Origin of the sequence: Azospirillum sp. B2RO_4, assembly GCF_051124815.1 — a bacterium.
GTDB lineage: Bacteria > Pseudomonadota > Alphaproteobacteria > Azospirillales > Azospirillaceae > Azospirillum.
Genome location: NZ_CP118486.1, coordinates 417,501 through 532,843, shown reverse-complemented (window position 1 = coordinate 532,843; position 115,343 = coordinate 417,501). Strand labels below are relative to the sequence as shown.

The window sequence follows — 115,343 nt, the reverse complement described above, 5'->3', positions numbered from 1 at the left end:
CTGCGCGACCTGAAAGGAGGCAACATGCTGAGGATGGATCGTTTATCCACGACGCTGGTCCGGCTGACCATGGACAGGCCGCCCGCCAACGCGCTTTCCCTCGATCTGATCCAGGCACTGACGGACGATCTCGCCCGGTTCGGCGAAGAGGCCGACGCGCCGGCCGTGATCCTGACCGGCGCCGGCGAGCGCTTCTTCAGTGCCGGCGGCGACATTCGCGAAATCACCGTCAAGGCGGATGCCGCGATCCCGCGAATGCGGGCCTTCCACCGTCTGCTGCTCACGCTCGAAGGCTACCGGTGCCCTCTGCTGTGCGCAGTCAACGGCTATGCGGTGGGCGGGGCGCTGGAGCTGGCTCTGTTCGCCGACTACGTCGTGGCGAGCGACAGCGCCCGGTTCGGCTTTCCCGAAATCAATCATGGACTGCTCCCCGCCGCCAAGGGCATGCGGCAGGCGATGAACCGCATCGGGCGTCGCGCTGCCGAGCGTCTCCTCTATTCCGGCGAGCTTGTTTCGGCGCAGGAGGCGCAGACGATGGGCCTCGTCGACGAGATCGTCGGTTTCCACGATTTGCAGGACCGGGCCCGTGCCGTTGCCGAGACGCTTCGCCTCAAGGACATGCATTTGTTCTCGGCAATCAAACGCACCTTCAACGAGGCGCCGTGGATGACCGATCAGGAGCTTGAAGCGCGTACGCTCAGCGACATGCGGGATTACCTGAACCGCGAAGAGACGGCCGCGGCGCGTGAACAGTTCCTTCAACGCAAGGCGAGGCGGCAGCATGGCTGACGGAGATCATCTCCGGCTTGAGTTCATGACCTCGTCCGAGGTCGCTCTCGCCATTGCCGGCGGCGCCCGGACCATCGTCATCCCCTGCGGGGCGGTGGAGCAGCACGGACCGCACCTGACCCTCAGCGTCGATGCCGACCATGCGGACCATCTCGGCATCCTGGTGGCGCAGGGCTTGGGAGATGCCCTGGTGGCACCGACCATCAGGGTCGGCTGTTCGTCCCACCATCTGGCATTTCCCGGCACGATCTCCCTGCAGGACAGCACATTCGAAATGATCTGCCGGGATTACTGCACCAGCCTGGCGAGGCACGGGTTCGAACGCATTCTCATCTTCTCCGCCCATGTCGGCAATTCTCCACCATTGGCCAGGATGCTGCCGCGATTGCGCTCGGCCGTGCCCGCCTCCTGCCGCATCTCCGCCTTCACCGATGCGAAGGCGTGGCTGGAGCGGTGGCGCGATGCCGTCAATGAGGCGGGTGGCGAGCCGATCAAGGTCGGCGGCCACGCCGATATCGCCGAAACCTCGCTGATGCTCGACCTCCATCCCGAGCGGGTGCGTGCCGAGCGCTATGAGGCCGGAAGATTGGGGCTTCTTTCGCAAGGCGACCTGGAGCTGATGTGGCGCGACGGGCTTTCGGCCGTCAGCGCCAACGGCATTCTCGGCGACCCCAACGGTTCCTCGGCGGCCATCGGCAGGCACTGCATCGAGCGCATCGCCTCACTTCTCGTCGAGAGATTGTTCCAGGACGATCCGGTTTGATGCCGCGCCGGGCGTGAAGGGGCGCTGGCGATCGACGACGCTTCGCCCCTGCCGTCCGACAAGCCTGCCAATCGTTCCTGCACAAAATAATGTTCCGACCACTCTGACTGCGACACAGATCTTCGGCAGGTTCTGCCGCCTGCTTCATGACAAGCTTCCTGTCATTGAAGAGGCAATCCAAACAAATCCGAGAGGGAATCCAAATGGCAGTCAAGTTCGGCTTCTGGTCCGAGCAGGAAACCCTGGTTGGCCAAAGCTATTCACGCCGGCTTCATGAACTTGTCGAAGAGGCGGTGTTTGCCGAGAAGATGGGTTTCGACATCGTCAGTCTGTCCGAGCAGCATGTCGCCTTGGGCGGAATCTCCAGTTCGGCTCCCGAAGTCGTGTATGGCTACCTCGCGGCGGTCACGTCCCGCATCCGGCTGAGGCCGGCGGTTTCGCTGATGCCCAAGAAGATCAACCACGCTCTTCGCACGGCGGAACGTGCCGCCGTCACCGACATCCTGTCCAACGGCCGCATGGAGCTTTATTGCGGCCGCGCCAACACCACCATCGCGATGCGCGCCTTCAACGTGGAGCCTGCGGAAACCCTCGAGCAGATGGAGGAGGGGATCGCGCTCATCCGCGAAGCCTTCAGCAAGGACATCTTCACCTTCGAGGGCAAGCATTATCAGGTTCCGCCGCGCATGCTGGTGCCGAAGCCGCTCCAGAAGCCCTATCCGCTGATGGGCATCGCGGCGACCAGCGAGCGCAGTCACGTCTGGGCGGCCCGCCAGGGGCTCGCCGTCCTCAGCCACACGCTTTACCAGGGCTGGGACGCCCAGGCGAAGATGGTCGAAGCCTATCGGTCGAACTGGCACCGGGATCCGAACGGTCCTCTCGACCGTCCGCGTCTCGGCATGCCGGTGTTCCTCGGGATCGCCGAAACCGATCAGGCGGCGAAGGACATCTACGCCGAGCCGCTGATGCAGTACGCCCGCATCTCGACCGATGCCTATCCGAGGCTCGCGAAGATCGCGGACGACTACGCCTACATGGGCGAAGGGCTGGAAGCGCTCCAGCGCGCGGCCACCGATTGGGATTATCTCCTCAACGAGTCCGCCAGCCTGGTCTGCGGCAGCCCGGATACGGTCATCCGCCAGCTGGAACGCTTCATCGAAACCGGCGCCGAAGAAATCCTGTTCCACATCGATTCGGTTTCACACGCCGAGATCATGAAGGCCATCGAACTGGTCGGCCGCTATGTCATCCCTCACTTCAACGACCGCAACAATGTGGTGCGTCCGACCGACGAGATACTCGAACAGATCCGCATGATGCGAAAGGCGAACGCTTCGGCCTGATCCCCTGTCGACCGATCTGGCCAAGCGATCCGGCCGGATGATCTGGAGAGCCTCACATGACCGACAAGACCTACAGGGGCCTGCTCGTCGAGAAGCGCGCGAGCGGGGTGGCGATCGTCACCCTGAACCGGCCTGAAATCCTCAACGCCATCGACTGGCCGATGCACGCCGCGCTGGAAGAGTTGTTCGCGGACCTCGACAACGACCGGACGGTCAAGGCCATCGTCCTGACCGGCGCGGGGCGCGGCTTCTGCTCCGGCGGCGATCAGAATGCGCTGGATGACGATTTGGGGCCGATCTCGCCCACCCGCTCCGGGCGCCATCTCATCCGCAACATGCTCGAACTGGAAGCGCCGCTGATCGCCGCCGTGAATGGCGTTGCCGTCGGCCTGGGCGCCACGCTGGCCCTGTTCTGCGACGTCGTCTTCGCGCAGCCCGGTGTTCGGTTCGCCGACACGCATGTGACGGCCGGCGTCGTCGCCGGCGACGGCGGCGCGGTGATCTGGCCGCTTCTTCTGGGGCCGGTGCGGGCTAAGCACTACCTGATGACCGGCGACTTCATCTCGGCGGAGGACGCGGCGGCGGCCGGAATGATCAACAAGGTCGTGCCGGAAGGAACCGTCGTCGAGCATGCGGTCCGCTACGCCGAGATGCTCGCATCCGGTCCTCGCGACGCCATCGTCTGGACCAAATACGCCGTCAACAAGCTGATCAAGGAACAGGTGCAGCTGAATCTCGATACTGCCGGCGCGCTCGAGATGCTCACCTTCCACAGCCCGCAGCGCAAGGAGGCCGTCGCCGCCTTCCGCGAGAAGCGCAAACGCTTTGCAGAAGGCGGCAATTGAGATGGGCGGGCCGCATTCCCTTTCCCTGCCCGTCCTGCCCACGATTGCCCCCTCCGCGATCGCCCCTTCGCCGACTGCGCATGAAGACGGGACGCTGGCGTCGCTGCTGCGTGACCGCCGGGATGGCAGGGGCGAGGCCGTGGCGTTCTTCCAGAAGCGTGCCGGCACGTGGCACGCCACGACCTGGGGTGAATTTGCCAGGGACGTCGCAGCGCTTTCGCGCGCCCTCCTCGACCATGGTCTGGAAAAGGGGGACCACGTCGCCATCATGGGGGACATCTCGCAGGAATGGGTGGTCGCCTACATGGCAACGGTCTGTTCCGGCGGCGTGGCGGTCGGGATTTATTTCACCTCTTCGACGGAGGAGGTGGAGTACTTCCTGGCGGATTCCGGGAGCAAGTTCGCCTTCGTCGCCGGAGAGAAGGAACTCGCCATCCTTCTCCGCAGCCGGCAGGCGGAGACGCTGAAAAAGATCGTGGTCTTCGATCCGGCGGTTCCGTCATCGAAGAACATCCTCTCGCTGCCGCGGTTTTCCGCCTCGTCGTCCGACTGTGCGGAGCTGCTCGACGAGCGGGCGGCCGTGGCGCGTGCGGAAGACAATGCGAGCATCGTCTACACCTCCGGGACGACCGGCAATCCCAAGGGCGCGATCCTCACCCACCGGTCGCTGATCGAGGGGCTGCTGACCGTCGGACACTTTTGCCCGGCGCTTTTCCGCGAACCCCAGCGGGTGGTCGTCCATCTCCCCCTCTCCCATGTCGTCGGGCTTGGGCAGGGGATCGTTCTTCCTCTCGTCAGCGAGGTCACGCCCTATTTCGGCGAGACCGGAGCGGACTTCGCGACGACCATCCGGGATGTGAAGCCGACCTATTGGATGGCACCGCCGCGCTTCTATCAACGCTACGCCGCCGAATTGGTCAGCAGGATCAATGCGTCGGCTTCGATCGGCAAAAAATCCTACCGCTTCGCGATGTCCATCGCCCAGAAGGCGCTGGCGGATCGACAGGCGGACGGTCCGGACGATCCCTTTCTTCAGGCGCTTTTCGCGACCTGCCGCGATCAGGTCTTCCTGCCGCTCCTGGCGGAGATCGGTTTGGACCAGCTCCGTTACGCTTACACCGCCTCCGCACCGATGCCGCCGGACGTCGTGAAGCTGTGGCAGACATGGGGGGTGAACCTCAAGGAGGTCTACGGGCAGACCGAACTGGTCGGAGCGAACACCGGCCAGATGCGGGACTGGTCGAAGCCCGGCACAATCGGCGTTCCGATCGCCGATCCCCGCTGGAAGACGAGGGTCGCCGGCGACGGTGAAATGCTGGTGACCGGACCGGGCCTGTTCACGGGTTACCTGAACAAGCCTGACGACACGCTGGAGGCTCTGCGCGACGGATGGCTCCACACCGGCGACATCGTCGAGGTCCGGCCCGATGGCCAACTGGCGATCATCGACCGGAAAAAGGATATCATCAACACCTCCGGCGGCAAGTCGATCAGTCCGGCGCAGATCGAGAACGAACTGCGTCGAAGCCCCTACATATCGGAAGCCGCTGTTTGCGGTGACGGACGGAAATACCTCGTGGCGCTGATCGAGGTCGACCGCATCGCGATGGCGGATTGGGTGAAGGCGCGGAATGAAACGATAAACGACTACTCGGATTTCTGTTCGTCGGAAGCGGTCATCCACCTGATCGAGGGGGAGGTCGCCAAGGCGAACCAGAGGCTGGCGCCGGTCGAACAGATAAAGTCGTTCCGGATTCTTCCCGAAGAGCTGTCGGCCGAAAATGGGGTCATGACGGCAACCAGGAAAAAGCGGCGCAAGGTGCTGAACGAGCGCTACGCGGCGCTGATAAATTCACTCTACGACGATTCCGAGGATTCGCTGATCCGTCAGGCGCTGTCGAATATGTGATGCGGTGATCGGAGGAATGTCATGACGATGCTGTCCTGCAACCCACGCCATCCATTTCTGTCCTCTACGATGGAGATCATCGAAGAGGCCCGCAACGGCCGAATGTTCATCCTCGTCGATGACGAGGACCGGGAGAACGAGGGCGATCTGGTGATCCCGGCGCAGATGGCGACGCCCGAGGCGATCAATTTCATGGCGTCGCATGGCCGGGGCCTCATCTGTCTGGCGCTCGGCAAGGAGCGGGTCGATCAGCTCGGCCTCAAATTGATGAGCACGGAAAACGGCACCCGCCATGGGACGGCCTTCACCGTTTCGATCGAGGCGCGTGAGGGGGTTTCCACCGGCATCTCAGCGGCGGACCGTGCGAGGACGGTGGCAGTGGCGATCGACGCGGCCAGGGGCCCTGAGCATATCGTTTCTCCGGGCCACATTTTTCCTCTGGTCGCGCGACCGGGCGGCGTGCTGGTTCGTGCGGGGCATACCGAGGCGGCGGTGGACGTCGCGCGTCTTGCCGGTCTCAATCCCTCGGGCGTGATCTGCGAGATCATGAAGGAGGACGGAACGATGGCCCGTCTCGACGACCTCGTCGCCTTTGCCGACCGTCACGCGCTCAGGATCGGCACGATCCGCGACCTGATCGCTTTCCGCCGCCGCCACGACCATGACGTCGAGCGTGGCGTCACCACGACATTCGACAGCCGATGGGGCGGTGAATGGAGCGCCATCACCTTCCGCATCAAAGCGCTCGACACGGAAGCGATCGCCCTGGTGAAGGGCGAAATCGACGAGAGGCCGACCCTGGTGCGCATGCACGCGTTGGACATCCTGTCCGACGTGCTCGGCCAGACCGGTGATCGCGGCGATATCGTCGCCCGATCCATGCAGGAGATTGCCGCCGAAGGGAGAGGCGTGATCGTGCTGTTCAGCCGCGACGTGCCGCTCTCGCAGCTTCTTCGGGTGAAATCCGGGGAGCCGCTCGCCGACAAGGCCGAACTGCGCAACTATGGCGTCGGCGCCCAGGTTCTCGCGGACCTCGGCATTCACGACATGATCCTCCTGTCCAACTCGCAGCATGTCCCGATTGCCCTCAAGGGCTATGGCCTGAACATCGTGGAGCACCGGCCGCTGGCGGCCGCCACCACCGCCCGGTAGCGCACCGTCTCCTACACAGTTTCTGAACGACCATCCCCGCGATGCCGACCAGGGCCGGCGGCATGTCATTCCACTGCTTTGCGTGAGGTTCACCATGTCAGGACAAGTTCATTCTGTTCCGAAATTTGTGGAGACGGCGGCCTTCAAGACTGTGCTGCGGGCCATTGTGGGGTCGGTCTCGATCGTGGCTTCAGGTCATGGTCCCGACAGGCGGGGCTTGACCGTCACCGCCGCGGTTTCCCTGTGCGTCGATCCGCCGATGGTTCTTGCCTGCATCAACCGCAGTGCCGAGGCCCACGACGTCATCCTCAGGACCGGCGCTTTTTCCTGGAACGTCCTTTCCGCCGATCAGGTCCCGCTGGCGGAACGCTTCGCGGCGATGGACGGCAGCAAGGGTGCATCCCGCTTCTCTCCGATTGAATGGGGAGAGATGGTCACCGGGGTTCCGGTCCTTCTCCCATCGGTTTGCAGCTTCGATTGCAGACTACAGGACACTTTGGAAGTCGCCACCCATACGATCATGATCGGCGCGGTCGTCGCCCAGAGCCACAATCAGAGCAAAGCTCCATTGATATATTCTTCGGGAAAATTCGGGCAAATGGAATATTTTGAGTCCGTTTGATAGTGCGGATTCTCTGCGTTCTCATCATCGTATTTTGATTTTATTTGATGAATAAGTTCCTCTCCCTTGCGGGGAGAAGGATATTCGAAGTGGATTGTTGTCGATACACCCTCAGAAGCGATTGCCCTGCCTCTGAGGTTATGCCGAGTGCTTTCAAGGAAAAACGGAAGACCGAACCCTGGCCCGTCCGGAAAGATCGGGGAAGGGCTTCCTTGTCTCAACTCCAATAAATCGTCAAAGGGAGGAAAGATGGCGGAGCTGCGTCTGTCGGCACCTCGTGCCGCATGGTGGACAAGCCTTGGCATAAGCCGGAAAGTGGCGATCCTCGCCGCCCTGTCGATCGCCTGGCCGGCCCATGCCTGGGAATTCAAGGAAGGAGACTGGTCGGGTGGCATCCGGGCCGTGGTCACCGTCGCAACGGCCATTCGCGCCAGCCCCATCGACCCGTCCCTGGTTCCCACCGGCGACGGTGCACGGTTCCGGATCAGAAGTGCGGCACCGGGGGGCGTCAATTCCGACGACGGGAACCTGAACTATCGGGAAGGTGATCCGGTTTCCACGGTCGCCAAGGGGTTTGTCGATTTCGAGGCGAACAACGCCGACGGCTGGGGCGTCTTCACCCGTGTGAAGGGCTGGTACGACCACACACTTGCCGAGGGGCATGTCGCGCTGGGCAACCTGCCAAACAACTATGCCGGCGGCCCATTGTCCGACCGTGGTTTTTCGCAAGGCGCCAAATTCCGCGGCATCTCCCTCGCCGACGCATACGTCAAGGGTCGGTTCTCCGCCGGTGGGCTCCCCATCTCGTTCAAGGCCGGCCAGCAGACCATCGAATGGGGGCCGGCATTCACAATTCCCGGCGGTCTCCGTGACATCAACCCGCGCGACTTCGCCGCCTTGTCCCGGCCGGGCTTGCAGCCGCAGGAGGGAGCGAAGCCGTTCCTGGCGCTGTCGGGCAAAATCGACCTCTCGCCGACCGCAAGCCTCGACGTCTTCTATCAGCTGCTGTCGGCGACATCGACGCAGCCGGGTTGCGGAACATTCGCCGCCACCGCCGATTACGCTTCGCCGGGTTGCGACATGGTCATGGTGTCCAATGCCTTGTCCTCGGTCGACGGGCTGGCGACCGGGCGATTCCTGAAGCGTCGCAGCGACGGGACGGCGGGTGATGCCGGCCAGTTCGGTGTCGGCGGCTCGTATCTGGTGCCGGACATCGGCACCCGGTTTTCGCTCCACTTCACCAACATCCACGCGCGGACCGGCTATGTCGAGGCCGACCGGACCGGCCGGAGCGGCGCCATCTTCCTGCCGGGAGATCCGGACGGCTTGAATCCGGCCTATCGGTTCCAGTACCCCAAAAACATCAGGATGCTGTCCGGCGGCTTCGCCACCAGTGTTCCCTCTATGAAGCTGCGGGTCGCGGGCGAACTCGATCATAAATTCAATCAGCCGCTCGGCTTCAACGCCCCCGATCTTTTGCAGGCCGCCGTGAGCGGAACCGGTGTGCTGGCGCGGGAATTCGCCTCGGTTCCCCTGGGCGGGCCGTTCGCCGGTTACGAGCGCTTTCACGTCACTCAGGGCCAGCTTGCCGCATCGGGCGACATCGGCAGTGTGATCGGCGGCACCCTGACCCTCGGCGGCGAGGTCGGGGCCAAATATGTCCACGATCTGCCGGACCCCAATTTCCGCCGTTATGGCCGCTCCGACATTTTCGGAACCGGCCCCAACAACGGCGTCTGCGCGGCCGGGGCCGATCCCAAGGCCTGCACCACCACGGGCTTCGTAACACCATTCTCGTGGGGCTATCGTCTTCAGGCGAGCCTGAGCTATCAGGACGTTCTGCCGGGGGTGAACCTCAAGCCGTCCGTCGCCTTCGCCCACGACGTCGACGGGACGTCCTATGACGGCGCGTTCAATCAGGGGCGCCGGATCCTCCGCCTCGCCCTCGATGGCACGGTCAAGGGCAGCTACTTCTTCAATCTCACGTACCAGACGACCCTGGCCGGCCCCTACGACCCGCGCGCCGACCGGGACGTGCTTCTCATCAGCACGGGCGTCAAACTCTGACCGCATGCCGAGCCGTAGCCCGGCTGCAACATTCCCCCCCGCCTCCCGACACCGCGTTCCGACCGAAACCGACCCGGCCCCTGTGCCCGGTCTTTTTGGAGACTGCCGTATGATCGACGACGCAACGACCACGGTGTCGGTGCCGCAGCCGAAACCGATGGGCATGCCGATCCACTATCGGCGCTATGCCCTGACCATGCTGTTTCTCGTTTACATGCTGAACTTCGTCGACCGCCAGATCGTCAATATCCTGGCGGAACCGATCAAACGCGAACTCGGTCTCGCCGACTGGCAGCTGGGGTCCTTGACCGGACTGTCCTTCGCCATCTTCTATGCGACCCTGGCGCTTCCGATCGCACGGTGGGCGGAGCGCGCGAACAGGGTTAAGATCGTCGCGCTGTCGGCGATCACCTGGAGCCTGTTCACGGCGGTCTGCGGCGTAGCCCAGACCTTTGCCCAGCTGTTCCTCGCCAGGGTCGGTGTCGGTGTCGGCGAAGCCGGCTGCACGCCGGCATCCCAGTCCCTGATCAGCGATTACACGACAAGAGAGAAGCGGGCGTCGGCGCTGGCATTCTTTTCCATAGGCATTCCGGCCGGTTCCCTGGTCGGGATGGTGGTCGGCGGCCTGATCGCGGACAGTCTCGGCTGGCGCGCGTCCTTCGCGCTGGTCGGAGTGCCCGGTATCATCCTTGGGCTGCTGGCCTATTTCACGTTGCCCGAGCCGCGGACATTCTCCGTCGCGGCCAGTAAGGCACAAAGCACGCCCAGCCTGAGGGAGGCGCTGACCGAACTCGGCAGCAAGCGAACCTATATCTGGCTCACGGTCGCGATGGTGGCCATGAGCTTCGGGATTTACAGCAATCTTGCCTTCCAAAGCTCCCACTTCCTGCGCAATCACGCGGAAGGATTGGGCGCGCTGACGGTCAGGCTGAACGATCTCACCGGAATCCGCCTGGGCGCCACCGGCTTTCTCGGTACGGTGCTGGGCCTGATCATCGGCATCTGCGGAGCCGCCGGCACATGGTTGGGCGGCTGGGCGACGGATCGCGCGGTGGCGCGCGGCCGCCTGAACGCTTATGCGACCATTCCGGCGGCCGCGGCCCTGTGCCTGCCGTTCTCGCTTTTCGCGACTTATCTCACATCGAACACCGCGGCTGCGCTTTGCCTGATGGGTTTGCCAATGCTGCTGCAGTCCATTTATTACGGCCCCATCTTCGCGGCGGTACAAAGCCTGGTGCGTCCGCGCACCAGGGCGACGGCCACCGCAATCTTCCTGTTCTTCGCAAATCTGATCGGGCTTGGCCTTGGACCGCTGTCGGTCGGCCTGATCAGCGATCTTCTCGCGCCGTCGATGGGCTCCGGTGACGCCATCCGCTGGGCGCTGATCAGCACGTCGCTCGTCTATGTCCTGGCGGCGGCGGCCTTCATGGTCGCGCGGAAGAGCATCAGGCAGGACATCGTCAGCTGACAGGGTAGGCGGCGGCAGGCATCTGGGGGACCGCGATGCCGCTCCCCGAACATGTCAAAGGCTCTTGATCCCGGCAGGCAGGATCGAGAGCCTTTGGCGTGACAAGGGCGATGCGGCGTCAGTTCGTCGTTCCTTCGGCCCGATCCTGCAGATACCGGCGCGGAGGCTGTCCCATGTGTTTCCTGAACATGGCGGTGAAGGCGCTCGGAGAGTCGTATCCCAGTTCCTGGGAAATCGCCTGAACGGTGGCGCCCATCGACAGCCGTTGAACGGCGATCACGATATGGAGTTGCTGGCGCCACCGGCCGAACGACATCCCCGTCTGTTTCTGGATGAGGCGGGCCAAAGTCCGCTCGCTCATGGCGACTGCCGCCGCCCAGTCCCGTATGGTCCTGCGATCGTCCGGCGCCTCCAGCAATTGGGCGGCGATGCGCTGTATCCTGGGATGGTTGGAAACCGGGAAGTGGAGCGGCTCCGCCTTCATCTGTGCAAGCTGGTCCAGAATGACCTGGACCAGACGGCTGGTCGGACCGTCCGGAAGGTAGAGCGGCGGCAGGTTGGCCAAGTGAAAGATCATCTCGCGCAGCATCGGGCTGATCGAGAATGTCGCGCAGGAATTCGGCAGGGGTGAAATTTCCGGGTTGATGAACACGCAGTATGAGCGGCCCCTGTCCGACATGGAAACGCTGTGGGGAACCTCCCCCGGAATCCAAACCGCTCCATTGGATGGGACGATCCGAAGCCCGTCGAGCGTCCGACACATGACCGAGCCTTCCGCCGCCACCACCAGCTGGCCTTTGCGGTGCCGGTGGATCGGCAGTTCGTCGTCATCCACATTGCGCCGGACAAGGAAACAGACCAGCGGGCGGGCAAGCTCGTCGGGATCCACCGCGGCGAAGCTGACGCGCAGGCCGGTGGGATCCCACGGCAACGGGAGGGCCTCGTCGGGCACCGGGGTTTCCGGCCACTTCGCACCAATCCGCGCACTTTTCGGCAATGTTGCGGCCTCCGTGCCTCTCGATACGGACCTGGGTCCGAATTTGACAGTTTCGCGACATAAAATGGCAATCCCATAGATTCTGCCACTGGTTGGCCTCGGATACACTCTGCCGTGTGTACATTCGAATGGCAGAAGGGATTGCGCGCTGCTCTCAAATAGGTTTGTTCCGCGAAATTTCCTGCCGTTCTTCGCTTCGGTTCCAAGCCAAGCCGTCAAGAATACAACAGGGAGTCATCATGATGAACACGCTGACGCTCGACCGAACGGACATCAAGATCCTCAACGAGTTGCAGAAGGACGCAAATCTGACGAATGTCGAGCTTGCCGGCAGAATCAACCTGTCTCCCTCGCCCTGCCTTACGCGGGTGAAGAAGCTGGAGCAGACCGGCATCATTGATCGACGGGTCACCCTTCTGAATCCAAAGGCGATGGGTCTGGAAATCAATGCCTATATCCTAGTCAAGCTCGACAAACAGCCACAATCGGCACTGGAGAATTTCCGGGATGCCGTCGAGAGGATTCCCGAGGTGATGGAATGCAATTGGATGACAGGCGATTGCGATTTCCTGCTGCGCGTGGTGGTGAGGGACATCGATGAACTCGAACGACTGATAGCAAGAAAACTGTCAAAAATCGAATTTGTTTCCACCATCAAATCTAATTTGGTCTTAAAACAGATAACCTATAAAACAGAACTACCCATCAGTACATCCCAGGCGATAGTCGTCCGGTATTGACATGTACCCTTTCACTGGACTTGTCCGGAGAAAGTGGAGAGCCTCCATCTATGGTCTGAGGGACCAGGATGTTTGGCATGGGTGACGGGCATCGGCGTAAGCTGGCGGAAGACTTCAAGCGGGAAGCTGTTCGGCTTATCGCAACGAGCGGCCGGACGGTCGGGGACGTGGCGGCTGATTTGGGGATCGGCAAATCGACACTGACGCGATGGAGGTCGCTGTATCAGGAAGCGGAGCTTCTGTCCGGTCCACAAGACGATGTGCAAAAGGAATTGTTCCGCCTGCGTCGTGAGAACGAGGTTTTACGCCAGGACCGTGACTTGTTAAAAAAGGCAGCCGCTTTCTTTGCGAAGGAGACAAGTCGATGAGATTTCAGCATCATCGATGCAGAGGAAGCGGTTGCTCCGGTCTCCCGGCTTTGCCAGATCTTGGGTGTGAACGTCAGCGGTTACCACAGACAGCCAGCATGGCGGCTTGGTGGCGCCAAACCTGCTCGATCAGGACTTTTCCGCTCCGGCGCCGAACCGAAAATGGGGAACCGACATTTCCTACGTCTGGACCGCTGAAGGCTGGCTTTATCTGGCCATCGTGCTGGATCTGCACTCCCGCCGGATCGTGGGAGGGCCACCAGTGACCGGATCACCAAGGAGTTGGCGATCACGGCGTTGAAGCGGGCCATTACCGTTCGGCAGCCACCTCCTGGTCTGATTCATCATTCGGATCGTGGAAGCCAATACTGTTCAGCTGATTATCAGGAGGTGTTACAGAAGAACGGAATGTTGGTTTCGATGAGCGGGCGCGGGAACCGCTACGATAACGCGATGGTGGAGACTGTCTTCAAGACCTTGAAGTCAGAACTGGTATGGCGGACGATCTTTACTTCGCGGCGGCAGGCTCAAATCGCCATTAGCCGCTACATCGACGGCTTCTATAATCCAATCCGGCGACGCTCCTCACTCGGCTTCCAAAGCCCCCCCTGTGTCTTTGAGATCGCTGCGTAGGATCGACACACTGGCTCTCCACTTTCTCCGGGCAAGTCCAGTTTTAGGGCTTCAAACATAAAAAGCCCCGGCGGGACGGGTCCGGCCGGGGCGAAAAGGCAGTTGAGACGACGACGACTGCGGAAAGAATGCGGTTACGGCAGGGCGGTCACGACGCGTGGCGCAGGGGGGCGGAACCGGGGGAGTTCGGCCGTTTCTGCACCGTGGTCGTGGCGGGGAAGGGCAGAACCGACGGGCGGCCGTCGGACACCCGCAGGGCATCCGCGGGCTCCCGCCCGTTCAACAGCCACTGATAGGCAGCGGCGATGGCGACCCGGTCGCGGCCGTCGGCGGACAGCACGCGCAGGCCGGCTGCGGCTTCCCCGGTCGTGCCGCTGCGGCGAACCGCATCGCACAGCGCATGGCCGAGCCGGAGATCCGACACCAGAACCGCGCTGATCCCGGCCTGGACGACGACCGAGGCCAAGGCTCCCAGGTGGGAGGACGGCAGGGGGGAAAAGCCGACCTCCCGCAGATCCAGGAACAGGCGACGGCCGGCACCGCTGCCGGGAAGCGCATTGCGCAACGTCCCGAGCCAGACGGAAGGAGGTGCGTCACGAAGGCCGCTGCAGGCGACGGCGTGGAGACCCCAGTCGGTGGCTGCGACGGTGATGTCCTTCATGCTCTTCCCCTTCGGTGAAGCCCGGTTTCCTCGTGCAGGTCGGCTCCGTCATGCTGCCGGCTGGGGGGCCGGACGAACGCGGCGGAGCGTCCCTGTCCGAAGAGTATAGGGGAGATTCCTAACAATCAGTAACGGAAACTAGTTTCCGGATTGAAATCCGCATTCCGGTTTCAGCATCCGATCGGCCTTCCCTCCGCCGCGCATTGCAGCAGCAAAGCGGAGGGGCGCCATTGCGGGCCGCCGATGTCGCGGTGGTAACGCTGGATCGCCTCGGCGATCCTGCCAACCCCCTCCTGATTGGCCCAGAACAGCAGACCGCCGCGCCAGGACGGAAAACCGTAGCCGTGCAGCCAGATGGCGTCGATGTCCACCGGCCGGGCGGCGATGCCTTCCTCCAGGATTTTGGCCGCCTCGTTCACCATCACGTAGAGGCAGCGTTCGCGGACCTCCTCGTCGCTGACGGTGCGCGGGGTGATGCCGCGGCGGCGGCGGTCTTCCTCGATCACCGCCGCCACTTCCGGATCGGGGATGGGCTTGCGGCTGCCGGGTTCGTATCGGTAGACGCCGGCCGAGGTCTTCTGGCCGTAACGGCCGCGCTCGGCCAGCGTGTCGAGCCAGTTGGGCGCCTGCGCCTCCGGATCGCCGGACTTGCGCCGTTCCTCGCGGATGCGCCAGCCGACATCGATGCCGGCAAGGTCGGTCATCGAGAAATGGCCGAGCGGGAAGCCGAATTCCGTCAGCACGCGGTCGACCTGCTCCGGGCTGGCCCCTTCCTCGACCAGCGCCATCGATTCCCGGCCGCGCTGGTGCAGGATGCGGTTGCCGACGAAGCCGTAGCAGACGCCGACCGCCACGCCGACCTTGCCGATCCGGCGCGCCAGCCCCATCACGGTCGCCAGGACGCTGTCGGCGGTCTTGGCACCGCGCACCACCTCCAGCAGCCTCATGACGTTGGCCGGGCTGAAGAAATGCATACCCAGCACGTCCTGCGGCCGGCCGGTCGCGGCGGCGATGGCGTCGACATCCAGCGTCGAGGTGTTGGTGGCGAGGATCGCGCCCGGTTTGCAGGTCTCGTCCAGCTTGCGGAAGATCGCCCGCTTGACCTCCATGCTCTCGAACGCCGCCTCCACCACCAGATCGGCGTCGGCGAGATCGGCGTAGGACAGGGTCGGGTGGATCAGCGCCATGCGCTCCTCCACCTGCGCCGCGGTCAGCCGGCCCTTGCGGGCGGTGGCTTCGTAGTTGCGGCGGATGGCGGCGACGCCGCGGTCGAGCCCCTCCTGCGCGGTATCGACCAGCACCGCCGGAATGCCGGCATTGGCGAAGCACATGGCGATGCCACCGCCCATCGTGCCGGCGCCGATCACCCCGACCTTGCGGATGTCGCGCGTCGGCGTGTCGGCCGGCAGGCCGGGGACCTTCGCCACCTCGCGCTCCGCGAAGAAGGCGTGGATCAGGCCGGCGCGCTGCGGCGACTCCATGCAGGCGAGGAACAGCTCCCGCTCGCGCGCCGTGCCCTCGGCGAAGGGCAGGGTGACGGCGGCCTCCACCGCGTCGACGATGCGGTGCGGGGAGAACAGGTGCGGCTGGCGCTTGGCGAGTTCGGCCCGCTTCGCCGCGAACAGGGCGGGGTCGGTGCCGGCGATGCGGTCGGTGCGGGCGCTGACCGGCCGCGGGACGCTCCCGCCTGCCAGCAGCCGTTCGGCGGCGCGCAGGCCGGCCTCCAGCGGCGAGGTGCCGTCCTCCACCGCATCGACGAGGCCGAGCGCCAGCGCCTCCTCCGCGCCGACCGGGTCGCCGAACAGGATCATGTCCAGCGCCTTGGCGGCGCCCACCAGCCGCGGCAGCCGTTGCGTGCCGCCGGCGCCGGGCAGCAGGCCCAGCTTGACCTCCGGCAGGCCGAGCTTGGCCGATTTCAGCGCGACGCGGCCATGGCAGGCCAGCGCCACCTCCAGCCCGCCGCCCAGCGCCGTGCCGTGGATGGCGGCAATCACCGGCTTGGACGCGGCATCCAGGCGCGCCACCACCTCCGGCAGGGTCGGCGGGGCGGAAGGCTTGCCGAACTCCCGGATGTCGGCGCCGGCCATGAAGGTGCGGCCGGCGCAGACGATCACCAGCGCGTCCGCCCCGTCATCGGCCAGCCCGGCGTCGAGTGCGGCGACCAGGCCGCTGCGCACGCCATGGCCGACGGCGTTGACCGGCGGGTAATCGACGGTGATGACGCCGATGCGCCTCCAATCTCCTCCATTTGGACGCGCATACTGGACGGGATTGGACGGAACCGCTTCAGTCTGGGCCGGCGACGGCATCGGCACTCTCCGAAAAACCATGGGGTCCGGGCCGATCCGATGACAGACGGCATCATGGATGGTGGCCCGCTGACCGTCAGTCTAGCAGACGATCCGCTCAGCGCAAGTTTTCGGAATATAGTTTCAATATACGGAATTAACGGTCGGCGACGTGGCGGCGGGAACCGATCGGTGCGGGCAAAGGTTGGGGTTCGCGTCGAAGCTTGCAGCCGGAGTTTGGGGTTATGGATTTGACGGGGAAGGTCGCGCTGGTCACCGGTGCGGGATCGGGCATCGGCAGGGCGTCGGCGGTGCGCTTCGCCCAGGCCGGCGCCAGCGTCGGCGTGCTGAGCCACACCGCCGACGAGATCACCAAGGCCGCCGAGGAGATCAAGGCGGCCGGCGGCAAGGCGCTGGCCCTGACCGCGGATGTCGGCGACGATGCGGCAATGCGCCAAGCCATCGAGCAGTTGGTGGGCGAGTTCGGGCGGCTCGACATCGTCTTCGCCAATGCCGGCATCAACGGCGTCTGGGCGCCCATCGAAGAGCTGACGCCGGAGGAATGGGACCGCACCATCAACACCAACCTGCGCGGCGCCTATCTGACGCTGCATCATTCGGTTCCGCATCTGAAGAAGGCGGGCGGCGGGTCGGTGATCGTCACCGCGTCGATCAACGGCACGCGGGTGTTCAGCAACACCGGCGCCACCGCCTACTCCTGCACCAAGGCGGCCCAGCTCGCCATGGTGAAGATGCTGGCGCTGGAACTGGCGCCGAGCCGCATCCGCGTCAACGCCATCTGTCCCGGCATCATCGACACGGAAATTCCCGACAACACCCAGAAACGGAACCTCGAGTCGGTGCAGACCCCGATCGAATATCCGCAGGGCAAGGTGCCCTTGACGGGCGGAAAGTCCGGCGACAGCTTCGACGTGGCGGATCTCGCGCTGTTCCTGGCGTCGGACCGCGCCAGGCACATCACCGGCACGCCGGTCTGGATCGACGGGGCGGAATCCCTAATGGTCGGCTGACGATCCGCAATCACCAAAGGCGAAAACGATCATGAGCTTGCAGGACAAGGTGCGGAACAACGAAGACCGCAGTCGATACGAGCTGACGGTGGCGGACTCCACCGCTTTCGTCACCTACGACATGCGCGAGGGCAAGATCGCCCTGACCCACACCGAAGTGCCGGGCGAAATGTCGGGCCAGGGTGTGGGGTCGGCGCTGGCCAAGGGCGCGCTGGACGACATCCGGGCAAAGGGGCTGAAGGTGCTGCCGATCTGCACCTTCATCGAGGCCTACATCAAGCGCCACCCGGACTATCAGGACCTCGTCGGCTAAGCAGGGTTTCCGGCCTCGTCGAGGAAGATCAGCTCGCCGTCCAGCAGGAAGAGGCAGATGCAGTCTTCCTCGCTGTCGCCGGTCGCGTGATGGTTGGTGTCGGCGACGTATTGGGCGACATCGCCGACGGCGTAGCGTCCATATTCGTCGGCGAACGCCCCTTGCAGCACCAGAAGCAACTCGTCGGCGGTGTGGCGGTGGGCGGGGACTGGGGCGCCCGACGCCATGCGCAGCAGGCAGATCGTCGTCCCGGATAGGGTGCGTTCCCAGCCCGACAGCCAGACCCCCTTGGCGATCTCCCGCCAGGTTCCGTCGTCGGTCGGCGTGTCGATCGCCTCCGGCAACCAGCTGCGCAGCGGCTCCGGCACCGGGCGCCCGCCCAAGGAGCCGGCGGCGGGCGGCTTCGGCGGCTTCGCCTCCGCCGGTGCGTGAGCGGCGGTGAGCAGGCCGTCCATCCGGTCGAGCAGGGCGTCCAGCCCGCCCAGTCCATCATGATCGTCGCAGGGAAGCTCCTCGAACCAGCTGCCGCACAAGGCTTCATAGGAGGCGACACGCCGGCGGCAGTCCGGACAATAGGCGAGGTGTGTCGCCACCAGCAGCGACTTGCCGGCCCGCTCCTGCCCGCTGGCATAGCCGATCAGGAACCGGTCATCGGGATGGTGGAGAGGCAACGTCACGCCTTGTCCCCCAAGCTGCGTTTCAGATGGCCGAGCGCGAGGCGGAGCCGGGTCTTCACCGTGCCCAAGGGCAACTCGGTGTCTTCGGCGATCTCCTCGTGGGTCTGCTCAAGGAAGTACGAACGGCGTAACACTTCGGATTGGTTTGCCGCCAGCGAATCGATCGCGTCCTGGAGATGCCGGCTGCTCTGGACCAGTTGGGCGGACTCCTCCGGCGTGGCGTGGGATTGCGGGGTCATCGCCGGATCCTCCAAGTCGGGGGCCGGGCGCATCTCCTTGCGCAGGCGGTCGATGCGGCGGTTGCGGGCGATGGTGAAGACCCAGGTGCCGACGGTGGCCTGGGTGGGATCGAAGCTGTCGGCCTTCATCCAGACCGTCAGCATCACGTCCTGCACCAGCTCCTCCGCCGTGCTGCGGTCGGCGCCGAGCTTCAGGCAATATTGCAGGATCTTCGGGGCGAAGTGGCGGAACAGCGACGCGAACGCCTTGCGGTCGCGATCGCGCGCCACCGCACCGACCAGCAGTCCGAGCCGGTCGGCATCCGGACTCTGCGACGTCCGATCCCGGTCCGGATCCCGATCCGACGGCCCGGGCAAGGAAGGCTCCCGCGAAAACGGCATGCAATCACCAACAACCAACCAGCATTCCACCGCCGGGCAGCTTATCCCGAACTCGTTAACGGAGGCCTGTGTAAATCGTCAGGGCTCCGCCGATGTTTTCAGCGCGCTCATGGGATCGAGCGGAGAAACGGTGGGGGTCGTCTGCGGCAGCGGACGGAAGGCGGCCTGCTCCTCGGCCGGCAGCGGCGGACGGACGCGTGATCGCCACAGGCCATAGACGGTGGCGCACAGCGCGCCGCCGCCGATGAAGGCGAACAGGCCGGTCGGCCCCGTGACGGTCATCAGGGTCGATGCCAACGGCGGCCCGATGATGGCGCCGACCGAGTTGGACAGGATCAGGCCGCCGCTGGCCGACACCATGTCTTCGCGGCGCACATAGTCGTTGGTGTGGGCGGCGCAGATCGGATAGATCGTGAAGGACAGGCCGCCGAACAGCGGCGCCACCAGCATCAGCGCCAGCTGCTGGTTCATTCCGGCGGCGGCGATCATGCAGACGCTGACCAGAGACAGCGCCGCCGTCAGGCCGATGATGACGCTGCGCCGGTCGAAGCGGTCGGACAGCCGGCCGAGCGGCCATTGCAGCGCCATGCCGCCGAGGATCAGCACCGACATGAACAGCGCCGTGCCCGACACCCCGAAGTCGGAGGCGGCGCCGAACACCGGGGCGAGGCCGTAGATCGATCCGGTGATCGCCCCGCTGATGAAGACGCCTGCCACCCCCAGCGGCGAGCTTTGATAGAGCCGCCGGATGCCGAAGGACGAGACGTCCGGCAACTGCGGCGGGGTGGTCCGCGTCAGCGCCACCGGCACCAGCGCCAGCGTCAGCAGGATCGACACGATCATGAACAGCCGGATGCCGGTCTCGTCATCCAGCCGCAGCAACTGCTGGCCGACGCCCGAGGCCCCGTACAGCGTCACCATGTAGGCCGACAGCAGCTGCCCGCGGCTCTCATTCGTGGCGGTGCCGTTCAGCCAGCTTTCGATGCACATGTAGAGTCCCGCCATGCAGAACCCCTGCGTCAGGCGCAGCACCGCCCATAGCGACGCGTCGACGAACAGCGCATGCGACAGCGTCGCGACCGAAACGACCGAGGCGAAGGCGGAGAAGGAGCGGATATGGCCGACGCGGGTGATGAGCCGGTGGGCGAAGAGCGACCCCAGGGTCAGCCCGGCATAATAGGCGGCGGTGATCATTCCGACCGCGGTGGTCCCGGAATCGGTCGCCGCGAGGCGAAGACCGATCAGGGTCGACAGGGCACCGTTCCCCAGCATCAGAAAGGCCACGCCCAGCAGAAGCGAGGCGACCGAACGCACAACCATAGGCATGCCGTATCTCCGCCGCCGTCAGCCTGTCATGGCCGGTAAGCCGGTCAGGTTCCGATGATGCATGGCGGGGACTCCGATCCTTTGTTGACGGGCGGCAGCTTGCACTGTCCGGGGTCCAACAGCCAAGCCATGGATTCGCTCCGCCGCTGCAGACCAGCACTTCGACGGCCGAGCCTTACCATTGGGACAACCGAACCGTTGACAGAACATACCGTACGGTAACATACCTTCCATCAGGTAATGCCCGTTCCGCCGACATCAGGGGAGACGCCACCATGTCCGATACGGCCCCACCGGTTCTCCTCGTCCGCGAAGGGGCCGTGTCCTGGATCCGGCTGAACCGGCCGGGCGTGCTGAACGCGCTGGACGAGCCGACCGCCGCCGCCTTCCTCGATGCCTGCCGCAGCGTGGCGGAAGAAAGGGCGGATGAGGGAGGGACGGGGCCGACGCGGGTTCTGGTGATCGCCGGCAACGGGCGCGGCTTCATGGCCGGCGGCGATGTCGGCCGCTTCAACGACGATCCCGCCGCGGCTCCCGCCGTGGCCGGCGCCATCATCGCCCATCTGCACGAGGCGCTGCGCGTCCTCGACCGGCTGGACGTGCCGGTCCTGGCCTCCGTCCATGGCCCGGTGGCGGGGGCGGGGATGAGCCTCGCCAGCGCCGCCGACCTCTGCATCGCCGCCGACGACGCCAAGTTCACCATGGCCTATGCCCGCATCGGCGCCACGCCGGACGGCTCGGGCAGCTTCCACCTGCCGCGCCTGGTCGGGCTGCGCCGCGCCATGGAGCTGGCGATGCTGTCCGACGTGATCGACGCCGCGGAGGCGCTGCGGATCGGGCTGGTCAACCGGGTGGTGCCCGCCGCGTCGCTGGCCGGGGAAACCACGAAGCTGGCGGAGCGGCTCGCCGCCGGGCCGACCGTCGCCTATGCCGGCGTCCGCCACCTGATGCGCCAATCCTTCGACCGGACGCTGGACCAGCAACTGGACGCCGAGCGCGACCGCTTCCTCGCCACCGCTGCCACCGACGACTTCCGCGAGGGCGTCGGCGCCTTCATCGCCAAGCGCCGGCCGGATTTCACCGGTCGTTGAACCAATCGCCCGCCAACCGTCATTTCCGTCCGAGAAGTGGACCAGATCATGCAAAACGACATCGTCATCGTCGGCACCGCCCGCACCGCCATCGGCGGTTTCGGCGGCAGCCTGAAGGATGTGCCGCTGACCCGTCTCGCCACCGTGGCGGTCAAGGCGGCGCTGGAACGTTCCGGCGCGGAGGCCGACGCCATCGGGCATGTGGTGATGGGCAACGTCATCCCGACCGAGACCAACGACGCCTATCTCAGCCGCGTCGCCGCCATCGATGCCGGCATTCCGATCGGCACCCCGGCCTTCAACGTCAACCGGCTTTGCGGCTCCGGCCTGCAGGCCATCGTGTCGGCGGCGCAGTCCATCGCGCTCGGCGACTGCGAGGTCGCCATCGGCGGCGGCGCGGAATCGATGAGCCGCGGCCCCTATTTCGTGCCGAGCGCCCGCTGGGGCACCCGGCTGGGCGACGGGGCGCTGGTCGATTACATGAACGGCATCCTGCACGACCCCTGGCAGAAGATTCACATGGGCGTGACGGCGGAGAACGTCGCCGCCCGCTACGGCATCGACCGCGAGGCGCAGGACGCCCTGGCCTTGGAAAGCCAGCGCCGCGCCGCCCACGCCATCGCCGAGGGCCGTTTCAAGGACCAGATCGTCCCGGTGGAGATCGCGTCCCGCAAGGGCACAATCGTCTTCGACACCGACGAGCATGTGCGCGGCGACGTTACCCCGGAAGGGCTGGCGAAGATGAAGCCGGTCTTCAAGAAGGACGGGTCGGTGACCGCCGGCAACGCCTCCGGCCTGAATGACGGCGCCGCCGCGGTGGTGCTGGCCGACGCCCGCCGTGCCGCGGCGCTGGGGCTGAAGCCGCTGGCCCGCCTCGTCGGCTATGCCCATGCCGGCGTCGAGCCCGATCACATGGGCATCGGCCCGATCCCGGCGACCCGCAAGGTGCTGGAGCGCACCGGCCTGTCGGTTGCCGACCTCGACGTGATCGAATCCAACGAGGCCTTCGCAGCGCAAGCCTGCGCCGTGATCCGCGAACTGGACTTCGACCCGGCCAAGGTGAACCCCAACGGGTCCGGCATCTCGCTCGGCCATCCGGTGGGGGCGACCGGCGCCATCATCACGGTGAAGGCGATCCACGAACTGCACCGCACTGGCGGCCGCTATGCTTTGGTGACCATGTGCATCGGCGGCGGCCAGGGCATCGCCGCCATCTTCGAGCGGGTTTGAGGTCAACAGAATCCCCCTCTCCCCCTCGGGGAGAGGGGGATTCCCCCTGCGCCGGAAGATATGCGTCCCATTTTTCATTGAACGACCAATCAAAATAAAACCATCGTCTCTCCGCGGCCAATTGCGCAACGGCATCGTCAAAATGCAGCTTTCGTGAACGCAGCTATCGACCGCGCCCCTCGTCTCGGGGCAATCTACGGCCCGATTGCTTGTCACCCTGGTCTGTTGCGTTCCGGAAGCCTTGCCCATGACGATGATCCTGTCCACGCCCACCGGCTCGTCTTCGACGGGCGCCGCACCGGTGCGTCTGGCGGTTCGCGGCCTGCGCAAGGTCTTCGCCGACGATCCGCGTCCGGCGCTGGAGATGCTGCGCAGCGGCGCGACCAAGGCGGAGGTGCTGCAACGGCTGAACGTCAATGTCGGCGTGGCCGAGGCCAGCTTCGACATCCGGGCCGGCGAGATCTTCGTCATCATGGGCCTGTCGGGATCGGGCAAATCGACCATCGTCCGGCTGCTGAACCGGCTGATCGAACCGTCGGAGGGGGAAATCCGGCTTGACGGCCGCGACCTGACCGGCCTGTCCTATTCCGCGCTGGTCGAGGTGCTGCGGCGGGACATGAGCATGGTGTTCCAGTCCTTCGCCCTGCTGCCCAACCGCACCGCGCTGGAGAACGCCGCCTTCGGGCTGGAGGTCGCCGGGGTGAAGCGGAGGGAGCGCCGCAAGGCGGCGCTGGCGGCGCTGGAGCGGGTCGGGCTGGCGGACTATGCCGACCGCTATCCGAACGAGCTGTCGGGGGGCATGCAGCAGCGGGTCGGGCTGGCCCGCGCGCTGGCCAAGAACCCGACGATCATGCTGATGGACGAGGCATTCTCGGCGCTCGACCCGCTGATCCGCAGCGACATGCAGGACGAGCTTCTGCGGCTCCAGCGTCAGGATGCCCGCACCATCGTCTTCATCTCCCACGATGCGGAGGAGGCGATGCGCATCGCCGACCGCATCGCGGTGATGGAGGACGGGCGGATCGCCCAGATCGGCACCCCGGCGGAGATTCTGCGCGCGCCGGCCGACGACTATGTCCGCGCCTTCTTCCGCGGCGTCGATGCATCGCGCATTCTGCGCGCCCGCGACATCGCCCGGCCACCCGATGACGGCCCGCCGCAGCCCGGGCTTGAGCCGGTGGCCGCCGATACGCCGATCCATGCGCTGCTCGGCCGGGTCGCCGCGGCGCCCGGTCCGCTGCCGGTCGTCGAGGCGGATGGCCGGCTCATCGGCGTGATCTCCCGCGCGGTGCTGCTGGAGGCGCTCGACCGTGGCGGGGATGCCGGGCGCGAGGTGCGCCATGGCTGACGCCTCGCCGATCGACGTCGAATGGCTGAGCGAGACCATCGGCGGCGGCATCGCCCGCGGCTCCGAATGGCTGGTGAACATGATCCTCGACCACGGGCAGCCGGCGCTGTCGGTCATCGCCGCGGCGGTCGACGGGCTGGGCGAGACGCTGGACGGGCTGCTGCTGGGGGTGCCGCCCTGGCTGCTGGCGCTGGTGCTGGCGGCCATCGCCCTGTGGCGGGTCGGGCGCGGCTTTGCCCTGTTCACCCTGCTGGCGCTGGGCGGCATCTTCGTGATGGGGCTGTGGGAGCCGACGGTCTCCACCCTCGGGCTGGTGCTGGCCTCCACCGCGCTCAGCCTGATGGGCGGGGTGCCGCTGGGCATCTGGATGGCGCGCAGCAAGCTCGCCGACGGGTTGGGCAAGACCCTGCTCGACCTGATGCAGACGATGCCGGCCTTCGTCTATCTGATCCCGGCCGTGCTGTTCTTCGGGTTGGGCCGGGTGCCGGGCATCATCGCCACCGTGGTCTTCGCCATGCCGCCGGCGGTGCGGCTGACCGCGCTCGGCATCCGGCAGGTTCCGGTGGAACTGGTGGAGGCCGGCCGCGCCTTCGGCTGCCGTCAACACCAGCTCTTGTTCAAGATACAGTTGCCCAACGCCCTGCCGTCGATCATGGCCGGGGTGAACCAGACCATGATGATGGCGCTGTCGATGATCGTCGTCGCCTCGATGATCGGCGCCGGCGGCCTGGGCAACGTGGTGCTGCAGGGCATCCAGCGCCTGGACATCGGCCTTGGCGTGCAGAGCGGGCTGAGCGTGGTGTTCCTGGCCGTCGTGCTCGACCGCATCACCCAGAGCTTCGGCCGGGGATTTGGCCGGGGATTTGGCCGACCGGCTGCCGCCGGAAAGGCCAGGCGGCGCTGGTGGCGGCGGTGAGATCAGGCGTTCAGTTCGGAATCGAGGTAGCCCAGCGCCACGGCGCGGGCGGCGCTGCCGTCGATGGCGCCGGTCAGGGCAAAGCGCAGCCACAGCCCGTCGATCATCGCGGCCAAGCCGACCGCCACCCGCTCCGCCCGTTCCGGCGGCAGCAGCGGGCGCAGGGCGTGCAGCAGGTTGGAATGCAGGCGGCGGGCGTTGATCCGCTGCAGCCGCGACAGCGCCGGGTTGTGCGGCGCCTGGGCCCAGAAGCCCAGCCATGCCGCGACCACCCGCGGTTCGAACTGGTCGGGGGCGAAGTTGCAGTCGACGATCGCCTCCAGCCGGGCGCGCGGCGATTTGGCGGCCGCCAGCCGCTGGGTGGCGTCGTCGCGAAGCTGTTGCAGCATGCTGCGCATGGTGGCGGCCAGCAACTCGTCCTTGCCGCCGAAATAATGGTGGATGATGCCGGGCGACACGCCGGCCCCGCGGCTGATCGTCTGCACCGTGGTATCGGCCAGGCCATGCTTGCCCATCGAGGCGATGGTCGCGTCGATCAACTGGCGGCGGCGGATCGGTTCCATTCCGACTTTGGGCATGGGGCTGGCGGTCTCCTGTGCTTGTCCGCCAAGGCCGTCCGCAACCGGGACCTTGGCTTGCGACGCAACAAATGCGCCATTTTCACCGCTCCGTCGATGACGAAAACGGCAGATGCCGCGGACTGGAACAACAAGAACGAGGAGTTGAGCACATGAACGGATGGATGGCTCCGGCCAAGTGGATTGCCGGCGTTGGCATCGCGGCGGTGATGGCGCTGGGTGCCGGCGGGGCGCTGGCTGCCGATCCCGCCGCCTGCAAGACGGTGCGCTTCGGCGACGTCGGCTGGACCGACATCGCGGCGACGACGGCGCTCGCCTCCGTCACGCTGGACGCGCTGGGCTACAAGCCGACCACCACGATGACGTCGGTGCCGCTGGTCTATACCGGGCTGAAGACCAAGTCGCTGGACGTCTTCCTCGGCAACTGGATGCCGACGATGGAGCCCTTCATCAAGCCGGTTCTGGAGGACGGCTCGGTCGAGGTGACGCGCGTCAATCTGGAAGGCGCCAAATACACGCTGGCGGTGCCGAAATACGCGGCCGAGGCCGGACTGAAGAGCTTCGCCGACATCGCGAAGTTCAAGGACAAGCTGGGCGGCAAGATCTATGGCATCGAGGCCGGCAACGACGGCAACCTCATCATCGACAAGATGCTGAAGGCCGACGCCTTCGGCCTGAAGGACTTCAAGCTGGTGGAATCCAGCGAGGCCGGCATGCTGGCCGAGGTGAAGCGGGCCACCCGCAGCAAGGGCTGGGTGGTCTTCCTGGGCTGGGAACCGCACCCGATGAACAAGAGTTTCGAGCTGACCTATCTGGAAGGCGGCGACGACTGGTTCGGCCCCAACCTGGGCGGCGCCACCGTCAGCACCAATGTCCGCAAGGGCTATGCCGCCGATTGCCCGAACGTGGGCAAGCTGCTGTCCAACCTGTCCTTCACGCTCGACATGGAAAACGCCGTGATGGGCGACATCATGAACGACAACAAGAAGCCGGAGGCCGCCGCCAAGGCCTGGCTGAAGAAGAACCCCGAGGTGCTGAAGGGCTGGCTCGACGGCGTCACCACCGTCGACGGCAAGGACGGGCTGGCGGCCGTGCAGGCCAAGCTGGGCGTGGCCGGCAAGCCCTGATCCGGAGGCGGGCAGGGGCGGGGCAATCCGTCGCCCCTGTCCGCCTTCCTCCTTTTCTACTTGAAGCATTAACCCTTTGCCCCCGAACATTGCTCTGCTAAGGCCCATTAGGTCCTGAATGCGGAGCGTTCGTGGCGGCTCGCCGATCACCCATTGCCCGATCCCTGCCCCTGTCCCGGCGGCCCGTCCGGGCAGCCTGCGCGCGTAACGGCGCGGCGGGGCGCGGATGAGGATTCGGTCGCGCATCGCCATGGTCGGCGGCGTGCCGGTGGCGGTCGCCGCGGTGATCGCGGTGGCCGGCGGGCTGCTGCTGGCCCGCAGCGAGCGGGTCTATGAATCGGCGGTGCTCGCCGGCTCCGTCTATCGCGACGTTCTGGCGGCGACGGCGGCCCGCATCGACTATCTCCAGGTGGCGCCGGCCGACCGCGCCGGCCGTGCCGACCGCTTTGAAACGCTGTCGCTGTCGGCGGCGTCCGAACTGCGGCAGTTGGACGAGGCCGGATCGGCCAGGACCCACCGGCCGGAGGTGGAGCGCGCGACCGGTGTGCTGGCGCGCTATGTCGACCAGATGCGCAGCTTCATCCAGGTGACCGCCGCGAACGACGCCGCCGTGGCCGACATGGGGCTCCACTCCGCCACCCTGATGGCTTTGACCGACCGCGCCCGCGAACGGCAGCATGCCGCCAACGTCGACTCCCTGGGATCGCTGACGGAAGCCGACAAGCGTCTGCGCGACAGCCGCGAAGTGGTGGACGGTGCCCATGAGCTGCGCGAGGCGATGCTGGATCTCCAGCGCGCCGAGGCCCAGCATGTCGCGGCGCTCGGCTTCGGCAGCGGCCTGCATGGCGGCGGGCAACCCCTGACCGCCGGCGATTTCCGCATCGCCATCGACCGGCTGACGGCGACGGCCGACCGGCTGCAGGCGGTGCTGGGGCGGACGGACCCGCTGGTCGACCGCTATCCGGCGAAACAGGCCGCCGCCCGCTACGCGGCCACCGTCGCCGGGCTGCAGGGCGCCGTCGCGGATCTGCGCGCGGCCGATGCGGAGCGCGATGCGGCGCTGAACCGGTTCGAGGCGGCGGCACAGGCGGCGGCGGGGCGCGCGGACGCCAATGCCGATGACGGGGCCGATGACGGGGCCGATTCCGGACATCACGCCAGCCTGGGCGAGCGGATGCTGGGGGAACAGGTCCTCCGCACGCTGCCGGTGGTACGGGCGCTGGTCCTGACCGGGACGCTCGGCCGTCAGCCCGACGTGACCTACCTGTCCTCTCTGCTGCCGACGCTGCGCCCGGCGCTCGACGGGTTGTATCGGGCGCAGGCCCGCACCGCCGACGCCCAGCGGGCCCTGGAGTCGGCCCAGCGTGCCGGCGCGGAGGCGGCTGCGGCCATCGAGGCGCTGACCGCCCGGATCCTGATGGTGAAGTCCACCGGCTACACCGCCATCCAGGACGAGGTTGTCCAGCTGATCGCCTATGCCATCCAGGCCAACGACACCGAACAGGAAACGCAGAACGTCGCCGTCGTCGCCCTGCGCCTCGGCCGGCGGGCGGCCGACGCCGTGGCCGTGCGCGACGCGGAGGAGGCCGACAGCATCGTCGCCGATGCAGGCACCCTGCTGGCGACGGTGCGCGAGCTTCCCATGTCGCCGCTGCTGCAGGACGAAGTGCTGGCGGCCATCCGCAATTGGCGCGACAGCCTGCGCCGAACCGCGGACGGGCTGCGCCACCTGAACCAGCTGCTGATCGCCATGGACCGCGACGCCGGCGCCCTGGTCGAGACCGCCCGGCAACTGGACGAGACCTTCCGCGAGGAAGCCGCGCGTATCGGCGAGTTGCTGAGCCGCATCCTGGTCATCGGCGCGACCATCGGCCTGCTGCTGGCCGCCGGTGCCGCGGCGGTGGTGGCGCGGTCGATCAGCCGGCCGGTTCTGCGCCTCCAGCGGCAGATGACCCGGCTGGCCGAGGACCCGCTGGCCGGTCCGATCGACGGCACCCGCCGTCAGGACGAATTCGGCGCCATGGCGCGCGCCGCCGCCTTCTTCATCCGCGAGATCGGCCTGCGCGAACAGGCGGCCCGCCATGCGAAGGACCGCGCCGACCGCGCCCTGGAGGAGCTGCGCCGGACCCAGGCCGACCTGATCCAGGCGGAGAAGATGGCGTCGCTGGGCGGGCTGGTCGCGGGGGTGGCGCACGAGATCAACACGCCGCTCGGCAATGCCCTGATGGGGGCGACCCATCTCCAGGACCGTCTGGCGGAGATCGGGCAACTGGCCGGCGCGGGCAACCTGCGCCGAAGCGAGTTCGCCGAATTCCAGGAAACATCGGAAGAGCTGGCCCGGCTGATGGTGCTGAACCTGCGTCAGGCCGGCGAACTGGTGCAGAGCTTCAAGCAGGTGGCGGCCGATCAGACCAGCGGCGAAGAGCGGCAATTCCTGCTGAAGCCCTATCTGGAGGATCTGGCGACCAGCCTCAGCCCGTCCTGGCGCCGGGCGGGGCACAGCTTGCGGGTGGAGTGCCCCGAAGAGATCGAGATCGACGGCTTTCCCGGCGTTCTGGCGCAGATCTTGACCAACCTCGTGATGAACTCCATCACCCACGCCTACCGGGAGGGGCAGCAGGGCCGTCTGCTGATCCGGGTCGATGCACCGGAACCGGACATGGTGGATCTGGTCTACACCGACGACGGCCGAGGGATCGCCCAGCCCGATCTGTCGCGGGTGTTCGATCCGTTTTTCACCACCAGACGTGGAAGCGGCAGCACCGGTCTCGGGCTTCACATTGTGTACAACCTCGTGGTGAACCGTTTGGGTGGCAGGATTGCCGTCGACAGTCCTCCCGGCAGCGGTGTGCGCTTCACCATTCGCTTTCCACGGCGATTTGCTACTGATAACATATCCTTGACGCCCGCAATATCATCCCCGCAGGAGCAGTGAATGCCTTTGCCGCTGAAGACGTCGATGCGAAGTCTTGCGAAGGGGGCTGCTGTTCTGATCGGGCTTGCCGGGCTGTCGGGCCCCGCGCTGGCCGACAAGTCGCTGGTCTACTGCACGGAAGGAAACCCGCAGGGCTTCAACGCGCAAGTGTCGACCTCGGGCACGACCGTGAACGCGACGACGCCGCTGTTCAACAATCTGGTCGAGTTCGGTCCGGCCGGTCAGATCATGAATTCCGGCCTGGCCGAATCCTACGGGATTTCGGACGACGGGCTGGTCTATGAATTCCGTCTGCGCCGGAATGTCTCCTTCCATTCCAACGAGTTGTTCACGCCGAGCCGGCCGCTCAATGCCGATGACGTGCTGTTCACGATCAACCGTCAATGGCAGGCCGACCATCCCTATCACGCCGTCGGAACGGCGAATTATGAATACTTCAGGGGCATGGGGCTGCCGGATCTGCTGAAATCGGTGGAGAAGCTGGACGAATACACGGTCCGCATCACCCTGACCCATTCGGAGGCTCCCTTCCTGGCCGATCTGGCCATGCCGTTCCTGTCGATCCAGTCCGCCGAATACGCCGATGTCCTGATGAAGGCCGGCAAGCAGGATCTGTTCGACGACAAGCCCATCGGCACCGGGCCGTTCCGGCTGGTGTCCTATCACAAGGATGTGGCGATCCGTTACAAGGCTTTCGACGGCTATTGGCGGGGACGCCAGCCGCTGGACAACCTGATCTATTCGATCACGCCGAACATTGCGGTGCGCCTGAACAAGCTGCGGTCCGGCGAATGCCATGTGATGATCTTCCCCAATCCGGCCGAATTGGGGGCGATAGAAAAAGATCCGAATCTGGTGATCGAGCAGCAGGACGGCCGCAACGTCGCCTATATGGCGTTCAACACCAGCAAGCCGCCGCTGAACGACGTGCGGGTGCGGCGGGCCATCACCATGGCGATCGACAAGCGCACCCTGGTCGATGCGGTCTATCAGAATGGGGGAACGCCGGCGAAGAACCCGATTCCGCCCGGCATGTGGTCCTACGACGACGGCATCGTGGACTATCCGTTCGACCCGGCAGCGGCCCGCCGCCTGCTGGCCGAGGCGGGATATCCCGAAGGCTTCTCGCTCGATCTGTGGTACACGCCGGTCACGCGCCCCTATCTGCCGAACGGCAAGCGCGCCGCCGAGATGATCCGCGAGAATCTGGAACGCGTCGGGATCAAGGTCGCCTTGTATACGGACAGTTGGAGCAACTATCGCCGTCAGGTGACGCAGGGCGATCCGGACATGGTGATTTACGGCTGGACCGGCGACAACGGCGATCCGGACAACTTCCTCTATTTCCTGCTGAGCTGCGGTGCCGTGCGTCCGGGCGGCGCCAACCTCGCCAGATGGTGCAATCCGGATTTCGAAGACCGGATCACCAAGGCCAAGGTCACCACCGACGTCGAACGCCGCACCGCCTATTACAAGGAAGCGCAACGAATCTTCCATGAGGAAGCCCCGTGGTTTCCCATCGCGAATTCCATCATTGCCGTCGCCCATCGCAAAGAGGTGAAGAACTACACCAACAACATCTTCAATCAGGATTTCTCCGGCGTAGACATCGAGCCCCAGTGAGCGACAGGCTTATGCAAACCTTGACTGGGCAGGCCCCGACCGTGGACGCGTCTCCCGATGATCTGATGTTCGAGGATGAAGACCCCGGCGCGGTGCCGGAAGGGCAGTCGGCTGCTGCCGCTGCCCCCTGGCCGATCCTCGTGGTGGACGACGACGAGCAGGTGCACGCGATGACCCGCGTGCTGCTGAAGGATTTCGAGTTCGAAGGCCGGCGCTTCGCCATCGTCAGCGCCTTCTCGGCGGCGGAGGCGCAGGCGATCCTCGCCGAACGGTCGGACCTGCCCGTGGCCCTGCTCGACGTGGTGATGGAGACGCAGGATGCCGGGCTGCATCTGGTCCATTACATCCGGCGCGACCTGGGCAACCGCCACATCCGCATCATCCTGCGCACCGGCCAGCCCGGACAGGCGCCGGAGCGCGAGGCCATCGTCGCCTATGACATCAACGACTATAAGAGCAAGGCGGAACTGACCGCCCAGAAGCTGTTCACCAGCCTGGTCGGCGCCGTGCGCAGCTGGCGCGATCTCGTTACCATCGAGTCGCTGAACCAGTCGCTGGAACGCCGCGTCGCCGAACGCACGGCTGAGCTGGAACGGCAGACCGCGCTCGCCGACGAACAGCGCCGTTTCATCGAAAACCTCGTCGAGATGATGCCGAGCCCGGTCTGGTACAGGGACAGCGCCGGCCGCTATGCCCTGTGCAACCGTGCCTTCCGCGAGCTGTTTCCGAACGCCGCCGACGGAATCGAATGGTCCGCCGGCCGCCGGACCGCGTCCGAACCGATGCCGGCCGGCGCGGGTGCCTACTCCTTCGAGTCGAGCGTGGAGGGGCCGGACGGGCGGACGCGGGAACTGCTGGTGGTGAAGCGACCGCTCACCGCCCCCGACGGAACGGAGACCGGGGTGATCGGCATCGCCACCGACATAACCGAGCGCCGGCGGATGGAGCATGAACTGCACCGCCTCGCCACCACCGATCCGCTGAGCGGCGCCCACAACCGCCGGCAAATCCTGGACCTGCTGGACCGGATCGTGACCGGGCGGGGCGCCGGGACCACCTGTCTCGTCATGCTCGACATCGACCATTTCAAGCGCATCAACGACGAGCTGGGTCATGCCGCCGGCGACGTCGCCATCCGCAGGGTGGTCGAGGAGATCCGCAGCCAACTGCGCGGCAGCGACCAGATCGGCCGCATCGGCGGGGAGGAGTTCGCCATCCTGCTGCCCGGGACCTCGCGCACCGGCGGTGCGGTGATCGCGGAGCGGCTGCGCGTCGGACTGGCGGCGCTGGCGATCGAGCTTCCCGATGGCCGAAGCTTCCAACTGACCGGAAGCTTCGGCCTGACCGAGCTGCGTCCGCTGGAGGATACGGTCGAAAGCGTGCTGGGCCGGGCCGATCAGGCGCTCTACCGGGCCAAGGCGCTCGGGCGGAACCGGGTCGAATTGGCCTGAGCACTTGGCACCGCCCTGCGACAATCTGGACGAAGACGGCTTGACCGCCGCCGCGGCAACGGGTATGCAGATCCCATGAACACCACCGACACCATGCGAATGCGAATTACCGGCCCGGCGCTCTGAAGCGTCGGAGAGTTGCCGCGTTCGTGTTCACTGGTCGTGTGGAGTGTGTGGCGTGTCGCTGCACCCTGTGGTTCCCGGAGCCCTCAATCCGGTTTATGAGATGTCCCATCGTCTGACCGCTGTTGCGGCGTCGAACAACGGCGTCCGTCTCGGCGAGCGAATGTGTGGCTCGGCGCGAATTATTCACCCGGTCCGCTGAGGCGGTCCGGGGCACGCCCGTCCTACCCCAAGATTCGTTCGTCGAGGAACTTCGCGATGTTCACCGCGCATGCCGATGCCGCGCGCACCCTCTCTGTCTGCACGGCCGTCCACCATCATGACTTCGAAGACCGTTTGCCGGCCTGGCTGCCGCTGTCGGCGGTGACCGACGCCGCCCGGCGGCTGTCCGGCCAGATCGTCCGTACGCCGCTGCTGCATGCCCCGACGCTCGACCGCGATCTGTGGCTGAAGGCGGAGGTGTTCCAGGCCACCGGCGCCTTCAAGGAGCGCGGCGCGCTGAACCGCCTGCTGCGGCTGACGGCGCCGGAGCGGGCCGGCGGCGTGGTGGCGATGTCGGCCGGCAACCATGCGCAGGGGGTGGCGCTGCACGCCGCCTGGCTGGGGGTGAAGGCCACCATCGTGATGCCGGAGACCGCACCCCGCTGCAAGGTGGAGCGCACCGCCGAACTGGGCGCCGAGGTGGTGCTGCACGGCGCCAATGTGGGCGAGGCGAAGGGCAAGGCGCTGGAGCTGGCGGCGGAGCGGCGGCTGACCTTCCTCCACCCCTATGACGATCCCGACGTGATCGCCGGGCAGGGAACGGTCGGGCTGGAGATTCTGGCAGACCGGCCGGACGTCGACACGGTGGTGGTGCCGGTCGGCGGCGGCGGACTGCTGGCCGGCGTGGCCGCCGCGGTGAAGGCCCAGCGCCCGCGGGTGCGGGTGATCGGCGTGCGCCTCGCCCGGCGCGGCGGCCCGACGCTGGCCGACGGCATCAACGTCCATGCGCTGGGCAAGCTGCCCCAGACCATCGTCGACACACTGGTCGACCGGGTGGTCGAGGTGGAAGAGGGCGAGATCGCCGCTGCGATGCGCGCGCTGCACCGGTCTTTCGGCGTGGTGGCCGAAGGGGCCGGCGCCGCTGCAGTCGCCGCGGTGCGGGGCGGCCGGCTTGGGCGAACCGGGCGGACGGTGGCGGTGCTGTCGGGACGCAATGTGGACGGCGATACGCTGGCGCGGACGTTGGCGGCGTAACCGGGAGGATGTCGACGCACGGATGTTGGAGAAATTGACAACGGCTTAGTCTGTTGGCATTCTCTCCAACATGAAGGCTAGAGCACTGGTTAACCGCCGCATCGTTCTGACCCCAATCGCATTTGCAGACTTGCTGCTTTGGGAAGTGCCGGTTCCAGTTCGCGGCAGCACGCACAATTATAAATATGGTCTGGCTCTGGTCGTCGGCGGCGTCTGCGTTCTTCGCTACGACAATGAGGCTGGTAAGGGCGATCACCGCCATGTCGGCACTGAGGAAAGTCCTTACCGATTCGACGGGGTGGACCGACTGATTGCTGATTTTGAGGCAGATGTGAGGAGATGGCTCGATGAACACGTTGACGCTTGAGGTAACGAGCCTCGCTGATGGTCTTGCGGCATTCCGGCATGGCTGGAATAGCGGCAAGGCCGAAGACGGCGCGCGCATCGGGTTCGCCACTCCCGAACTGCTTTGGAAGGTGCTGACGGCGAAGCGCTGGGAATTGCTGCGGACGATGACCGGGCAGGGGCCGCTTGCCCTGCGCGAGGTCGCACGGCGGGTGGAGCGGGACGTCAAGGCGGTGCATGCCGATGTCCACGCGCTGGTGGATGCCGGGATCGTTCGGCGGACCACCGATGGCAAGTTCGAGTTTCCATATGATGCCGTGCATGTCGACTTCATGCTGAAGGCGGCGTGAGGCGGCACCAAAGGACTGCCACCCTGCCGCTCTCCCCCGCAAATCGCATAGATCCCCCTTCGCCGAAGCGAAGTCTGGATAGGTCAGCAGAAATGACCTATATTGGTGTTCGCATGTAAACGCACAGGCGACATCGGGGGAGTAGCTGGCATGACGAACAATTCCGCCTCGACCATTTCGTCATCCCCTGCATCGGTCACTTACGAGCGCCCGCGCGCGGCGCACAGTGTCTTTGACAATTTGCAAGGTCAACTGTTCGGCGTTGTCATGACGTCGTTCGGGATTGCCATTCTCCATGCCGCCGGGCTGGTCACCGGGCAGGCGGCGGGGTTGGCCTTCGTGATTTCCTACGCGACGGGCGTGGATTTCGGACCATTGTTCTTCCTGGTCAATCTGCCCTTCTACTTCCTTGCGCTGGCCCGCATCGGCGTCGGCTTTACCATCAGGTCGCTGGTCGCGGTGACCGGCATCGCCCTGCTGTCCGGCCTGCTGCCGACGATGATGAGCTTCAGCGCCATCAACCCCTATGTCGCGGCGGTGCTGGCCGGATTCTGCGTCGGAATCGGCGTCATCGCGCTGTTCCGCCACGGCGCCAGCGGCGGCGGTGTCGGCATCCTCGCCTATTACCTGCAGGAGAAGACCGGATTCCGTGCCGGCTGGCTGCAGGCGCTGTTCGATCTGGCGGTGTTCTCGGCCGCCGCCTTCGTGCTGGAATGGCCGGCGCTGCTGGCGTCGATCCTGGGGGCGGCGGTGCTGAACGCCTTCGTCGCCTTCAACCACCGCGCCGACTGGTACGTTGCCCGCTAAACAGAATAGGGCCCGATAACCCCGGTGGGGCCGCGTTATTCGCGGCCCAGCACCCGGTCGACCACCGCATCGGCCCATTCGCGCGACCGGAAGCTCGCCTTGGCCTCCACCGGGTCATAGACGCGCTCCACCCAGTCCCAGAAGGCGATCGGGCGCTTCTGGTTGTAGGCGGCGTAGAGTTCGAAGAAGTAGTCGAGGATGCCGGTCTTCGCCTGCTTGAAGTGGCCGTATTTCCAGGACAACTGCTTCATCGCCTGCTCGAGCGGCTGGCCTTCATGGGCGAACAGGTACAGCGTCGCCATGAAGCCGGCGCGGTCGGCGCCCGACTTGCAGTGCATCAGCGCCGGATAGGTCATGGTCTTGAACAACTCGCGCGCCTTCAGAAGGGTTTCCTTCTTCGGCATGTCGCGGGAGTTCACCGGGAAATCGACCAGTTCCAGCCCATGGGCGCGGCAAGCCTCCGCCTCCAGGATGTAGGACGCGCAGTCACGCGAGCCGCGCAGGTTCAGGATCGATTTCACCCCGTTCTGTGCCGCCGCGGCGATGTGCGACGGCGAGGGCTGGCTCGCCCGGTACATGTTGGGGGAGATGCGGTAGGTGTTGGAATAGATCAGCCGGAAGCAGGCATGGTCGATGAACACGCTTTCCAGATGGCCGAGCGCCCGCTGCCACGGCGTCGCCATGCGGCTGCGGCTGCGCTTGATCGCGTCGGCCAGCGCGGTGGTGGTGACCGCCCGCAGGGTGCTTTTCTTCGCCAACTCAAACCTTCCGATTCTGACGGAACGCCAACATAGGCATGGCCGGCGTTCCGTCAAGCGCTGAGGATTGCGCCGATTCTCCCTTTCCTCCCCGGGAGAGGGTCGGGGTGAGGCGGACGCGTCGCGTGCCGCCCGCAAAAATCCTGCCGCGTATCCCCCTCACCCTAACCCTCTCCCCGGGGGGGAGAGGGGATAAGAGAAGCATTTTTCTCCTGCAGCCGCCCATACATGTCGTACTGCGCCGCCAGCGTCAGCACGATTTCCATGTAGAGATTGATCAGGCCGTTGGCGTAGAAGGCCGGGCAGCCGGTGTAATGCCGCTCTCCCGCCATCGCCGTCGGCTCGATCAGGTCGGTGTTCAGGACGATCAGGTCCTTGTCGGGATCATGGAGGAAGGCCGACTGGTCGGGACGCAGCGGGTGGATGGCCTGATGGTCGTCGGCCTCGATCCTGCCCGCCGCCATGAACTGGCACAGCATGCCCAGGCTGCCCATGGCGAGCGGCAGCACCTGTTTCAGGCTGCGGCGGGCGAGGTCGTCATAGACGGCGGCCTCCAGGCCCGGACGCAGCAGCGGCGCCGCCTCCACCAGGTTCCAGCAGACATGAAGGGCGGTGTGGCTGCCGGTCTTGGTGATCGACAGCATGTCGTAGCCCGACGGGCCGTGCAGCACCGACTTCTGCAGTTCTCGCCCCAGCACATAGCCGGCGGCGGCCATGTCGGTGATGGTGCCTTCCGTCCGGCAGCGGTCCTCCTCCACCATCACCTTGATCGCCCAATCCTTGATGATGGCGTCCAGCAGATGGCAGACGGAATCGCGCAGGAAGCCGACCATGCGGTCGGGATCGGCGGCGGCCATGCCGTCGGGATCGGCGAAGTCCAGCCCGTGCGGCGACTCCGGAGGGGTCGACAGAACCAGATGCCCGGCCTCGTCCAGCGGCATGCGGGCGATGATGTGCTCCCGCAGGTCGGCATAGAGGAAACCAAGCAGGGTGTTGATCGCGACCTTCTCGAAATCCTCCTTGCGGGTGTCGGCATGGGCCGGGCAGTGGCCGGCCAACTGCAGCAACTCCTCGCTCAGCAGATAGGCCGGCTCCTCGGCGATGCGGTGCAGGATCGGCGCGAGGTTGATCCGGGTCATCCCGGCCTCCTCATGCGCGCCGGCATAGGTCAGGGCGAAGTCGTTGGTGCGGGCCATCGGGCTCAGCCCTCCTGCAGACGGTCGTAGACGCCGTAATCGAGCGCCAGCCCGGCGACGATGTCGAGATACAGCTTGATGAGGTTGGTGGTGTAGAAGGCCGGGCAGCCGGTGTAATAGCGCTCGCCCGGCTTGGCGAAGGTGACGATGGGATCGGCGTTCAGCCGGATCAGCCCGTTGGCGTCCAGAATGAAAGCCTTCTGGTCTTTGGGAAGCCGATGCACGGCCAAGCCGTCGGCCGGCTCGATCCCGCTTTCCTCCATGTAATGGACCAGCATGCCCAGGCTGGACATCGACAGCGGCACGATCTGTTTCAGGCTGCGGTGGACGAGGTCGTCATAGAAAGCGGCGTCGCGTCCCGGCACCAGCAGCGGCGCGGCCTCCACCATCGCCCAGCAGATGTGGATCGCGGTGTGGCTGCCGGTCTTGGTGATCGACAGCATGTCGTAGCCGGCGCGCTGGTAGAGCGGCGAATGCTCCAGCACCGTGCGCAAGACGAAGGTCGCCGCCGCCTCCAGCGAGATCTCGCCGGAGCCTTGGGAGCGGAAATACTCCTCCTCCTGCACCAGATCGACGGCCCAGCCGGTGATCAGGCCGTCCAGCAGGTGGCAGGTGGCATCGCGCAGGACGGAACAGAAGACGTCCGGCTCCGCCGCCGCCATGGCGGCGCGGTCGGCAGGGTCCAGCCCGTGCGGCGAACGCGGCGGGATCGGCAGCATCGGCCGGCCGTCGGCATCGAAGGGCAGCTTTCCGGCGATGTGGTCGCGCAGGCGGTTGAACAGCAGGGCCAGCAGGCTGTTGACCGCGACCTTGTCGGCGTCATCCTGGGGGATCGGTGCCGCACCGGCCTGCGCGCCCTCGGCCTTGCCGGAATGGAAGGGACACTGGCCGGCGCCCTGGCGGAATTCCTCGCTGAACAGGAAGTTCGGGTCGGACTGGATGCGCTGCAGGATATGGGCGATCGACACCCGGCCCAGTCCCGCCTCGCCATGGGCGGTGTTGAAGGTCTGGGCGAAGTCGTTGGAGCGGGCGGTCAGGGTGTCGGACATGCGTGCGGCCTTCGGCGCGGATGTAGGGCGGACGGGTTACCCTAAAGGGAACGGGCGGCCGCGCGCAACGGAGTGTCGCCTTCGGGCTCTATAATGTCCCGGCCGCTGCGTTATTTTGCCACGATCCGTCCGTCCACCGTGGGCGCGACCGTTTTCTTGGATTCGACGTAGTTCATCACGATGGTTGCCAGCAGCACCGCGCCCGAGGCATCGACGATCACTTTGGCCCGTGGGAAGGCGGCGTAGCCGTCGCCGCCCTTCAGCATGTAATCGTTGGTGGCGACGCGGTAGGTCGCCTGCGGGTCCAGCGGCTTTCCGCCCACCGTCACCGACGTCACCCGCCGGCCGGCCGGCGCCTTGGGATCGTAGGTCATGGTCAGGCCGGAGACCTGGGGGAAGCGGCCGGCCTTCTCCTCCACCTTGCCGACGCCGTGTTCGAGGGTGGAGATCAGGTCCTGCCCCGACATCTCCACCAGCACCCCGACATTGCCGAAGGGCAACTCGGCGAAGATGTCCCTGCGGGTCAGTTGGGAGCCGGCGGGGTGCAGCGCGTCGGCGCGGATGCCGCCGCCGTTGGTGATGGCGACATCGGCCTTCAACGTGTCGCGCAGGGCGTCGGCGATCAGGTTGCCCATGCTGGATTCGCGGCTGCGCACCACGTCCTTGCGGCTGTCGAGGTCCGTCGTCGTGGTGCCGATCACCGCGGCCAGATCGGTGTCGAGCCGCTTGGTGTATCCCTCTACCACCCCTTCCACCTGTGGATCGGGGGCGACGCCGGCGGTGGTGACGAAGCGCCATTCGGTCGGCACGGTGGTGGTCGCCGGCCCCTTTCCGGACTCCTTGGTCTCGACCGCCAGCTTCACGACGCCGAGATACTGCGCGTCATGCCCGGCCTTCAGGATCAGGGTGGAGCCCTCATAGAAGCTGATCGGGTCGTGGTCGTGGCCTCCCAGGATCAGGTCGATCCCTTTGACCTTGGACGCCAATTCCCGGTCCTCCGCGATGGTCAGGTGGGTCAGCGCCACCACGACCGACGCCCCCTTCGCCCGCAGATCCTTCACCGCCGCCGCTGCCGTTTCCAGGACCGGAGAGAAGCTCAGGCCCGGCCCGGCACTGGACAGGCGGGCGGTGTCGGGGGTGATCAGGCCGATGAAGCCGACGGTGATGCCGTCGATGGTCCGGGTCCAGCTCGGCACCGTGCCGGCGAAGGCGGAGCCGTCGGCCGACCGCACATTGCTGCCGATCCAGGGGAATTTCGATTCGGCCATGCGCTGTTTCAGCGTGTCGGGGCCGAAGTCGAATTCATGGTTGCCGAAGGTCACCGCGTCGACGCCGATGGCGTTGAACAGCGCAATCATCTGCTCGCCCCGCGTCGTGCCCGACAGCAAAGACGGCGACAGGAAATCGCCGCCGACCGTGGTGATCGCATCGGGGGCCGCCGCGCGTTCGCGCTTCAGCAGGGTCATCAGCGGCCCGAACCCGCCCTGTCCCTTCACCGGCGCGATCTCGTACACGTCATTGACATGCAGGAAGGTCAGCATGCCGTTTTGTGCCCAGGCGGGCAGAGCGGTAGCCAGGATGACGGCGAACAGCGGAACGGCGATCGGGCGGAAACGGAACGGCATGGAGAGCGGACCTTCGATGTCATGCCTGCGCATTCTAGAGCAGCTTTGTCCCGCCACGCATAGCGGCTTTGCGGCGCGGAGCATGCGATCCGGAGCGGCTGCGGCTTGAACTCCGCCTACGACGGTCTCACAACTTGATGACAAGATTGCCAACGACGCGAGCCGAGCAGACCCATGCGCATCCTGGTCGTTCAGAACAGCCATACCGCTCCCATCGGCTTGGTGGGCGACGCGCTGACCGACAACGGCGCCACCCTCCACACCATCGCCGCCAACGAGGGCGAGGCGATCCCCGATAAGGACGGCTACGCCGGGCTCGTCGTGCTGGGCGGTCCGCAGGATGCCTGGAACGACGAGAAGGGTCCGCATTTCGGCCGGGTGATGGAGACGATCCGCGATTTCACCGACGCCGACCGGCCGGTGATGGGCATCTGCCTGGGCGCGCAGCTGGCGGCCCGCGCCTATGGCGCCAAGGTCTACCGCCACACCACGCCGGAATTGGGCATCCATGCCGTCAGCCTGACCGACGGCGCGCAGGACGATCCGTTGCTCGGCGGCTTCGGCCCGACGCTGAACCTCGCCCAGTGGCACTACGACACCTTCGAGTTCCCAGAGGGCGCCGTGCCGCTGGCCTATAGCGAGGCCTGCGACCGTCAGGCCTTCCGCCTCGGCCGCGCCACTTACGCCTTCCAGTTCCACCCCGAGGCCACCGGCGACATCCTGCGCGGCTGGGCCTCGCGCATCCGGGAGGAGGCGCGGGAACGCAACGCGGAGATGCTGCACGGCCTGGAGGAGTCCATCGCCACCCACCTGCCGGTGGCGGAGCGCTTCACCCGCGCGATGACCCGGCGCTGGCTGGATCTGGCGCGCTGACCGTTTCGGTGAAACGCGCCAGCAGGTCGGGGGTGTCGACATCGTAGAGGATGCCGGCGTCGTCCACCGGCACCTCGCACAGCCGGTCGGCATGCTGGCCGATCAGCCGCTTGGCCCCGGCGTCACCCGTCAGCGCCGCCATCTCCGTGAAGAAGGCGCGGTCCCACAGCACCGGATTGCCTTGCTTCCCATGGGTGGTGGGAATGCAGATGGCGCGGCCCTCCAGCGGGCTGTATGCGGCGATCAGCCGGTCGATCACGGCGGACGCCACCCGCGGCATGTCGCCCAGACACACCACCACCGCATCGGATTCGCTGGGCACCGCCGCCAGACCGGCGCGCAGCGAACTGCTCAGCCCTTCGGCGAAGGCGGGATTGTGGACGAAGGTGACGGGCCGGTCGGCCAGCGCCCGCGCCACGCTTTCCCCCTGGTGGCCGGTGACGACGATGACGTTGGCCGCCTGTGAGGCGAGCGCAGCGTCCACCGCGCGGGCGACCAGCGGCGCGCCGTTGACCTCGGCCAGCAGCTTGTTGGTCGGCCCCATGCGGCTGGAGCGGCCGGCGGCCAGCACCAGGGCGGTGACGCGCGGCGCGCGGGGCGTCTCGGTCGAGATACCCGCCCGTGGCAGCGGCCGTGTCGGAATCTCGGCCAGCAGCCCGCCGACGCCCATCCGCATCACCTCGGCCCGGCTCGGCGGAATGCCGGCGGCGATGCGCTGCAGCACCCAGTCGAAGCCGTTCAGCTTTGGCGAGCGCGCACAGCCCGGCAGCCCCAGCACCGGCTTGGCCTGCCGCCGGGCCAGCAGCAGCAGGTTGCCGGGATCGACCGGCATGCCGAAATGCTCCACCACGCCGCCGGCCCGCTCGATGGCCGCCGGCAGCACGTCGCGGCGGTCGGTGATGGCCGAGGCACCGGCGATCAGCAGCAGGTCTGCCGGCGGCGCCCCCGCGATCTCAGCCGCCAGCGCCGCTTCGTCATGGGCGCAGCGCGACTCATGGACCAGCGCACCGCCGAGCGCCTCGACCCGCTCCCGCGTCACGGCGACGGTCTTGTCGAGCACGCTGTCCTTCACCCCCGGCAACCGCGTCTGGATCAGCGCCACCGACAGCGGGCGATAGGGCAGGACAGCCAGCGGCGGTGGCCCGTCGGCGGCGATCTGTTCGGCCTGCTCCACCGCGGCAGTGGGGGCGGCGAAGGGGATGATCTTGACGGTGGCCAGCATCTGGCCGGGCTCGACGGGAGCAAAGTCGGGCAGGGTGGCGATGGTGACGCTCTCGTCGATTTCGTTGATGGCGTCGATGCGGGCGGGGTCGAGGCGCAGAAGCCCATGCGCTTCGGCGAATAGATTGACCCGGCCGGTGAAGGCCGCGGCGATCTGGACGGAGCCGCCGGCCACGGCGGTGGCAATGCGGGTGGCGGCGGCGTCCTCGGCGATGTCGCTGTCCGACAGCTTGGCGGCGATCACGTCCGAGAGGCCGGCCTCGCGCAACGCGGCGACGTCATCGGCCGACAGCCGGCGGCCCTTCTTGAAGGCGATGGACCCCAGGCGCAGCGAATGGGCGAGGATGGCGCCCTCGGCATCGGACAGGGGAAGCGGGCCGAAGAACATGGGGGCTCCGGATGGGCACGGACGATGTATGCCCACGGATATGGCGAGCGGGCCGGAGCCGGGCAATGGGCGGAAGGTATGGGGTGGGGACGTTGGGATGGGCAGATGTCGGCTGGCGATACCCCCACCTATCCTCCCCCGCTGGGCGGGGGAGGGACTGCCGCCACCTTTCCGATCAAGTGCTTGTTCCCTCCCCCGCCCAGCGGGGGAGGGTTAGGGTGGGGGCAACCGAGCGACCACTCAGCAGGGATGATTCTCGCCCCGCCGCACGCAGGTGATCTGCCCCATGATCGAGATCGCGATCTCCGCCGGGGTGACGGCGCCGATCGACAGCCCGACCGGGCCGCGGATGCACTTCACCTCGGCCTCGCTCAGCCCCTCGTCGCGCAGGCGGTCCAGGCGCAGGGCATGGGTGCGCTTGCTGCCCAGCGCGCCGACATAGAAGGCGGGTGAGCGCAGCGCCACCACCAGCGCAGGGTCGTCCAGCTTGGGGTCGTGGGTCAGGGTGACCACGGCGGTGCGGGCGTCGGGCTTCAGCTCGGCCAGCGCCTCGTCCGGCCACAGATGGTTCAGCTTCACGCCGGGAAAGCGCGCCTCGGTCGCGAAGGCGCCGCGCGGGTCGATCACCGTCACGTCATAACCGGTCAGCGCCGCCACCGGGGCCAGCGCCTGGGCGATGTGCACGGCGCCGACGATCAGCAGCCGCATCGCCGGATTGTGGACATGCACGAACAGGCGGAAGCCGTCCTCGTCCTGCGGATCGACAAGCAGGCCGGAACGGTCCTGGCGGATGCGCCGGCGCACCTCGTCCAGCAGGTCCTGCTCAAGCCCGAAGCCGCCATGGACGGTGTCCTCGTAAACCAGGGTCTGGAGACCGGTGTTGAGATCGGTCACCAGGGCGGCCGGGATCGCGGCGGCCTTCGCCGCGAGCAGACGGTCAAGAATATCGCGTTTCATTCCACGGCCTCGACATAGACCTGTACCTGCCCGCCGCAGGCCAGCCCGACTTCCCAGGCCATTTCGTTGGTGATGCCGAAGGACAGCAGGCGCGGTTCGCCGTCCTCCATCGACTTCGCGGCCTCGTGCGCCACGGCGCTTTCGATGCAGCCGCCGGACACCGAACCGGCCATCGCGCCGCTGTCGTCGACCGCCATCTGGCTGCCGACCGGCCGCGGCGAGGAGCCCCAGGTCGACACGACGGTCGCCAGGGCCACCCTGCGGCCGGCGGCGCGCCATGCGGCCGCTTGCTCCACGATGTTGTCCGCCATCAGGGTGTCGTTCATCCCGCCGCCTCCTTCAACCAGCGGCGCAAGCCCGGGCTCCGACGCGGACCGTCGGCCGACAGGACGCCGGCCAGATCCGCGAGGCTGTTCAGGCTGTGGGCCGCAAGAAAATCGTCCACATGCGGCAGCAGCGCCCGGATGCCCGAGGATTTCGGCGCGAAGCCTTCCCAGCGCAACAAAGGATTCAGCCAGACGAGCCGCCGACAGCTTTTGTGCAACCGATCGGCCTCTGCCGCAAGCCCTTCCCCTGCATCCCTGTCCAGCCCGTCGGTAATGAGAAGCACCACGGCGCCCTGGCCCAGCACCCGCCTCGCCCAGGTCCGGTTGAAGGCGTGCAGCGCGGTGCCGATCCGCGTGCCACCCGACCAGTCGGCGACCGCCCCCGACACGGCGTCCAGCGCCACGTCCACATCCTTGTGCCGCAGATGGCGGGTGATGTTGGTCAGCCGGGTGCCGAAGACGAAGCTGTGGACCCGGTCGCGGTCGTTGGTCACCGCATGCATGAAATGCAGCAGCATCCGCGAATAGCGGGTCATCGAGCCGGAGATGTCGCACAGCACCACCAGCGGCGGCGGCCGGGTGCGGCGGCGCTTGCGGGCAAGGTCGGACAGGTCCCCGCCGCTGCGCAGCATCCGCCGCAGCGTTGCGCGCGGATCGACGCGCGGCCCCATCGGGTCGGAGCGATGGCGGCGGGTGGTGACCTCCGCCAGCGGCAGGGCGAGGCGGGACAGCAGCCGCTTGGCCTGCGCCATCTCCTCCCCCGTCATCTTCTCGAAATCCTTGTCCTGCAGCCGTTCGGCGGCGGAGACGGTGAAGGACGCGTCGATCTCGATCTCGGTCTTTTCCGGCTCCTCCCGTTCGGCACCGCTGCCGTGCAGGGCCTCGGCAAGGCGCTGCGCCATCTCAGGCTGGTCGGGCGGCGCCTCTGTCCGCACCTTCGGCAGCATCAGCGACATCATCTTCTTCAGGATGTCCGGATTGCGCCAGAAGACGTGGAAGGCCTGGTCGAACAGCTCGCTCTGGTCGTGGCGGTTCACGAAGATGGCGTGCAAAGCCCAATAGAAGTCGGTGCGGTTGGAAAGGCCGACCGCCTCCACCGCTTCCACTGCCTGCAGCACCTTGCCCGGCCCGACCGGCAGGCCGGCGGCGCGCAGCGCGCGGGCGAAATGCATCAGATTGAGGGTGAGGCGGCCGGCCGGCGCGTCGTCCGTCATGGCGGCCTCAGCGCGCGGTGGTGGCGGCCAGCTCGGTCTTGACCTGGGTCAGGATGCGCGCCGCCTCGCTGCCCTGGATGCGGGCGATGTCGTCCTGGTATTTCAGCAGCGTGCCCAGCGTGTCGTTGATGACGGAGGGCTCCAGCTCCAGCTGGTTCAACTCCACCAGCGCCTGCGCCCAGTCCAGCGTCTCCGCCACGCCCGGGGCCTTGTAGAGGTCCATGCCGCGCAGGGTCTGGACGAAGCCGACCACCTGGGCGGCCAGCCGGGCATCGGCCTGCGGCGCCTTGACCGAAAGGATCTGCCGCTCCCGCGCGGCACCAGGATAATCGACCCAATGGTAGAAGCAGCGCCGCTTCAGCGCGTCATGGATCTCGCGCGTGCGGTTGGAGGTGAGGATGACGATGGGCGGTTCCGGCGCGTGGACGGTGCCGAATTCCGGGATCGAGACCTGATAATCGGACAGGATCTCCAGCAGATAGGCCTCGAACGGCTCGTCGGTGCGGTCCAGCTCGTCGATCAGCAGCACCGGCGGCCCGGCGAGGTCCGGCTCCAGCGCCTGCAGCAGCGGGCGCTTGACCAGAAAGCGCTCGGAAAACAGGTCGGAGGCCAGCGACTCCCGGTCCTGCCCGCCCGACGCCTCGGCCAACCGGATCTCCATCATCTGGCGGGCATAGTTCCACTCATAGACGGCGGACGAGGCGTCCAGCCCCTCATAGCATTGCAGCCGCAGCAGCTTGCGGCCGAGCGTCGCCGACAGGACCTTGGCGATCTCGGTCTTGCCGACGCCGGCCTCGCCCTCCAGGAACAGCGGGCGCTTCAGCTTCAGCGCCAGGAACAGCGCGGTCGCCAGCGAGCGGTCGGCGACGTAGGAACCGCGGGTGAGAAGCGCCAGCGTGTCATCGACGGAGGCGGGGAGGGGGGTGGTCATGGACGGCCTTTGGGGACAGGCTTGCAAATCCGCCTCTCCCCCCTGGGGAGAGGTCGGGCGGCGAAGCCGCCCGGGTGAGGGGGGCGGACCCTCTCCCTTGGGGAGAGGGTGGCGCCGAAGGCGCCGGGTGAGGGACTGTGCATTGCCAGGGAGATCTACGCAATGCATCCCCCTCACCCTAACCCTCTCCCCAGGGGGGAGAGGGGACTTTCCCAGTTACCCCGCCGCTTCCACCGCCCGCTTCGCCATCACGGTGACGAGATGGGCGCGGTAATCGGCGCTGGCGTGGATGTCGGCGTTCAGGCCGTCGGCCTCCACCGACAGGCCGTTCAGGGCATCGGCGCGGAAGTCGGCGGCGAGCGCCGTCTCGAACGCCTCGGCGCGGAAGACGGAGCCGGCGGCGCCGGTCACTGCCACCCGCACTTCCGATCCGAACCTGGCGACGAAGACGCCGACGATGGCATAGCGGCTGGCCGGGTTGCGGAACTTGGCGTAGGCCGCCTTGTCGGGACGGGAAAAGCGCACCGACTTGACGATCTCGCCCGGCTCGAGCGCGGTTTCGAACATGCCGGTGAAGAAATCGTCGCCGGCGATGGTCCGGCGGTCGGTCGTGACCACCGATTTCAAGGCCACCACCGCCGACGGATAGTCGGCCGACGGATCGGCGTTGGCGATGGAACCGCCCATCGTGCCCATGTTGCGGACCTGCCGGTCGCCAATGCCCTCGGCGAGGCTGGCCAGCGCCGGAATCACCCGCTTGACGAGGTCGGAATGGGCGACCTCCGCATGGCGGGTGAAGGCGCCGATCTCCAACCCGCCGTCAGCCTCGCGGATGCCCTTCAGCTCCGGAATGGCGCCGAGGTCGATCAGGTCGGTCGGTCGGGCGAGACGCTGCTTCAGCGTCGGCAGCAGGGTCTGGCCGCCGCCCAGCAGCTTGGCGTCTTCCGCCTGGATGGCAGCCGCCGCATCGGCGAGCGATGTCGGCCGTTGGTACGTGAACGCGTACATTCTCTAGCCTCCTTCTTCTTCGGCCGTCTTATTCCGCTGCCATGGCAGGGGCGGGAGCAGCGTCGCGGATGGTCCGCCAGACCTTCTCCGGCGTCGCCGGCATGTCCATGTGGGTGACGCCATACTCCGACAGCGCGTCCACCACCGCGTTCATCACGGCGGCGGCGGCGCCGATGGTCCCGGCCTCGCCGCAGCCCTTCACGCCCAGCGGGTTGTGGGTGCAGGGCTGGTCCTCGTGATAGCGCACGGTGAAGGATGGGACATCGTCCGCCCGCGGCATGCAATAGTCCATGTAGGAGCCGGTGACGAGCTGGCCCGACTCCTCGTCATAGACGCAGTTCTCGTACAGCGCCTGCCCGATGCCCTGGACCAGCCCGCCATGCACCTGCCCCTCGACGATCAGCGGGTTGATGACGTTGCCGAAATCATCCACCGCGGCGAAGCTGACGATGGTGGTGACGCCGGTATCGGGGTCGATCTCCACCTCGCAGACATGGCAGCCGTTGGGATAGGTGAAATTCTTCGGATCGTAGAAGGCCTGTTCGTCCAGCCCCGGCTCCAGCTCGTCCAGTGGGAAGTTGTGCGGGACGTAGGCCTGCAGGGCGATGTCGCCGATGCCCAGGCTCTTGTCGGTGCCGGCGACGGTGAAGCGGCCCTCCTTCACCTCGATGTCGGTCTCGGCAGCCTCCAGCATGTGGGCGGCGATCTTCTTCGCCTTGCGCTCCACCTTGTCCATCGCCTTCACCAGGGCCGAGCCGCCGACCGCGAGGGAGCGCGAGCCGTAGGTGCCCATGCCGAAGGGGATCTTGTTGGTGTCGCCGTGGACGATCTCGACATTCTCGATCGGGATGCCGAACCGCTCCGCCACGATCTGGGCGAAGGTGGTCTCATGGCCCTGGCCATGGCTGTGAGATCCGGTGAAGACCGTCACCGAACCCGTCGGATGGAAACGGACTTCCGCGCATTCATAAAGTCCTGCGCGTGCGCCGAGCGCACCGGCGACATTGCTGGGCGCGATGCCGCAGGCTTCGATGTAGGTGGCGAAGCCGATGCCGCGCAGCTTGCCGCGCGCCTTCGATTCGGCCCGGCGCTGCTGGAAGCCGGGGTAGTCGACCAGCGGCAGGGCGATGTCGAGATTCTTGGCGAAGTCGCCGGTGTCGTATTGCAGTGCGACCGGCGTCTGGTAGGGCATCGCCTCCTTCGGCACGAAGTTGCGGCGGCGGATCTCGGTCTTGTCCATGCCCATCACGCCGGCGGCGACATCCACCAGCCGTTCGATCAGATAGCAGGCCTCCGGCCGGCCGGCGCCGCGATAGGCGTCCACCGGCGCGGTGTTGGTGAAGACCGCCTTCACCTCGGCATAGATCGCCGGGGTCTTGTACTGGCCGGCCAGCAGGGTGGCGTAGAGATAGGTCGGGATCGACGGCGCGAAGGTGGACAGATAGGCGCCGAGATTGGCCAGGGTCGAGACGCGCAGAGCCAGGAAATTGCCGTCGGCGTCCATCGCCATCTCGGCATGGCTGACATGGTCGCGGCCATGGGCGTCGGTCAGGAAGCTTTCGGAGCGGTCGGCGGTCCATTTCACCGGGCGACCGACCTTGCGCGCCGCCCAGGTGACGACTGCCTCTTCGCCGTAATGGAAGATCTTCGACCCGAAGCCGCCGCCGACGTCGGGCGCCACCACCCGCAGCTTGTGTTCCGGAATGCCCAGCACGAAGGCGCCCATCAGCAGGCGGGTGACGTGCGGGTTCTGGCTGGTGGTGGTCAGCGTGTATTCGCCGCTGGACTGATCGTATTCGCCCATCGCCGCCCGCGGTTCCATCGCGTTCGGGACCAGACGCTGGTTGACCAGATCGATCTTCGCGACATGGGCGGCGTTGGCGAAGGCGGCATCCACCGCGGCCTGATCGCCCAAATGCCAGTCGTAACAGACATTGTCCGGCGCATCGTCATGGACCAGCGGCGCGCCGCCGTCGATGGCGCGGGTGGATGAGCCCACCGCCGGCAGTTCCTCGTAATCGACCACGACCATCTCGGCGGCGTCGCGCGCCTGCTCGCGGGTTTCGGCGATCACCACCGCCACCGCGTCGCCGACATAGCGCACGCGGTCGCGCGCCAGCGGATAGTGCGGCGGCTCCTTCATCGGCGAGCCGTCCTTGGAATGGATCTGCCAGCCGCAGGGCAGGCTGCCGACCTTGTCGGCCTCCATGTCGGCGCCGGTCAGCACGGCGACCACGCCCGGCATCGCCGCCGCGTCGGCGAAGTCGATGCCCAGGATGCGGGCATGGGCGTAGGGGGAGCGCACATGCACCGCATGGGTCATGTTCGGGCGCTTGAAATCGTCGGTGTAATTGCCGCGGCCGGTCAGAAAGCGCTGGTCTTCGCGCCGGCGCACCGAGGCGCCGATGCCATTGGGGTTCGCCATCTCGTGTTTCCTCCCACAGGAACGCTGAAGATGCGGAAATGCCTGCTTCTTGCTGGGCTTATCGCCCTTATTCGGCCGCGACCGGCGTTGCTTGCGCCCCCGCCATCGCCTCGGCGCCCGCCTTCACCGCCTTGACGATGTTGTGATAGCCGGTGCAGCGGCAGATGTTGCCCTCCAGCCCCTCGCGGATCTCGGCCTCGGTCGGATTCGGGTTCTCGCGGACCAGATCGACCGCGCTCATCACCATGCCGGGCGTGCAGAAGCCGCACTGCAGGCCGTGATGCTCGCGGAAGGCGGCCTGCATCGGGTGCAGCGTGCCGTCGGCCGCCGCCAGCCCTTCGATCGTCGTCACCTCCGCCCCGTTGGCCTGGACGGCCAGCGCGGTGCAGGACTTCACCGAACGGCCGTCGACAAGGACGACGCAGGCGCCGCACTGGCTGGTGTCGCAGCCGACATGGGTGCCCGTCAGGCCGAGATGCTCGCGCAGGAAGGCGACGAGCAGGGTGCGCTCCTCCACCTCGCGCGAGACCGTCTTGCCATTGACGGTCATCGATACGGTACAGGACATCGGTTTTCCTCCCGCTGGCTGAAGTCTGGCGTGCAGTCGTTTGGCGTGCAGTTGGGACTTATGACTGTCGTATGACGCGCCTTGAGCCGGAGCCGTGGTGGTGTCCGCTTCGGCCGGCGGTCTTCCGCCACAAGGATAGGGGGTGTCCACCCGTCGAGGTCAAGGAGCCTGTGCATGCCTTGGCCGAAAGAATGGCCTGTCAACGGTCGATATGTCGGATTGTACGTAATGACGCGCAATTTTGTGGCGCGTTACAGTGGGTTGGGGCCGCCCATGCATATGGGTGTGCAAATGAATCCGCCCGGCAACGATCCGGGTGCAGCAACGATAACGGGGAGAGCCACCATGAATCGCCCATTCTTGAAGCGTCAACTCCTGGCCCTTTGCACGGCCGCCGGCCTTGGCGTCAGCCTCGGCCTTGCCGCCCTGCCGGCCAAGGCGGAGACCTTCATCACCGTTCTGACCGGCGGCACCAGCGGGGTCTATTATCCGCTGGGCGTGGCGCTGTCGAACGTGTACGGCAAGGCGCTGCCGGGGGCCAAGGTGACGGCGCAGGCGACCAAGGCGTCGGTGGAGAACCTGAACCTGCTGCAGGCCGGCCGCGGCGAGATCGGCTTCACGCTCGGCGATGCGCTGAGCGACGCCTGGAAGGGCAACGAGGAGGTCGGCTTCAAGCAGAAGCTGGACAAGCTGCGCACCATCGCCGCCATCTATCCCAACTACATCCAGGTCGTCGCCAGCAAGGACTCGGGCATCAAGACGCTGGCCGACCTGAAGGGCAAGCGGGTGTCGGTCGGTGCGCCGAAGTCGGGGACGGAGCTGAATGCGCGCGCCATCTTCAACGCCGCCGGTCTTGCCTACAAGGACTTCGCCAAGACCGAATATCTGCCCTTCGGCGAATCGGTCGACCTGATCAAGAACCGCCAGCTGGACGCGACGCTGATCTCCGCCGGTCTCGGCGTGGCGGCGATCAAGGACCTGTCGGCCTCCCAGGACATCACCATCGTCAGCATCCCGGCCGACGTGGTGCAGAAGGTCGGCGACGCCGCCTACATCACCGAGACGATTCCGGCCGGCACCTATCCGGGCCAGGACGCCGCGGTGCCGACCGCCGCCGTCCGCAACCTGCTGGTCAGCCATTCGGGCGTGTCGGATGACGCCGCCTATGCGATGACCAAGACGCTGTTCGAGAATCTGGACGCGCTGGCCGCCGCCCACGTCGCCGCCAAGCAGATCAAGCTGGACAAGTCCGCCACCCAGTCGCCGGTGCCGTTCCATCCCGGCGCCGTCAAGTACTACAAGGAAAAGGGGCTGATGTAAGGAACGGGCCGCGGGGAACGCAGACGTGAATACTCATAACAACGAGGCGGACGCACAAGCCCGCCAAGCAATCGACCGGGAGAATCCCGCCCATGTCGCGGCCTTCGAAGGCTTCGACGGGCGGGCGGTGTTTGCAATCGCCGTGGCCTTTTCGATCTTCCAGATCTGGACCGCCGCCTTCAATCCGCTGTCCACCACCGTGGTGCGGTCGGTCCATGTCGGTTTCCTGGTGCTGATGACCTTCACCCTGTTCGGCGCGCGGAAGACCTCCGCGCGCAAACGGGTGCCCTGGTACGACTGGCTTCTCGGCCTGACCGGCTTCGCCATCGGCCTTTATCATTACGTGTTCGAAGGCGACCTGATCCTGCGGGCCGGCGATCCCAACAGCACCGACATCGTCGTCGGCGCCATCGCCGTCGCCCTGGTGTTCGAGGCGGCCCGCCGCATCATGGGGCTGGCCCTGCCGATCCTGTGCGGCGTGTTCATCCCCTATGCCCTGTTCGGCCGGGAACTGCCCTTCGGGCTGGCCCATCGCGGCTATGGCTTCGATCAGGTGATCGACACGCTGTTCCTGTCGACCGAGGGCATCTACGGCACGCCGACCTTCGTGTCGGCGACCTACATCTTCCTGTTCATCCTGTTCGGCGCCTTCCTGGAGCGGGCCGGGATGATCAAGCTGTTCAACGACGTCTCGCTCGGCCTCGTCGGCCATTCCAAGGGTGGGCCGGCGAAGGTGGCGGTCTTCTCCTCCGGCTTCATGGGGACGATCAACGGGTCGGGCGTCGCCAACGTGCTGACCACCGGCCAGTTCACCATCCCGCTGATGATGCGCTTCGGCTACCGCCCCGCCTTCGCCGGCGCGGTGGAAGCGACGGCCAGCATGGGCGGGCAGCTGATGCCGCCGGTGATGGGCGCCGCCGCCTTCATCATGGCGGAGACCATCGGCGTGCCCTACAGCGACGTCGCGCTGGCCGCTGCGATTCCCGCCATCCTTTATTTCGGCAGCGCCTTCTGGATGGTCCATCTGGAAGCCGGCAAGCGCAACCTGGTCGGCCTGCCGCGCGAGGAGTGCCCGAGCGCGCTCCGGGCCCTGAAGGAAGGCTGGTACCTGATCCTGCCGCTGGCGGCGCTGGTCTATCTGCTGTTCTCCGGCTTCACGCCGCTCTTCGCCGGCGTGATCGGCATCGCCGCCACCGCCGCGCTGATCCTGGGGATGTCCGTGGTCTCGGCGATCGGCCCGACGATGCTGCGCGTCGGCTTCTGGGTCGCACTCGGCCTGATCGCCGCCGTCCTGTGGCGGATGGGGTGGCGGACGGAGCATCTGGCCTTCGCCATCGTCGGGCTGCTAATCGTTCCCTGCCTGCTGTTCAAGGGCGGGCGGGAGACGCTGGTGCTGGTGGTGAACGCGATTGCCGACGGCGCGAAGAACGCCATCGGCGTCGGCGTCGCCTGCGCCCTGGTCGGCGTGCTGATCGGCATGATGACGCTGACCGGCCTTGCCTCCAGCTTCGCCACCACCATCGTCAACCTGTCGGGCGGCAGCCTGCTGGCGGCGCTGGTGCTGACGATGGTGACCTGCATCGTGCTGGGCACCGGGCTGCCGACCACCGCCAACTACATCATCACGGCGTCCATCGCCGCCCCGGCGCTGCTGACCATGGGTGTGCCGCTGATCGTCAGCCACATGTTCGTCTTCTATTTCGGCATCATGGCCGACCTGACCCCGCCGGTGGCGCTGGCGGCGCTGGCGGCGTCCTCCATCGCGCGGGTCGGGCACATGAAGATCGGCTTCATCGCCACCCGCATCGCCATGGCCGGCTATGTCGTGCCCTTCATGGCGGTCTACGACCCGGCGCTGGTGCTGCAGACCCAAAGCTGGCTGGCGGTCGCCTACATCTTCCTCAAGGCCTGCGTCGCCATCGCCCTGTGGGGGGCGGCCACCATCGGCTTCTTCTGGACCAACCTGCCGATGATCGCCCGCGTCTATGCCGCGGCGACCGCCTTCCTGTTCGTGGTCGCCTTGCCGGTCACCGACGAGGTCGCCTTCGTCATGACCGGCCTGTTCCTGCTGTGGCAGCACCGCCGCCGCGGCACTTTCGCCGCCGCCACGGCCTGAGGGTTCGGCGTCGGTATGGCCGGTCTTTGCCTGTTCGCCCTCGGCGGCGCGCTGCTGGCGTCGCTGCCGGGGACGCAGTTCACCCTGTCCTGGACCCACTCGATCGAGAAGACCGAGTGGCGGGAGAACTGGACGGTCGAAGCCGGCCGGTTGCGCCCGACGGAGGCCCGCATCCGTGGCACCGGCGCCGGGATGGAGCCCGGTCCCGATGCCCGGCTGACCGCCGACGGCTGGATGGTGTGGACGCCCGACCTGCCGCCGCAGGACAGCGTCACGCTGGCGGCCTCAAGCTTCACCGGCGAGCACCGGCTGTGCGCGGGAGCGGACTGCCGGCCGCTGTCGGGCTGGACCGGGGTGAAGGACCAAGCCGTGGCGATGCGGGCCTGCCCCTAGGCTGGGCCCGCCCCCGCCTACGAAAGTTCGTGCCGCCTTGAGTCCCTTCCGGCTTGGCTTACGTTGCGTCAATCCGCATACTCCCGTTCCTTTCGTCAGCCTACCTTCCGGACCGATGATCAATTCACCCACGCACCAACGCCGTTCATTCCTTCTTCCGGCCGTCCTCGGCGCGGCGCTCGCCGTCGGCGGCGTGCTGCTGGGCACGCACGGGGTCCAGGCGGCGGAGGTGGCGGCGGAGGTTGCCCATGGCGGCGTGCCGCATCTGGACGGACGGCTGCTGAGTGCCGCCTGGGTCGTGCCCTTCGCCGGGATCCTGCTGTCGATCGCGCTGTTCCCGCTGCTGGCGCCGATGGTCTGGCACCATCACTTCGGCAAGATATCGGCCGTCTGGGCGCTGGCCTTCCTGGTGCCGTTCGCCGCGACCTTCGGAGTCGGTCTGGCGACCTACGAACTGCTGCACACGGTCCTGCTGGAATACATCCCCTTCATCGTGCTGCTGACCGCGCTGTTCACGGTGGCGGGTGGCGTGCGGCTGACCGGGTCGCTGGTGGGAACACCGGCGGCCAACACCGTCGGGCTGGCGCTGGGCACGGTGCTGGCGAGCCTGATGGGCACCACCGGCGCCTCGATGCTGCTGATCCGCCCGATGCTGCGCGCGAACGAACACCGGCGCCACAAGGTCCACACCATCGTCTTCTTCATCTTCCTGGTGTCGAATGTCGGCGGATCGCTGACCCCGCTGGGCGATCCGCCGCTGTTCCTCGGTTTCCTGAAGGGGGTCGATTTCTTCTGGCCGACGGTCCATCTGCTGGCGCCGATGGCCTTCCTGTCGGGCCTGCTGCTGGTGATCTATTTCGTGCTGGACCTTGTCCTGCACACCCGCGACCCCGGCAAGCACCCGCTGATCGAGGGCGTTCACGAGCGCGAGCCGATCCGCATCGAGGGCAGCGTCAACCTGCTGCTGCTGGTCGCCATCGTCGGCGCGGTGCTGCTGAGCGGCGTCTGGCATCCCGGCGAGGGCGTCACGATCTACCATGTGACGGTGCCGCTGGAGACCATCGTGTCGAACCTGCTGCTGCTGGGCATCACCGGCCTGTCGCTGACCCTGACCAGCAAGAAGAGCCGCCGCCTGAACGGCTTCAGCTGGGGTCCGATCCTGGAGGTGGCGAAGCTGTTCGCCGCCATCTTCCTGACCATCATCCCGGCCATCGCCATCCTGAAGGCCGGCACCGACGGCGCGCTGGGCGCCATCATCTCGGCGGTGAACGAGGGCGGAAAGCCCAACCCGGCCGCCTATTTCTGGGCGACCGGCATCCTGTCCAGCTTCCTCGACAATGCCCCGACCTACCTGATCTTCTTCAACACCGCCGGCGGCGACGCAAAGGTGCTGATGAGCGACCTGTCGCTGACGCTGACCGCGATTTCCGCCGGAGCGGTCTTCATGGGCGCCAACAGCTATATCGGCAACGCCCCCAACTTCATGGTCAAGGCGATTGCCGAGGAACGCGGGGTCGCCATGCCCAGCTTCTTCGGCTACATGGCCTGGTCCTTCGGTATCCTTGTGCCGCTGCTGGGCCTGACCACGCTTGTCTTCTTCCTGTGATGGTCCTTTTTCGGTAACAGCCCTCCACGAAACCAATCGCCACCTCCGCCGTTAACCCGGGTCAGGGCCGCCCGTCCGCTTGCCAAGGCACGGGCGCGCTGCGCAACGGCTGGAGGGCGACGTGGTTTCGAAGGATATCGGCGGCGGGAACCCATGGGCGGGGATCATGGCAGGGCGGCCGATGGCTGCGCCATGAGCACGCAGAACCAGCCCCGCCACCTGCACTCCCTGACCCCGCTGCGCGGCATCGCGGCCCTATGGGTGGTGCTGTACCATTACAGCTTCCAGTATTTCCCCAACCTGCACCCGGACAGCTACACGCATCTGGTGCAGAAGGGCTATCTGGCCGTCGACCTGTTCTTCATGCTCAGTGGCTTCGTACTGACACACGTCTATCACGACACCTTCAGCCGGTCGGTCGGCGACAAATACTGGAGCTTCCTGAGGGCACGCGTCGCCCGGCTCTACCCGCTGCATCTGGCGGTCCTGCTGCTGTTCGTCGCGACGGCGCTGGCCGTCCGCACCGTGGAGTACGCCGCCACCGGCAGCTTCCCGGCGATCCCGCTGAAGGGCGCGGAATCCGTCTGGGCCTTGGTCGCCAACCTGTTCATGCTCCAGGGCCTCTATGCCAGTGTGCTGAGTTGGAATTATCCGGCCTGGTCGATCAGCCTGGAATTCATGGCCTATCTGGTCTTCCCCTTCGCGCTTCCCCTGGTCTGGCGGGCCGGTGGACGGACGCAGGCCCTGATGGCGGCCGGTGCGCTGGCGACGCTTTGCCTGCTGGCCTGGGCGACGCAGGACAATCTGAACCAGTGGGACGGGCCGCAGACCCTGCTGCGCTGCCTGCCGGAATTCCTGCTCGGCACGCTGCTCTACAGCGCCTTCCGCAGCGGGCTTGCCGCGCCGCTGCTGTCCAGCGACCTGACGATGGCCGGCGTCGGTCTGGCGATCCTGCTGCTTCTGCACACCGGCGGGCCCGACCTGCTGGCGGTGCCGCTGTTCGCCCTGCTGATCCTGGCGGCGGTCGCCAACCGGGGCCGGGCCGCGGCTGCCTTGAACGTCCGGCCGCTGGTGTGGCTGGGCGACGTGTCCTATTCGCTCTACCTGATCCACGGCTTCGTCGAATATGCCACCACCCGACTGCTGTGGCTGGGCCTCGGCATCCACGACCGCAAGGCGCTGCCGGGTGGCTGGTCGATGGCGCTGCTGGTGGCGATGGTGACGACCTGCCTGCTGCTGGCCGGCCCGGCCTATCGCCGGATCGAGGTCGGCGGCCGGCGCCTTCTGCGGGAGGGGCCGAGCGTCGGCCGCATGAGGCTGGCCGTGGCGGGACGGCGGACCGGCTGACGTGGTTCCGGCAAAAAAAAGCGCCCGGGGCAGATGCCGCCGGGCGCAAAGGCACAGTACGAAAGAGGATCATCAGCAGTGATGATGCAATCGGGAGATCGATTGTGTCTCTACCCTGGCATGGGTCGTGGAGACATCCCTTGACCGTGGTCAAGCTTGAGTGAAAGAGTTGGTTATCAATCCCCCAACGCCGGCCTGGGCAACGCCCCATTCATACCGCCGTCCTCGACCTCCTCCGTCTCCGGCCGGGGCACGCGGAACCATGCCGCATAGAGCGCCGGCAGGAAGAAGATCGTCAGCACGGTGGCGCCCGCCAAACCGCCCATGATGGCGACCGCCATCGGTCCCCAGAAGACGCTCTGGGTCAGCGGGATCATGGCGAGGATCGCCGCGGCGGCGGTCAGCGCGATGGGGCGGGAGCGGCGGACCGTCGCCTCGACGATGCTGTCCCAGCGGGACCGGCCGCTGCGGATATCCTGCTCGATCTGGTCGACCAGGATGACTGAGTTGCGCATGATGATGCCGGCCAGCGCGATGACGCCCAGCATGGCGACGAAGCCGAAGGGCAGGTTGAACAGCAGAAGCGAGGCGGTGACCCCGATCAGTCCCAGCGGCGCCGTCAGCAGGACCATGAACACGCGTGAGAAGCTCTGCAACTGCAGCATCAGCGTGGTGACCATGATCAGCAGCATCACCGGCATCATGGCATTGATCGAATCCTGGCCCTTGGCGCTCTCCTCGATGGCGCCGCCCATGGTGATGGCATAGCCGTCGGGCAGGGTGGCGCGCAGCGCGTTCAACTGCGCGTTCAGTTGGGTGCTGACCACCGGGGCCTGCAGGCCGCCGGTGACGTCGCCCTTGACCGTCATCGTCGTCTCGCGCGCCCGGCGCCACAGCACCGGCTCCTCCAGCTCGTAGCGGACGCTGGCGACCTGACTCAGCGGAACGGTGGTGCCGCGGCTGGTGCGGATGTTCAGCTCGCCCAGGCGCGACAGGTCCATCCGCTCCTCCGGCGTGGTGCGCAGCAGGACGCCGATCAGCTCCGTGCCCTCGCGGTACTGGGTGACGGACATGCCGTTCAGCAGCAGTTGCAGGGCGTTGGACAGATCCTGCTTCGACACGCCCAGCGCGCGGGCCTTGGCGGTGTCCACCTCCAGCCGGACGCGCTTCGACAGCTCGTCCCAGTCCAGATGGACGTTGGCGGTGTTGGCGTGGGCGCGCATGGTGTCGCGCACCTGATAGGCGATCTTGCGGATGGTCGCCGGATCCTCGCCGGTGACGCGGAACTGCACCGGATAGCCGACCGGCGGGCCGTTCTCCAGCCGGCTGATGCGGACGCGGGCGGCGGGGAAGTCGGATTCCAGCGTCGGCTCCAGCCGCTGCATGAAATGCTCGCGCTGCTCCAGCCCCTTGGTCATCACCATGAACTGGGCGAAGTTGGCGGTCTCCAGCTGCTGGTCGAGCGGCAGGTAGAAGCGCGGCGAGCCGCCGCCGGTGTAGGCGACCCAGTAATCGACATCCGGGTCCTTGGCCAGAACCGCTTCCATCCGCTTCACCTCGGCGGCGGTGGCTTCGAAGGAGGAACCTTCGGCGAGACGGACGTCGATCAGCAGCTCCGGCCGGCTGGCCGACGGGAAGAACTGTTGCTGGACATGGCCGAAGCCGACCAGGGCGGTGACGAAGGCGGCCACGGTCACGCCGATGGTGACCCAGCGCGCCCGCACGCAGGCTTCGATCATGCCGCGCAGGATGCGGTAGGCGCGGGTGTCGTAGATGTCCAGCTCGTGCCCGTCCGGCACCACATGCTTGGGCTTGGGCAGCAGCAGCCAGCCGAGATAGGGGGTGAAGATCACCGCCACCACCCAGGACAGCAGCAGCGACAGTGCCACCACCCAGAAGATCGAGTTGGTGTATTCGCCGGCCGCCGAAGCCGCGAAGCCGACCGGGACGAAGCCGGCGGCGGTGACGATGGTGCCGCTCAGCATCGGGAAGGCGGTGGAGGTGTAGGCGAAGGCGCCGGCCTTCAGCCGGTCCCATCCCTGTTCCATCTTCACCACCATCATCTCCACCGCGATGATGGCGTCGTCCACCAGCAGGCCGAGCGCGATGATGAGGGCGCCCAGCGAGATGCGCTGCAGGTCGATGTGCAGGATCTGCATTGCAACCAGAGTCATCGCCAGCACCAGCGGCACCGCCAGGGCCACGACGATGCCGGTGCGCCAGCCCAGGCTGACGAGGCTGACCAGGATGACGATGCCCAGCGCCTCGGCCAGCGATTCCGTGAACTCGCCGACCGAATGCTCGACCACCTTCGGCTGGTCGGCGACCTGCGCCACCTCCAGCCCGACCGGCAGTTCGGCCCGGACCTTCTCCATCGCCGCGTCGAGCTGCTCACCCAGCTTCAGGACGTTGCCGCCCTTCGCCATCACCACGCCGATGCCGATGGCATCGCGGCCGTTGTAGCGCAGGGTGTAGCGCCGCGGCTCGACATAGCCGCGCTTGACCTCCGCCACGTCGCCGATGGTCAGCAGCCGGCCGCCGCTCTCCACCGGGATGGCGCGCACGGCGGCGGCGGTGTCGAGGCCCAGGTCCAGCCGGACATAGACCCGCTGCGATCCGGTGTCGACGTCGCCCGACGCGGCGATGGCGTTCTCGCGCTGAAGCGCCTGGATCACCGATTCCACCGGCAGGCCGAAGCTGGCGAGCCGCTGGCTGGAGATCTCGACATAGACGCGCTCCTCCTGCGGGGCGATCAGGTCGATCTTCTCGACGCCGGGCAATTTCAACAGACGCGCGCGTGCCTGTTCAGCCACCTTCTTCAGCTGGGCCGGGGTGAAATCGTCACCCATGAAGGCGTAGATGGCGGAATAGACGTCGCCGAACTCGTCGTTGAAGAAGGGACCGACGACGCCGTCGGGCAGGGTATAGCGGATGTCGCCGATCTTCTTTCGCACCTGATACCACAGGTCCGGCACCATCTTCGGCGGGGTGTAGTCCTTCAACTGGACGAAGACCACCGACTCGCCGGGCTTGGAATAGCTGCGGGCGACGTCGTAATAGGGCACCTCCTCCAGCTTCTTCTCGATGCGGTCGGTGACAAACTGCTCGACCTCGCGGGCGGTGGCGCCCGGCCATTGGGTGCGGACCACCATCACCTTGAAGGTGAAGGACGGATCCTCCGCCCGACCCAGAGTCTTGTAGGCCAGCGCGCCGGCCAGCACGCTGGCGAGCATCATGAACAGCACCAGCGTGCGGTGGGCCAGTGCCCAGGCCGACAGGTTGAGGCGGGAGTGGTTCATCGTGCCGGCTCCGTCCAGACGCGGACCTTCTGGCCGGCGTCGAGCTTGTGCACACCGGCGGTGACGACGCGCTCGCCGTCCTTCAGCCCGCCGCCGATCAGGGCGAGGTCGCCGGCATAGGCCGCGACGGTGACCGGGCGAAGCTCCAGCCGATCATCCGGCGCCGACAGCACCCAGACCGCCGGCGTCTGCTCGCGCTGGGTCAGTGCGCTCAGTGGCAGGCGGGCGACCGGGGCGCCATGGTCGGCGGCTGCGGTCACGGTGGCGGTCATGCCGAGCTGGACCGTCGGCGGCGGATCGGTCAGCGCGATCTTCGCCTGGAAGGTGCGGGTCGCGGCGTCGGCGCTGGGCGAGACCTCACGCAGGGTGCCGGCGATGCTCTGATCCGGGTGCGACCACAGCTCGACCGACAGCTTCTGGCGGGGCAGGGCGGCGACGCTCTGTTCGGGGATGTTCGCCACCGCTTCCAGCGCGCCCAGTCGGGCGACGCGGAGCGCTGTCTGGCCGGCGGCCACCACCTGTCCCGGCTCGATCAGCGTTGCGGTGACGATGCCGGCCTCGTCCGCCACCAGCGTGGCATATTGGGCGGAGTTGTTGAGGACACGCAGTTGCGCCTCCTGCTCCCGCACCTTGGAGTCGGCCTTGTCCAGCGTTGTTTTGCGGCGGTCGTATTCCTGGCGCGTCGTCCATTCGCCCTGACGCAGGCTGGCGTAGCGCTGGAAATCGCTGCGCGCGTTGGCCGCATCGGCTTGGGCGGAGGCCAACTGCGCCTGGGCGGCGCGAATCTGCAGTTGCAGGTCGGTCGGGTCGAGGCGGGCGAGCGGCATGCCGGGTTCGATGCGGGTCCCGACCTCCACCAGCCGGGCGGTCACCTTGCCGCCGACGCGGAAGCCGACATCGGCCTCCACCCGCGGGCGGATCACCGCCGGGTAGCGCACGCTGTCGACCAGCGGTTCCAGCGCCACGGTGGCGACGCGGACCGGCCGCACCTCTGCTTCCGCGGGGGTGGAGGCGGACTGTGTCTCGTTGCAGCCGGCGAGCAGGCCCGCCACCGTCAGCAGCGCCGTTGTCGCCATGACGGCGGACAGAAGCCGCCTTTCGCGGAATCGGGCCATACCACGTCTCCCCACTGGACTGGACTGTATCGTACTGCTACCGTCCTACTCCGGCACCAATCCCACGTCAAGAGTGAACGGTACAGTTCAGTGCAGTCATCGGAGCAAAAAGCGTCCCTTCCGCCCGTGTCCCATGATGCGAAGGCGGAACAGATCGTCGCCGCCGCGCGGGAGGTGTTTCTGGAGCTTGGCTATGCCGCCACATCGATGGATCAGGTGGCGCAGCAGGCGCGGGTGTCCAAAACCACCCTCTACACCCGCTTTCCCTCGAAGGAGGAGCTTTACACCGCCGTGATCTCCGCCGAATGCGAACGGCGCGGGCTGCGCTTTGCGCCGGAGATGTTCGACGGACTGCCGTTGCGCGAGGTCCTGATTCAGGTCGGCCGCCGCTTCACCGACCTGCTGTGGTCGGATGCGGCGATCCGCGTCCATCAGGCGGTGGTGGGGGAGGCGACGCGGATGCCGGTCGCCGCCCAGCTCTATTTCCAGGCGGGACCGGAGCAGGGCATCGCCAATTTCGTCGCGCTGTTCACCCGGCTGGCCGAACGCGGGGTGATCGCCACCGACGACCCCGCCTTCGTCGCCCGGCAGTTCCTGGCCACCATGCAGGGCGGCGCCTATTGCCAGCTGGTGCTCGGCCTCTGCCCCCTACCGGCGGAGGAGGAGCGGCACGCCTTCGTCGACAAGGCGGTGGACCTGTTCCTGCGCGGTCTGGCGCCCTGACCGTTCAGGCCAACTTGAAATAGCGCATGACCAGCCCGCGCAGCTCGTCCCGCACCCCGTCGTCGCCCATCGCGGTCAGCCGTTCATGCAGGCCGCCGGCGATGGCGGTGAAGCGGGCGAGCACCACCGGGTCGAAATGCTTGCCGGCCCCGTCGGCGAGGATGTCCATGGTGGCGGCGTAGGACATCGGCTCCTTGTAGGGGCGGCGGGAGGTGAGGGCGTCGAAAACGTCGGCGACGGCGAAGATGCGGGCGGAAATCGGAATCGCCTCGCCCTTCAGACCTTGCGGATAGCCCGATCCGTCGAACTTCTCGTGATGGCCGCCGACCACGTCGGCCGCATCGGCCAGCCAGTCGGACGAGCCGACGATGTCCAGCCCATGGACGACATGGGTCTTCATCACCGCGAATTCCTCGGCATCCAGCTTGCCGGGCTTCAGCAGGATGCTGTCGGGAATGGCGATCTTGCCGACATCGTGCAGGAAGGCGCCCTTCACCAGCTGCCGGATCGCCGCTTCCTCCAGCCCCAGCGCTTCGGCCAGCCGGATGGCCAGCACCGTCACCCGGTAATTGTGGGCGTTGGTGTCACTGTCGCGCTTGGCGATGGCGCTGCCCAGCGCCGTCAGCATCCCGATGTTGGCGTCGAGCAGGCCGCGCGACAGCCGCAGGATGCCGCGGTTGTAGGCGCCGAAGATCGGCAGCAGGACCAGCGCCGTCCCCAGCACCGACAGCGACGACACCGCGACCACCGTGGCGGTGTCGCGCAGGATCTCGTGCGACCGGCGGGCGGAGAGCTGGAAGACGCTTTCGAAATAGCCGAGCAGCCGGCCGTCGGAATCGAGCAGCGGCTCCATCGTCTGGATGAAGATATGGCCGTCCAGCGTGAAGCGGTCGTAGATCGCGTCGCCGTCGGTGGGGAAGCCGTGCCGCGTGGCGGACAGGCGCTGTTCCGCCCATTCCGCGCCGGGTGCGACATATTCGGCAGTCTTGTGCTGGTCCGGAGCGTAAAGCTCCGCCACGATGAAATGGCCGTCGCCATGGTTCAGGCGCAGCCCGTTGCGGCTGGCCATGAAACGCTGTAGCGACGACTCCAGATCCGAATCGGCGGCGCCGGCCGCGAGCGACGAACGGGCTTCGGTCAGGAAGGCCGCCGATTCCTCCCGCGCCAGTTCGACGACCCGGCCGTCGGCGATCTCGACCTCGACCAGAAAGGCGATGCCGCCGACCGCCAGCGCCAGGAACAGGGCGGCGCCGGCCAGGCGCAGCAGAACGGCACGGGGGGTAGGCAGCCGCATCGTCGCCACATCGGCATGGCGGCCGGACAGGGACCTGAAAAGCAGGCTGAGCCGCCGCCGCTCGCCCGTCGCCGTCATCGTGCTGCCGATCACCTTGCTGCCGATCCGCGCGCTCATCGCCGCACCCCGTTTGCGCCATACCCTTTTCGCAGGGCTCGCCGATCTAGACGATGCCCATGCCAAGCGTCAATATCGCCGGCCCGGGTCACAGAATCCGGCGGGAAATGTTGAGACGGCGTTAAGTTTCGGCAGGCACCGTGCCGCCGGCCCCGGCTTGATGCTCTTGGCCCGATGCTTATGGAAGGAACTCTATCGTGATGTCCGCCTGCCCCTGCGGTTCGGGACTTGACTTCGACCACTGCTGCGGCCCGATCCTGGCCGGGCAGCCCGCCCCTTCGGCCGAAGCGTTGATGCGGTCGCGCTACACCGCCTTCGTCCGCCACGACATCGACCATATCGAGCGCAGCTGCGCCCCAGAAACCCGTGCCGCCTTCAGCCGGGCCGACGCCGAACGGGTGGCGCAGGAATGCGAATGGGGTCCGCTGACCGTCATGAAGGCGGAGGAGAGCGGCGACGACGGCGTGGTCGATTTCTTCCTGACCTTCCGCCGCGACGGGGAGGAGTGGCCGGTGCACGAACGGTCGCGCTTTCGCCGGATCGACGGACGCTGGCTCTATGTCGACAGCATCCTGAACCCGAAGGACCCGCCGCGCCGCGTGGTCAAGGTCGGCCGCAACGACCCCTGCCCCTGCGGCTCGGGGCGCAAGCACAAGGCCTGCTGCGGGCGGTGAGGGGGGACAGTTACGGGATATTACTTTTTCAGCCGTCATTCCCGCGAAGGCGGGAATCCAGCCGTAGCAAGTGCTTGCCCCGGAGGCATGGATCCCCGCCTTCGCGGGGATGACGGCCGAAAAGAGGGTGGGCGGTGAACGTCCGGCGCCCGCAGCCTTCACATCTCAACTGATGCCGAGATAACGCCCCGGCTTGTGGTTGATCGCCAGCGTGATGTTGACGATGACGGCCCCCAGGATCGACAGCAGCAGCCGGTCCGGCGCCAGCACGAAAAAGGCGCCGCCCAGGATGGCGAGGTCGACGCCGAGCTGGAAATAGCCGGCGCGGATGCCGTAGCGCTCCTGCAGGTAGATCGCCAGGATGTTGACGCCGCCCAGGCCGGTGCGGTGGCGGAACAGCATCAAAAGGCCAGTGCCGCACAGCCCGCTGCCCACCACCGTGGCATAGACCGGGTCCAGATGGGTGAAGCCCACCCACTGGTCGGTCAGTCGCGAGAACAACGTGACCAGCGCCACGGCGATGAAGGTGCGCGCCGTGAACTGCCAGCCCAGCCGTTTCCAGGCCAGCCAGTAGAAGGGCAGGTTGATCGCGAAGAAGATGATGCCGAACTGAACCTTGGTGACGTAGCTCAGCAGCAGCGCCAGACCGGCGGTGCTGCCGGTCAGCAGCATCGTCTTGGAATAGATCAGCATGCCCAGCGCGATGAACAGCGTGCCCATCAGCATGGCGAGCGCGTCTTCATACAGCTGGTGGCGCTCCACCGCGGCGGGCGGGGCCTGTAGGGTCGCGGCCATGGTCGTTGTTCCCCTCAGCGAAGAGCGACGAACTTCGCCACCACATCGTCCACCTCGGCCGTCTTCAGGCCGGCGATGTTGATGCGGCCGGAGGTCGGCATGTAGATGGCGTGGTCGGCGCGCAGGCGCAGCACCTCCGCCTCGGTCAGCGGCAGCAGGGAGAACATGCCCTCCTGCTCCGCCACCGCCGTCAGGGCGGGGAAGGCGCCGGCCAGCCCGGCGGCCAGCTTGCGGCGGATGCCGGTGATGCGGGCGCGCATGCCGTCCAATTCCGACTTCCAGTCGGCGGTCAGGGCATCGTCGCTCAGGATGGTGCGGACCACGGCGGCGCCATGGTCGGGCGGCATCGAATAGCTGGTGCGGGCCAGCGCCATCAGGTTGGACTTGGCAAGCTCGGCGGCGGCCGGCGCCGCGGCGACGGCGAAGATGGCGCCGGTGCGCTCGCGGTAGAGGCCGAAGGACTTGGACGACGAAACGGCGACCAGCGTTTCCGGAACCGCGCCGATCAGGTGGCGCAGCCCCTCCGCATCCTCGTCCAGCCCGCGGCCGAAGCCCTGATAGGCGATGTCGACCAGCGGCAGCACGCCGCGTTTCTCCAGCACCGCCGCGATGGTCTTCCACTGGTCGAGCGACAGCGGCGCGCCGGTCGGGTTGTGGCAGCTGCCGTGCAGCAGGGCGACGTCGCCGGGCTGCGCCGCCTCGAACGCCGCGACCATGCGGTCGAACAGCACGGTCTGGCCGGCGGTGTCGAAGAAGGGATGGCTCACCACCTCCAGCCCGGCGGAGGCGAAGATGCCGACATGGTTGGGCCAGGTCGGCTGGCCGACCAGCACGCGCTTCGACCCGCCGCGCAGGACGAGGTCGGCGGCCAGACGCAGCGCGCCCGACCCGCCGGGGGTCTGCACGCCGGCGGCGGTGACCTTCGTTCCGGCCTCGCCGCCGACCAGCGACCACAGCCGTTCCAGATAGCCGGCGTCGCCTTCCAGCCCCAGATAGGACTTGCTGTCCTGCCCGTCGAGCAGCAGCCGTTCCGCCGCCTTGACCGCGCGGAAGACCGGGGTGCGCCCCTCCTCGTCACGGTAGACCCCGACGCCGAGATCGACCTTGCCCGGCCGCGGGTCCTGCTTGTAGAGGCCGATCAGGGCGAGCAGGGCGTCGTCGGGCTGGCGGGAAAGCGCGTTGAACATGGCGGTTCGTCCGGTCCTTGGTGGTGGTAACGGCGGTGATGGCGGTCGTGAAGTCCGGCCGGTGCGATCCTCCACTTTCGCGGCCTTCGGGACAATGGTGAATTCATTTCGTCTGATACGCTTGAGCATCGCAACGATTTGCAAAGCCAGCGATTGCCGGGCATCCTTCACCGGGAAGGAGCAGTCAGATCGATGACCGATTTTCACAAGACCCGCGCCCGTTTCCGCCTGCCGGACGGGGTGATCTATCTCGACGGCAACTCGCTGGGGCCGCTGCCCATCGGGGTGGAGGAGCGGGTGGCCCGCACCTTGGCCGATGAATGGGGCGGCCAGCTGATCCGCGGCTGGAACAGCGCCGGCTGGATGGTGCAGCCGGGCAAGGTCGGAGACCGGATCGCCCGGCTGATCGGAGCGCCGGCGGGCAGCGTCGTGGTCGGCGATACCCTGTCGATCAAGGTCTATCAGGCGCTGGCCGCCGCGCTGGCGATGCGACCCGACCGCCGCGTCATCCTGTCCGACAGCGGCAACTTCCCCACCGACCTCTATATGGCGGAGGGGCTGATCGAAACGCTGGGCCGCGGCCATGTCCTGAAGGTCGTGACGCCGGAGGAGGTCGAGGCCGCCATCGGTGAGGATGTCGCCGTGCTGATGTTGACCCAGGTCGATTACCGGACCGGGCGCCTGCACGACATGGCGGCGCTGACCGCCAGGGCCCATGCGGCGGGGGTGGTGACGGTGTGGGACCTCGCCCATTCCGCCGGCGCGCTGCCGGTCGATCTGGCCGGTGCCGGTGCGGATTTCGCCGTCGGCTGCACCTACAAGTATCTGAATGGCGGGCCGGGCGCCCCGGCCTTCATCTATGTCGCGCCGCAACATGCGGAGACCGCGCTGCCGGCCTTGTCCGGCTGGATGGGTCACGAGGCGCCCTTCGCCTTCGACCCCTCCTACCGTCCCGGTGCCGGGGTGGAGCGCATGCGCGTCGGCACCCCGCCGGTGATCGCGCTGGCCGCGCTCGACGCCGCTCTGGACGTCTGGGACGATGTCGACATGGCCGACATCCGCCGCGCCTCCGTCGCGCTGTGCGACCTGTTCATCGAACTGGTCGAGGCGCAATGCCCGATGCTGGAACTGGCCTCGCCGCGCGATGGCGACCGGCGCGGCAGTCAGGTGTCGTTCCGCCATCCACAGGGCTACGCCGTCATGCAGGCGCTGATCGACCGTGGCGTGATCGGCGACTTCCGGGCGCCGGACGTGCTGCGCTTCGGCTTCACCCCGCTCTACATCGGCGAGGCGGAGGTGCGCGCCGCCGTCGCCGTGCTGAAAGAGATCATGGACGGCGGGCTGTGGGACCGGCCCGAATACCACAGGAAGGCGATTGTGACATGAGTGGGCCGGAAATGAAGAAGCCCTATGATCCTGCGGCCGAGGGCGCGCAGATGGCCTTCGACGGGCGGATGTCCTACGGCGATTATCTGCAGCTGGACCGCATCCTGGGGGCGCAGGTTCCGCGCTCCACCGCCCATGACGAGATGCTGTTCATCATCCAGCACCAGACGTCGGAGCTGTGGATGCGGCTGGCCGTCTACGAGATCCGCGCCGCCCGCGAGGCGATCCGCGAGGACCGGTTGTCGCCCGCCTTCAAGATGCTGGCCCGCGTCGCCCGCATCTTCGAACAGCTGAACTCCGCCTGGGACGTGCTGCGCACGATGACGCCCAGCGAATACACCCGTTTCCGCGACGATCTGGGCCAGTCCTCCGGCTTCCAATCCTACCAGTACCGGGAGATCGAATTCCTGCTGGGCAACCGCAATCCGGCGATGCTGCGGCCCCACGCCCATCGTCCGGAAATCCATGCCATGCTGGAACAGGAACTGTCCCGCCCCAGCCTGTATGACGAAGCGCTGCGCCTGCTCGCCCGCAACGGCATTCCCGTCCCGGCGGAGGTGCTGGAGCGCGACGTGTCGCAGACCCACCAGCCCCATGACGGCGTGACCGAGGCGTGGCGGGTCATCTACCAGTCGCCCGAGGAACACTGGCCGCTCTATGAACTGGCCGAGAAGCTGGTGGATTTCGAGGATTACTTCCGCCGCTGGCGCTTCAACCATGTCACGACGGTGGAGCGGGTGATCGGTTTCAAGCGCGGCACCGGTGGCACCGGCGGCGTGTCCTACCTGCGCAACATGCTGGCGGTGGAGCTTTTCCCGGAACTCTGGCGGGTGAGGACGGTGCTTTGACGCGATTGAGCAAGATCGCGGATTGGGACGACGCCTACAGCAACAGCGCCTACATCCCCGGCGGCGACACCTATCCCGCCCGCTGGGCGGAGCAGGCCGCCGCCTTCCGGGCGGAGCTTGCCGGTGCCGGCCGGGCGGGCCTCGACCTGCCCTATGGCGAGGGGGAGCGGGAGCGCTACGACCTGTTCAGGCCGGAGGGAGCCGCCAAGGGGACAGTCGTCTTCGTCCATGGCGGCTATTGGATGGCCTTCGACAAGGGGCGCTGGTCGCATCTGGCCGCCGGGCCGCTCGCGCGCGGCTGGGCGGTTGCCATGCCGAGCTACACGCTCTGCCCGGAAAACCACATCGCCGGCATCACCCGGCAGATGGCGCGGGCGGTGGACGCCATTGCGAAGGCGGAGGCCGGGCCGCTGCGCCTGACCGGCCATTCCGCCGGCGGCCATCTGGTCAGCCGGCTTGCCTGCGCCGACGCTCCACTGTCGGAAGCGGTGCGGGCACGGGTGGAGCATGTCGTCTCGATCAGCGGCCTACATGACCTGCGCCCGCTGCTGAACACCCGCATGAACGCCACGCTGAGGCTGGACGAGGCGGAGGCAGCGGCGGAAAGCCCGGCCCTGCTGCGTCCCCGGCCGGGCACCGGCATCACCTGCTGGGTGGGGGCCGATGAGCGGCCGGAGTTCGTCCGCCAGTCGGAACTGCTCGCCAACATCTGGCTTGGGCTGGGTGCCGCAACCTCGTTGCGGCTGGCCGAGGGGCGCCACCATTTCGACGTCATCGAGGATCTGGCCGACCCGGACTCCGAACTGGTGGAGACTCTGCTGACGGCGTGAGCGGGATCACTGGGTGAAGAACATCGCGGCGAAGACGGCGGCGGTGGCGGCGGTCACCGTCACCAGCCCGTTGCGTCCCAGCGCGCGCTGGCGGTAGAGCGCCACCGCCACCACGGTAACGGCGACGCTGGTCAGGATCAGGCCGATCTTGGCTTCGGTCATGGTGATGTCCTTCGGTCTTTTCAGCGGGGGCCGATCCAGCCCAGCGCGCCCGCGGCGGTGATCAGCAGGATGACGCCGCACAGCAGCACCAGCCAGCCGGTCATCGCCAGCCGCCAGCCCGGTCCGGCCTGATCCAATTCCAGGTAATGCAGAAGGATTTCCCGTCCCTTCGCCACCGCCAGCACCAGCAGCAGCGCCGCCCCGGCGATGCCGACGCTGCCGCCCGCGTCGCCATGGCGGGCGAACAGCAGGGTGACGGCGGTCAATCCCATCAGCACCAGCCAGGACAGCGTCAGCCGGTCGATCTTCTTGAAATGCGTCATGGCCGGTCTCCTCAGCGGATCAGATAGACGAGCGGATAGAGGATCACCCAGACCAGATCCACCATGTGCCAGAAGGCCGCTCCGGTCTCCAAATTCTCCACCAGCGTGTCGCGTCCGGAGCGGCTGACCAGCAGCAGGATCACGATTCCCAGCACCACATGCAGGGCGTGGAAGCCGGTCAGCAGGAAATAGAGGGTGAAGAAGCTATCGGTGTCGATGGTCAGGCCGGCGCCCAGCGTCGCCGAATATTCCATCGCCTTCACCGCCAGGAACACCGATCCGACCGCCGCCGCCATCACCATCGCCCGGCGTGCCTGCGCCACCGCTCCGCGCCGGCCGGCGGCGACGCCGCGGGCGGCCAGATAGCCGCTGGTCACCAGCACCATGGTGTTCAGCGCCCCCGCCGTGCCGTTCAAATGGGCCTGTCCCGCGGCGAAGATCGCCGGATCCAGCACGCGGGCGACGGCGAAGCCGATGAAGGCGGCCCCGAACACCGCGAGTTCGCTGAAGATCAGGATCCACATCATCAGGTTGCCGGGCAGGGCGGCGAGGCCGCCCGCCCGTTCTTCGGGCTCCGTCAATTCCAGGCCCGTCATCTCGATGTCGGCCATATCCAAGTCCCGTGTCCAAACCTTGTCATCACGTGTGCGAACGATAATCCCGTGCTCCGCCGGTCGGCTTGACCGCGGTCAAGGAATGACCTTCCGCCACGGTCAATTATTCGTCCGACCCGTGGCGGTAGGACGCTGCGACACCCGGCTTCAGAACCCCCGGCATCGCGCACCCAACGCCTTCCGAACCGACCCCCACTCGACCGACAGATCGAGATTTCCAGGGATCCCGAGCGATGACCGAACGCTTTACCAAGGCGGCCGCGCGAAACATCTTCTACGGCGGATCGCTGTTCTTCTTCGCGACCTTCGTCACGATGACAGCGCTCAGCCACAATTACATCGTCAACACCAGCACCGACAAGAAGGGGCTGACCGAGGCGGTCGCCCGCGGCAAGCATGTGTGGGAGAGGAACTCCTGCATCAACTGCCACACGCTGCTGGGCGAGGGCGCCTATTTCGCCCCCGAGCTGGGCAATGTCTGGCTGCGCTATGGCGGCGACAAGGATCCCGAGGGCGCCGTGATGGCGCTGAAGGCCTGGATGGCGGCCCAGCCCTCCGGGATCGAGGGCCGGCGCCAGATGCCGCAGTTCAACCTCACGGAAAAGGAGGTCGAGGATCTCGCCGCCTTCCTGGAATGGACCAGCCGCATCAACACCCAGAACTGGCCGCCCAAGCTGTCGGGCTGAGGAGATTTCCGTCATGAAGTACGAATCGCAAAAAGTCGCCCTCTATTACTTTGCGGCGGCCATGGGACTGTTCGGTGTGCAGATCCTGGTGGGGCTCCTGGCCGGCACCGTCTATGTGCTGCCCAACACGATGTCGGAGCTGCTGCCCTTCAACATCATCCGGATGATCCACACCAACGCGCTGATCGTCTGGCTGCTGATCGGCTTCTTCGGCGCCGCCTATTACCTGATCCCGGAAGAGGCGGAGACGGAGCTGCACAGCCCGAAGCTGGCGCTGATCCAACTCGGCCTGTTCGTCTTCGGCGCGCTTGCCGCCGTCGTCGGCTATGTCTTCCGCATCCATGAGGGGCGCGAGTTCCTGGAACAGCCGATGTGGATCAAGGCCGCCATCGTCGTCGTCGCGCTGATGTTCCTCTACAACGTCACGCTGACGGTGCTGAAGGGCCGCCGCACGGTCATCACCAACATCCTGCTGGTGGGCATGTGGGGGATCGCCATCTTCTTCCTGTTCTCCTTCTACAACCCGGCCAACCTGTCGCTGGACAAGATGTACTGGTGGTACGTCGTCCATCTGTGGGTCGAGGGCGTGTGGGAATTGGTCCTGGCCTCCATCCTCGCCTTCCTGATGATCAAGATGACCGGCGTCGACCGTGAAGTGGTCGAGAAGTGGCTCTATGCCATGGTCGGTCTGGCCCTGTTCAGCGGCATCCTCGGCACCGGCCACCATTATTACTGGATCGGCACGCCCGGTTACTGGCAGTGGATCGGCTCGCTGTTCTCCACGCTGGAAGTCGCCCCCTTCTTCACGATGGTCGTCTTCGCCTTCATGATGGTGTGGAAGAGCGGCCGCCGTCATCCGAACAAGGCGGCGATGCTGTGGTCGCTGGGCTGCGCGGTCTTCGCCTTCTTCGGCGCCGGGCTGTGGGGTTTCCTGCACACGCTGGCCCCGATCAACTACTACACCCACGGCACCCAGGTGACCGCGGCGCACGGCCACCTCGCCTTCTACGGCGCCTATGCGATGATCAACCTCGCCATCATCACCTACGCCATGCCCTACCTGCGCGGTCGGGCGCCTTACAATCAGACCCTCAACATCTGGAGCTTCTGGCTGATGAGCGGCGGCATGGCCTTCATGACCTTCGCCCTGACCGCCGCCGGCATCGTGCAGACCCACCTGCAGCGCGTGATGGGGCTGGGTTACATGGAGGTGCAGGAGCAGATCGCGATGTTCTACTGGCTGCGTCTGGGCGGCGGCGTCGCCGTCGGGATCGGCGTGCTGGTCTACCTCTACGCCATCTTCGGCCCGGCCCGTGAAGACCGTCCGGTTGCCGTCGCCGGCGGCCTCCAGGCGGCCGAGTAAGCCTCGAACCTCCGGCCCCCGTCCGCATCCGCGGCGGGGGCCGTCCGTTTTCCAGGAGTCTTTCCCATGATCCGCAGCGCCGCCCCGCTTACCGTCGTGCCTGAAGCCGCCGACAGCGCCGATCTGCCCTACTATCAGCCGACGGGCGACGAGTGCGCGCTGTTCGAGCATGCCTACAACCACCGTCTGCCGCTTCTGCTGAAGGGGCCGACCGGCTGCGGCAAGACCCGCTTCGTCGCCCATATGGCGGCCAAGCTGGGCCGGCCGCTCTACACCGTGTCCTGCCACGACGACCTGACCGCCGCCGACCTGACCGGCCGCTATCTGCTGAAGGGCGGCGACACCGTCTGGGCCGACGGGCCGCTGACCCGCGCCGTGCGCGAGGGCGCGATCTGCTATCTCGACGAGGTGGTGGAGGCGCGCAAGGACGTCACCGTCGTGCTGCACCCGCTGACCGACGACCGCCGCATCCTGCCGCTCGACCGCACCGGCGAGACGCTGGAAGCGCCCGCGGGCTTCATGCTGGTGATGTCCTACAACCCCGGCTACCAGAATGTGCTGAAAGCGCTGAAGCCCAGCACCCGCCAGCGCTTCCTCGCCGTCGAATTCGATTTCCCGGCGCCCGAGCGCGAAATCCCCATCGTCGCCACCGAAAGCGGCTTGGCCGAAAACCGCGTCGCCCCGCTGGTGCGCCTCGCCAACGCACTGCGCGCGCTGAAGGGCCAGGATCTGGAGGAGGGCGTGTCGACCCGCCTGCTGATCTACTGCGCCACGCTGATCCGCTCCGGCATGAAGCCCGAACGCGCCATCCGCGCCGCCCTGATCGAACCGCTGACCGACGACCCGGACATCCGCGCCGCCCTGCTGCGCGTCGCCGAAGTGACGCTGGGGTAGGGCGGACGACAGCGCAGATTGCGGAACCGGAACTCCACCTTTGCGGCCGTCATCCCCGCGAAGGCGGGGATCCAGGCGTTTCCGCAGCGCTCGTCCGACTGCAAAGCGTGGATTCCCGCCTTCGCGGGAATGACGGCCGACAGGGGCTGTGGATTTGGGCCAGTATTTGGGAGCGCGTGCGTCATGCTGGAGTTCTTCGAACCGGAAGAGACCGTCGGCCGTCTGTGGCACCGCCTGATCGGCGGACGGTCGAGCTATCCGCACCATCCGGACGCCGCCGTGACACTGGAGACCATGCGTCCGCGGCTGGCGGTGTTCTTCCGGGCGTTGGGCGGCGACCGCGGGGTGCGGCTGGCCGCCGGGACCGCAGCGGTGTCGGGGCACCGGCTGTCGCTGCTCGGCCGCATCGGGCTGGGGGAGGAGCGGGTGGAGCGGGCGGCGCTGGACGGCAATGTGCTGCAACTGCCGACGGCCATCGACCTGTTCCCCGATCCGGCGCTGAACGAGCGGCTCTATGAATGGCTCGCCGCCTTCTTCGCCCATGCCGAGGCCCATCCGGCTCCCGCCGACCCGCTGCAGGCCGACCTGCAGGCGTTGCGCGGCGCGGCGGCCACCACGGTGCGGGTGCTGACGCGCTGGCCCGGCCTGTCCGGCATGCACGAGGAACTGGCCCGCGCCGTCGCCGCCACCCGGCCGGCCCGCCGCCTGCCGCCGGTGGAAGCGGATGTCGAGCGTGCCGTCCTGGCGCTGCTCGGCGCCGGTGCCGTCAGCAGCGAAGGCGCGCGCATGCTGGCACCCACCATCCCGCTGTCGGACTTCACCGCCCCCTATGGCTATGCCCGCATGCTGCCGGTGCCGCTGTGGGGCCTCGTCGCACCGTGCGCCGGGCGCGATGCCGCCGCTGCAGTGGACAGTCCCGGCGAGGGCGGGCAGGCGGCCGAGGGCGACCAGCGCCGCCGCGCCGCGACCCGCCGGCAGACCGACCAGATCCAGCGCACCGATCCGCTGATCCTCAACCGCTTCGAAAAGATGCTGAGCCTCGCCGAGGCGCTGAACATCCCGCGCGCGGTTGATGACGACGACGCGGAGAATGCCCGCAAGGCCGCCGACGACCTCGACGAGATCGCGGTCGGCGCGCACCAGCGCAAGGCAGCGACGACGCTGAAGCTCGACCTCGACCTCGGTGCGGCGGTGGTGGACGACACGCCGCTGGTGGCGACGCTCAGCTATCCGGAATGGGACCATGGCCGGCAGGCCCATCTCCCCAACCATTGCCGGGTGATCGCCGAGACGGCACCGGCCGAGGGTGAGTTCTGGCAGCCCGACGCCGCCGCCCAGCGCCGCATCCGGCAGGTCCGCCGCCAGTTCGAGGCGCTGCGCCCGCGCCGCATGCTGTTCACCGGGCAGGCCGATGGCGACGAACTGGATCTGGCAGCCCTGGTGCGCAGCCGGGCCGATTTCCAGGCCGGCGGCTGCGGCAGCGACCGCGTGCATCAGCAGGTGCGCAGCGCCGCCCGTGATCTGGCGGTGGCGGTGCTGGTCGACGGCTCGCTGTCCACCGACGGCTGGATCGAGGGCCGCCGCGTCCTGGATGTGGAGAAGGAGGCGCTGCTGGCGCTGACCCATGGCCTGACCGCCTGCGGCGACGACCACGCGCTCTATTCCTTCACCTCGCGCCGGCGCGACTGGGTGCGGGTGCAGACGCTCAAGGGCTTCGAGGAACCGCTGGGCGCCACCGTCACCCGCCGCATCGGCGCGCTGAAGCCGGGCTATTACACCCGCATGGGCGCGGCGATCCGCCATGTCACCGCCCAGCTTGCCGACCGGCCGAACCGTCACCGGCTGCTGGTGCTGCTGACCGACGGCAAGCCAAACGACGTGGACCATTACGAAGGCCGCTACGGCATCGAGGACACCCGGCAGGCGATCCGCGAGGCGCGGCGCGACGGGCTGGCGGTCTTCGCCATCACCGTCGATGCGCAGGCGCGCGACTACATCCCCTATCTGTTCGGGCGCGGCGCCTATGCCATATTCCCGCAGGTTTCCCACCTGACCAAGGCGTTGCCGGCGCTCTATCGGCAGGTCGCCTGCGCCGCCTGATCGAAAAAGGACCATCGACCATGAGCGAACCGGTGAAGATCGGACCCGTAAAAATCGGAATCGTCACCATCTCCGACCGCGCCAGCCGCGGCGTCTACGAAGACAAGGGCGGCCCGGCGATCCGGGAGGAGCTGGCGCGCATCGTCGCCTCCCCCTGGGTGGCGGAGGCGCGGGTCATCCCGGACGAGCTGGACCTGATCGCCGCCACGCTGACCGAGCTGTGCGACGTCGCCGGCTGCGATCTGGTGGTGACCACCGGCGGCACCGGCCCGGCCCCGCGCGACGTGACGCCGGAGGCGACGGAGCGGGTCTGCGACAAGATGATGCCGGGTTTCGGCGAACTGATGCGCTCGGTCAGCCTGCGGGTGGTTCCGACCGCCATCCTGTCGCGCCAGACCGCCGGAATCCGGGGCCGCAGCCTGATCGTCAACCTGCCGGGCAAGCCGTCGGCCATCCATGATTGCCTGATGGCGGTGTTTCCCGCGATCCCCTATTGCCTCGACCTGATCGGCGCCGGCCGGATCGAAACCGATCCGCAAATCTGCGTTGCATTCCGGCCGAAATCCTGAATCCTAAAAATCAATACAGTTTGTAAGGAAATAAAGGAGGGGCTGCGACAAAATAGCGTTCAAGTCCTACGCTTGACGGCGGTCAAGCGAAGGCGTCGGAGGTGGGCTGAATATTCCCTCACAAGAAACATCCAGCCGAGATGACGCCATGAAGACCAAGCTCTCCCTCGTCACCGTCAGCGCCGCTGCACTGATGATCCTGTCCGGTATCGGCGCCGCTTCGGCGGCCGACACGCTCTATGCCGATCCGAAGGTCAAGCAGCCCACGGTCAGCGTCGTCCAGGATCCGGCCGCCGTCCCAGCCCCGGAAAAGGCCGGCAAGCGGGCGCCGAAGACGCACAAGCTGCAGCTGACGACCACCGAGGTCGAGTCGAAGCTCGACGACGGCACCACCTACACCTACTGGACCTTCAACAACACGGTTCCCGGTCCGATGGTGCGGGTGCGGGTCGGCGATACGGTGGATGTTTCGATCTCCAACGCGCCGGAATCGACGATGAACCACTCCGTCGATTTCCACGCCGCGACCGGCTTCCTCGGCGGCGGCCAGATCACCCAGGTGGAGCCGGGCCAGACCAAGGCCTTCAGCTTCAAGGCGCTGGTCCCCGGCGTCTTCGTTTATCACTGTGCGACGCCGATGGTCGCCCACCACATCTCCAAGGGCATGTACGGCCTGATCGTGGTGGAGCCGGAGGCCGGGCTGCCGCCGGTCGATCACGAATTCTACGTGATGCAGCAGGAAGTCTACGCCACCAAGGCCAAGAACCTGGCGAATGCCGAGGACGACTATGACGGCCTCGTCAACGAGCGGCCGACCTACATGGTGTTCAACGGCACCGTCGGTGCGTTGACCAAGGACAAGCCGCTGAAGGCCAAGGTCGGCGAGACGGTTCGCCTGTTCTTCGGCGTCGGCGGTCCGAACCTGACCTCCTCCTTCCACGTCATCGGCGAGATCTTCGACAAGGTCTATAATCTGGGCGGCCTGGAAAGCGAGCCGTCGAAGGGCATCCAGACCGTCACCGTCGCCCCCGGCGGCGCCACCATGGTGGAATTCAAGGTCGAGTATCCCGGCAAATACGCCCTGGTCGACCATGCGCTGAGCCGCGCCACCAAGGGCCTGATCGGCATCCTGGAAGTCGAAGGCAAGCCCGACGACAGCATCATCCTGGACAAGACCGGAGACGGCCGCAAGAAGCTGGGCGAGATGCAGCACTGAGCGGTTCGTGAATTATGCTGGGTTATCGTCGGCCGTCATCCCCGCGAAGGCGGAGATCCAGGAGACTTCGCGTCCAAGCCCTTGAACGGACTGGATTCCCGCCTTCGCGGGAATGACGGCCGAGAGAAGTCCATAGTGAGATCCGATGCAACAAAAGCCGCCCTCCCCTGTGGGAGGGCGGCTTTTTCGTGCGTGCCGGATCAAGCGCGACGGTCGCCGCTCAACGGCTGCTCATCTGCTTCGCGGGAAAGCGTTCGTCGAGTGCCAGATTCAACAGCAGCACATTCACCCGCGGCTCTCCGAACAGGCCGAACTGCCGGCCCTCGGTGAACTCCGCCACCAGGGCGCGGACACGTTCGGGCGGCAGGTTGCGGGCCTTGGCGACGCGCTCCACCTGGAAGGCGGCACCCGCGGGCGAGATGTGCGGGTCGAGGCCGCTGCCTGACGCGGTGGCGAGGTCGGCCGGCACCGGACCCTGCGCGTCGGGATTGGCCGACCGCAGCTCCGCGATGGCCTTGGCCTGCGCCTCCACCAGCGCCCTGTTGGTCGCGCCCAGATTGCCGGCGCCGCTGTTCGCGGCGTCATAGCCTTGGCCGGCCGCCGACGGGCGCGGGTGGAAATAGGCCTCCCCGGTGAAGGACTGCCCGATCAGCGCGGAGCCGACGATGCTGCCATCGCGCTCGATCAGGCTGCCGTGGGCTTTTGCCGGAAACAGCAGTTGCGCGGTGCCGGTGACCGCCAGCGGATAGATCAGGCCGGTCAGCACCGTCATCACGACGATGAGGACGAAGGCGGGGCGAAGTTCCCTGGTCATGCGATGAGGCTCCTCACACGAGGCCGAGCGTGGTGATGGCCATGTCGATCAGCTTGATGCCGACGAAGGGCACCGCCAGACCGCCGAGGCCGTAGATCAGCAGGTTGCGCCGCAGCAGGCTGGCCGCATCCGCCGGGCGGTAGGCGACGCCCTTCAGCGCCAGAGGGATCAGCGCGACGATGATCAGCGCGTTGAAGATGATCGCCGACAGGATGGCGCTCTGCGGGCTGGTCAGCCCCATCACGTTCAGCGCCTGCAATTGCGGATATGCTGCGATGAACAGCGCCGGGATGATGGCGAAATACTTCGCCACGTCGTTGGCGATGGAGAAGGTGGTCAGCGCGCCGCGGCTCATCAGCAGCTGCTTGCCGATCATGACGATCTCGATCAGCTTTGTCGGGTCGCTTTCCAGATCGACCATGTTGCCGGCCTCGCGCGCCGCCTGGGTGCCGGTGTTCATGGCGACGCCGACATCCGCCTGGGCCAGGGCCGGCGCATCGTTGGAGCCGTCGCCGCACATGGCGACCAGCCGCCCGTCGGCCTGATAGGCGCGGATCAGCTCCAGCTTCTTTTCCGGCGTCGCCTCGGCCAGGAAATCGTCCACCCCGGCTTCGGCGGCGATGGCGGCGGCGGTCAGCGGGTTGTCGCCGGTGACCATCACCGTCTTGATTCCCATGCTGCGCAGGGTCAGGAAGCGTTCGCGGATGCCGGGCTTGACGATGTCCTTCAGATAAACGACGCCCAGCGCCCGGCCGTCGCGCGCCACCACCAGCGGCGTGCCGCCGGCCTTGGCGACGCGCTCCACCGCCAGCGTCAGGTCGCGGCCGGCGACGCCGATCATCGAAATGATCGTATCCGGCGCCCCTTTGCGGATCCGCGTGTCGGTGCCGGCGATGTCCACCCCGCTCATCCGCGTCTGGGCGGTGAAGGGGATGAAGCTCAGGCCGCCGCGGTCGAGCGCTGCCGGATCGAAGCCGAAACGCTGCCGGGCCAGCGCCACGATGGACTTGCCCTCCGGCGTGTCGTCGGCCAGCGACGACAGGAAGGCGGCGTCGGCAAGCTCGCGCTCGGCGATGCCGCCGACCGGGATGAACTCCGCCGCCTGCCGGTTGCCCAGCGTGATGGTGCCGGTCTTGTCGAGCAGCAGCACGTCGACGTCGCCCGCCGCCTCCACCGCGCGGCCGGACTTGGCGATGACGCTGAAGCGGACCAGCCGGTCCATGCCGGCGATGCCGATGGCGGACAGCAGGCCGCCGATGGTGGTCGGGATCAGCGTCACCAGCAGCGCGATCAGGAAGGCCACCGGGATGGCGGCGCCGGAATAATCGGCGAAGGCGGGCAGGGTCATCACAACGAGCAGGAAGATGACCGACAGGCCCGCCAGCAGGATGTTCAGCGCGATCTCGTTCGGCGTTTTCTGCCGCTTGGCGCCCTCGACCAGCGCGATCATGCGGTCGAGGAAGCTTTCGCCCGGATTGGCGGTGATGCGGACGACGATCCGGTCGGACACCACCCGCGTGCCGCCGGTGACGGCCGAACGGTCGCCGCCGGATTCGCGGATGACGGGCGCGGATTCGCCGGTGATGGCGCTTTCGTCCACCGTGGCGATGCCGGACACCACGTCGCCGTCGCCGGGGATCACGTCGCCCGCGTCGACCAGCACGAGGTCGCCGCTGCGCAGGCTTGCCGCCGGCACCGACTGGTGGGTGGTGGCGTCGGCGCTTGCGACTTTCTTTGCGGCGGTTTCGGTCTTGGTCTTGCGCAGGCTGGCGGCCTGGGCCTTGCCGCGCCCCTCGGCGACCGCCTCGGCGAAGTTGGCGAACAGCACGGTGAACCACAGCCATGCGGCGATCTGGCCGGAGACGCCGATACCGGCGCCGCCGGTCCCCAGCAGATCGCGCAGGACCAGCACCGTGGACAGTGCGGCCACCACGGCGGTGACGAAGATGACGGGGTTCCTGACCAGCTCGCGCGGGTCCAGCTTGCGGACGGCGACGCCGGCGGCCTGCGCGGCGATCCGGGCGTCGAACAGGGAAATCTCCGAAGTGCGGTGCATCATCGGTGGCATCCTCAGAAGAAGGTCCCGGTGCCGAGCATCAGATGCTCCACCACCGGCCCCAGCGCCAGCGCCGGGAAGAAGGTCAGGCCGCCGACGATCAGCACGATGCCGACCAGCAGCCCGATGAACAGCCCGCCATGGGTCGGGAAGGTGCCGGCCGACGCCGGGACCGTCCGCTTGGCCGCCAGCCCGCCGGCGATCGCCAGCACCGGCAGGATGACCAGAAAGCGGCCGAGCAGCATGGCGAGCGCGATGGTGGTGTTGTGGTACAGGCTGTTGGCGCCGAAGCCGGCGAAGGCCGACCCGTTGTTGCCGGTGCCGGAGCTGTAGGCGTACAGCACCTCGCTCAACCCATGCGGCCCCGGATCCTGGATGCCGGCAAGCCCCGCCGGCAGCACCAGCGTCAGCGCCGAGAAGCCGAGGACGCCGAGCGGCAGAGTCAGGGTGGCGAGCATCGCCAGCTTGATCTCCTTCGCTTCGATCTTCTTGCCGAGATATTCCGGCGTGCGGCCGACCATCAGCCCGGCGATGAAGACGGCGAGCAGGACGAAGATCAGCATGCCGTACAGCCCGGCGCCGACTCCGCCGAACACCACCTCGCCCAGCATCATGTTGACCATCGGCACCATGCCGCCCAACGGCATGAAGCTGTCATGCATGGCATTGACCGACCCGTTGGAGGCGGCGGTGGTCGCCACCGCCCACAACACCGAATTGACGATGCCGAAGCGGACCTCCTTGCCCTCCATGTTCCCCGCGGCGGGATCGAGCCCGGCGGCGATGGCGGCCGGGTTGCCCTGCAACTCCGCCCAATAAGCGACGCCGAGCCCGGCGAGAAACAGGATGCCCATGGCGGCGAAGATCGCCCATCCCTGGCGCCGGTCGCCGACCATCCGGCCGAACGTGTCGGTCAGTCCGGCGGCGAGCAGCAGCAGGAACGTCATTTCGACGAAGTTCGCCAGCGGCGTCGGATTCTCGTAGGGATGGGCGGAGTTGACGGAGAAGAAGCCGCCGCCGTTGGAGCCCAGCTGCTTGATCGCTTCCTGCGAGGCGACCGGCCCTTGCGCGATCACCTGCCGGGCCCCCTCCACCGTATGGGCGAGGGTATAGCTGTCCAGGTTCTGCGGCACGCCCTGGCTGACCAGGACCAGCGCCGTGACGATGCTGATGGGCAGCAGCACATAGAGCGTCGCCCGCGTCATATCGACATAGAAGTTGCCGACGGTGCGGGCCGACCGCCGCGCGAATCCGCGGATCAGCGCCACCAGCACGGCGATGCCGGTCGCCGCCGACACGAAGTTCTGCACCGTCAGCCCGGCCATCTGGCTCAGGTAGCTCAGCGTGCTCTCGCCGCCATAGGCCTGCCAGTTGGTGTTGGTCATGAAGCTGACCGCGGTGTTGAAGGCGAGGTCCGGCGGCACCGGCGCCATCCCGGCCGGGTTCAGCGGCAGCCAGGACTGCAGGCGAAGCAGCGCGTACAGCAGCAGGAATCCCAGCAGGTTGAAGGCCAGCATGGACAGCGCATAGGCCGTCCAATGCTGTTCCTGATCGGCGCGGATGCCGCACAGCCGGTAGATGCCCCGTTCGACCGGGCCGAGAACGCGGTCGAGCAGGACCCGCTCCCCGCTGAAGACGCTGGCCATATAGCCCCCGGCGACCGGGGTGAGCGCGACCAGCAGCGCGCAGAAGGCGACGATTTGAAGGATGTCCGCGGTATCCATCGGAAAATTCTCCTCAGAACCGCTCGGGACGGATCAGGGCGTAGCCGAGGTAGCCGAGCAGCCCCACGGCCACCAGCCCGCCCAGGATGAGATCGAAAGTCATGGTTTTTGCCTTTCCCGCTCACAGACGGTCGAAGGCGCGGACGGCGGCGGCGCTCAGTCCGAAAAATGCCAGCGCCACGGCCAGAAATAGAATGTCGAGCACGCGGTTGCCCTCCCTTGTTGCGCGTGCCCCTTCAATTGCGCAGGGTTGCGTAAAGGGTCGATGCGGATTTCCGCCCCCGGCATAAAGATCCTGTAAAGGGATCGTGGCATAGTGATCCTGTCGGCTGTGCAACACCGGCGGACGCGGCGGTGCGCCGCAGCTTCGGCCTGCTTGACCGGGGTAATCAAAAGCGTTAGACAGCAAATCATGCGTGAATATAGGCGTGGATGTGCAGCGTAGGGTCGCGCGGTGCGCCATGTCCTCCGCCGGCGATGCCGCTCACGCCACAAAGGTCGGATGGCGAGATGGTGGACACGGTCGAAAAGACGCGGACGATCCTGGTGGTCGAGGACAATGTGCTGATGCGCAAGCTCTTCGTCCGCTGCCTGGAGGAAGGCGGCTTCACCGTCGTCGAGGCGTCGGACGCCTCCTCCGTGCTGGACCTGATGCGCGACATGGCGCCCGATCTGGTGGTGATGGACATCGTCATGCCCGGCCTGTCCGGGCTGGACCTGATCCGGCAGATCCGCGCCGATGCCGATCTCGCAGCGACGACGGTCATCGCCGTCACCAACCTCGCCACGCCCGCCGACAAGCGCCGGCTGGCCGAGGCCGGCTTCGACGGCCATGTGTCCAAGCCGATCAAGCCCAAGGAATTCCAGGCCGCGGTCGCCGGTTTCCTCGGCACCTGAGCCGCGGATTCTGATCCGGCGGCCCTGACTTCGCGTATCACCCAAATACATAAGGCAAAGGCGGAGGAGCCGCGGCGATGGCGCGTTATCTTGTTACCGGCGGCTGCGGCTTCATCGGCTCGCACCTGATCGAGCGGCTGTTGGCGGCCGGGCACGAGGTGCGGGTGCTCGACGATCTGTCGACCGGCAAGCGCGAGAACCTGCCGGACGGCGTGCCGGTCACCGTCGGCGATGTGGCCGATGCCGAAGCGGTTCGGTCGGCAATGGCCGGCGTGGACGGCTGCTTCCATCTGGCCGCCGTCGCTTCCGTAGACCGCTCGCGCGAGGCGTGGCTGGAGACCCACCACGCCAACCTGTCCGGCACCATCGCCGTCTTCGACGCCGCCCGTCGCGCCAACCCGGCCGGGCCGGTCCCGGTGGTCTACGCCTCTTCCGCCGCCGTGTACGGCGACAACCCGAACATGCCGCTGACCGAGGATGCGGCAACCCGCCCGCTGTCCGCCTACGGTGCCGACAAGCTGGGCTGCGAGCTGCATGCGCGGGTGGCCGACGGGGTCCACGGCGTGCCGACCGCCGGCTTCCGCTTCTTCAACGTCTATGGCCCGCGCCAGGACCCGAAATCGCCCTATTCCGGCGTCATCTCCATCTTCGCCGGCAAGATCGCCCGGGGGGAGCCGATCACCATCAACGGCGACGGCGAGCAGGTGCGGGATTTTATTTTTGTAAAGGATCTGGTGCGATACCTGACTGCGGCGATGGGGCATCCGCAGGCCGGCGCGCCCGTCTACAACGTCTGCACCGGCCGTCCGACCTCGGTCAACCGGCTGGCGGAGGTTCTGGCGGAGCTGTCGGGCCGGCCGCTCGACCGGCGCCATGGTCCGGCGCGGCCGGGCGACATCCGGGTGTCCATCGGCGATCCGTCGCGTCTGGTCGCCGCTTTCGGCATGAGCTGCGATACGCCGCTGGAGGATGGTCTGCGCCAGACGCTGGCGTGGCTTGGCTGAGTAAAAGCAGCGTCGAGCAAAAGGGTAGGGGTAGCGTGACCGGTGGTTCGATCGGGCGGCGGGCTGTCGCCGGGGGGCTGATGTCGGGTGCGGCGCTGCTGGCGCTGCCCAACAGGGGCCTGCGGGCCGCCGATGCCGGCCAAGGTTCCGCTGCATCCGATCCCTGGGCGGTCTATTACGCCGACGCGGCCCCGCTGTCGGCCTTCCAGCCCTACCGGCTTCTGGTTCTGGACAGCCGCACCCACCCGCCGCTGTCGCCGCTGGCCGATCGCGGCAAGACCCTGCTCGGCTACCTCAGCGTGGGGGAGGTCGAGACTCATCGCCCCTGGTTCGAGCGGGTGAAAAGCTGGGGCATCCTGGACCAGGAGAATCCCAACTGGCCCGGCAGCTTCTACGTCGACGTGCGCGACAGTCGCTGGGTCAAGCTGGTGGTGGAGGAACTGGTCCCCGCCATCCTGCGCCGGGGCTTCCACGGCGTCTTCCTCGACACGCTCGACAACCCGCCGCATCTGGAGCGCACGGACGCCAAGCGCTGGCGCGGCATGACCGACGCGGCGGCGGCGCTGGTGCGCGCCATCCGGCGCAATTGGCCGGACATCGGTCTGATGCAGAACCGCGGCTACGAGATCCTGCCGCAGACCGCCCCGCTGCTGTCCCATGTGCTGGGCGAGAGCGTCTATGCCGGCTGGGACTTCGCCGCCAAGCGCCCGCACCGCCAGAGCGCCGAGGATTACCGGTTCCAGGTCGAGGCGTTGAAGGCCGCCGGGGCGTCGAATCCGCGGCTGTCCCTCCACACGCTCGATTACTGGGACCCGGCCGACGCGGCCGGCGTCCGGGCGATCTACGATCTGCAGCGCGCCAACGGCTTCTCCCCCTATGTCTCGACGGTCGAACTCGACCGCCTGATCCCGGAGCCGCGCCGGTGAGGAAGTTTTTGCGACGCAGCGTGAGATCCCCTCTCCCCCCCGGGGAGAGGGTTAGGGTGAGGGGGGCGCGCGGCGTGGATTCTCGGAATGGCCACGCTGCGCATCCCCCTCACCCCGACCCTCTCCCCGGGGGGGAGAGGGAGAGCTTCCCGGGTTGGAGCAAGTGCGCATTAAAGGCAGCAGCCCTCGCCCTCACCCTGCTTCTGCCCGCCACGGCCCTTCCCGCGCTCGCCGCCGGCTCTCCCACCGCCGCGGCGACGTCACAGCAGACGGTGCCGCGCACCATCCTGGCGCTGGTCGATCTGCGCGAGGAAAGCACGATCCGCCTCAGCCGCATCCACACCATGGTGGAACTGCCGCTGAACCATCTCGGCCTGTCGGTGGTTTATTGGAACGTCGCCGACGGGTTGCCCGACCTGTCGCGCTATCCCGACCTGCGCGGCATCGTCAGCTGGTTCGCGGGGGAGCCCTTCACCGATGTCGGCGCCTACATCGCCTGGGCCGGCAAAGCGATGGACCGCGGTGTCCGCTTCGCCGTGCTGGGCCAGTCGGGCGTGCGGCTGGAGCGCGGCGGCAAGCCGGTGCCGCTGGCGCTGTCCAACCGCTTCTTCGCCCGGTTCGGCTTGCGCGACGACGACGGCTACTCCGACCTGACCTACAAGTCCAAGCCGGCCCTGGCCGACGGGATGATCGGCTTCGAACGGCCGCTGTCGGGGGTGCTGCCGGGCTATCCGCTGTTCCGCAAGACCGACGAGCGCTTCGCCTCCCATCTGGTGATGCGGCGCGGCGGCGATCCGGCCAGCGACAGCCATCTTGTGGTCACCGGCCCGGCCGGGGGTATGGTGACCGACGGCTACGGCCGCTATTTCGACGCCGAGTTCAACCGCCGGCAATGGATCGTCGATCCCTTCGCCTTCCTGCGCGACAGCTTCGCCACCGATGACCTTCCCAAGCCCGACGTCACCACCCTGTCGGGCCGGCGCATCTATTTCAGCCACATCGACGGCGACGGCTGGCGCAACGTGACGGAGGTGGCGCCCTATGCCAGCCGCCGTGTTCTGTCCGCCGACATGGTGCGCACCGCCGCCATCGAGCCGTTTCCCGACCTGCCGGTCAGCGTCGCCCCCATCGTCGGCGACCTCGACCCGACCTGGAAGGGCACGCCGGAGTCGCTGGAGGCCGCCAGGAAGCTGTTCGCCCTGCCGCAGGTGGAGCCGTCGAGCCACACCTGGACCCACCCCTTCCAATGGTCCTTCTTCAAGGATTACAGCCGGCAGAACGAGGCGCCCTTCCTCAACCGCGACAGCGGCTATCGCCCCGGCAAGCCCGACGACCACGCGGCGGAGGAGGCGGGCGAGGTGTCGGACATCGGCCGCTATGCCGTGCCGCGCGCCTATCTGCAGCAGCCCTTCGACCTCGACCAGGAGATCGGCGGCGCGCTCGACTATTTCACCCGGCTCGCCCCGACCGGCAAGCGGGCGGTGCTGGTGCAATGGTCGGGCGACACCTCGCCGTTCGAGGCGGCGCTGGCCGCGGTGCGCAAGGCGGGCGGCGTCAACATCAACGGCGGCGACGCCCGCTTCGACGCCGATTTTCCCTCCATCACCGGCCTACCGCCCATCGGCCTGCCGGTGGGGGCGGAGCGGCAGATCTACGCCGCCGGCAGCAACGAGAACACCTATACCGAGCTGTGGACCGGCCGCTTCTACGGCTACCGCAATCTGACCAACACGATGCGGCACGCCGGCAGCCCGATCCGGCTGAAGCCCTTCAACGTCTACTACCACATGTACAGCGGTCAGAAGGCGGCCAGCCTGAACGCGCTGGTCTCCGTGCTGACCGCCGCTCGCGGGCAGGAACTGGCGCCGGTCGCCGCTTCCACCTACGCCCGCATCGCGGAGGGCTTCTACACCGCCCGCTTCGAGCCCCTGGAGGGTGGCCGCCGCTGGCGCGTGCTGGATCGCGGGGCGCTGAACACGCTGCGCTTCGACCACGCCAGCGCCGGCGCCGTCGATTTCGCCCGCTCCAGCGGCGTGCTGGGCCAGCGTCACAGCCAGGGCAGTCTCTATGTCGCGCTCGACCCGGCGGTGGCGGAACCGGTGGTGGCGCTGACGGAGACCGACCGCGCCGACCGCGACCCGCCCGCGGCATCGCCCTATCTCGTGCAAGGGCGCTGGGCCTTCTCCGCGCTTGCCGCGGACGGGCAGGGCTTCCGCGTCGCCGCCGCCGGCTATGGCGATGGTTCCATGGTTTGGCACGTGCCTCGGCCCGGCCGCTGGACGGTCACGGCGGAGCGCGACGGGACCCGGCTGTGGTCGGGCAGCGCCGATGCGGACGCCGACGGCCGGCTGGCGCTGACCGTGCCGGTGTCCGCCATCGCGCCGCTGCTGCTGCGGCTTCGTCCGGCCGGCGGCGCTTCGGGCGATACGGCGGGGTAGGGCGGCGATGCGCGCGAACATCCTCGTCGTCCTGCTGGTGCTGCTCGTGGGCATCGGCGCCAGCCTGCTGCTGATCCCGCACAGCGGCGAGCTTGCGCTGCAGAAGTTCCGCGACCGCGATTACGACAGCGCCCGCGCGGTCTACGAGCAGCGCTACGCCGCCGGCGACCGCAGCGGCACCACGGTGATGCCGCTGACCCGGCTGTCGCTGGCCCAGGGCGACGTCGACCGCGCCATCGCCCTGACCGAGGAGTTCGTCGCCGCCGAGCCATCGTCCGTCGAAGCGCGGGAACTGCTGAACCGCCTCTACCAGGATGCACAGCGGCCCGGCGATTATCTGGAGAACCTGAAGGCGCTGGCGGAACTGCGCCACAGCGCCGACCTGTTCCGCGACCTCGCCTATGCCGCCGGCTTCCGCAACCGCATGGCGCTGAAGGTTGAGGCGTTGACCCGCTATTGCACCCTGCGTTCCGATGATGTCGAGGCTCCGCAGGAGTTGGCGGCGCTGCTGGCCGCCCGTGGCGATCATGCCGGCGCGGTGGACTGGCTGATGCGCGCCGACGACCGCGCCAAGGGCGAGATCCAGCCCGACAGCCGCGAACTGCTGATGAGTCTGCTGATCGACCTCGACCGCGAGGAGGAGGCTTTCGACCGCGCCCGGCGCTGGCTGGGCGAAAATCCCACAGTCGCCGACATGATCGGTTTGGCGAGCCAGCTTGCCGCGGCATCCCGCCCCGACCTTGCCCTGCGGCTGATCGAACCGCAGGTGAATGGACGGGAGCATGTGCTGGCGCTGGAACTGACCTACATCGACCTGCTGATCGCCGCCGGCCGCCGGGAGGAGGCGCGGACCCGCCTGTCGGCGCTGCCCGGCCCGGTCGAGGATGTGCAGTTCGGCCGGCTGCTGGCACTGGAGGTGAATGCGGGCATGCTCCGTCCGGCTCTGGCGGCGACCAAGGGGCGTGATCTGCATCTGGTGCCCGATTGGGTTCTCGCCGGGTTGGCGGAAACTGCCCTGCGCGAGGGCGACCGCAGCTTTCCCGACCGCCTTTACCGCGAGTTGGGCGACGAATTTCTGAACGATTACCCGCTGCTGGCCGCCAATATCGCGCTCGGCCGCGGCGATCCCGCCGCCGCCGCCGGGTGGGCGGAGCGCGGCTTGGCCGGCGGCGCACTGCCCCCCGGCGACCAACTGGCCGCCATCCGCATCCTCGACCGCGCCGGCCGCCATGGCGCCGCGACCGCCGCCTTCGACCGGCTGCCGCTGTCCAGCGGCATTCCCGACGAGCAATTGGAAGAGCTTGCCGCCCTGTTCATCGACCTCGACCGTGCGCCGGCCGGGCTTGCTTGGTTCGAGACGCGGCGGCAGGCCACGCCGTCGCCGGCCGCCGGCCAGGGCTGGGCTCGCTTGGCCGCCAAGGCCGGCGATCCCGCCGCCGTCGCCGACTGGTTGGCCGGCCAGCCCAAGCTGCCGCTCGGCCTGTTGCTGGACATCGCCGGCAGCGCCGCCGAACGCGCCGCCGACTCTCCCCCGGCGGTGGCACTGGCCCTTGCCGCCTCGCGGCGCGCCTTCGCGCTCGATCCCTCGCCGCGCAGCCGTCTGGCGCTCGCCAACGCCCTGACCGCCACCGGCAAGCCGGCGGAGGCGCTGCCGCTGCTGGCCCCCCTGCTGACCGATGGCGGAACGGAGGTGGAGGCCGCCTATATCGCCGCGCTGGCCGGCGCCGGCCGGTCGGAGGAGCTGACCCGCCACCTGACCGCCAAGCTGGCGAAGGGCAACCTGTCCGACGCCGAACAGCAGGCCATCGTCACCATGCTGCTCGACCACAAGGCTTATCGCGCGGCCCTGCCTTTGCTGCGCGGCTGGGCGGAACGGCAGGGTGGAGACTGGCTCGGCGTTTACGCCGATGCGGCGGCAAAGGCCGGTGCGCTGCCCGACCTCGCGGCCTTGCTGCAAAGCCGGGCCGCCGTCGCGCCGCTGGCCGAGGCGGAGGACGCGCTCTACCGCGACACGCTGACGACGCTGGGCCGCAAGACCGACCTGCGGCGCTATCTGCTGGTGCGCGCCACCGACAGCCGTCTGCCGGCCGACAAGCGGCGGGAGCCGGTGTCCGCCTTGCTGGCGCTCGGCGACAAGACGGGGGCGGAGCAGGCGCTGCAGCGGCTGGCGGCGGGGCAGGGGCCGCAGAGCGAGGATTTCCGGCAGCTCGCCTATCTCTGGGGGCCGCGCCCGCCCGCCGCCGGGCTGGACTGGATCGAGGCGCGGGCCAAGGCGGCGTCCGGCCCGGCCGAGCAGGCGGCGTGGTACGACCGTCTCGCCGAGTATGGCGGCGGGGGCCGTGTCATTGCCGGACTAGGCGGCCAGGGCGCCGCCCCGGCCCAGCCGGCGCTGAAATCCCCCTACATCGAGGCGCTGGCGGCGGCCGGCAAGGGCAAGGAACTGGCCCAGGCTCTGCGCACCGCCGTGCCTGAGGAAGCCGCCCCCGACCGCCTGCGCCGCTACGCCCGCCTCGCCGAGCAGACCGGGCAGCGCGCTGCCGCCGCCCAGGCCTGGACCGCCCTGCTGGCGCGCAAGCCGGAGGATGCCGACGCGCTGCGCCAACTCGGCATGCTGGCCTATGACGAGAACCGCCTCGCCGACGCCGAACGGCTGCTGCGGCGCTACGTCGCCTCCGGTCCCGACGATTACGAGGCCTATTATTTCCTCGGCGAGGCATTGACCGCGCTGAAGCGCCCGGCCGCGGCGGTTCCCTTCTACCGCACCGCCCTGTCCCAGCTGCGCCACCGCGCCGGCCGCGGCGACGCGGCGGTCCAGACGGAGGCCAATCTGCTGAACCGGCTGGGCAAGGTCGACGATGCCGTCGCGCTGTTCGAGGGCTTGCGCAAGCGCCGCCCGGCCGACCGCCAACTGAGGGCCGACTACGCCTCGATGCTGATCGAAAACGGACGACTGCCGGAGGCCCGCCGTGTCCTGGCCCTTCCGTGATCGCTTCTTAACGTCCCCGCGTTTTTTCCCCTCTCCCCCCCGGGGAGAGGGAGGGACCCCGCGCCCGTGGCGCGGGGAGGGTGAGGGGGATGCACGGCGTGGCTTCCCGAGAATCCTCGCTACGTCTCCCCCTCACCCTAACCCTCTCCCCGGGGGGGAGAGGGGATTGAAGGCGGGTGTGCTTGCCCTCGCCCTAGCCCTCCTCGCCGCCGCCCCCGCCTACGCCCAAACGCCCTCGGCCCGCCTCGAAGCCGTACGCGAGGATCGCGCCGCCCGCTTCGCCCTGCATTGGCCCGGCCCGGTCGCCACCGAATCCCGGCGCGACGGCCGCGAGTTGATCCTGCGCTTCAGCCGCCCGCTGGGCGACGTCGCGCTCGACCGCGTGCCGGAGCGGCTGGAGTCCTGGGTCGACAACATCCTCTACGGCTACGACAGCGTCGTCCTGGTCCTCGCCACCGGCGTCGAGGCCGCCCCCGCCACCGATCCCACCGGCCTGACCGTCTCCCTGACCCGCTCGCCCGCCGCCGCGCCCAGCCGCGAGGCGCAGGCCGCCGACCGTGCCGCCCGCCGGCGTCTCGACTATTTCCGTGCGCTGGCGCTGATGGAGGGCGGCGACGTCCGGCCGGCGCGGAGCCTGCTGCGCGACCTGCTGGAACAGGACCCCGGCGATGCCCAGTCCTCCGCCCTGCTGGCCCAGGCGGAGGAACGGCTCGGCCGCTGGCGCGAGGCGATCCGGGCCTATGACACGGCGCTGGAGCTGACGCCCGACGAACCCTCCCTGGTGCAGGGCAAGGCGCTGCTTCTGCACGAGAATGCGGACCGCAGCCGCCTCGACCTCGACTGGCAGAAGGTGCGCAACGCCGACATGCAGCGCATCGCCCGCTTCAGCGGCGTGCAGGAGCTCGGCCGCTCCACCGCCTTCACCTGGGCGGTGGAACGCCGCGGTGTCGATGTCGACGCCGCCCGCCGCGAGGATGGCCGGCTGGAGCCGTTCCACGGCGCCCGCTCCCGGCTGGAGGCGGCGCTGGTCCATGATTGGCCGGAATTCGAGCGCTCCACCCTGTCGCTTTACGCCGCGCCGCAGACGCTGGGCGCCGGCTACACCCATGGCTGGCGCGGCGACGAGACCGAGACGCGCGCCGGCTTCGCCTGGAGCGAGCCGAGCTTCGCCTTCCTGGAGGGCATCGCCGACGGCGGCCGGCGCGACCGCCTGTTCGCCCAGCACGAGGACCGGCTGTCCGACCGCTGGTTCCTGTCGCTCGGCGCCGGCTACAACCGCTATGGCCTTGCCGGCGACGCCGATCTGGCGCGTAGCGCGACGGTGGACGGATCGCTCCGCTACACGCTGAACCCGGTCGGGCCGCTGGTCAGCGTCGCCTATGTGCTGGACGCCGAATATGTCGCCCACCGTGAGGAGCGGCAGGACGCGCTCGGCCAGCCTTTCGTTCCGCTGCCGGCGGCGACGCGCGAGATCCACGCGCTGCAGCTCAACGCAGAGGACTATCTGACCGATTACGTCCGCTATGCGGTGCAGGTCGGCTACGCCTATGACCGGCGGGGCCGCAGCGGGCCGCAAGGATCGCTGTCCATCGGCTGGGAACCGGCGGACAATCTGGAGCTGAATTTTCGCGCCAGCCATGCCCGCTCCACGTCGCGCGGCACGGCCAGCGCTGTGAACAGCGCCGGCGTCAGTCTGGTCTGGCGTTATTGACGGTGTGTCAACACTTTATGGTTAAAAAAGGTGGAATTGCGATGCGGCGAAAGGGTGCGGGAATGAAGGGCAAGGGTGTGCGGGCCGGTGGGGCGCTGCTGGTGGCGGGGCTGCTGCTGGCGGGCTGCAGCTTCGGCCGGATCAACAGCCGCGACTTCGCCCAGCCGGGCGCCGTGCTGCCGGCCGGCTCGACCGTCGCCGTCCTGCCCTTCGAGAATCTGACCAACCACCCCAACGCCGGCCAGATCGCCGCCGACATCGTCTCCACCGAGCTGTACGGCGTCGACGGCATCCGCAGCATGGATGCGTCCCGCGTCCGCAGCCGCCTGTCCGCCGCCAAGCCGGCCGGCGATGCCGCCACCACGGACACGCCGGCCGACGCCGCCCCGCCGGATGCCCAGGCCGCCGGCCGGATGCTGGGGGTGGACGCGGTGCTGGCCGGCAGCGTGTCGGAATATGGTTACCAGCATGGCCTGCGCGAGGAGCCGGTGGTCGGCCTGAACGCCCGGCTGGTCCGCAGCTCCGACGGCGCCGTGCTGTGGACCTCCAGCCAGTCGGAGGCCGGCCGCGGCTATTTCAGCCGCGACAGCGTCAACAACGTCGCCCAGCGGGTGGCGGCGCGGATGATCGACAGCCTGCGGCCGGTGGTCGCCGGCAATCGCTGAGGTCTGGCCCAGCATGAGCAGCCCGCCTAGTCCACCCCCCACCGACGGTGCATCCCCCCGCCGCTGGTTCGGCCTGCGGCCGGTCGCGCTGGCGGAACTGCTGCTGTTCTTCGCCGTGGCGCTGGGGCTGGATGTCTGGCTGGGTGCCGGGACGCGCTTCGACGGGGTGCAGCCGCATCCCTTCTGGATCCCGGTCCTGCTGCTGGCGATCCAGTACGGCACCAGCGAGGGCGTGCTGGCGGCGCTGGTGGCGTCGGTGGCGCTGCGGCTCGGCAACATGCCGGATGCCGGCATCGACCAGGACCTCTACGACCATCTCTTCACCCTGACGCGCGAGCCGATCCTGTGGCTGGTCGCCGCCGTTCTGTTCGGCGAGCTGCGCATGCGCCAGCTGCGCGAGCGCGAGGAACTGCGCGCCGGACTTGCCGCCGCCCGGCAGGAGGCGGAGGCCATCGCCCGCTCCTACCGCGCGCTGAAATCGGTGAAGGAGAGCCTGGAGACCCGCGTCGCCGGCCAGCTGCGCACCGTCTTCACCCTCTATCAGGCCGCCAAGTCCATCGACCATCTGGACGAGGGGGAAGTGATGCTGGGCGTCGCCGACCTCGTCCGCACCGTCATGAAGCCGGAGAAGTTCTCGCTGTTCCTGCTGAACAACGACGTGCTGGAATCGGTGACGAACGAGGGCTGGGACGACGACCACGACAGCTATGCCCGCTGGTTCGACAGCGGCACTCCGCTGTTCCAGACCGTCATCGCCCGCCAGCGGCAGCTCTGCGTCAACCGGATGGAGGACGAGCGCATCCTGGCCGGCGAGGGCGTGCTGGCCGGGCCGCTGGTCAGCAGCGACACCGGCGAGGTGGTCGGCATGGTGAAGGTCGAAAGCCTGGGCTTCACCGATCTCAGCGTCAACACGGTCGAGAATTTCCGCATCCTGTGCGAATGGATCGGCACCGCGCTGGCCAAGGCGCGCCAGTTCCGCACCGCCAACGAACAGCGGGTCTTCACCGACGACGCGCTCTATTCCTCCAGCTACATCGGCCGGCAGGCGGAGTTCCTGGCCCTGCTCGGCCGCCGCATGGGGTTCGAGACGACGGCCATCACCATCCGCCCCACCGGCCTGTCCCGTCTGTCGGTCGGCCAGCGCGCGGATCTTGCCGCCGCCATCGGCACGGCGGTGCGCGGCAGTCTGCGCGACACCGACCTTGCCTGCGACTTCGGCCATCAGGGCACGTCCTTCGGCGTGATCCTGGCCGGCACGCCGCTGGAGGGCGCCAAGCTGGTGGAGGCGAAGCTGGAACGCGCGGTGCGCCGCGAGCTGCCCGACGGGCTGTCCAACATCCCCATCGGCTTCGTCACCCGCCGGGTCGAACCGCCCGAGCCGGAGCCGGCAGGCGACAAAGCCGTGACGGAGGGGGCGGGATGACCGACTCCGCTCCCGATTTTCCCGGGTCCGCCGGCACGCTGGCGGGCGACCGCCCGGCCGCCGGCACCGGCGAACTGGTGGCGGTGACGCTCGGCGCCGGCCTGCTCGACGCCGGGGTGCTGGCGGTCGGCCTGTCCGGCGTACCTTTCGCCGGACCGTCGGCCGCGGCGCTGCATCTGCTGGTCTGCGGGCTGGTCGGGCTGTGGCTGCGCAGCCGGGCGCGACGGGGCCGCGACCTGCGGCTGGCCGGGCTGCTGCTGGTGACCATGGTGCCGCTGGGTCCGCTGGGCGCCGCCTGCACGCTGGTGACCGCCGCGCTGCTGGCGCTGTTCAGCCGCTATGCCACCGGCTTCCAGGACTGGTATCTCTCCCTTTTCCCCGAAAGCGAGACCGGCCCGGCGCAGGAGTTGTACGAGCTGATCGTGTCGGGCCGCGAGAACGCCCATCTGGTGGCCGGCGAATCCTTCACCGACATGATGTGGATGGGCACGCCGCAGCAGAAGCAGGCGGTGATCGCGCTGGTCGCCCGCCATTTCCGTCCCGCCTTCACGCCCGCGCTGAAGGCCGGCCTCGCCGATGCCGACCCGTCCGTCCGCGTCCAGGCCGCCACCGCCACCGCGCGGGTGGAGCATGAGTTCAACGAGCGCTGGCTTTCGCTCGACCATGCCGCCCGCGCCAATCCTGACGATGCCGGCGCCCTGGCCGCCCTGTCCCGCCACCTCGACGACTACGCCTTCTGCGGCCTGCTCGATTCCAACCGCGAGGCGGAGATCCGCGAGAAGGCGCTGGACGGTTACCGCCGCAGCCTGGAACTGGCACCCGACGACGACGCCATCCGCCTCGACCTCGGCCGGCTGCTGCTGCGCTGCGGACTGGCGGCGGAGGCGGCGGCGCGGCTGGAACCGCTGATCGACCGCACCGCCGACAGCCGAATCCTGTTCTGGTATGCCGAAAGCCTGTTCCGGCTCGGCCGCTTCACCGACCTGCGGGCGCTGCCCCTGCGCCGGCCCGACCTGCTGGGCGACGGGGCGGCGTTGCCCGATGCGCTGCGCGACGTCTTCGCCCTGTGGCGCGACGACGAAACCGCCGTCGCCGAGACCGCCGCCAAGGAACTGGCCGCATGAGCCGCCCCCCGTCCCAGCCGCTGCCGCCAGAAGCGCCCCGCGCCCCCAAGGCCGACGTCTGCCTGCTGATGGAGGGATCCTATCCCTATGTCGCCGGCGGCGTGTCGACCTGGACGCACGACCTGATCCGCTCCCACTCCGACCTGACCTTCCACATCGTGGCGCTGGTCGCCGACCGCGGCGCCCGCAAGCTCGCCTACGATCTGCCGGCCAACGTCACCGGCCTGACCCACGTCTATCTGCAGGACCCGCCCGTCGGCTGGCGCTGGCAGCCCGGCACCGGACGGCTGGTGGCGGCCCTGGAAAAACCGCTCGCCCGCCTGCAGCAGGGTGGAGGGCTGGCCGAGGTCGCCGAGGTTCTGCGCCTGCTGGCCCCCCGGCGCGGCCGGATCGGCAAGCGGGCGCTGCTGAATTCCGAGGACGCCTTCCAGATGGTGGTCCGCATGTGCAGGGCCGCCCTGCCGGACGCCTCCTTCCTCGAATATTTCTGGGGCAGCCGCGCGCTGATGAGCGGGCTGTTCGCCACCCTGCTGGTGCCGATGCCGCAGGCCTCGGTCTACCATGCCATCTCCACCGGCTATGCCGGGCTGTTCGCCGCGCGGGCGCGGCTGGAGACCGGACGGCCGGCCCTGCTGACCGAACACGGCATCTACACCAATGAACGGCGCATCGAGATCCTGATGGCCGAATGGCTGTTCGAGGGGGCCGATACCTCGCTCGCGCTCGACCGTAAGAAGCGCGACCTGCGCGATCTGTGGTTGGACACCTTCGCCAGCTACTCCAAGGCCTGTTACGACGCCTGCGACCGCATCATCACCTTGTACGGCGGAAACCAGGAGTTCCAGCGCCGCCAGGGCGCCGACCCGGCCAAGCTGATGATCGTGCCCAACGGCATCGACTATGCCGGCTATTCCCAGGTCCGGCGCGATCCCGCGCCGCGTCCGCCCACCATCGCCCTGATCGGCCGCGTCGTGCCGATCAAGGACGTGAAGACCTACATCCGCGCCGCCGGCATCCTGCGCGAGGACATCCCCGACCTGAAGGCGATGATCCTCGGCCCGCTGGAGGAGGATCCCGGCTATGTCGAGGAATGCCGCACCATCGTGAAGCATCTGGGGCTGGAGCAGACGGTGATCTTCGCCGGCCGGGTCAAGCTGACCGACTGGCTGGGCAGGATCGACGCCATTGCGCTGACCAGCGTCAGCGAGGCACAGCCGCTGGTGATCCTGGAAGCCGGGGCGTCCGGCGTGCCGACGGTGGCGACCGATGTCGGGTCCTGTTCGGAACTGCTGATGGGCCGGCCGGACGAGGTGCCGCCGCTGGGGCCGGGCGGGGCGGTGACGCCGCTCGCCAGCCCGCTCGACACCGCGCGGGAGCTGCGCGCCCTGCTGCTCGACCGCCCCTGGCGGGAGCGTTGCGCGCAGGCCATCGCCCGGCGCGTCGCCCAATCCTACGACAAGATCGCCATCGACCGCGTCTATCGCGCCATCTATGACGAGCATATCGCCATGCCGACCCGGCCGATCCTGGATCGCGCCGATTTCGACCTGAAGGGAGCCGCCTGAGATGGCCGGCATCGGCTTCGCGCTCCGCCGGCTGGCCCGGCGCGACGACCTGCTGGGCGTGCTGCAGGGCTATGCCCATTCCGCCTTCATCACCTCCGGCCCTTGGATGTTCACCATCCTGGCGCTGGCCGGCATCACGCTGTTCGGCCGCGATCTGGTGGGGCCGGAGCAGTTGACGCTGTTCCGCGTGGTGGTGATCTACAATTTCTGCTTCTCGGTGGTGTTCACCGGGCCGCTGGTGCTGGTCGCCACCCGCTATCTCGCCGACGCCATCTATGCCAAGGAGGTGGAGGCGGCGCCCGGCATGCTGCTGGCGACGCTGGGGCTGGCCTATGCCATCGCCGGCCTGACCGCCGGGCCCTTCTACCCGCTGTTCAGCGGCCTGCCGCTGCCGATCATGCTGGGCGGGCTGGCGAACTTCTTCCTGGTCTGCGGCATCTGGGTGGTGTCGATCTTCCTGTCGGCGCTGAAGGACTATCTGGCCGTCACCGTCGCCTTCGGCGTCGGCATGACCGCCGGCATGGCCGGGGCGGTGCTGTTGGGCGACCGCTTCGGCGCCGCCGGGATGATCTGGGGGTTCTCCGCCGGGCTGGCGGTGATCCAGTTCGGGCTGATCGCGCGGGTGCTGGCCGAATATCCCTATCCGGTCGGTCGGCTGTTCGACTTCCTTACCTATTTCCGCAAATACGCCGACTTGGCGCTGATCGGCTTTTTCGCCAACGCCGCGGTCTGGACCGACAAGTGGATCATGTGGTTCGCGCCGGAGCGCGAGCTGGTCTCCGGCGCCATGGCGATCTACAGCGCCTATGACGGCGCCATGTTCATCGCCTATCTGACGACGCTGCCGGCGCTGACCCTGTTCACGGTGAACATCGAGACCCGCTTCTTCGAGCATTACCAGGCCTTCTACCGCGACATCCAGAAGCACGCGACCTTCGACCAGATCGCCCGCAACCACCGCGCCATCATCGCCGCCCTGCTCGACAGCAGCCGCAACCTCGTCATCCTGCAAGGGGCGGTCTGCGCCGTCTGCATCTTCCTGGCCCCGGCCATCGTCGGCGCCATCGGCCTGCAGTACCAGCAGATCGGCATGTTCCGCTTCGGCGTGCTGGGTGCCTTCTTCCAGGTGATGTTCCTGTTCTGCACGGTGATCCTCGCCTATTTCGACCTGCGGGCGCGGAACCTGACGGTGCAGCTGGTCTATATGGCGGCCAACGCCGGCTTCACCCTGCTGTTCAGCCGGATGGGCTTCCCGTGGTATGGATACGGCTATTTCCTCAGCTCGCTGCTGGCCTTCGCGGTCGCCTATCTGATGGTGGCCGACGCGGTGCGGCGGCTGCCCTATTTCGCCTTCGTCGCCAACAACCCGTCGGTGCGATGACCCGCCGCCTCATGCTCCTGCTGCTGTCCCTTTCGCTGCTGCCGGCCGCCGCCGGCGCACAGGAGGTTCTGCGCACCGACCGCACCGACCCCGGCCATCTGCGCCCGCCCTTCCGCGCCTACGAACCGCCCCCGCCCGGCCACGAGCCGCGCCTGCGTCGTACCGAAAGCCGCGCGGTCTACAAGCTGCCCGACGGCCTGAAGGGGCTTGCGACGTTTGACCGCACCCTGTCGCACCTGTGCCAGCGCGGCGCCTTCCTGCAGCAGATCGACGGCCTCTATTGGGCATCGACCCCGGATTACCGCTATGGCGTCGCCTTTTCCGGCGGCGCCAACCTGATCGACCCCCAGAACCGCCGCCAGCCCGGCAAGGCCTATTTCTTCCGCAACCAGGACAGCCGCTGCAGCGTCTGGATCGGCGATCAGGCAAAGCTGATGCCGCACTACATCGGGGGGTGACCGCCGTTCGGGTGCCGGTCTTTCAGCCGCATCCGGCAGCACGGCCTTGCCGCAAGGTTCCGTGGGCGCCACAATTGTCCCGTGCCCGATCGAAAGCAGGAGACGCCGATGCCCATCCCGGTGAGTGCTGAAACGGAAGTCCTGGCCCGCCGGCTTGCAGCCATTCGGGGGCAGAGTATCGACGAGGTCGTCCGCACTGCCGTGCGCGATGCCTTGGCCCGTGCCGAGCGACCGGCAACCTCCGGCCTTACTCCCGACCAGCAGGCCAAGGTGAACCGCATGTTGGCGCGGGTGAAGGCGCTGCCGCCGCTGGATGACGACGGAAACCCGGACGCCGCCTTGTACGACGAACACGGCCTGCCGCGCTGAGTCATGGTCGTCGACACCTCGGCCCTTGTGGCCATCCTGAAGGCCGAGCCGGAAGCCGCCGCCTTCCTCACCAAGCTCGCCACCGCCACGGTGTGCCGCCTGTCGGCCGCAAACTTCGTCGAGGCTGGGCTGATCGCCAACCGTGATCCGACCGGTGCCCACCGCGAGGCGCTTGAGGATCTGTTGCGGGAGTTCGACATCCGCATCGAGCCGGTCAGCGAGCGCCAAGCCCGGCTTGCACTCGACGCGTTCCGCCGCTACGGCAAAGGGACCGGACACCCGGCAGGGCTCAATTACGGTGACTGCTTCGCCTACGCCCTGGCTGCCGACACTGGCGAGGTTTTGCTGTTCAAGGGCGATGATTTTCCCTGCACCGACCTTTCCCCGGCATGAGCGGCGGCATTGACCGCCCTGACTTTTCCATCCCACCATTACCCGCTCCCCCGCATCCGTGATACGAATGACCCCCGGTCCCCACCCGCGGAGGTTCCCGCCGATGCCGCCTGGATGGAACAGTGAACACACCCCCGAAAACTGTTTCATGCTGTTTCAAACGTCGCATCCGGCCCCCTCGCATCCTGCGGACTCAACCCCATATAGGGCCGGTCATCGGCCAGAGGTGAACGTCCGCCCGTGCGCATTCCCGACCTGAACAGCCTGTACGACGCCGGCAGCCGGCTTCTTCTGGAATCGACGGTGCGCGTCGGCGTCACCGGACTGCGGCGGGCCGGCAAGACCGTGTTCGTCACCGCCCTCGTCGACAATCTGCTGAAGGCCGGGCGGCTGCCCTTCCTCGATGTCATGTCGTCGGGCCGCTTCCAGGCGGCGCGGCTGCGGCCGCAGCCCGATCCCGACGTGCCGCGCTTCGATTTCGAAGGCCATCTCGCCGCGCTCACCGGCCCCGATCCCCATTGGCCGGAGCCGACGCGCGGCATCGGCCAGATGCGCGTGTCCCTGCGCTACCGCCCGGATTCGGCGTTGAAGCGCTCGGTGCAGCCGGTGGCGACGCTGAACCTCGATCTGGTCGATTACCCCGGCGAATGGCTGCTCGACCTGCCGCTGCTGCGCCAGAGCTTCGCGGAATGGAGTGCCCAGACCCTGGAGCTTGCCGCCCGCCCGCCGCGCGACGAGCTGTCGGCCTCCTGGCGCGGCTGGCTCGCCACCATCGACCCGGCCGGTTCGGCCGAGGAGGAAGCGGCGCGGCGTGGGGCGGCGCTCTACACCGACTATCTCCACGCCTGCCGCCGCGCCGACACGCTGCTCAGCCTGATCCAGCCCGGCCGCTTCGTCGAACCCGGCGACATGAAGGATGCGCCGCTGCTGACTTTCTGTCCGCTGCATGGGGCACAGCCCAATGGATCAAAGGGCAGGGGCAGCCTGTGGGCGCTGATGGAGGAGCGGTACGAGGCCTACAAGACCAACGTCGTCCGCCGCTTCTTCGCCGAGCATTTTTCCCGGCTCGACCGCCAGATCGTGCTGATCGACGTGCTGGGCGCGCTGAATGCCGGCCCCGCCGGGATGGCCGACATGAAGCGCGCGCTGGAGTTGAGCCTGGAGCCGTTCCGCCATGGCGCGTCGGGCTGGTTCGACTGGCTGTTCGGCAGCAAGATCGACCGCGTGCTGTTCGCCGCGACCAAGGCCGACCACATCGCCGCCCACCAGCACGCCCAACTGCGCGCGCTGCTCGACCGGCTGGTCGGTGACGCCCGCAACGCCATCCGCTTCGAAGGCGCCCAGGTCGAGACCATGGCCATCGCCGCGTTGAAATGCACCGAAAGCGTGGTGACGGAGCATGAGGGCCGGCAACTGCGCTGCGTCCGCGGCATCCCCGTCGGTCGCGACCGCCCGACCGTGCTGTTTCCCGGCGAGATCCCGGAGGATGCGGAGGCCTTCCCGCCCGGCCGCGACCGCCCCTACAATTTCCTGCCCTTCCGCCCGCCCGACGACCTCGGCCGCGACCCGCGCGGCCTGCCGCACATCCGCGTCGACCAGGCCCTGCAATTCCTTCTCGGGGACTATCTGACGTGACGGAGCGCGATACCCGCAAAGCCTCAAACGGCTGGGTTCCGCCGATGGAACTGGACCTCGACCGCGCGGCGCCCGTCCCGGCGGAGGAGGAAGCCGCCCTGCTGACCGGAACCGGCGACCCGGCCGACCTGCTGCCGGCGCCCGCCACGCCGGTGCGGACGACCCGCAAACTCGGGCGCTGGCTGTTCGGGGCGCTGGCCGCGCTGGTTATGGTCGCGCTGGGCTTCGACACCGCCGACCTGTTGGCCCGCGCCTTCGCCACGAGCCTGGCCCTCGGCGTCCTGGTCGCCCTGCTGGCCGCCACCGCCGGCATCGCGGCAATCGCCATGCTGGTGACCGAGCTGCTGTCGCTCCGCCGCCTGCGCCGGATCGAGGAATTGCGGGCGGAGGCCGGCCGGCTGGAGGTCGACGCTCCCGGCGGCCGGGCCGACCGCTTCGCCGGATCGCTGGTGGCGCTCTATGCCGACCGGCGGGAACTGGCGCCGGCGCTGGCCCGCGTGCGCGACCATGTCACCGACGCCCATGACGAGCACGAGGTGGTGCGGCTGCTCGACCGCGAGGTGCTGAGCCCGCTCGACCGCGCCGCCTATCAGCGGGTTCTGCGCGCGTCCCGCGACACCGCCATCGCCACGGCGCTGAGCCCGGCGGCGCTGCTGGATTTCGCGGTGGTTCTCTGGCGCAACCTGAAGCTGGTGCGGGAGATCGCCAGCCTCTATGGCGCCCGGCCCGGCTATGTCGGTTCGCTCCGGCTGCTGCGCCGGATGCTCGCCAACATCGCCGTCGCCGGCGTGACCGAAAGCGCCCACCATGTGGCGGTGGAGGCGCTGGGCGGCTCGCTGGCCGCCGCCATCTCCACCCGGATGGGGCAGGGGGTGATCAACGGCCTGCTGACCGCGCGGGTCGGGCTGACCGCCATGCATCTGTGCCGCCCCATCGCCTTCGGCCCCGACAACCGCCCCAGCATGAACCGCATCAGGAAGGAGCTGTTGTCGGTGCCCAAACAGGTGCTGTGACGTGACCCTAGGCGAGGTCGAAGACCAGCACTTCCGCCTCGTCCGCCCGGTCCAGCGTCACCGCCTCCTCGTCCGTCAGCGCGGCGCCGTCGCCGGCCTTCAGCAGCGTGCCGTTCAGATGGACCCGGCCGCGGGCGACCTGGACCCAGGCGTGGCGGCCGGGACGGAGCGGCAGGGTGGCGCTTTCCTCGCCGTCCAGCAGCGCGGCGTACAGGTCGACATCCTGGTGGATGGTGACGCTGCCGTCCCGTCCGTCACGCGATCCGACCAGCTTCAGCGTGCCGCGCTTCTGCTCGACCGGGAAATCCGCCTGCTGGTAGCCGGGGGCGAGGTTGTTGGCCTCCGGCAGGATCCAGATCTGGAGGAAATGCACCGGCTCGGTGTCCGACGCGTTGTACTCGCTGTGGCGGATGCCGCGGCCGGCACTCATCACCTGGACCTCGCCCGGACGGATCACCGACCCGGTGCCGATGGAGTCCTTGTGCTCCAGCGCGCCGTTCAGCACGTAGGAGACGATCTCCATATTGGCATGCCCATGGGTGGGGAAGCCGGCACCGGGGATCACCCGGTCCTCGTTGATGACCCGCAGGGCACGGAAGCCCATGTGACCGGGATCGAAGTAATGGCCGAACGAGAAGCTGTGGTTGCTGTTCAGCCAACCCATGTTGGCGACCCCACGCTCGTCGCGATGGCGAATGGTGATCATGATGGAACCCTCCGTACCGTTGGGGTGTGTGCCGTTGTCTGGAGGGGAATTTGGCACTCAATGGCTTGCGGAACAATCCGACCAGTTCGCATCAGATCGTTGCTTATGACGGGACAATATCACCCCGCCAGCGGCACTCCCACCGCGAACACGGTCCCGCGTCCCTCCGCCGAACGCACCGTCACCGGATGGCCCAACAGCCTTGCCAGCCGCTCGACGATGGCAAGGCCCAGCCCGATGCCCTCGCTGCGGTCACGGTCGGGGCGGTCGAGTTGGACGAACTCCTCGAAGATGCGCCGGCGGTCGGGTTCGGCGATGCCGCGGCCGGTGTCGTAGACCTCGATCCACAGCGTGTCGCCGCGGGTGCGGCAGCCGACCAGAACGCCGCCCGTCTCGGTATAGCGGATGGCGTTGGCGATCAGGTTGCGGAGGATGCGCTCCAGCAGGGCCGGGTCGCTGCGCACCACCGCATTGGTCGGGATGGCGCGCAGCCGCAGCCCCTTCGCCTCCGCCTGCCCGGCGAACTCCGCTTTCAATTGGTCGAGCAGGGGGCAAAGCGGCAGGTCGGCCGGCTTCGGCGTCACCACCCCCGATTCCAGTTTGGAGATGTCCAGGATGGCGTTCAGCAGGTCGCGCATCGACCGCTGCGCCGCCTTCAGGTCGGTCAGCAGGGCTGCCGTCTTGCCGCTCTGCGGCTGGCGCTCCAGAATGCCGGTGAACATGCCGATGGCCTGAAGGGGCTGCTGCAGATCGTGGCTGGCATGGGCGAGGAAGCGGGACTTGGCACGGTGGGCCTGCTCGGCGGTGGTCTTGGCGGCGTGCAGTTCCGCCGTCCGTTCGCGCACCTGCTGTTCCAGCGTGGCGTTGGCGCGCTCGATGGTTTCCGCCATGCGCAGGATTTCGGTGAACTGCCGACGCACCTGCCGGGTCATCGGCCGGAAGATCGCCAGCGCTTCCACCGCCAGGATCAACAGGGTGATCAGCAGCGCCGTCAGCCCCAGCCGATGCAGGGTCTGGAAGCCGGCCTCTCCCTCCTCCTGATAGAGCGCCACCACCTCTTCCAGCCGGTCCAGCAGCGGGCCGAGCGCCTGGGCGGTGATGCGGTCCGCCTCCGCTGGATCCGGCGGCTGACCGGCGGATGCGGCGGCGATGACGCGGCGCAGGGCGGCAATATGTTCGGTCACCACCGGGTCCAGCGGGTCGGGTCCGCCGTAAAACAAATCCTGCGGCGGCGGCCCAAGCGGCGGGCCTTCCTCCGGCCCGGCCCGGCCGCTCAGCCGCCGGTGGGCAGCTTCGAACATGTCCGTGGCGTCGTCCAGCAGCCGGGCGAGTTCGACGCGCGTCGCGGGATCGGTCGCGGTCTTCAACTGTTCCACCAGCAGGGCCGTCCGCTGCGACAGCATGCGCTGCCGGCCGGAAACATTGACGACCTCCAGCATGCGTTCGTGCTGACCGATGACCCGCTCGGTCATGACGAATCCCGCAAGCGTGCCCAGCGCGATCAGCGTCAGCGCCAGGGCATAACGCAAGGTCATCCAGCGGGTCGCCAATTGCTGGGTTGCCGTCGTGCCGATCGGTATCATGCGCTCGTCCCCCGGCCGTGATCGCCCCATCTCCATCGACGATCATGGGGCAGCCTGCCGCATTGCAGCAAGGACGGAGGGTAGCGGTGAAGCTATGAAGCCTCGGTAAAGCCGCAAGCCTCCAGCGCCGCCCGCATGTGCGGCGGGACCGGAGCCACGGCACCGACCGGATCGCGCTTCGGGTAGAGCGGCAGCGAGATGGCGCGGGAATGCAGGTGCAGCGGCTTGCCGTCCGGCCCGCCATATTGCGGGTCGCCGACTAGCGGGCAGCCGATGGAGGCGCAATGGACGCGGATCTGGTGGGTGCGGCCGGTGTGCGGCGTCAGTTCCAGCCACGTCAATCCGTCAGACTGCCCACGCACGACATAGTCGGTGACCGCCGTCTGCCCGTCAGGCGACCCGACGATGCGCCAGCCGCCGGTCTTGTTGGAGACCTTGGCGAGCGGCAGCTCAATCCGTCCGGATTCCTGCGGCGGCGTGCCGGCGACCACCGCCCAATAGGTCTTATCGACCTTGCCGTTCTGGAACAGGATGCCGATCTTGCGCAGCGCCTTGGCATGGCGTCCGAGGATCAGGCAGCCCGACGTGTCGCGGTCCAACCGGTGGGCGAGGGACGGCAGCTTGGGAAAGCCGAAGCGCAGGGCGTCGAAATGCCGCTCCAGGTTCGGCCCGCCGGCGGGACCGGCATGGACCGGCAGCCCGGCAGGCTTGTCGAGGATCAGCATCAGCCCGTCGCGGTACAGGATGCGGTCTTGGATTTGGGCGGGTGTCACGGGCTACTCATCCCCAGGCGCGGGAAATCAGGAAGTCGATGGCGGCGATGATGCGGTCGCTGTCGTTGGCGAGGGAGCAGACCTTGTCGCCGAGTTGGTCCGTCGGAACAGAGGCGAGCTGAAGAGGATTCAGAACGACGTCATGGCCTTCAATCACGAATTTCGGGGTCAAGGACGGTTCCGTGCTCTGAAGCTTGTCGGCAAGCAGCAGCGGTGCGATCACCCGGCGTGCAGATGCGTCGAATCGTTGTGATTGCACAATCACCAAATACGGAATGCCCGAGCGCGCCGCCGTTCGATTCCGATGTACATCGAATTGAGCCATCACAGGTGATCGAGATGTCCGTCGGCAAACGAACCATATTTGGCGTCGAAGTCGTTCAGCGCCGCAATCGTCGCGTCCAGGCGACGTTCGCGATCAGCCTTCGCCACCTCGTCGGCCAGCAGTTTTTCGACCCGCTCCGACAGGTCGCCGGGGAGGGACTGTGCGCGTTGCAGGATGTCCTCGTCCAGCGACAAGGTGACGTCCCGCTTCGGTGCGCGCCGGTCATAGACACCGTCCATTGCAAAGCCCTCCCCGATCCCGATGCATTGAAGATAGGCGCCCCCGGTGCCGTCCCGCAAGCAGGCAGGAAAAAGGGCGCGGAACCTCGCAAGGCACCGCGCCCCCTTCATTTGCAGTCAGCCCGGATCAGGCGAGCTTCAACTCCTTGAAGAAGTCGTTGCCCTTGTCGTCGACGATGATGAAAGCCGGGAAGTCCTCCACCTCGATGCGCCAGATGGCTTCCATGCCGAGTTCGGGATACTCGACGCATTCCACCTTCTTGATGCAGTCCTGGGCCAAACGGGCGGCGGCGCCGCCGATGGAGCCGAGATAGAAGCCGCCATGCTGCTTGCAGGCTGCCGTGACCTCGGGGCTGCGGTTGCCCTTGGCCAGCATGACCATGGAGCCGCCCGCCGCCTGGAACTGGTCGACGAAGCTGTCCATGCGGCCCGCCGTGGTCGGCCCGAAGGAGCCGGAGGCGTAGCCTTCCGGCGTCTTGGCCGGGCCGGCATAGTAGATCGGGTGGTTCTTGAAATAGTCCGGCAGCGGCTCGCCGGCGTCCAGGCGGGCGCGCAGCTTGGCGTGGGCCAGATCGCGGGCGACGATCAGCGGGCCGGTCAGCGACAGGCGGGTGCGGATCGGGTACTGGCTCAGCGTGGCGCGGATCTGTTCCATCGGCTGGTTCAGGTCGATCTTCACGACCTCGCCCGACAGATGCTCGTCACCGATCTCCGGCAGATACTGGGCCGGATCGGTCTCCAACTGCTCCAGGAAGATGCCGTCCTTGGTGATCTTGCCCACCGCCTGACGGTCGGCCGAGCAGGACACGCCGATGCCGATCGGCATGGAGGCGCCATGGCGCGGCAGGCGGATGACGCGGACGTCGTGGCAGAAATACTTGCCGCCGAACTGGGCGCCGATGCCCATGTTCTGGGTCAGCTTGTGGACCTCGGCCTCCATCGCCAGATCGCGGAAGGCGTGCGCGTCCTCGCCGCCTTCGGTGGGCAGGTTGTCGAGGTAGCGGGCGGAGGCCAGCTTCACCGTCTTCAGGTTCTGCTCCGCCGACAGGCCGCCGATGACGATGGCGAGATGGTAGGGCGGGCAGGCCGAGGTGCCGAGATAGCGGATCTTGTCTTCCAGGAACTTCAGCAGCCGGTCGGGCGCCAGCACCGACGGCGTGGCCTGATGCAGGAAGGTCTTGTTGGCCGATCCGCCGCCCTTGGCCATGAACAGGAACTTGTAATAGTCCTCGCCCTCGGAATAGATGTCGACCTGGGCTGGCAGGTTGTTCCGGGTGTTCTTCTCCTCATACATGGAGATCGGCGCCAGCTGGCTGTAGCGCAGGTTGCGCTTCAGGTAGGCGTCGCGGGCCCCTTCCGACAGGGCGGTCTCGTCGCCGCCCTTGGTCCAGACGCGGCGGCCCTTCTTGCCCATGATGATGGCGGTGCCGGTGTCCTGGCACATCGGCAGGGTGCCGGCGGCGGCGATGTTGGCGTTCTTCAGCAGGTCGAGCGCCACGAAGCGGTCGTTGGCCGACGCCTCCGGATCGTCCAGGATCTTGGCGAGCTGGGCCAGATGGCCCGGACGCAGCAGATGGTTGATGTCGGAGAAGGCAGCCTCGGCCAGCAGGCGCAGACCTTCCGGCTCGACCTTCAGGATCTGCTCGCCGTCGAATTCGACGACCGAGACGTGATCCGAGGTCAGCTTGCGGTAGGTCGTGTCGTCCTTGGCGAGCGGAAACAGGCCGCGGGCTGAGGCGATGTCGTCGGGCATTGGGGCGTTCCTTCGTGGCGATCCAATGGCGTCCGCTCGCCTCCGCGGTACGCGCCCGGCCGGGCGCGCGAAGGGGGCAGGCCGCGCTCGGCCCCCCTTATACACCGCTGCGGGGCGGAGACAACCATCGGCGGGACGCAAGACGGCGCGACGGTTTGTCGTCGACCAAAGTCGGGGCAAAAGAAAAGGCCGGCCCACCGCAATGGTATGACCAGCCTCGTCTTTTCGCCGCTGGGGCCGGCTGCTTACGCCGCCGCCTTCACCTGTCCATCGACCGCAGCCGGTGCATGAACAGCCGGTTCGGCCGGGGCGCCGACCCAGTCGCCGTGGGCTGGGATCTCCTCGCCCTTCATCACCAGGGTCAGCGGACCCAGGCGGGCGAAATCGCCGACATGGGTGTCGTACAGCACCGTCGCGCCGGCCCCGATGGTGACGCCGGTCCCGACCGAAACCCGGCCAACCTTCATCACGCGGTCCTCGTACAGGTGGGTCTGCAGCGCCGACAGCGCGTTGATGGCGCAATAGTCGCCGACGGACACGCAATCGAACTCGGTGATGTCGGTGGTGTCCATGTAGACGCCCTTGCCGAACTTGGTGCCGAACAGGCGCAGCACCCAGGGCAGCATCGGCGTGCCGCGCAGGTGGTCGAGCAGCACCTTGCCGGCCAGACCCCAATACAGCACGGCCACCGCCTCCGTCCGCATGGCCCACCATGACCACATCGGCTTCATGGTGGGGGCATAGCGGCCCATCAGCAGCCATTTCACCAGCGCCACGATCAGCACCATCGCCGTGGGGATGGCGACGCTGACCGCCAGGAACTGCCAGGCGAAGGCGCCCCAGCGCTGGTCGAGAATGGCCTTGGCGAAGAACTCCACCGCGAAGGTGCCGAAGGTGATGAACAGCATCGACGGCATCGACAGGCTGAACGCCTCGAACACGGCGCGGCCGAGACGGCGGGTGCGCGACGGCTCGAACGTCCAGTTGGCCGACACGTTGTCGAACTTCTGGCGCACCGGCAGCTTGATCGGCGGGCTGCCGAACCAGGTGTCGTTGGCCTGCATCTCGGCATTCGCCGGCGGCTTGGACTTGATGCCGATCAGCGTGCCGGTGGGGATGCAGGCGCCCGGCGGGACCACGGCGTCGTTGCCGACGAACACGCGGGCCTCGGTCTTCACCGGCTGCAGATGCATCCAGCCGCGGCGGATGTCCTCGTCGCCCAGCACCACCTCGTCGGCGATGAAGCACTTCTCGCCGATCTCCACCAGATCGTAGCGGCCGGCGAGGTTGGTCGAGATCTCCGCGTCGCGGCCGATCTTGGCGCCCATCAGGCGGTACCAGGCCCGCATGTAGACGGTGGCGTAGAGCGAGCTGAGGGTTTCCAGCATCACCTCGGTCGCCAGCGCCACGACCCATTTGCGGACATAGAACCAGCTGTGGACCGAGTAGGAGCCGGCTTCCACCTTCGGCAGCACGATCCAGCGCATCGCGGCGATCAGCAGGACGGTGAAGGCCACCAGGAACATGGCGGTCGGCCACGCGATGGCGGGAACATAGTAGAGGTAGTTGACCTTGAACACACCGCCCATCCAGGCGTCGAGCCTGTCGAACAGGTAGAAGGCCGGGAAGATCGGGATCAGCGCCACCGGCGGCAGGCCGACCAGGGCGACCAGATAGATCAGCCCCTGGGTGGCGCGCTTGACGATGCCGGCGCGCGGCTCCTGCGGCAGGGCGGCGCTGTCGACGGTGCCGACCTTGCGGGCGGGCGAGCCGTCCCAGGACTCGTAGTCGCCGGTGCGGGTGCCGGCGGCCAGGGCGGTCAGGTCGGCCATCTCGGTGCCCTTGCCGACCACCGCATCATGGCCGATGACGCAGGATGTGCCGATATAGGCATCCTCACCGATTTCGATGGTGCCGATCACCAGCTCGTTGCCGATCACCTCGGCATTGGCCAGCTTCACCTTGCCGCCGGTCGAGGCGCCGCGGCCGATGCTGACCAGATCGATGGCGCCGGATTCGAACTCGCCGATCATCGCGTCGGCGCCGACCTTGGCGCCGAGGGCGCGCAGGAACAGCCGCATCACCGGCGATCCCTGGAACCATTTCAGGTGGACCAGCGCGATGAAACGCTGGGCCAGCCACCAGCGGTAATAATAGACGCCCCACAGCGGATAGCGACCCGGCTTGGTCCGGCCGATGATCAGCCACTTCGCCGCGATGGCGATGGCGACGGTGGCGATGTTGATGACGACATACACGCCGAACAGCGTGGTGATCTCGCCCAGCAGCCCGGCATCCTCGCCGGACAGCAGCATGTAGCTGACGAACACGCCCAGCCACTGCACCGTCATCAGCGCCAGGATGACCGGCAAAGCCGCGGCCTGGGCCAGACCGCACAGCAGGCGGCGGCCGAGCGGCGGCGGATCGAAGGACAGGTCGGCCGGCGCGGCGCCTCGGCCGGCGGGCGCCTTGGCGTCCAGCCGTTCGGCCATGGCGCGGAGCGTGCGGGCGCCATAGACGTCCTGCAGGGTCAGGCTGGCCAGCCCGGCGGTTTCGCGCACGGCGGAGACGAAGCGCGCGGCCAGCAGTGAATGGCCGCCCAGATCGAGGAAGAAGTCGGCCTCCAGCGGGATCGACTGCCCGGGGAAGACGCGGCGGGCGGCCTCCAGCAACGCGGCCTCGGTCGGGCTGCGCGGTTCCTCCTGCTCGCCCGATCCAGCATCCTCGGTCAGGGCCATCGCCTGCAGGGTCTTGCGGTCGGCCTTGCCGGAGGTCAGGCGCGGCAGCTCCACCACCTGTTCATAATGCGCGGGCACCATGTAGGCCGGCAGCTGCGCACGCAGAGCGTCGCGGAGTGCGGTCTTTTGCAGAGACGCACCCGGCTGCGCGACCAGGAAGGCGACCAGACGGTCCAGCCCATTGTCGTTGCGCAGCACGACCGTTGCCTGGGCGACGCCGGGCAGGTCGGTCAGCTTCGCCTCGATCTCTCCCAGTTCCAGCCGGAAGCCGCGGATCTTCACCTGATCGTCGATGCGGCCATGGAAACGCAGGTTGCCGTCGGCATCGACGCTGACCGCGTCACCGGACCGGTAGAGCAGTGGATCGTGGGCACCGGAGCGGTACGGGTTGGCGATGAACTTCTCCGCCGTCAGCTCCGGCCGGCCGAGATAGCCCTGGGCCACGCCGGGGCCGCCGATCAGCAGCTCGCCCTGGGTGCCTGCGGCCACCGGCTGCAGCGCCTCATCCACCACATAGCAGGTGTAGTTGGGGATCGGGCGGCCGATGGTGACGGGGGTGTCGGGCAGCACTTCGGCCACGGTGGCGACGACGGTCGCCTCGGTGGGTCCATAGCTGTTGAACAGGCGCCGGCCCGGCCGGCACCAGCGCGATGCGACCGCCGGCGGGCAGGCCTCGCCGCCCAGGATGACGATGCGCAGCGACGGCACGTCCTTCGGCAGCATCGCCAGCAGGGTGGGCACGGTGTCCAGAACAGTGACGCCGGCCTCGTTCAGCACGTCGGCCAGCCGGTCCACCTCGTCCAGCACCTGCCGGCTGGCAACCCACAGGGTCGCGCCGGCCAGATAGGGGACGAAGATCTCCTCCAGTGACAGGTCGAACGCCACCGACGCGCCCTGGAAGGCCACGTCGTCGGCGGTGATGCCGTAGACGCTGTTGGCGGCTCGCAGATAGTGGCAGATGTTGCGGTGGCTGATGACGATGCCCTTGGGCTTGCCGGTCGAGCCCGAGGTATAGATCGCATAGGCCGGGCTGTCCGGCGTCACCCCGTCGGCGCGCAGGTCGAACGGCTGCTCATCGTCGCTCAGCACATCGCCGATGCGCAGGACCTGGACGTCCGCACCGGCCTCGGCCAGGGTCGCCGCCTTCGTTCCGGTCACCAGATCGATCAGGATTGCCGGGGCGGCGCAGTCGGCCAGGCTGATCGCCACGCGCTCGGCCGGCGCGTCGGCGTCGAAGGGCAGATAGGCCGCGCCGGCCTTCAGGATGCCCAGCAGCGCGACATGCAGATCAAGCGACCGCGCCATCCACAGCCCGACGAAGCAGCCGGGGCCGATCCCCCGCGCCCGCAGGCCGCGGGCAACCCGGTTGGCGCGCGCGTCCAACTCGGCATAGCTGACGCGCCGGCCTTCATAGACGATGGCCGTGCGGTCCGGATGCGCCGCGGCGGTCGCCTGCGGAATGTCGGACAGCAACTCGTCGCGGAGTAGGGATGGATCGATCGGGCCGCTCAAGGTCGGCACCAAGGGAGTGGCGTTCCACGGAGCGGAGATCGTCGATTGACCGGCCGGGGAAACATCGGTCGGGCCGTTGGCCCGCGCAGTCAGCAAGGTCACGCTGTGTCAGCCTTCCAAAAGGAATCAGCGCGGTGGCGCCAAACGGACCCGTTCTTCATACGGTCCCGGCGGTCGGCTGAACGCGGCGATGGGCCGCTCGCTAGTTGTGGTGCTTTATGGTTAACGAATGCTTGCCATCCGGCTTGGAGGCACCTGTGCCGATGGGAGATGTCAAGTCTTGGGCTGCCCAAGCGCTGCGAAAGCAACATTCGCCCGACCGAAAGAAAGAGGAAGACCCGACGGCACCCGATACATGCGGATACATGAAGCTGCATGTTCGCGCTTTCATGATCCGTTGCGCGGCGGCGGTCAAGCTTATCCTCGAGCCTGCGGATCGAAGGGCAGGGCCATGTGTCGGCCTCACCACATGGTCCCCGGATCCGTGACATTCGCCGTAACGAGCGCCACGGGTTGTGGCGGCTGCCGGGACTCGGCGGAATTGCAACCAGGACCAGAATAGGCCTCCGGAATGGCAGGTCGACGACGGGTGGCAGCCTGCATCTCGCAGCCCTTGTCCGTCTCCGCGCAGATGTGGTGTCGCCTGCGAGACCGCGCCATTCAGCCGATGCATGGCTGAGCTTCCGGGATTCCAGGGGTCAGTCTTTTTTCATGATGGACATCATCAAAAACCACAACGATGATGATCGTCATGAAAACGCCCGGCACGAGCGGGCCTTGGGAACCGGATCGGGGACAGGAGAGGGTCATGAGCATTGCAATGAACACCACGGGGGCGAACATGAGCGGGCGTGTCGCCCTGGTGACCGGCGGCACGTCGGGCATCGGCCGCACGACGGCGTTGGCTTTCGCCGGAGCGGGGGCAACGGTGATCGTTACCGGCCGGCGCGAGGCGGAAGGGTTGGAGACGGTGGACCTGATCGACCGTGCAGGCGGTACCGGCCGCTTCGTTGCCGCCGATGTCGCCGATGCGACTGAAGTCGCTGCGCTGTTCGCGCGGATCGAGCGCGACCATGGCCGGCTCGACGCCGCCTTCAACAATGCCGGCATCCATCAGGTGGCGCCACTGACCGACATGGAGGAGGCCGCCTTCGACCGCATGCTGACTGTCAATGTGAAGGGTGTCTGGCTCTGCCTGAAGCATGAACTGGCGATCATGCGCAACCAGGGCCGCGGCGCGGTCGTCAACACCGGGTCGGTGCTGGGGCAGATCGGCATGGCCGGCAACGCCGCCTATTCCGCCAGCAAGGCGGCGGTGGAAGGGTTGACTCGCACCGCGGCCATAGAGGTCGCGGCCTTCGGCGTGCGCGTCAATGCCGTTTGCCCGGCGATCATCCAGACGCCGATGACCCAGGCGTCCTTCGGCGGAGCCGAGCAGGTCGAGGCGGTGATGGGGCCGCGCCATCCCGTCGGCCGCGTCGGTCGCCCGGAAGAGGTGGCGGCAGCCGTGCTCTGGCTCTGCTCCGACGCCGCCGGCTTCGTCACCGGCCAATCGATCAACATCGACGGCGGCGTGACCGCGCAATAACAAGGTTGGTTACCGGAGTTACGAGCCGATGCTGTCCACCCCCCTCGCCGCCACCCTGGCGCGCCGCGACATCCATTATGGATGGGTCGTCGTCGCCGTCACCTTCCTGTCTATGCTGGTCTCCGCCGGGGCGGTGGGTGCGCCCGGCGTCCTTTTGCTGCCGCTGCAGCGGGAATTCGGCTGGGATACCGCCGACATCTCCCTGGCGATGGCAATCCGCCTGCTGCTGTTCGGGCTGATGGGACCCTTCGCCGCCGCGATGATCAACCGCTTCGGCGTCCGTCGCATGGTGCTGTCCTCCCTGACGCTGGTCGGCAGCGGGCTGCTCGCCTCGCTGGCGATGCGGGAGGTCTGGCAACTGGTTCTGCTGTGGGGCTTCGTCGTCGGCTTCGGCACCGGCCTGACCGCCATGGTGCTGGGCGCCACCATCGCCACCCGCTGGTTCGTCGCCCGCCGTGGGCTGGTGATCGGTCTGCTGACCGCGAGTTCCGCCACCGGGCAGCTTGTCTTCATGCCGCTGCTGTCGATGCTGACCGAAGCCTATGGCTGGCGCAGCGCCATCGCATTGCTGTGCGGCCTGATCGCGGTGGCCGCCCTGGCGATGCTGGCGCTGATGCGCGACCGTCCGGCTGACCTCGGCCTGTCCGCCTTCGGCGAGGTTGGGGGCACGCCGCCTGCCGCCCCGGCCGGCGCCATCCTGCCGGCGGCGCTGGGGGCATTGCGCGAGGCCGCGGTGACGCGAACCTTCTGGGTGCTGTTCGCCACCTTCTTCATCTGCGGCGCCAGCACCAACGGCCTGATCCAGACCCATCTGATCCCGCTCTGCGTCGATTTCAGCGTGCCGGAGGTGCAGGCGGCCGGTCTGCTGGCGGTGATGGGGATCTTCGACTTCATCGGCACCGTCGGGTCGGGCTGGCTGTCCGACCGCTACGACAACCGCTGGCTCCTGGTCTGGTATTATGGCCTGCGCGGTCTGTCGCTGCTTTATCTGCCCTACTCGGACTTTACCCTCTACGGCCTGTCGCTCTTCGCCGTCTTCTATGGCCTTGACTGGATCGCCACCGTTCCGCCGACCGTGCGCCTGACGGCGGAGCGCTTCGGCCGGGAGCGGGCCAACCTCGTCTTCGGCTGGGTCTTCGCCGGTCACCAGCTGGGCGCCGCCGTCGCGGCCTTCGGCGCCGGGCTGTCGCGCACGGCTCTTCAAAGCTATCTGCCGGCCTTTGCCACCGCCGGCGCTCTCTGCCTGCTCGCGGCTATGCTGGTTCCGATGATCGGCAGCCGCGCCAAGCCGGCAACCACCAAAGCATGACACTCTATTCCCCCAGATGCTCCAGCGGCAGAGCGGTGCGGTAGCGCACCTGCTTCAAGGCGAAGCTGGAGCGGATGCTGGCGACGCCGGGGATGCGGGTCAGGTGTTCCTTCAGGAACCGTTCATAGCTGGCGAGATCCGGCACCACCACCCGCAGCAGGTAATCGGCGTCGCCGGTCATCAGATAGCATTCCAGCACCTCCGGCCGCGCCATCACCGCCGCCTCGAAACCGTCGAGCCGCGCCTCCACCTGCCGCTCCAGGCTGACATTGACGAAGATGTTGACCGGCAGGTCGACGGAGGCCGGATCGACCAGCGCCACATAGCGGGCGATCACCCCGGCCTCCTCCAGCGCCTTGACCCGCCGCAGACAGGGGGAGGGCGACAGCCCGACCCGTTCGGCCAGCTCGTTGTTGGGGAGCCGGCCGTCCTGCTGAAGGGCTGCCAGAATCTTGCGGTCGATGCGGTCGAGCGGCTGTTTTGGCATCGAATGCTGTTTCCTGAGTAATCCTGGCATTGGATGCTAAAGCGGAACCGCGGCCTGCGCCACTTCGCAAGCATCTGCCGGATCACAAATGATAAGTTCTTCGAACCATAAACACCCCGTTCGGGAGCAGACCCATGACCGCGATCCAGCCGTCCTCCGCCGATCTCGCCTGCCTGGCCGAGCTGGAACGCAAGGTACTCTGGCTCGCATCCTGGACCATCCACAACGCCAACCATGTCCGTCCCAACCTGGACGGGCTGAAGATCGGCGGCCATCAGGCCTCCAGCGCCTCGATGTCGACCATCCTGACGGCGCTCTATTTCTCGGCCCTGCGGCCGGAGGACCGGGTGGCGGTGAAGCCCCATGCCAGTCCGATCTTTCACGCCATCCAGTATCTGCTGGGCAACCAGACGCGGGAGAAGCTGGAGAATTTCCGCGGCTACAAGGGCGCCCAGTCCTA

100 protein-coding genes and 1 pseudogene (2 of these 101 cut by a window edge) are annotated in these 115,343 nt (G+C 67.5%); 62 read left to right on the top strand and 39 right to left on the bottom strand.

All coding sequences use genetic code 11. The annotated features are described in order from the left end of the window. The 10 genes from PWS46_RS16450 to PWS46_RS16405 all read left to right on the top strand — a co-directional run. Positions 1–13 carry the 3' portion of a long-chain-fatty-acid--CoA ligase gene (locus PWS46_RS16450; protein WP_434620338.1) on the top strand. 1,676 nt of this gene lie to the left of the window's left edge, so the window shows 13 of its 1,689 coding nt (coding positions 1,677–1,689); the start codon falls outside the window, past its left edge; it ends in the stop codon at positions 11–13. Positions 14–24: 11 nt separating this feature from the next. Beyond that, positions 25–789, top strand: a complete 765-nt coding sequence (locus PWS46_RS16445; RefSeq protein ID WP_434620335.1) for an enoyl-CoA hydratase/isomerase family protein — start codon at positions 25–27, stop codon at positions 787–789. Further along, the gene (locus tag PWS46_RS16440) at positions 782–1,552 is read left to right on the top strand and encodes a creatininase family protein (protein ID WP_434620332.1); all 771 of its coding nucleotides are present in this window, start codon (positions 782–784) and stop codon (positions 1,550–1,552) included. The genes PWS46_RS16445 and PWS46_RS16440 overlap by 8 nt, the downstream gene beginning before the upstream one ends. A 146-nt stretch (positions 1,553–1,698) precedes the next feature. Beyond that, positions 1,699–2,895: an LLM class flavin-dependent oxidoreductase gene (locus tag PWS46_RS16435; protein WP_434620329.1), complete on the top strand. Its 1,197-nt coding sequence runs from the start codon at positions 1,699–1,701 to the stop codon at positions 2,893–2,895. A 56-nt stretch (positions 2,896–2,951) separates the two neighbouring features. Continuing rightward, on the top strand, positions 2,952–3,740 hold the full coding sequence (locus PWS46_RS16430; protein WP_434620327.1) for an enoyl-CoA hydratase/isomerase family protein: 789 nt from the start codon (positions 2,952–2,954) through the stop codon (positions 3,738–3,740). Next, the gene (locus tag PWS46_RS16425) at positions 3,721–5,649 is read left to right on the top strand and encodes an AMP-dependent synthetase/ligase (protein ID WP_434620324.1); all 1,929 of its coding nucleotides are present in this window, start codon (positions 3,721–3,723) and stop codon (positions 5,647–5,649) included. Before PWS46_RS16430 ends, PWS46_RS16425 begins: the two co-directional genes overlap by 20 nt. A gap of 21 nt (positions 5,650–5,670) precedes the next feature. Beyond that, entirely contained in the window at positions 5,671–6,801 is a 1,131-nt protein-coding gene (gene ribB, locus PWS46_RS16420) for a 3,4-dihydroxy-2-butanone-4-phosphate synthase (RefSeq protein ID WP_434620321.1), read from the top strand. Positions 6,802–6,895: 94 nt separating this feature from the next. After that, positions 6,896–7,423 carry a flavin reductase family protein gene (locus PWS46_RS16415; protein ID WP_434620318.1) on the top strand — a complete coding sequence of 176 codons (528 nt, stop codon included), beginning with the start codon at positions 6,896–6,898 and terminating at the stop codon, positions 7,421–7,423. A gap of 249 nt (positions 7,424–7,672) precedes the next feature. Beyond that, the gene (locus PWS46_RS16410) at positions 7,673–9,490 is read left to right on the top strand and encodes a DUF1302 domain-containing protein (RefSeq protein WP_434620315.1); all 1,818 of its coding nucleotides are present in this window, start codon (positions 7,673–7,675) and stop codon (positions 9,488–9,490) included. A 109-nt stretch (positions 9,491–9,599) separates the two neighbouring features. Beyond that, positions 9,600–10,958, top strand: coding sequence for a spinster family MFS transporter (locus PWS46_RS16405; RefSeq protein WP_434620312.1), 1,359 nt, complete (start codon positions 9,600–9,602; stop codon positions 10,956–10,958). A gap of 118 nt (positions 10,959–11,076) precedes the next feature. On the opposite strand, the gene PWS46_RS16400 is transcribed toward PWS46_RS16405, so the two are convergent. Further along, entirely contained in the window at positions 11,077–11,910 is an 834-nt protein-coding gene (locus tag PWS46_RS16400) for an AraC family transcriptional regulator (protein WP_434620309.1), read from the bottom strand. Positions 11,911–12,194: 284 nt separating this feature from the next. Here PWS46_RS16400 and PWS46_RS16395 point away from each other — a divergent pair, with 284 nt between their 5' ends. Further along, complete coding sequence (locus PWS46_RS16395; RefSeq protein ID WP_434620306.1) at positions 12,195–12,695, top strand: Lrp/AsnC family transcriptional regulator; 501 nt, start codon at positions 12,195–12,197, stop codon at positions 12,693–12,695. A gap of 77 nt (positions 12,696–12,772) precedes the next feature. Further along, positions 12,773–13,757 (top strand): annotated as a pseudogene (locus PWS46_RS16390) (IS3 family transposase). A gap of 87 nt (positions 13,758–13,844) precedes the next feature. Here PWS46_RS16390 and PWS46_RS16385 read toward each other — a convergent pair. Continuing rightward, positions 13,845–14,357, bottom strand: coding sequence for a hypothetical protein (locus tag PWS46_RS16385; protein WP_434620303.1), 513 nt, complete (start codon positions 14,355–14,357; stop codon positions 13,845–13,847). Positions 14,358–14,527: 170 nt separating this feature from the next. Further along, complete coding sequence (locus PWS46_RS16380) at positions 14,528–16,666, bottom strand: 3-hydroxyacyl-CoA dehydrogenase NAD-binding domain-containing protein (protein ID WP_434620300.1); 2,139 nt, start codon at positions 16,664–16,666, stop codon at positions 14,528–14,530. A gap of 224 nt (positions 16,667–16,890) precedes the next feature. Between PWS46_RS16380 and PWS46_RS16375 the strand changes: the two genes are divergently transcribed. Further along, positions 16,891–17,676: an SDR family oxidoreductase gene (locus PWS46_RS16375; RefSeq protein ID WP_434620297.1), complete on the top strand. Its 786-nt coding sequence runs from the start codon at positions 16,891–16,893 to the stop codon at positions 17,674–17,676. 31 nt (positions 17,677–17,707) lie between these two features. Further along, the gene (locus tag PWS46_RS16370; protein ID WP_434620294.1) at positions 17,708–17,989 is read left to right on the top strand and encodes a GNAT family N-acetyltransferase; all 282 of its coding nucleotides are present in this window, start codon (positions 17,708–17,710) and stop codon (positions 17,987–17,989) included. Here the strand turns inward: PWS46_RS16370 and PWS46_RS16365 are convergent. From PWS46_RS16365 to PWS46_RS16355, 3 genes are all read right to left on the bottom strand, one after another. Continuing rightward, entirely contained in the window at positions 17,986–18,666 is a 681-nt protein-coding gene (locus tag PWS46_RS16365) for a cupin domain-containing protein (RefSeq protein ID WP_434620291.1), read from the bottom strand. The genes PWS46_RS16370 and PWS46_RS16365 overlap by 4 nt on opposite strands. Continuing rightward, positions 18,663–19,262 (bottom strand): sigma-70 family RNA polymerase sigma factor, encoded by a 600-nt coding sequence (locus PWS46_RS16360; RefSeq protein WP_434620288.1) that lies wholly within the window; start codon positions 19,260–19,262, stop codon positions 18,663–18,665. Before PWS46_RS16360 ends, PWS46_RS16365 begins: the two co-directional genes overlap by 4 nt. Before the next feature lie 102 nt (positions 19,263–19,364). After that, on the bottom strand, positions 19,365–20,612 hold the full coding sequence (locus PWS46_RS16355; protein WP_434620285.1) for an MFS transporter: 1,248 nt from the start codon (positions 20,610–20,612) through the stop codon (positions 19,365–19,367). A 275-nt stretch (positions 20,613–20,887) separates the two neighbouring features. Between PWS46_RS16355 and PWS46_RS16350 the strand changes: the two genes are divergently transcribed. The 4 genes from PWS46_RS16350 (at position 20,888) to PWS46_RS16335 (ending at position 25,197) form a co-directional block, all read left to right on the top strand. Beyond that, the gene (locus PWS46_RS16350) at positions 20,888–21,703 is read left to right on the top strand and encodes an enoyl-CoA hydratase/isomerase family protein (protein ID WP_434620282.1); all 816 of its coding nucleotides are present in this window, start codon (positions 20,888–20,890) and stop codon (positions 21,701–21,703) included. A 48-nt stretch (positions 21,704–21,751) separates the two neighbouring features. Then, the gene (locus PWS46_RS16345) at positions 21,752–22,933 is read left to right on the top strand and encodes an acetyl-CoA C-acyltransferase family protein (RefSeq protein ID WP_434620279.1); all 1,182 of its coding nucleotides are present in this window, start codon (positions 21,752–21,754) and stop codon (positions 22,931–22,933) included. Positions 22,934–23,180: 247 nt separating this feature from the next. Further along, positions 23,181–24,281: a quaternary amine ABC transporter ATP-binding protein gene (locus tag PWS46_RS16340; protein WP_434620276.1), complete on the top strand. Its 1,101-nt coding sequence runs from the start codon at positions 23,181–23,183 to the stop codon at positions 24,279–24,281. Further along, a complete protein-coding gene (locus PWS46_RS16335; protein ID WP_434620273.1) occupies positions 24,274–25,197 on the top strand; it encodes an ABC transporter permease in 924 nt (307 codons plus the stop codon). The genes PWS46_RS16340 and PWS46_RS16335 overlap by 8 nt, the downstream gene beginning before the upstream one ends. Positions 25,198–25,199: 2 nt before the next feature. Here PWS46_RS16335 and betI read toward each other — a convergent pair whose 3' ends face one another. After that, positions 25,200–25,775, bottom strand: coding sequence for a transcriptional regulator BetI (gene betI / locus PWS46_RS16330; protein WP_434620270.1), 576 nt, complete (start codon positions 25,773–25,775; stop codon positions 25,200–25,202). A 152-nt stretch (positions 25,776–25,927) separates the two neighbouring features. Between betI and PWS46_RS16325 the strand changes: the two genes are divergently transcribed. The 8 genes from PWS46_RS16325 to PWS46_RS16290 all read left to right on the top strand — a co-directional run bounded on the left by PWS46_RS16325 (position 25,928) and on the right by PWS46_RS16290 (position 35,772). Further along, the gene (locus tag PWS46_RS16325; protein WP_434620267.1) at positions 25,928–26,902 is read left to right on the top strand and encodes a choline ABC transporter substrate-binding protein; all 975 of its coding nucleotides are present in this window, start codon (positions 25,928–25,930) and stop codon (positions 26,900–26,902) included. 226 nt (positions 26,903–27,128) lie between these two features. Continuing rightward, positions 27,129–29,837, top strand: coding sequence for an ATP-binding protein (locus PWS46_RS16320; RefSeq protein ID WP_434620264.1), 2,709 nt, complete (start codon positions 27,129–27,131; stop codon positions 29,835–29,837). Next, the gene (locus tag PWS46_RS16315; protein WP_434620261.1) at positions 29,838–31,460 is read left to right on the top strand and encodes an ABC transporter substrate-binding protein; all 1,623 of its coding nucleotides are present in this window, start codon (positions 29,838–29,840) and stop codon (positions 31,458–31,460) included. Positions 31,461–31,471: 11 nt separating this feature from the next. Then, positions 31,472–32,911: a diguanylate cyclase gene (locus PWS46_RS16310; RefSeq protein WP_434620258.1), complete on the top strand. Its 1,440-nt coding sequence runs from the start codon at positions 31,472–31,474 to the stop codon at positions 32,909–32,911. Positions 32,912–33,292: 381 nt separating this feature from the next. After that, on the top strand, positions 33,293–34,270 hold the full coding sequence (locus PWS46_RS16305; protein ID WP_434620255.1) for a pyridoxal-phosphate dependent enzyme: 978 nt from the start codon (positions 33,293–33,295) through the stop codon (positions 34,268–34,270). A 70-nt stretch (positions 34,271–34,340) separates the two neighbouring features. After that, positions 34,341–34,637, top strand: a complete 297-nt coding sequence (locus PWS46_RS16300) for a toxin-antitoxin system TumE family protein (RefSeq protein ID WP_434620252.1) — start codon at positions 34,341–34,343, stop codon at positions 34,635–34,637. Beyond that, positions 34,618–34,965: a DNA-binding protein gene (locus tag PWS46_RS16295; RefSeq protein ID WP_434620249.1), complete on the top strand. Its 348-nt coding sequence runs from the start codon at positions 34,618–34,620 to the stop codon at positions 34,963–34,965. Before PWS46_RS16300 ends, PWS46_RS16295 begins: the two co-directional genes overlap by 20 nt. 267 nt (positions 34,966–35,232) lie before the next feature. Further along, on the top strand, positions 35,233–35,772 hold the full coding sequence (locus tag PWS46_RS16290) for a YitT family protein (RefSeq protein ID WP_244560672.1): 540 nt from the start codon (positions 35,233–35,235) through the stop codon (positions 35,770–35,772). 35 nt (positions 35,773–35,807) lie between these two features. Here the strand turns inward: PWS46_RS16290 and PWS46_RS16285 are convergent, their stop codons facing one another. From PWS46_RS16285 to PWS46_RS16270, 4 genes are all read right to left on the bottom strand, one after another. Further along, positions 35,808–36,530, bottom strand: coding sequence for a fused DSP-PTPase phosphatase/NAD kinase-like protein (locus PWS46_RS16285; protein ID WP_434620245.1), 723 nt, complete (start codon positions 36,528–36,530; stop codon positions 35,808–35,810). 164 nt (positions 36,531–36,694) lie between these two features. Beyond that, on the bottom strand, positions 36,695–37,726 hold the full coding sequence (locus tag PWS46_RS16280) for a hypothetical protein (RefSeq protein ID WP_434620242.1): 1,032 nt from the start codon (positions 37,724–37,726) through the stop codon (positions 36,695–36,697). 5 nt (positions 37,727–37,731) lie between these two features. Continuing rightward, positions 37,732–38,775 carry a hypothetical protein gene (locus PWS46_RS16275; protein ID WP_434620239.1) on the bottom strand — a complete coding sequence of 348 codons (1,044 nt, stop codon included), beginning with the start codon at positions 38,773–38,775 and terminating at the stop codon, positions 37,732–37,734. 110 nt (positions 38,776–38,885) lie between these two features. After that, the gene (locus PWS46_RS16270; protein ID WP_434620236.1) at positions 38,886–40,400 is read right to left on the bottom strand and encodes a bifunctional metallophosphatase/5'-nucleotidase; all 1,515 of its coding nucleotides are present in this window, start codon (positions 40,398–40,400) and stop codon (positions 38,886–38,888) included. 174 nt (positions 40,401–40,574) lie between these two features. On the opposite strand from PWS46_RS16270, the gene PWS46_RS16265 reads away from it, so the two are divergent. Continuing rightward, positions 40,575–41,273 (top strand): type 1 glutamine amidotransferase, encoded by a 699-nt coding sequence (locus PWS46_RS16265; RefSeq protein ID WP_434620234.1) that lies wholly within the window; start codon positions 40,575–40,577, stop codon positions 41,271–41,273. Here the strand turns inward: PWS46_RS16265 and PWS46_RS16260 are convergent. The 8 genes from PWS46_RS16260 to PWS46_RS16225 all read right to left on the bottom strand — a co-directional run bounded on the left by PWS46_RS16260 (position 41,230) and on the right by PWS46_RS16225 (position 50,311). Beyond that, positions 41,230–42,882, bottom strand: coding sequence for an NTP transferase domain-containing protein (locus tag PWS46_RS16260; protein WP_434620231.1), 1,653 nt, complete (start codon positions 42,880–42,882; stop codon positions 41,230–41,232). The two genes, PWS46_RS16265 and PWS46_RS16260, sit on opposite strands and share 44 nt — an antisense overlap. A gap of 240 nt (positions 42,883–43,122) precedes the next feature. Then, positions 43,123–43,839 (bottom strand): XdhC family protein, encoded by a 717-nt coding sequence (locus PWS46_RS16255; RefSeq protein ID WP_295826662.1) that lies wholly within the window; start codon positions 43,837–43,839, stop codon positions 43,123–43,125. Beyond that, positions 43,836–44,165 carry an XdhC family protein gene (locus PWS46_RS16250; RefSeq protein WP_434620226.1) on the bottom strand — a complete coding sequence of 110 codons (330 nt, stop codon included), beginning with the start codon at positions 44,163–44,165 and terminating at the stop codon, positions 43,836–43,838. Before PWS46_RS16250 ends, PWS46_RS16255 begins: the two co-directional genes overlap by 4 nt. Further along, positions 44,162–45,379, bottom strand: coding sequence for a vWA domain-containing protein (locus tag PWS46_RS16245; RefSeq protein ID WP_434620223.1), 1,218 nt, complete (start codon positions 45,377–45,379; stop codon positions 44,162–44,164). The genes PWS46_RS16250 and PWS46_RS16245 overlap by 4 nt, the downstream gene beginning before the upstream one ends. 7 nt (positions 45,380–45,386) lie before the next feature. After that, positions 45,387–46,310 (bottom strand): AAA family ATPase, encoded by a 924-nt coding sequence (locus tag PWS46_RS16240; protein WP_434620220.1) that lies wholly within the window; start codon positions 46,308–46,310, stop codon positions 45,387–45,389. Between the two features lie 216 nt (positions 46,311–46,526). After that, on the bottom strand, positions 46,527–47,318 hold the full coding sequence (locus tag PWS46_RS16235) for an FAD binding domain-containing protein (RefSeq protein WP_434620217.1): 792 nt from the start codon (positions 47,316–47,318) through the stop codon (positions 46,527–46,529). A gap of 28 nt (positions 47,319–47,346) precedes the next feature. Further along, entirely contained in the window at positions 47,347–49,743 is a 2,397-nt protein-coding gene (locus PWS46_RS16230; RefSeq protein WP_434620214.1) for a xanthine dehydrogenase family protein molybdopterin-binding subunit, read from the bottom strand. A 67-nt stretch (positions 49,744–49,810) separates the two neighbouring features. Further along, entirely contained in the window at positions 49,811–50,311 is a 501-nt protein-coding gene (locus PWS46_RS16225; RefSeq protein WP_434620211.1) for a (2Fe-2S)-binding protein, read from the bottom strand. Positions 50,312–50,671: 360 nt separating this feature from the next. On the opposite strand from PWS46_RS16225, the gene PWS46_RS16220 reads away from it, so the two are divergent. From PWS46_RS16220 to PWS46_RS16200, 5 genes are all read left to right on the top strand, one after another. Then, positions 50,672–51,631, top strand: a complete 960-nt coding sequence (locus PWS46_RS16220; protein ID WP_434620208.1) for a TAXI family TRAP transporter solute-binding subunit — start codon at positions 50,672–50,674, stop codon at positions 51,629–51,631. Between the two features lie 25 nt (positions 51,632–51,656). Then, the gene (locus PWS46_RS16215) at positions 51,657–53,747 is read left to right on the top strand and encodes a TRAP transporter permease (protein WP_434620205.1); all 2,091 of its coding nucleotides are present in this window, start codon (positions 51,657–51,659) and stop codon (positions 53,745–53,747) included. Between the two features lie 15 nt (positions 53,748–53,762). Then, on the top strand, positions 53,763–54,140 hold the full coding sequence (locus tag PWS46_RS16210) for a DUF1850 domain-containing protein (protein ID WP_434620202.1): 378 nt from the start codon (positions 53,763–53,765) through the stop codon (positions 54,138–54,140). A gap of 115 nt (positions 54,141–54,255) precedes the next feature. After that, positions 54,256–55,746 carry a sodium:proton antiporter gene (locus PWS46_RS16205; RefSeq protein ID WP_434620199.1) on the top strand — a complete coding sequence of 497 codons (1,491 nt, stop codon included), beginning with the start codon at positions 54,256–54,258 and terminating at the stop codon, positions 55,744–55,746. A gap of 192 nt (positions 55,747–55,938) precedes the next feature. After that, a complete protein-coding gene (locus PWS46_RS16200; RefSeq protein WP_434620196.1) occupies positions 55,939–57,093 on the top strand; it encodes an acyltransferase family protein in 1,155 nt (384 codons plus the stop codon). A gap of 176 nt (positions 57,094–57,269) precedes the next feature. Here the strand turns inward: PWS46_RS16200 and PWS46_RS16195 are convergent, their stop codons facing one another. Both PWS46_RS16195 and PWS46_RS16190 read right to left on the bottom strand, forming a co-directional pair. Next, positions 57,270–60,392, bottom strand: coding sequence for an efflux RND transporter permease subunit (locus PWS46_RS16195; protein ID WP_434620193.1), 3,123 nt, complete (start codon positions 60,390–60,392; stop codon positions 57,270–57,272). Beyond that, entirely contained in the window at positions 60,389–61,507 is a 1,119-nt protein-coding gene (locus PWS46_RS16190) for an efflux RND transporter periplasmic adaptor subunit (protein WP_434620190.1), read from the bottom strand. The genes PWS46_RS16195 and PWS46_RS16190 overlap by 4 nt, the downstream gene beginning before the upstream one ends. Before the next feature lie 126 nt (positions 61,508–61,633). On the opposite strand from PWS46_RS16190, the gene PWS46_RS16185 reads away from it, so the two are divergent. Next, positions 61,634–62,230, top strand: a complete 597-nt coding sequence (locus PWS46_RS16185; RefSeq protein ID WP_434620187.1) for a TetR/AcrR family transcriptional regulator — start codon at positions 61,634–61,636, stop codon at positions 62,228–62,230. Positions 62,231–62,234: 4 nt separating this feature from the next. On the opposite strand, the gene PWS46_RS16180 is transcribed toward PWS46_RS16185, so the two are convergent. Further along, positions 62,235–63,641 (bottom strand): HD-GYP domain-containing protein, encoded by a 1,407-nt coding sequence (locus PWS46_RS16180; RefSeq protein ID WP_434620184.1) that lies wholly within the window; start codon positions 63,639–63,641, stop codon positions 62,235–62,237. A gap of 200 nt (positions 63,642–63,841) precedes the next feature. Here PWS46_RS16180 and PWS46_RS16175 point away from each other — a divergent pair, with 200 nt between their 5' ends. Next, a complete protein-coding gene (locus tag PWS46_RS16175) occupies positions 63,842–64,315 on the top strand; it encodes a YchJ family protein (RefSeq protein WP_434620181.1) in 474 nt (157 codons plus the stop codon). A gap of 165 nt (positions 64,316–64,480) precedes the next feature. On the opposite strand, the gene PWS46_RS16170 is transcribed toward PWS46_RS16175, so the two are convergent. Both PWS46_RS16170 and PWS46_RS16165 read right to left on the bottom strand, forming a co-directional pair. After that, the gene (locus PWS46_RS16170; RefSeq protein ID WP_149201561.1) at positions 64,481–65,110 is read right to left on the bottom strand and encodes a YitT family protein; all 630 of its coding nucleotides are present in this window, start codon (positions 65,108–65,110) and stop codon (positions 64,481–64,483) included. Between the two features lie 14 nt (positions 65,111–65,124). Continuing rightward, positions 65,125–66,297 (bottom strand): amino acid aminotransferase, encoded by a 1,173-nt coding sequence (locus tag PWS46_RS16165; protein ID WP_434620177.1) that lies wholly within the window; start codon positions 66,295–66,297, stop codon positions 65,125–65,127. Between the two features lie 192 nt (positions 66,298–66,489). Between PWS46_RS16165 and kynU the strand changes: the two genes are divergently transcribed. Genes kynU through PWS46_RS16150 form a run of 3 tightly spaced genes read left to right on the top strand, consistent with a single transcriptional unit; the run spans position 66,490 to position 69,361 of the window. Beyond that, on the top strand, positions 66,490–67,683 hold the full coding sequence (gene kynU / locus PWS46_RS16160) for a kynureninase (RefSeq protein ID WP_434620174.1): 1,194 nt from the start codon (positions 66,490–66,492) through the stop codon (positions 67,681–67,683). Then, positions 67,680–68,531, top strand: a complete 852-nt coding sequence (gene kynA / locus PWS46_RS16155) for a tryptophan 2,3-dioxygenase (RefSeq protein ID WP_434620171.1) — start codon at positions 67,680–67,682, stop codon at positions 68,529–68,531. Before kynU ends, kynA begins: the two co-directional genes overlap by 4 nt. Further along, positions 68,528–69,361, top strand: coding sequence for an alpha/beta hydrolase (locus tag PWS46_RS16150; protein ID WP_434620168.1), 834 nt, complete (start codon positions 68,528–68,530; stop codon positions 69,359–69,361). The genes kynA and PWS46_RS16150 overlap by 4 nt, the downstream gene beginning before the upstream one ends. Positions 69,362–69,367: 6 nt before the next feature. On the opposite strand, the gene PWS46_RS16145 is transcribed toward PWS46_RS16150, so the two are convergent. The 3 genes from PWS46_RS16145 to PWS46_RS16135 are packed head-to-tail and all read right to left on the bottom strand — an operon-like array spanning position 69,368 to position 70,457. Beyond that, positions 69,368–69,523 (bottom strand): hypothetical protein, encoded by a 156-nt coding sequence (locus PWS46_RS16145; protein WP_434620166.1) that lies wholly within the window; start codon positions 69,521–69,523, stop codon positions 69,368–69,370. Positions 69,524–69,543: 20 nt separating this feature from the next. Beyond that, complete coding sequence (locus PWS46_RS16140; protein WP_434620163.1) at positions 69,544–69,846, bottom strand: cytochrome C oxidase subunit IV family protein; 303 nt, start codon at positions 69,844–69,846, stop codon at positions 69,544–69,546. Positions 69,847–69,857: 11 nt separating this feature from the next. Next, on the bottom strand, positions 69,858–70,457 hold the full coding sequence (locus PWS46_RS16135) for a cytochrome c oxidase subunit 3 (RefSeq protein WP_434620160.1): 600 nt from the start codon (positions 70,455–70,457) through the stop codon (positions 69,858–69,860). Positions 70,458–70,693: 236 nt separating this feature from the next. Between PWS46_RS16135 and PWS46_RS16130 the strand changes: the two genes are divergently transcribed. The 6 genes from PWS46_RS16130 to nirK all read left to right on the top strand — a co-directional run bounded on the left by PWS46_RS16130 (position 70,694) and on the right by nirK (position 77,288). Then, positions 70,694–71,146, top strand: a complete 453-nt coding sequence (locus PWS46_RS16130; RefSeq protein ID WP_434620157.1) for a c-type cytochrome — start codon at positions 70,694–70,696, stop codon at positions 71,144–71,146. 13 nt (positions 71,147–71,159) lie between these two features. Beyond that, positions 71,160–72,509 carry a cbb3-type cytochrome c oxidase subunit I gene (locus tag PWS46_RS16125; protein ID WP_434620154.1) on the top strand — a complete coding sequence of 450 codons (1,350 nt, stop codon included), beginning with the start codon at positions 71,160–71,162 and terminating at the stop codon, positions 72,507–72,509. Between the two features lie 66 nt (positions 72,510–72,575). After that, positions 72,576–73,403, top strand: a complete 828-nt coding sequence (locus PWS46_RS16120; protein WP_434620151.1) for a CbbQ/NirQ/NorQ/GpvN family protein — start codon at positions 72,576–72,578, stop codon at positions 73,401–73,403. Positions 73,404–73,586: 183 nt separating this feature from the next. Then, on the top strand, positions 73,587–75,503 hold the full coding sequence (locus tag PWS46_RS16115; RefSeq protein ID WP_434620148.1) for a nitric oxide reductase activation protein NorD: 1,917 nt from the start codon (positions 73,587–73,589) through the stop codon (positions 75,501–75,503). Between the two features lie 20 nt (positions 75,504–75,523). Then, positions 75,524–76,072: a molybdopterin adenylyltransferase gene (gene mog, locus PWS46_RS16110; RefSeq protein ID WP_434620145.1), complete on the top strand. Its 549-nt coding sequence runs from the start codon at positions 75,524–75,526 to the stop codon at positions 76,070–76,072. A gap of 148 nt (positions 76,073–76,220) precedes the next feature. Continuing rightward, a complete protein-coding gene (gene nirK, locus PWS46_RS16105) occupies positions 76,221–77,288 on the top strand; it encodes a copper-containing nitrite reductase (RefSeq protein WP_434620142.1) in 1,068 nt (355 codons plus the stop codon). A gap of 220 nt (positions 77,289–77,508) precedes the next feature. Here nirK and kdpC read toward each other — a convergent pair whose 3' ends face one another. Genes kdpC through PWS46_RS16085 form a run of 4 tightly spaced genes read right to left on the bottom strand, consistent with a single transcriptional unit; the run spans position 77,509 to position 81,985 of the window. Next, positions 77,509–78,102 (bottom strand): potassium-transporting ATPase subunit KdpC, encoded by a 594-nt coding sequence (gene kdpC, locus PWS46_RS16100; protein ID WP_434620139.1) that lies wholly within the window; start codon positions 78,100–78,102, stop codon positions 77,509–77,511. A 13-nt stretch (positions 78,103–78,115) separates the two neighbouring features. Next, a complete protein-coding gene (gene kdpB / locus PWS46_RS16095; RefSeq protein ID WP_434620136.1) occupies positions 78,116–80,161 on the bottom strand; it encodes a potassium-transporting ATPase subunit KdpB in 2,046 nt (681 codons plus the stop codon). An 11-nt stretch (positions 80,162–80,172) separates the two neighbouring features. Next, positions 80,173–81,882, bottom strand: coding sequence for a potassium-transporting ATPase subunit KdpA (gene kdpA / locus PWS46_RS16090; protein ID WP_434620133.1), 1,710 nt, complete (start codon positions 81,880–81,882; stop codon positions 80,173–80,175). Between the two features lie 13 nt (positions 81,883–81,895). After that, positions 81,896–81,985: a K(+)-transporting ATPase subunit F gene (locus PWS46_RS16085; protein ID WP_085086427.1), complete on the bottom strand. Its 90-nt coding sequence runs from the start codon at positions 81,983–81,985 to the stop codon at positions 81,896–81,898. Between the two features lie 407 nt (positions 81,986–82,392). On the opposite strand from PWS46_RS16085, the gene PWS46_RS16080 reads away from it, so the two are divergent. From PWS46_RS16080 to PWS46_RS16005, 16 genes are all read left to right on the top strand, one after another. Further along, positions 82,393–82,779 (top strand): response regulator, encoded by a 387-nt coding sequence (locus PWS46_RS16080; protein WP_434620129.1) that lies wholly within the window; start codon positions 82,393–82,395, stop codon positions 82,777–82,779. A gap of 77 nt (positions 82,780–82,856) precedes the next feature. Further along, on the top strand, positions 82,857–83,783 hold the full coding sequence (locus tag PWS46_RS16075) for an NAD-dependent epimerase/dehydratase family protein (RefSeq protein ID WP_434620126.1): 927 nt from the start codon (positions 82,857–82,859) through the stop codon (positions 83,781–83,783). A 35-nt stretch (positions 83,784–83,818) separates the two neighbouring features. Beyond that, positions 83,819–84,709, top strand: a complete 891-nt coding sequence (locus PWS46_RS16070) for an endo alpha-1,4 polygalactosaminidase (protein WP_434620123.1) — start codon at positions 83,819–83,821, stop codon at positions 84,707–84,709. 272 nt (positions 84,710–84,981) lie between these two features. After that, positions 84,982–87,147: a polysaccharide deacetylase family protein gene (locus PWS46_RS16065; protein ID WP_434620120.1), complete on the top strand. Its 2,166-nt coding sequence runs from the start codon at positions 84,982–84,984 to the stop codon at positions 87,145–87,147. Between the two features lie 7 nt (positions 87,148–87,154). Next, the gene (locus PWS46_RS16060) at positions 87,155–90,133 is read left to right on the top strand and encodes a tetratricopeptide repeat protein (RefSeq protein ID WP_434620117.1); all 2,979 of its coding nucleotides are present in this window, start codon (positions 87,155–87,157) and stop codon (positions 90,131–90,133) included. Between the two features lie 178 nt (positions 90,134–90,311). After that, a complete protein-coding gene (locus PWS46_RS16055; protein ID WP_434620114.1) occupies positions 90,312–91,844 on the top strand; it encodes a tetratricopeptide repeat protein in 1,533 nt (510 codons plus the stop codon). 62 nt (positions 91,845–91,906) lie between these two features. Next, on the top strand, positions 91,907–92,509 hold the full coding sequence (locus tag PWS46_RS16050; protein WP_434620112.1) for a hypothetical protein: 603 nt from the start codon (positions 91,907–91,909) through the stop codon (positions 92,507–92,509). 13 nt (positions 92,510–92,522) lie between these two features. Beyond that, entirely contained in the window at positions 92,523–93,932 is a 1,410-nt protein-coding gene (locus PWS46_RS16045) for a GAF domain-containing protein (protein WP_434620109.1), read from the top strand. After that, positions 93,929–95,056 carry a tetratricopeptide repeat protein gene (locus PWS46_RS16040; RefSeq protein ID WP_434620107.1) on the top strand — a complete coding sequence of 376 codons (1,128 nt, stop codon included), beginning with the start codon at positions 93,929–93,931 and terminating at the stop codon, positions 95,054–95,056. The genes PWS46_RS16045 and PWS46_RS16040 overlap by 4 nt, the downstream gene beginning before the upstream one ends. Beyond that, complete coding sequence (pelF, locus tag PWS46_RS16035) at positions 95,053–96,621, top strand: GT4 family glycosyltransferase PelF (RefSeq protein ID WP_434620104.1); 1,569 nt, start codon at positions 95,053–95,055, stop codon at positions 96,619–96,621. Before PWS46_RS16040 ends, pelF begins: the two co-directional genes overlap by 4 nt. A gap of 1 nt (position 96,622) precedes the next feature. Then, positions 96,623–98,002 carry an exopolysaccharide Pel transporter PelG gene (gene pelG / locus PWS46_RS16030; protein ID WP_434620101.1) on the top strand — a complete coding sequence of 460 codons (1,380 nt, stop codon included), beginning with the start codon at positions 96,623–96,625 and terminating at the stop codon, positions 98,000–98,002. Beyond that, positions 97,999–98,460, top strand: coding sequence for a hypothetical protein (locus PWS46_RS16025; protein WP_434620099.1), 462 nt, complete (start codon positions 97,999–98,001; stop codon positions 98,458–98,460). Before pelG ends, PWS46_RS16025 begins: the two co-directional genes overlap by 4 nt. 108 nt (positions 98,461–98,568) lie before the next feature. Beyond that, on the top strand, positions 98,569–98,829 hold the full coding sequence (locus tag PWS46_RS16020; protein WP_434620096.1) for a type II toxin-antitoxin system VapB family antitoxin: 261 nt from the start codon (positions 98,569–98,571) through the stop codon (positions 98,827–98,829). 3 nt (positions 98,830–98,832) lie between these two features. Further along, positions 98,833–99,222 carry a type II toxin-antitoxin system VapC family toxin gene (locus tag PWS46_RS16015; RefSeq protein ID WP_434620093.1) on the top strand — a complete coding sequence of 130 codons (390 nt, stop codon included), beginning with the start codon at positions 98,833–98,835 and terminating at the stop codon, positions 99,220–99,222. Between the two features lie 240 nt (positions 99,223–99,462). Beyond that, positions 99,463–100,857, top strand: coding sequence for a YcjX family protein (locus PWS46_RS16010; RefSeq protein WP_434620090.1), 1,395 nt, complete (start codon positions 99,463–99,465; stop codon positions 100,855–100,857). After that, a complete protein-coding gene (locus PWS46_RS16005) occupies positions 100,854–101,870 on the top strand; it encodes a TIGR01620 family protein (protein WP_434620087.1) in 1,017 nt (338 codons plus the stop codon). Before PWS46_RS16010 ends, PWS46_RS16005 begins: the two co-directional genes overlap by 4 nt. Positions 101,871–101,877: 7 nt before the next feature. Here PWS46_RS16005 and PWS46_RS16000 read toward each other — a convergent pair whose 3' ends face one another. The 7 genes from PWS46_RS16000 to PWS46_RS15970 form a co-directional block, all read right to left on the bottom strand. After that, entirely contained in the window at positions 101,878–102,576 is a 699-nt protein-coding gene (locus PWS46_RS16000; RefSeq protein ID WP_434620084.1) for a pirin family protein, read from the bottom strand. Between the two features lie 119 nt (positions 102,577–102,695). Next, a complete protein-coding gene (locus tag PWS46_RS15995; protein ID WP_434620081.1) occupies positions 102,696–104,159 on the bottom strand; it encodes an ATP-binding protein in 1,464 nt (487 codons plus the stop codon). Between the two features lie 92 nt (positions 104,160–104,251). Further along, positions 104,252–104,932 (bottom strand): RluA family pseudouridine synthase, encoded by a 681-nt coding sequence (locus PWS46_RS15990; RefSeq protein WP_434620078.1) that lies wholly within the window; start codon positions 104,930–104,932, stop codon positions 104,252–104,254. A gap of 7 nt (positions 104,933–104,939) precedes the next feature. Beyond that, positions 104,940–105,257, bottom strand: a complete 318-nt coding sequence (locus PWS46_RS15985) for a CcdB family protein (RefSeq protein WP_434620076.1) — start codon at positions 105,255–105,257, stop codon at positions 104,940–104,942. Beyond that, positions 105,257–105,496: a type II toxin-antitoxin system CcdA family antitoxin gene (locus tag PWS46_RS15980; protein ID WP_434620073.1), complete on the bottom strand. Its 240-nt coding sequence runs from the start codon at positions 105,494–105,496 to the stop codon at positions 105,257–105,259. The genes PWS46_RS15985 and PWS46_RS15980 overlap by 1 nt, the downstream gene beginning before the upstream one ends. 127 nt (positions 105,497–105,623) lie before the next feature. After that, a complete protein-coding gene (locus PWS46_RS15975; RefSeq protein WP_085086462.1) occupies positions 105,624–107,249 on the bottom strand; it encodes a fumarate hydratase in 1,626 nt (541 codons plus the stop codon). Between the two features lie 245 nt (positions 107,250–107,494). Then, positions 107,495–111,601, bottom strand: a complete 4,107-nt coding sequence (locus PWS46_RS15970; protein ID WP_434620070.1) for a Pls/PosA family non-ribosomal peptide synthetase — start codon at positions 111,599–111,601, stop codon at positions 107,495–107,497. 706 nt (positions 111,602–112,307) lie between these two features. On the opposite strand from PWS46_RS15970, the gene PWS46_RS15965 reads away from it, so the two are divergent. After that, the gene (locus PWS46_RS15965) at positions 112,308–113,087 is read left to right on the top strand and encodes an SDR family NAD(P)-dependent oxidoreductase (protein ID WP_434620067.1); all 780 of its coding nucleotides are present in this window, start codon (positions 112,308–112,310) and stop codon (positions 113,085–113,087) included. 28 nt (positions 113,088–113,115) lie between these two features. Beyond that, positions 113,116–114,396: an MFS transporter gene (locus tag PWS46_RS15960; RefSeq protein WP_434620064.1), complete on the top strand. Its 1,281-nt coding sequence runs from the start codon at positions 113,116–113,118 to the stop codon at positions 114,394–114,396. 4 nt (positions 114,397–114,400) lie between these two features. On the opposite strand, the gene PWS46_RS15955 is transcribed toward PWS46_RS15960, so the two are convergent. Then, a complete protein-coding gene (locus tag PWS46_RS15955; RefSeq protein ID WP_434622043.1) occupies positions 114,401–114,883 on the bottom strand; it encodes an Lrp/AsnC family transcriptional regulator in 483 nt (160 codons plus the stop codon). 134 nt (positions 114,884–115,017) lie between these two features. Here PWS46_RS15955 and PWS46_RS15950 point away from each other — a divergent pair, with 134 nt between their 5' ends. Next, positions 115,018–115,343 carry the 5' end (the start) of a transketolase-like TK C-terminal-containing protein gene (locus PWS46_RS15950; RefSeq protein WP_434622041.1) on the top strand. 2,086 nt of this gene lie beyond the right edge of the window, so only the first 326 of its 2,412 coding nucleotides appear in the window; the start codon lies at positions 115,018–115,020; the stop codon falls past the right edge of the window.

Coding starts and splice junctions, on each gene's coding strand:
- PWS46_RS16445 (WP_434620335.1), top strand. CDS start 25: ATGCTGAGGATGGATCGTTTATCCACGACGCTGGTCCGGCTGACCATG.
- PWS46_RS16440 (WP_434620332.1), top strand. CDS start 782: ATGGCTGACGGAGATCATCTCCGGCTTGAGTTCATGACCTCGTCCGAG.
- PWS46_RS16435 (WP_434620329.1), top strand. CDS start 1,699: ATGACAAGCTTCCTGTCATTGAAGAGGCAATCCAAACAAATCCGAGAG.
- PWS46_RS16430 (WP_434620327.1), top strand. CDS start 2,952: ATGACCGACAAGACCTACAGGGGCCTGCTCGTCGAGAAGCGCGCGAGC.
- ribB (WP_434620321.1), top strand. CDS start 5,671: ATGACGATGCTGTCCTGCAACCCACGCCATCCATTTCTGTCCTCTACG.
- PWS46_RS16415 (WP_434620318.1), top strand. CDS start 6,896: ATGTCAGGACAAGTTCATTCTGTTCCGAAATTTGTGGAGACGGCGGCC.
- PWS46_RS16410 (WP_434620315.1), top strand. CDS start 7,673: ATGGCGGAGCTGCGTCTGTCGGCACCTCGTGCCGCATGGTGGACAAGC.
- PWS46_RS16405 (WP_434620312.1), top strand. CDS start 9,600: ATGATCGACGACGCAACGACCACGGTGTCGGTGCCGCAGCCGAAACCG.
- PWS46_RS16395 (WP_434620306.1), top strand. CDS start 12,195: ATGATGAACACGCTGACGCTCGACCGAACGGACATCAAGATCCTCAAC.
- PWS46_RS16385 (WP_434620303.1), bottom strand. CDS start 14,357: ATGAAGGACATCACCGTCGCAGCCACCGACTGGGGTCTCCACGCCGTC.
- PWS46_RS16380 (WP_434620300.1), bottom strand. CDS start 16,666: ATGCCGTCGCCGGCCCAGACTGAAGCGGTTCCGTCCAATCCCGTCCAG.
- PWS46_RS16375 (WP_434620297.1), top strand. CDS start 16,891: ATGGATTTGACGGGGAAGGTCGCGCTGGTCACCGGTGCGGGATCGGGC.
- PWS46_RS16370 (WP_434620294.1), top strand. CDS start 17,708: ATGAGCTTGCAGGACAAGGTGCGGAACAACGAAGACCGCAGTCGATAC.
- PWS46_RS16355 (WP_434620285.1), bottom strand. CDS start 20,612: ATGCCTATGGTTGTGCGTTCGGTCGCCTCGCTTCTGCTGGGCGTGGCC.
- PWS46_RS16350 (WP_434620282.1), top strand. CDS start 20,888: ATGTCCGATACGGCCCCACCGGTTCTCCTCGTCCGCGAAGGGGCCGTG.
- PWS46_RS16345 (WP_434620279.1), top strand. CDS start 21,752: ATGCAAAACGACATCGTCATCGTCGGCACCGCCCGCACCGCCATCGGC.
- PWS46_RS16340 (WP_434620276.1), top strand. CDS start 23,181: ATGACGATGATCCTGTCCACGCCCACCGGCTCGTCTTCGACGGGCGCC.
- PWS46_RS16335 (WP_434620273.1), top strand. CDS start 24,274: ATGGCTGACGCCTCGCCGATCGACGTCGAATGGCTGAGCGAGACCATC.
- betI (WP_434620270.1), bottom strand. CDS start 25,775: ATGCCCAAAGTCGGAATGGAACCGATCCGCCGCCGCCAGTTGATCGAC.
- PWS46_RS16325 (WP_434620267.1), top strand. CDS start 25,928: ATGAACGGATGGATGGCTCCGGCCAAGTGGATTGCCGGCGTTGGCATC.
- PWS46_RS16320 (WP_434620264.1), top strand. CDS start 27,129: ATGAGGATTCGGTCGCGCATCGCCATGGTCGGCGGCGTGCCGGTGGCG.
- PWS46_RS16315 (WP_434620261.1), top strand. CDS start 29,838: ATGCCTTTGCCGCTGAAGACGTCGATGCGAAGTCTTGCGAAGGGGGCT.
- PWS46_RS16310 (WP_434620258.1), top strand. CDS start 31,472: ATGCAAACCTTGACTGGGCAGGCCCCGACCGTGGACGCGTCTCCCGAT.
- PWS46_RS16305 (WP_434620255.1), top strand. CDS start 33,293: ATGTTCACCGCGCATGCCGATGCCGCGCGCACCCTCTCTGTCTGCACG.
- PWS46_RS16300 (WP_434620252.1), top strand. CDS start 34,341: ATGAAGGCTAGAGCACTGGTTAACCGCCGCATCGTTCTGACCCCAATC.
- PWS46_RS16295 (WP_434620249.1), top strand. CDS start 34,618: ATGAACACGTTGACGCTTGAGGTAACGAGCCTCGCTGATGGTCTTGCG.
- PWS46_RS16290 (WP_244560672.1), top strand. CDS start 35,233: ATGACGTCGTTCGGGATTGCCATTCTCCATGCCGCCGGGCTGGTCACC.
- PWS46_RS16280 (WP_434620242.1), bottom strand. CDS start 37,726: ATGGCCCGCACCAACGACTTCGCCCTGACCTATGCCGGCGCGCATGAG.
- PWS46_RS16275 (WP_434620239.1), bottom strand. CDS start 38,775: ATGTCCGACACCCTGACCGCCCGCTCCAACGACTTCGCCCAGACCTTC.
- PWS46_RS16270 (WP_434620236.1), bottom strand. CDS start 40,400: ATGCCGTTCCGTTTCCGCCCGATCGCCGTTCCGCTGTTCGCCGTCATC.
- PWS46_RS16265 (WP_434620234.1), top strand. CDS start 40,575: ATGCGCATCCTGGTCGTTCAGAACAGCCATACCGCTCCCATCGGCTTG.
- PWS46_RS16260 (WP_434620231.1), bottom strand. CDS start 42,882: ATGTTCTTCGGCCCGCTTCCCCTGTCCGATGCCGAGGGCGCCATCCTC.
- PWS46_RS16255 (WP_295826662.1), bottom strand. CDS start 43,839: ATGAAACGCGATATTCTTGACCGTCTGCTCGCGGCGAAGGCCGCCGCG.
- PWS46_RS16250 (WP_434620226.1), bottom strand. CDS start 44,165: ATGAACGACACCCTGATGGCGGACAACATCGTGGAGCAAGCGGCCGCA.
- PWS46_RS16245 (WP_434620223.1), bottom strand. CDS start 45,379: ATGACGGACGACGCGCCGGCCGGCCGCCTCACCCTCAATCTGATGCAT.
- PWS46_RS16240 (WP_434620220.1), bottom strand. CDS start 46,310: ATGACCACCCCCCTCCCCGCCTCCGTCGATGACACGCTGGCGCTTCTC.
- PWS46_RS16235 (WP_434620217.1), bottom strand. CDS start 47,318: ATGTACGCGTTCACGTACCAACGGCCGACATCGCTCGCCGATGCGGCG.
- PWS46_RS16230 (WP_434620214.1), bottom strand. CDS start 49,743: ATGGCGAACCCCAATGGCATCGGCGCCTCGGTGCGCCGGCGCGAAGAC.
- PWS46_RS16225 (WP_434620211.1), bottom strand. CDS start 50,311: ATGTCCTGTACCGTATCGATGACCGTCAATGGCAAGACGGTCTCGCGC.
- PWS46_RS16210 (WP_434620202.1), top strand. CDS start 53,763: ATGGCCGGTCTTTGCCTGTTCGCCCTCGGCGGCGCGCTGCTGGCGTCG.
- PWS46_RS16205 (WP_434620199.1), top strand. CDS start 54,256: ATGATCAATTCACCCACGCACCAACGCCGTTCATTCCTTCTTCCGGCC.
- PWS46_RS16200 (WP_434620196.1), top strand. CDS start 55,939: ATGAGCACGCAGAACCAGCCCCGCCACCTGCACTCCCTGACCCCGCTG.
- PWS46_RS16195 (WP_434620193.1), bottom strand. CDS start 60,392: ATGAACCACTCCCGCCTCAACCTGTCGGCCTGGGCACTGGCCCACCGC.
- PWS46_RS16190 (WP_434620190.1), bottom strand. CDS start 61,507: ATGGCCCGATTCCGCGAAAGGCGGCTTCTGTCCGCCGTCATGGCGACA.
- PWS46_RS16180 (WP_434620184.1), bottom strand. CDS start 63,641: ATGAGCGCGCGGATCGGCAGCAAGGTGATCGGCAGCACGATGACGGCG.
- PWS46_RS16175 (WP_434620181.1), top strand. CDS start 63,842: ATGTCCGCCTGCCCCTGCGGTTCGGGACTTGACTTCGACCACTGCTGC.
- PWS46_RS16170 (WP_149201561.1), bottom strand. CDS start 65,110: ATGGCCGCGACCCTACAGGCCCCGCCCGCCGCGGTGGAGCGCCACCAG.
- PWS46_RS16165 (WP_434620177.1), bottom strand. CDS start 66,297: ATGTTCAACGCGCTTTCCCGCCAGCCCGACGACGCCCTGCTCGCCCTG.
- kynU (WP_434620174.1), top strand. CDS start 66,490: ATGACCGATTTTCACAAGACCCGCGCCCGTTTCCGCCTGCCGGACGGG.
- kynA (WP_434620171.1), top strand. CDS start 67,680: ATGAGTGGGCCGGAAATGAAGAAGCCCTATGATCCTGCGGCCGAGGGC.
- PWS46_RS16145 (WP_434620166.1), bottom strand. CDS start 69,523: ATGACCGAAGCCAAGATCGGCCTGATCCTGACCAGCGTCGCCGTTACC.
- PWS46_RS16140 (WP_434620163.1), bottom strand. CDS start 69,846: ATGACGCATTTCAAGAAGATCGACCGGCTGACGCTGTCCTGGCTGGTG.
- PWS46_RS16135 (WP_434620160.1), bottom strand. CDS start 70,457: ATGGCCGACATCGAGATGACGGGCCTGGAATTGACGGAGCCCGAAGAA.
- PWS46_RS16130 (WP_434620157.1), top strand. CDS start 70,694: ATGACCGAACGCTTTACCAAGGCGGCCGCGCGAAACATCTTCTACGGC.
- PWS46_RS16125 (WP_434620154.1), top strand. CDS start 71,160: ATGAAGTACGAATCGCAAAAAGTCGCCCTCTATTACTTTGCGGCGGCC.
- PWS46_RS16120 (WP_434620151.1), top strand. CDS start 72,576: ATGATCCGCAGCGCCGCCCCGCTTACCGTCGTGCCTGAAGCCGCCGAC.
- PWS46_RS16115 (WP_434620148.1), top strand. CDS start 73,587: ATGCTGGAGTTCTTCGAACCGGAAGAGACCGTCGGCCGTCTGTGGCAC.
- mog (WP_434620145.1), top strand. CDS start 75,524: ATGAGCGAACCGGTGAAGATCGGACCCGTAAAAATCGGAATCGTCACC.
- nirK (WP_434620142.1), top strand. CDS start 76,221: ATGAAGACCAAGCTCTCCCTCGTCACCGTCAGCGCCGCTGCACTGATG.
- kdpC (WP_434620139.1), bottom strand. CDS start 78,102: ATGACCAGGGAACTTCGCCCCGCCTTCGTCCTCATCGTCGTGATGACG.
- kdpB (WP_434620136.1), bottom strand. CDS start 80,161: ATGATGCACCGCACTTCGGAGATTTCCCTGTTCGACGCCCGGATCGCC.
- kdpA (WP_434620133.1), bottom strand. CDS start 81,882: ATGGATACCGCGGACATCCTTCAAATCGTCGCCTTCTGCGCGCTGCTG.
- PWS46_RS16085 (WP_085086427.1), bottom strand. CDS start 81,985: ATGACTTTCGATCTCATCCTGGGCGGGCTGGTGGCCGTGGGGCTGCTC.
- PWS46_RS16080 (WP_434620129.1), top strand. CDS start 82,393: ATGGTGGACACGGTCGAAAAGACGCGGACGATCCTGGTGGTCGAGGAC.
- PWS46_RS16075 (WP_434620126.1), top strand. CDS start 82,857: ATGGCGCGTTATCTTGTTACCGGCGGCTGCGGCTTCATCGGCTCGCAC.
- PWS46_RS16060 (WP_434620117.1), top strand. CDS start 87,155: ATGCGCGCGAACATCCTCGTCGTCCTGCTGGTGCTGCTCGTGGGCATC.
- PWS46_RS16050 (WP_434620112.1), top strand. CDS start 91,907: ATGAAGGGCAAGGGTGTGCGGGCCGGTGGGGCGCTGCTGGTGGCGGGG.
- PWS46_RS16045 (WP_434620109.1), top strand. CDS start 92,523: ATGAGCAGCCCGCCTAGTCCACCCCCCACCGACGGTGCATCCCCCCGC.
- PWS46_RS16040 (WP_434620107.1), top strand. CDS start 93,929: ATGACCGACTCCGCTCCCGATTTTCCCGGGTCCGCCGGCACGCTGGCG.
- pelF (WP_434620104.1), top strand. CDS start 95,053: ATGAGCCGCCCCCCGTCCCAGCCGCTGCCGCCAGAAGCGCCCCGCGCC.
- pelG (WP_434620101.1), top strand. CDS start 96,623: ATGGCCGGCATCGGCTTCGCGCTCCGCCGGCTGGCCCGGCGCGACGAC.
- PWS46_RS16025 (WP_434620099.1), top strand. CDS start 97,999: ATGACCCGCCGCCTCATGCTCCTGCTGCTGTCCCTTTCGCTGCTGCCG.
- PWS46_RS16020 (WP_434620096.1), top strand. CDS start 98,569: ATGCCCATCCCGGTGAGTGCTGAAACGGAAGTCCTGGCCCGCCGGCTT.
- PWS46_RS16015 (WP_434620093.1), top strand. CDS start 98,833: ATGGTCGTCGACACCTCGGCCCTTGTGGCCATCCTGAAGGCCGAGCCG.
- PWS46_RS16000 (WP_434620084.1), bottom strand. CDS start 102,576: ATGATCACCATTCGCCATCGCGACGAGCGTGGGGTCGCCAACATGGGT.
- PWS46_RS15995 (WP_434620081.1), bottom strand. CDS start 104,159: ATGATACCGATCGGCACGACGGCAACCCAGCAATTGGCGACCCGCTGG.
- PWS46_RS15985 (WP_434620076.1), bottom strand. CDS start 105,257: ATGGCTCAATTCGATGTACATCGGAATCGAACGGCGGCGCGCTCGGGC.
- PWS46_RS15980 (WP_434620073.1), bottom strand. CDS start 105,496: ATGGACGGTGTCTATGACCGGCGCGCACCGAAGCGGGACGTCACCTTG.
- PWS46_RS15975 (WP_085086462.1), bottom strand. CDS start 107,249: ATGCCCGACGACATCGCCTCAGCCCGCGGCCTGTTTCCGCTCGCCAAG.
- PWS46_RS15965 (WP_434620067.1), top strand. CDS start 112,308: ATGAGCATTGCAATGAACACCACGGGGGCGAACATGAGCGGGCGTGTC.
- PWS46_RS15960 (WP_434620064.1), top strand. CDS start 113,116: ATGCTGTCCACCCCCCTCGCCGCCACCCTGGCGCGCCGCGACATCCAT.
- PWS46_RS15955 (WP_434622043.1), bottom strand. CDS start 114,883: ATGCCAAAACAGCCGCTCGACCGCATCGACCGCAAGATTCTGGCAGCC.